The organism is Dyella sp. GSA-30 (assembly GCF_027924605.1).
In the GTDB taxonomy this organism is placed as follows: Bacteria; Pseudomonadota; Gammaproteobacteria; order Xanthomonadales; family Rhodanobacteraceae; genus GSA-30.
The window spans coordinates 5,266,581-5,381,923 of record NZ_AP027042.1; the positions used below are offsets into that span (position 1 = coordinate 5,266,581).

Consider the following 115,343-nt stretch of genomic DNA (forward strand, 5'->3'; position numbering starts at 1 on the left):
AGCCGAAGCCGTAATAGTTCTCCAGCGTGTGGATAATCGACGGTGTCTCGCCCAGCACATGCTGCATGCGATGACCTTCGCCCTTGGCGGCGATACCGCGCAGCTCGGTGCTGTGATTGCGGAATTCCGTAGCCGAGATATCCGGGCCTTTCACGACGTCCCACGGACCCACGCCAAAAGCGACCAGATAGGTCGGCAGCGGCTCGGTCTGCGAGAAGCTCAGCTTCTTCCAGCCATCGCCGGCCGGCTCTTCCTTCACCTGCTTGGTGTTGGCGATGCCGACTTCGTCATTGGGAATGGTCAGGGTCAGTTCGAACGGCGTCTTGAACGACGGCTCGTCGAAACCGGGGAACGCATAGCGCGCGCTGATCGGCTCCATCTGCGTCATCGCATACGGCTGACCTTCGTGGCTGACCTTGTACAAACCCTGCAGCTGCTGGTTGAGCGGCGCGGTGTACTCGATCGCCACGCTCAATTCCTGTGGCTTCAAGCTGCTGCCGAAGTCGATCTTCGCTACGCCTTCATCCGGCGCGACCTCGACATATTTGGCGTTGTGCTTCTTGCCGGCGGCATCGGTCACGACGACCTTGGAGACCTTCAATTCGCGGCCATGCAGCCAGATGTGATCGGACGCCTGGGTGAGCTTGAGCTTGATCGTGGTGCTGCCGGAAAAATCCTGCTGGCGCGGATCCACCTTGAAGCTCAGCTGGTACGACTCGGGCATCGCCCAGCGCGGCAGCTTGCCGTGCGGCTGATCGTTGGCAGCGGAAGCTGCAAGCGCGGTGCCGCAACAAGCGGCGAGCGCGGTAAGCACGAGCGGACGTACGAACTGACGCATGGCTGGGGATTCCCTGGGGGTGAAAACGAGCCGCCACGCTAGGAGCAGCATGACTTCGGACACAGTGCCATAAGGCATGGGCCTGGTTCGACACGAAAAAGGCTTGCGCGGGAACCCACTGAACTTTGGGCAAAAAAAAACCGATAGAGCCACAAAGGGTCGCTATCGGTTTGGAGTTGCGCGCGCCTGGCGGGGGGAGGGGATGGCGCGCGCCGTGCGAGAGAGCGGTTGATTGCCAACCTGGCTGCGTCCCGACAAGGCAAAAGATACGCGCCTGGCATTCATTGCTCAAATTGATTGTTAGTATCATAATGATAGGCATACCCTATCGAGTACTCCGCTGCCCATGAACCTTCGCGACCTGCACTATCTCGTAGCACTGGCCGAGCATCGGCATTTCGGTCGCGCGGCGGAAGCGAGCTTCGTGAGCCAACCCACGCTGTCCACGCAGATCAAGAAACTTGAAGACGAACTGGGGGTCGCGCTGGTCGAACGCACGCCGCGCAAGGTGCTGCTGACGGAAACCGGAAGGGAGATCGCCCGTCGCGCACGCGGCGTGATTTCGGAGATCGACGAGATCAAGGCCATCGCGCAACGCACGCGCGATCCGGAGTCGGGCTCGCTGCGCCTGGGCGTATTTCCCACGCTCGGTCCGTATCTGCTGCCGCACTTGGTGCCGTTGGTACGCACACGCTTTCCGCGCCTGGAACTGCTGCTGATCGAAGAGAAAACCGAGCACGTCATCCGCATGCTGCGCGAAGGCTCGCTCGATGCCGGCGTGCTGGCCCTGCCGGTGCACGAAGACAGCCTGCATAGCGAATTTCTGTTCGAAGAGCCTTTCGTATTGGCGGTGCCGGAGGCGCATCCGCTGGCACAGAAAAAGAGCCGCTTGAAACTCAGCGACCTGGAAGACGAAAACCTGTTGCTGCTCGAAGATGGGCACTGCCTGCGCGACCAGGCGCTGGAAGTGTGTCAGCTCGCTGGTGCCGGCGAAAAAACCGGCTTTCGTGCCACCAGTCTGGAAACGCTACGGCAGATGGTCGCGGCCAATGTCGGCATTACCTTGCTGCCCACGCTCGCGATCAAACCGCCGATGGCACGCACCGACAACGTGCATCTGCTGGAATTTTCCGGGCACGCGCCGAGTCGTCGCCTTGCGCTGGTCTGGCGCAAGAGTTCGTCGATGACGACTTTCCTCAAGCGCTTTACCGAAGTGATCCGGAGCCTTCCGGCGGAGTTGATGCAGCCGCATATCGAGGGTGGGCGTGCGACGCGTGTGCAGGCCTGAGTGGCAACAGGATCTTCGAAAACCTTTCTGAGCTTGTAGGAGCGGCTTTAGCCGCGACCCCCGGTTACGTCACGGCTTGTCGCGACTGAAGTCGCTCCTACAAAGATCCCATTGCACGGGTGTTGCCCGCCTCAGCGGCCACTCATGCTAATCGCCGGATGTTGCGGATTAGCCTGTTGTTGCGTCTGAGTCTGAGTCTGAGTCTGCGTTTGAGCCTGAGTCTGCGTCTGTTGCTGCGCCGCCTGCTGCCATTGCGCCGTGCTCTGAGTGAGCGGCTGGTTCACCGCCTGCGCCGTTTCCACATGCGCATCGCGTGAAAGCGCATTGGGGATCACGTGCTCCACCGCAAACGCGCGCGAACCGTTGTCGCTCAACGCCACTGCATCGATCCGGTTCAAGCCGCCTGCTTTCGCCGCCGCGGCGAGGGCGCCGGCGAAGTTATCGCTCTGCTGGTCCGGCGTGCGCCCGATCTGCGCATCGATCTTGTGCACGCCATCGCGCGCTTGCTTGAACATCGCATGGCCGGCGTGCGAGGGATCGTCGAGGCGAGGTGCTTCACGAGCCGGTGGTGCCGTCTGGTTTTGCGTCGGCGTATTGCGCTGCAACGTCTGGCGTGCCTCGCGTTCGACGTTCTCGATGCGGCTCTCCATGCTCGGCAACACCACCGCCATGCCATGGCGATCCAGCGCTTCCTGTCCTGCCGCCTTACCGTTCGCGACGGCCACGGCGGCGCCCACGAGGCGCGGATAGTTCGACGGCCGAAATTCGTAAGCAGCAGCCACGCCCAGACCGGCCGCACCGCCAAGAGCCGAGCCGGCGACGGGCGCCTTATCGGTTACGCCTTGCACCAGGTTCCCTGTTGCATCCAGACCGCCGCCCGCCAACTTGCCGGTACCGGCAATCGCGTCATGCTGCAGATTGCCCACGCGAGTGGCGACATGATCGGTCGCCGCCTGCACAGCGCGGGTAGCTTCACGAATCGTCGCCGCGTCGGCATGCGCATCGCGCCGCACATCGGCCGCCAGCCCCTGCCCGGCACGATGAACCGCGTCGCCTGCCTGGTCCAGCTGACCCGCCTGCTTGTCCATCCACTTATGCGCACCATCGGGTAGCACGCTGCCGACCTTGCGCAAGGCATCGGCTTCCAGCGATGCGGTGAACTGCCCCAGGCTCCCTAACCCTTCGGTAACCCGTGCGCCCGTCTCGCCCAACGCCACACGCCCATGCGCAGCGACCGCACCCGCGAGATGCTCGGCGCCTTGCGTCGCCTGGCTGCCGAACTGGGTAACGGTACGCGCCGCCTGGCCGCCCATTTCGGTGACATTCCGCACGCCATCGCCGGTGGCATGCAACGCCTGATTGGTCATCTTGCCGCCGGCGGCGACGACCTCGCCCGCCTGATGACCGACTTGCGCGCCCTTGGCGACGGCACCGGCCGTCTCGAGCAGTGGCGTCGCCAGATAGGTCACTTCGGGCAGCGACATCTGATTCTTGCGGGCAATCAGCACCGAGCCATCGGGGCCGGCTGGCATCATCGGCGCCAGCAGCGGCTGCTGCTGACCTGCCGCAAGCGGCAGCTCGCGCAGCATCTTGTTGGTATCGCCCGTTGCCACCTTGTCGACGAAATCGTGCACCGTCTTCTGCGCATCGGGCGGCATGTTCTTGCTCAGATCCTGCTTGAGCAGTTCGCGGCCCTGCGGCAACTGGTTCAATAGCTGGCTGCCTTCCTGCAGCACCGCGCCGAGCTCCTGCCGTTGCAGGTAATCCAGGCTGTGGATGTTGCCCTGGATGCCGTTGTTGAGGAGTTCGCCTTGAACCTGGTAGGAGATGACGTTCTTGTTTACGTCGTGTACGGCCACCCCGGGGTTTTCGGCGGCAAAACGCTTAGCCGTTTCCGGGTGCAACCCAGCAGCATTCCAGGTGGTGGCGTGATTTCCCGTCACGGCCGAAGCCGCCGCGGCCATGCCGCCCGCAAGACTGTGACCGGTAAGTTCGAATTTCAGACCGTCGCGCTGCAAATCGCGCGCGAGTTGCATTGCGCGATCATAGTAATCCGTGCGCATGCCTACCGACTGTGGAAAATTATTCGCCAGGAAGTCTTCCTGCGTCGTGTCGTGAAGTTTTCCATCCGACGACATTACGTCGCCCGATGAGCCTTTGAAGGCGACAACAGGCTTATAGTCCGGCCCCAATATCTTGGGATCTGGCAAATAGATCTCAGCGCGAAAACCGGATGCATCCGGCTTAAGCATGTCGTTCAATTGATCCTTGGTTAAATGGAGTGATGGCGCATACTTCGACAGCAGCTCAGGATGTTCGCTCGCTCGCGTCCATCCTGCAGGAGGTTGGCCGCTACCCTTAGCTGCGTTATAGGCATCAGCCGCCAGCCCACCCATTTGCTGGTCGTGATATAGCGCTCCCAATTGCTGCGCTTCAGCTTGGGCGGCAGGATCACCACTTGCACGAAGCCGCTGCAACAGCGCTTGTTCTTGCTGAGGGTCGCCAGACATCGCATCACTCCTTGATCAATCGGTCACAACAACGGAATGTCTTTCTCTTCGTACGGAATGCCAAAACTCTTGCGCATGTCACGATAATCTGGAGGCATGGGCGGACGCGTAAAACCGTGTTGCAGCAGCCATTGCTGACACTTGCGCTGCCAACTGGGATCTTTCGGATTACCCGGATGCCAGAAAATATCTTCAACTGCGAAATAACGCTGGGGCGCCGGTGGTGGTGGCTGGGTGATCTGGCTTCCAACTCGAGGGTTGGCACCATGATTCAGCAGCCAATACGCCTTCTCAAACCGGCCCATTGAAGTGTAGTCATACAGAATCGACATCTGCTGCGACAACGCATTGATGTCGGCACCCCTTTCTACCAGAAGCTGCACGTTCTGCCACTGGTCGTGCCAGATGTATGCCTGAAACAGCAAGGTCTCACCATTGGAGTTCCTGGTGTTCGGGTCTCCACCATGGTCGAGCAACTCTTTCAGGTAAACAGAATCTTCTTCCTTGGCAGCCCACACCATCGCATTATTTTGATATCGCCCCTTGAAGCGAGTGGTGTCCTGCGCAGGATGGAGCTGCTTGGCATTCGGATTGGCTCCATTATCGAGCATCGCCTTGAGACCAGCGGGATTCTCGGTAAAGACGGGCCACGCAACCAACGGCATCCCGCTGCCATCTTCGCTGAAGATCACATCCGGGTTCACGTGTTCCTGCTTCATCAAGCGCTGCACTTCTGCAACGTTTCCCTGCTCGGCGGCCACGGCAAGCGCTTGTGCCTTGGAATCCTTGAAAAAGCGATCTACCGCATATTTCGACGCCTGCGTTGGAGTCGCGGACTGGGACTGCGAAACGTCGCACCCTGCCAGGCAAAGCGCGAGTAATAGATAGGCGGTCGATAGAAAAAGCCTGGGCATGCACGATCCTTCGGCAATCAGGCGCCGATGGTAGCGTGTAAGGGCTGACTTTTTGAGTCCAGGCTCACGCTGGAGCGTTTAAAACATCCAATCATAAAAAACGGGGCTCATTGAGAGCCCCGCTTTTCAATAGGCCGCGAAGAGCCTCGGCTCAAGCCGCATCGAGCCCGATCGGACAAACCACGCCCGTGCCGCCCAAACCGCAGTAGCCATCCGGATGCTTGGACAGATATTGCTGATGCTCGTCCTCCGCGAAATAGAACGGGCCGGCCATAGCGATTTCCGTCGTGATCGCGCCGTAGCCCGCGCGTGACAACTGCGCTTGATACTCCCGCTTGGACGCCTCGGCGGCAGCAAGCTGTTCGGCGCTCGATGCATAGATCGCCGAGCGATACTGCGTGCCCGCGTCGTTGCCTTGACGCATGCCCTGGGTGGGATCGTGGCTTTCCCAGAACGTGCGCAACAAGCTGCCGACGTCGACGGTCTTGGGATCGTATACGATCTGGACTACTTCCGTATGACCGGTCTCGCCCGAGCAGACTTCGCGATAGGTCGGATTGGGCGTGTAGCCACCGGCATAACCGACGGACGTGCTGTATACACCCGGGATGCTCCAGAACTTCCGTTCCGCACCCCAGAAGCAGCCCATGCCGACAACCAATACTTCGCTGCCGGGGAAAGCCTCAGGCAATAGCGAACGTCCCGTGACGTGATGCGGGTGAGTGGGACGAATAGGTGTTTCGCGCCCCGGCAGCGCATCCTGCCGTTGGGGCATGCGTTGTTTCCAGGCACCGATTCCAAGCATGGCGGCCTCCTAAAAGATTCGGGGAAAGTAGCGGATATCTGGTACCGGTCGACGTGAAATTCAATAACGCAACAAGGCGTGCAGTGGCACGTCGTCCCGCCATCGCGCGCGTCCCTGCAACGCTGCCAGTTCGATTACCAGGGCAGCACCGCAAACGGTACCACCGAGCTTCTCGACCAGTGTCCGCGCGGCGGCCAAGGTGCCTCCGGTTGCCAGCACGTCATCGACCAGTAATACCCTTTCGTTGGGACGTAGCGCATCGTTACGTGCCTGCAGGCGATCGACGCCGTATTCGAGCTGGTACTCCACCTCGACTACCGGCGGCGGCAGCTTGTTGGGCTTGCGCAAGGGCACGAAACCGGCATGGAGCTTCTGCGCCAATGCCGCGCCGAAAATGAAACCACGCGACTCGATCCCGCAAACCGCCTGGATTTCGCTGCCCTGCCAGGGCTCGGCCATCGCGTCGATGCAGCGGGCAAAGCCGCCGGCGTCGGCCAGCAAGGGGGTGATATCGCGAAACGTCACACCGGGTTTGGGGAAGTCCGGCACGGCGCGGATCAGGGATTCGATCGAAGAGATGGGCTTGTTCATGCCCTGAGATTACATTCTCAGTCAATCCAGCCCCAAGCAACCGGGCTCAGCAGGCGCTGGCGAACGACCCGTCCAGATCGGTATCCGGATCCATCGATGCCAGCACTTCGCGCGCCTCGGCAAGCTGCGACTGGACCTCGCGCACCACTCCTTCGGCGGCGGCCAGGTTGTCTTCGGCCACCATGACCGCCACATAGTCCATGGCAGGGAGCTGGCCAACCGCGCCAGTCAGGTACTCGCCACTGATAAACGCCGGAATCTCGGCACGCTCGAGCGCATCCTTGACCAGGTGGGCGTCGATCAGGTTTTCCGCTCGATAGGCAATACGCATGGCTGCAAGCTACCCGTCGCCACGAGCGGGAGCAAGCCCGCCGGCCATAAAGCAGCTTTTCGGTGGCGGATCGTCAAATCCGCCAGAACTAGTAGAATCATCCGTTTCCGCTACGCGTCCCGAGTTTTTACTGTGATGTCGACCGAATCTCCCCTGGCCCATCCGCCCGCCACCTCTGCCGCGCCCTCGGGCGAGGGCCAGCCGCGCGACTTCATCCGCCAGATCATTCGCGACGACCTGGCCAGCGGAAAGCATCACGCCATCCGTACGCGTTTTCCGCCCGAGCCCAATGGCTATCTGCATATCGGCCATGCCAAGGCGATCTGCCTGAACTTCGGCATCGCCGCCGAATTCATCGGCTGGTGCAACCTGCGCCTGGACGACACCAATCCGGGCAAGGAAGACCCCGAGTTCGTCGAAGGGATCAAGGACGACGTACGCTGGCTGGGCTACGAGTGGCACGATCTGCGCCATGCCTCGGATTATTTCGAGGTTTTCTATCGCGGCGCGCTCAAGCTGATCCAGGACGGCCACGCCTATGTGGACGACCTCAACCCCGATGACATGCGCGCCTATCGCGGCACGCTGACCGAACCGGGCCGCAACTCGCCCTACCGTGATCGCCCGGTGGAGGAAAACCTCGACCTGTTCCGTCGCATGCGCGCGGGCGAGTTCGCCGACAGCAGCAAGACGCTGCGCGCAAAGATCGACATGAGCTCGGGCAATATGAACATGCGCGACCCGGCGATCTATCGCATCCGCAAGGTCGAGCACCAGAACACCGGCAACGCGTGGCCGATCTACCCGATGTACGACTACGCGCACTGCCTGTCCGATGCACTGGAAGGGATCACGCATTCGCTGTGCACGTTGGAGTTCGAGGATCATCGCCCGCTGTACGACTGGTTCGTCGACAAGGTCGACCTGGTCAATCATCCGGAGCTGTGGCAGCACCTGCACGACGCCGGTTTTCAGACCGAACCGGCCAAGCCGCGCCAGATCGAATTCTCGCGCCTCAATCTGAGCTATTCGATCACCAGCAAGCGCAAGCTCGCGCAGCTGGTCAGCGAAAAGCTGGTCGACGGCTGGGACGATCCGCGCATGAATACGCTGCGCGGCCTGCGCCGACGCGGCTTTACGCCGGCAGCGATTCGCCTGTTGATCGAGCGCCTGGGGATCAGCAAGCAGAACAGCGTGATCGATTACGCGATCTTCGAAAATTGCGTACGCGAAGATCTCGACGCGCATGCGCCACGCCGCATGGCCGTGCTCGATCCGCTCAAGCTCACCCTCACCAACCTGCCCGAAGACCACGAAGAGACGCTGCTGTTCTCCAACCACCCCAAAGACGAGAGCTTCGGCTCGCGCCAGGTGCCTTTTGCGCGTGAGCTGTGGATCGAGCGTGAGGATTTCGCCGAGGTACCGCCCAAGGGTTTCCATCGTCTGAAGCCGGAAGGCGAGGTGCGCCTGCGCGGCGTCGGCATCGTCAAGTGCGACGAACTGGTCAAGGACGCGGAAGGCAACGTGATCGAGTTGCGCTGCACGCTCGACCCGGAGTCGCGCTCGGGCATGCCGGGCGCGGACCGCAAGGTCAAGGGTACGATCCATTGGGTGAGCGCGCGTCACGGCGTGGCCGCCGAAGTCCGCTTGTACGATCGCCTGTTCAACGTGCCCGCGCCCGATGACGAAAGCGACGGCAAGAGCTGGATCGAGCATATCAATCCGGACGCCAAGCGACTCGTGCATGGCTGGGTCGAACCGGCCGCGGCGCAGGCACTGCCGGAGCAGCGCTTCCAGTTCGAACGCCTGGGTTACTTCGTCGCCGATCGCATCGACCATCGCACGGACGCACCGGTGTTCAATCGCGCTGTTACCCTGCGCGATACCTGGGCCAAACAGTCGGGTTGAAAACGATGCTACCGATCCAGGTACACCTCACCCTGCCGCCGTGGCTCGAAGAAGTGGCCGACGAAAAGCGCCGCTACCATAGCGACGAAGAACGCGTCGCGCTGGCGATCGAGTTGTCCCGGCGCAACATCGCACAGGGCACCGGCGGCCCCTTCGGCGCGGCCGTATTCGACGACCAAGGCCGCCTGATCGCAGCGGCGGCCAATCGCGTGGTGCCGCAGAGCTGCTCGATCGCGCATGCGGAAATACTCGCCTACATGGCCGCCCAGCAGCGCCTGTCGACGCACCGGCTCAACGAGCAAGGCGGCCGCTACACGCTGGCGACCAGCTCTCAACCGTGCTGCCAATGCTTTGGCGCAACGGTATGGGCCGGTGTCGACGAACTGCTGATCGGTGCGCGTGCCGAAGACGTCGAGGAACTGACCGAGTTCGACGAAGGCCCGTTGCCGGCCGATTGGATCGGCGAGCTCGAACGGCGCGGCATTGCGGTGCGGCGCGACATCCTGCGTGATGAGGCACGCGCTGTATTGGCCGAGTACGGCCAGACCGGACCGAAGTATTGAGTCGCCTGCGCGCCGCGCTGCCGCTGATCCTGCTGGTGCTGGCCGGCATTGTGTTGTTCGGCTCGGGCATCCTGGACCGGCTGCACCCGGAGCAGCTGGTCGCCCATCAGCAACAGCTGCGTAGCGACATCGCTGCCGCTCCCTGGCTTAGCCGTATTGTCTATATCGGGTTGCTGACCCTGGCGATGTCCACCGGCATCCCCGGCACCATCATCGTGATCTTTGCAGGCGGCTTTGCGTTCGGCGTGGTCGAGGGCACCTTGTACTCCTCGGTGGGCGTCACCCTGGGCTCGCTGATTCTTTTCCTTGCCAGCCGCTACGCATTCGGCGCCGGAGCCAAGCATCCGCCCGCAATCGTGGAAAAGCTGCAGCACGGATTCGCACATCATCCGGTCAGCTACACGATGTTCCTGCGCTTCGTGCCGGTCGTACCCTTTGGCCTGGTGACGATCAGCCTGGCCTGGCTGCGTTGTCCGCTATGGCTGTTTATCGGTGCCACCTTTCTGGGTGGCACGGTCATGCTGGTATTCGAGACCTCGGTAGGCGCTGGGCTTGGCACCGCATTGAGCCATAGCGCGAAGCTGGGCCCCGCCCTGCTATTGCGGCACGAAGTGCTATGGCCACTGGGTGGTATCGCGTTGCTGGCGCTGCTCCCGCTGCTGGTGGAGCGCCTTACGCGCTCGCGCCGCCAACGCGCGCAGTTGCCCCCTGCAGAGTAAGCCCTCTGCGCGGCGAACGAATGGCAGACCATTCGTAAAGATTCGCGCTACAGCCGTTCTATTACCGACGGCCACTATCCAAAAAACCGCCCCCGCTCCCATGATTTCGCGCTAGTCTCGGCCTCGTAAGCCGACACGGGGAAACGGCAGTGAGCACAGGTCAGGACACCTGGATCGGTCGTCTATGGCGGCGCACGTCGCTGATGCAGCGGCTGGCGTTCGTTGCGCTCGTCCCGACCCTGGTCACGGCCGTGTTCCTGGTCACGATGCTCACCCGCCACCAGCTCGCCTCGCTGCGCAGCATGGCGCAAAGCACCGCCGATACGATCGCCATCCAGACCGCTTCCGTTTGCGCCGATCCGCTACGCCAGATGCAGCGACGGGAGCTGGCGCGAATCGCCCAATCGATCGCCGAATTGCCGCACGTCGCGCATGTGCAGATTCGCGCGGCCGACGGGGAGATCGTTGCCGACGCCCAGGGTCGCGAGGATCGTGTGCGCAACGAAACCCTCACCGTCGTGCGCACGGTTGTCGATGGCGCGCTACCGGATCACCCGGTGATTGGCTCGGTGCTGGTCGATGTCAGTCTCAACGAAGCGATTGCCGCGCAACGATCCAGCCTGCGCAATGCCCTGATCGCATTGGTGCTCAGCCTGCTCGTCGCGGGCATTCTGGGCTGGCAGGCGGCCCGCTGGATCAGCGCACCGCTGCGCCGGCTGGCTGCAGCGGTGCATCAGCTGGGCCGCGGCGATCGCCGGGTGGAAGTCGAAGTCACCGACAGCACCGAGATCGGCGAACTGCAGCACGGCTTCAACAGCGCCGCTGCCGCCTTGTTCGACGTCCAACGCGGGATGGAACAGGAAATCGAGCACGCCACCCTGGAGCTGGCGCGCAAGAATGCCGCGCTCGAAGCTGCCAGCGTGGCCAAGGCACGCTTTCTGGCCGCCGCTTCGCATGATCTGCGCCAACCCCTGTATGCATTGACGCTGTTTTCGTCCTCGCTGGCCGTGGACGAACGCGATCCGGTACGACTGGACCGCATTGCACATATCCAGGAATGTGTCGAAGCGCTCGATCACCTGTTCAGCGAATTGCTCGATCTGTCGCGCCTGGAAACCGGTGCAATGCAGCTGGAGATCACCGAGTTTCCGCTTGATCACGTCTTCGAAGAGGTCAGCCGAAACTTCCGCCTGATTGCCGAGCAACACGAGCTGCGACTGGTCATGCGCGCCACCCCATTGTGGGTACGCACGGATCGCACGATGCTCGCGCGCATTCTCAACAACCTGGTCAGCAACGCCTTGCGCTATACCAGCCAGGGCGGTGTGCTCGTGGGCGCGCGAAAGCAACTCGATGGCACGGTACGCATCGACGTATGGGACACCGGCAGCGGCATTGCCGAGGAACATCAGGTACGCGTTTTCGACGAGTTCTACCGCATCGACATGCACGGCCTGGGTGAGCACGATAGTGGACCGCGTCGCGGCCTGGGCCTTGGCCTGGCAACCGTGCAGCGCCTGGCCGAATTGCTGGACACCCAGGTCACGCTCAAGTCGCGGGTCAATCGCGGCAGCGTTTTCAGTTTTCAGTTGCCCAGCGCACCGGCGCATCAGACCTTTCATCCGCTGGTCGAAGAACACCTGCTGGACGTATCGGGCATGCGCGTGCTGGTCATCGACGACGAACCGGCGATTCTCTCCGGCATCCGCTATCTGCTGCGCAGTTGGGGCTGCGACGTCGTGGTGGCCGAAGACCGGACCCAGGCGCTGGAAGTCGCCGATACCTGGTCTACCCCACCCGACCTGGTGATTTCCGACCTGCGCCTGCGCGAGGGGGAAAGCGGACTGGACGTACTGGCCGCACTCGATCGCCACTACGGTCACGACACGCCAACGGCCTTTGCACGCCTTTTGATCACCGGCGAAACCCGCAGCGACCGGTTGCGCGAGATCATGGCGGCGAAGATTCCCGTGCTTTACAAACCCGTCTCGCCCGAGCAACTGCGCGAAGCGATGGCCATGTCGCGCACGCAGAGCCATTTGACGGCCTGATCGACGCATATGCCCCATGATCCGGCTCCGCCGGCAAATCCGCAGCGACAAGTGGAACCGAACGTTTGGATTCCCTAGGCCAAATGGTCGATAGCTAGGCCATTTGCCCATGTTCACGCAGCTTGCTGACATCGTTCGGTAAGGCTATGTTGCGCGGGTGGCCGGACGGGTTGTTAACCGTGGCGGGCTGCGGGGGACGACATGCGGATACTGATTGCCGATGACCATCGACTGATTGTCGAAGGGGTCAAGCTCAAGCTAGCCGAGCTTGGGCCCGATACTGAGTTCTCGATCGCCAAGGACGTGAAGGAACTGCGCGAGGCTCTACACAACGAACCCGCGCCCGCACTGGCGATCGTCGACCTGGCCATGCCGGGGTCGCACGGCCATGCCCATCTGGCCGAAACCATCGAAAGCCTGCCCGGCGTACCGGTGATTGTGTTGTCCGGGTCGGAAGACCCTTCGCTGATGAAAGACCTGCTCTCCATCGGCGTGCAAGGCTTTATTCCCAAGGCGTACTCGCCGGATGTGATGCTGTCGGCGGTAAGGCTGGTGCTCTCCGGCGGCGTCTATGTGCCGCCGATGATGCTGGACGAATCCGGCGAAGTGGCCCAGCCGCCACCGGTCGTCTCACCGCAGAGCGATGCGGCCAGCCTGGAAGAGCGCCTGCGCCAGCTGCTGACCGACCGCCAGATCGACGTGCTTTGGCTGCTCTCGCAAGGCAAGCCGAACAAGGTGATCGCACGCGACCTGGGCATCAGCGAAGGCACCGTGAAGATTCACCTGGCGGCGATTTTCCGTGCATTGAACGTGCGCAACCGGGTCGAGGCGGTGGTAGCGTCCCGTCGATTGGCAGGACCCTAGCCTTTCGTTGCAAACGGTTTGTCACCCAAGTGGCGCCGCGGCGGCGTATGCTCCGTCGACGGCAGGAATGTAGAGCCACGACAGCGCCCAAGGATTGCAGGGGAGTCGAACACGTTGCGCAACGAACGCATCAACGCAGGGGCTTATCCGGGCTCGCCCAGAGCGTGGTTGGCCTGCCTGTTGCTCATCTTGCTATGCCTTTCCGTCTCCCCGACCAGGGCCGCGGACAAGACACCACAGCCCCTGACCTTTGGCGTGCTGCCCATGGGCGGCCCCTCCGAATCGCTGGAGGCGTGGCGGCCCATGCTCGACGACATGAGCCATGCCTTGCAGCGACCGATCCGCAGCGTTTCGGTCAGCACCTATGAGGGCCTTGCCCAGGCACTGACCGAACAGCGCATCGACTATGCCTTCGTCTCCGGCCGGCTGGCCTTGCAGGCGGTGACGCAAGATCGCATGCAGGTTGTGGCGCAACTTACCCGTGGCGACGGCACGCTCGGCTACTACTCCGTCCTGATCGTGGAGAAAGACTCCCCGATCCATAAACTCGACGACATCTTTTCCAAGCCGGGCCATTGGCGCTATGCGCGTGGCGAAGCCCTGTCGGTGTCCGGTTATCTGGTACCGGAAACACAGCTCTTTGCCAGCCGCAAGCTCGATTCGGATACGTTTTTTTCCAACGTCCTGATCGACAACCATCAGAACAACGCCTTGGCCGTGGTCAACGGCGAGGCCGACCTGGCGACCAACAACACCGCCGACCTCGAACGCTTCGCCAAGCACTTCCCCGACCAGTACGCTCGCCTGCGCGTGATATGGAAATCGTCGCTGATTCCGCACGCCGTGATTATCGTGCGCACCGATCTGCCGGCCGATCTGCGCGACCGCGTGACGCAATTCCTGATCAGCTACGGAAAGGGACGCAATGCCCCACAAGAAGTGGCCAAGCTGCAGCTGATCCACGATATCAGCGGCTTCCGCCCCGCCGGCAACGATGTACTCACGTCATTTGCCGATATCGATTACACGCTGGACCAGCGACGCGCCCTGAGTGCGCAATGGGTCAACAACGAGGCGATGAAAGCGCGACTGCAGAAGATCGAAGCGGCGCACGAGCTGCTGATCAACCAGTTGAAGAGCAATCGCCCGCTGAACCTGGCCGCACATACCGACGGCACACCTTAAGCTATCCCGACAGCCCGCCGTCGCGAGCAAAGAAAACCGCCGCAGGCAGCTTTCTGCACAAAAGAGCGACCTATGCCATTCGCCATAGGCCGCCGCAGAATAGTACGAACTGTGTATCGAATAGCCCTTCACACTTCTCTAGAGTGAAGCTTGGGCAAACGATTGCCCGGTCTCCGGCTTTCCTACTCGCACAGACTCCGATGCCATGCAGCGCTTCTTAAGACATCTTGCCAAGGCGTCGCGGGTCGGTATGGGCCGAACTATTCCATGTGACCGCGAAAAGGCGGAATCATGAAGCGCTCGCCGGACGGACTGCTGCCGCGCTTGCTGATCGATGCCATTCTGCCCTGTGCCCTCGCCGCCCTGGTACTGACCGCAGCATTGACCGTGCAACGCGCCTCCCTGCTTGCCGAACGGCAACGCAGCGGCATCAGTTTGCAACTCGAACGCCTCAGCTCGGCGCTAGCCTGGGAAAGTGCGCCCCCGCAGCACATCCTGGATAACGGCCTGCGCGACGGTGCATCTGAAAGCATCCGTTACCTCGAACTGCGACTCGCCGACGGGCGGCTTTACGGCGCGGGTGAGAGCGACGCGCAGAGCTTGCAGATTTACGCACGCGCGCTGCCCACACCGCCGTTGCAGGCAGTGGCCACCATCACAATGCAGGTCGATCCCTGGCCATTGCGACGTGCGCAATGGTTGACCGGTGCCGGCGGCCTGCTGTGCGCCATCGGTATCGCCGTGCTGGCCTGGCTGGCCCGCTGGTCCTTGCGGCGACGTATCGTCGATCCGCTCGATCGTCTGCAGCATGCGCTGGACGACCTGCTGCCACGTCGCGACGAACGGGCCGCTGCCGAACAGATGTCCGGCAACGAACTCGAACGCCTGCATGCATCATTGACCCGAATCGACAGCGCGCTGACTACGCAGCGCCGCGATCTGGTCGCCATCCGCCGTAGCAGCTCCCTGCAGGCGGTCCGGCAACAACGTGAGGCGCAGGCCCTGACACGTAGCAAATCGCATTTTGTCGCACTGGTCGGCCATCACTTCCGCCAGCCGCTGCAAGCCCTGCAACTGTTTACCGCTTTCCTGCACCTGGGCAGCGACAACGAACAACAATCGGTACTCGGGCAGATGCGCAACAGCATCGGTTCGATGACGCGCCTGCTCGACGCGCTGCTAGAAATCTCGCGGCTCGACGCCGGCGTGGTCAGCAGCAAGCCGGTACCGTTCGCCGCCGCCGAACTGTTCATGCACGACCGCCAGAGCCTCAACGAAACGGCCTTGAGGCAGCGCGCCATCCTCGTCTGGCGAGGCGGCCACCATCGCCTGCATGCCGATGCCGAACTCTGTGCCCGTCTGCTGCAACAATTGGTCAACAACGCATTGGCAAACGCACCGAACGGCCGCGTCCTCGTCGCGGCACGTCGCCGCGGCGAAAACATCCGTATCGAGGTACGCGATAACGGCCCCGGCATTGCCGCCGCCGAACACCAACGCATCTTCGAAGAATTCGTCCGCCTGGATGGCGACGAAGGTGATGCTCACGAAGGCTATGGCCTGGGCCTTTCCATCGCCGAACGCCTCGCGCAGATTCTGCAGACCCATGTCGGCCTGCGCTCCGAACCCGGTCACGGCAGTACCTTCTGGTTCGAGGTACCGAGATCGACCATCGCCGGACACAACCATCAGCAGCATGAAACGATGCCCGAGGCCTGGCGGCACGCTAGCTGACACCGGCACAAAAAAGATCCACAGCTGCGTGACGCAGCACACGCTAGAACCTTGGTCTTTCACGGACCGCATAGGGGTGCGCGCGACGCCGTGATTGGCCGAGACGGTGACCAGGCCACCGTCTCGGCCGATCGGTCAGGCAAAGAAGTCGAGAGCCTGCTGCAGAAAAGCGGCGTGATACTGGAAAATCCCACCGTGGCTGGCATCCGGAAAAATACTGAGCTGCGCATTGGGGAGCCGGCGCGCCAACTCGAACGAATTGATCGTCGGCGCCATCACGTCATCGTCGCCGTTGGCAACGAGAACGGGATGATGGATCTCACTCAGCTTGGATGGGTCGCCTTGTCCCCAGGCATGAATGGCCGTCAGCTGAGCATGAATGCTTTCGTTGCTTATCGCGGCATCCCGATCTTCCGTGCGCATACTCAAGCGAGCGAGGAACGCATTGGCCGCGGCTTGACCATGGTCGGTTTGCGTGAAGAACAAGAAGTGCTTCGGATGTTTACCCGAGGCGGCGGCCTTGGCCACGCCGTCTTGCAGGACGGCGCCCATGTTCGAGATACCTTCACCACCCGCAGGGCCGGATCCGGCGATGATGAGCTTGCGAACGAGGTCAGGCTCCTCCTGCGCTATCACTTGAGCGATGAAGCCGCCCAACGAGAAGCCGAGCAGATCGACCTTGCTCAGGCCTAACGCGCGAATGAAGGCAATCGCATCGCGCGCCATCTCTTGGACCGACGTGGGCGTCGTGCCGCCGGACCGGCCCACGCCACGATTGTCGAATGCGATGACATGATGACTGGCTGCCAGTCCATTGACGACAGCGGGATCCCAGTCGTCGAGTACGGCTGTCAGGTGATGAAGAAGGATGATCGACACACCTCCCTTGATGCCGGCTTCCCGGTAGGCGAACGGTGTTCCGTTGACGTCGATCGTCGTGGTTAAAGCATGTTCGAGATTCATGACTATGTTCCTTTCGATGGGGTTATACGTTTTCAGAGTGCTCGCGATTGGCGTGGCGAAGGCTCGCCCGCTGCTCTCACGGCGCCCGCTCAGCCCGCTGGCGGAAAATCAAGTGGCGTGCCGTTGACGCGATTGAAGAGGTTGGTGAAGGTGATGCTCGTGACGGCGAGCATCACATCGACGAGCTGCGCATCGGTGTAACCGGCGCTGCGAACATTTCCGAGTACGCCGGCGGGGACGGTGCCGCGAGTCTCGACAAGCGCCCGCGTAAAGGACGACAGCGCATCGAGCTTGGCATCCCCCGTTGCTTGCCCGCGCCGCAGCGCCGATATCGCAGCGGCATCCAAACCCTGCATCTTCCCTATCATCGTGTGGGCGGCAAGGCAGTATTCGCAGTTGGCGACATCGCTCACGACGAGTTTGACGGCCTCTACCTCACGACCGGTCAAGCTGCTTTTCTTGAGTGCGGCATCGAGATTGAGCGCCGCTTCCAGTGCGTGCGGACTATTGCTGCCGATACCCACATAGGCATTGGGCACCATGCCTACAGCAGCCTTGATCGCAGCGAAGATTTGGGCAGCATGACCGGTCGATTCGGCGACAGGAACGAAATGAAGGTTGTTCATAAGGATTCTCCGGATCACATCAGGGACGTTTGGTTTCACGAAGCACCGGTGTGGCGGCCACCCTCTTTCGCCATCTCTGCCGTTTTTCCGCAGTCATTGCAGAAAATCCTAAAATCGTCACATGGAGAGCAGAAAAACGGCTGACGGCGACACATTTGCCTCAAATATCAAGCCCGGTGCTGACGGGGTGATGCAAATGTTAGGAGTCGAGGCAATGCCTGACCATGTTGTCGAACCCTGATTTCATGCCCTGGAATCCGAGCATGCGTATCCTTGCGAAGCAGCTCCGCAATGGCGCTTGCCCATTGCGGCCGATCCGGCTGCGTAGCGGCGGAATGAGAGTTATCGGAGCGGCGTAGCGCGTTGGCCATGCCTTAGACGCGGCGTCTTGCCGTGCATTCAAGGTGCAAGTCGGTTACGCCCCAAGTGAATCGCCCAAGCCAAGGGGAATGACTCAATAGCCCGCGTAAATCGAGCGCGATACTCTTGCCGACGTGGAGGCATCCCTGTCGAGCACCGCCAATCGAGTTGGCGGCGCTTGCAGCGTGGAAGCGGTCGGAATCGAGAAGCCCTGACGAAGCCAGGGCTAAATACAGGCGACCTGCAGGAAACCCGGAATGAGTTTAAGTCGCCGATTTTTTATTGGTGGGCCGTGATGGATTCGAACCATCGACCAACGGATTAAAAGTCCGCTGCTCTACCAACTGAGCTAACGGCCCGGAACGTAGTGAGCCCGCAATTTTATGGGCTATGCCGCTTTGGCACAAGCTCCAAGGCGGACCAAGGCTTAGACGTAGCGCGTCGGGTCGGGCAGACCGGCATCGCGGAAGCCCTGGGCACGTAGCCGGCATGCGTCGCAATGGCCGCATGCGCGGCCCTGGGCGTCGGCCTGATAGCAGCTGACGGTCTGGGCAAAGTCGATGTCCAGGCGTGCGCCTTCGCGCGCGATATCGGCCTTGCTCATCTTCATCAGCGGCGCATGGATACGAATGCCGGCACCCTCGACGCCCGCCTTGGTCGCCACATTGGCGAGCTGCTCGAAGGCTTCGATAAAGGCGGGGCGGCAGTCGGGATAGCCGGAATAATCCACCGCGTTGACGCCGCACCAGATATCGCTCGAACCGAGCACCTCGGCCCAGCCCAGCGCGATCGACAGCATGATGGTGTTACGCGCCGGCACGTAGGTCACGGGAATCGTTGCGGCGTCGGCCTGCTGGTCCGTATCCAGCGGCACATCGATGTCGGCGGTAAGCGCCGAGCCGCCGATCGAGCGCAGATCCACCGTCACCGTCTTGTGCGCCACCGCGCCCAGCAGGCGCGACACGCGCTCGGAGGCTTCCAGCTCCGCGCTATGACGCTGTCCATACGCCACGCTCAACGCATACACGTCGTAGCCCTGTTCGCGCGCGATGGCGATGGTGACAGCGGAGTCCATGCCGCCGGAAACGAGGATGACGGCTTTTTTGCGTTCGGATGTAGTCATGGCTTTTGTTGGTAAGCGTGGGGTCGGCGGATATGCCGCCTATTTAGGAGTGAGTGGTCAGGAGTAAGGAGTGAGAGATAAAGAGCGTCGCCAGGATTCGAGCTTTTGATTTCTCTCACTCCTCACTCCCAACAGGCGCCGCAGGCGCCGACTCACTCCTGCCTTCAGTGTCCCGGCTCATCGTTCCAAAGCAGCTTATGCAGCTGCATCTGGAAACGTACCGGCAGTTTGTCTTCGATGATCCACTCGGCCAGTTCGCGCGGCTGCACTGCGCCGTGTACCGGCGAGAACAGCACCATGCAGCGGCGCGCCAGACCGAGCTCGGCAACTTTGCCGCGCGCCCATTCGTAATCAGCACGGCTGGCGATCACGATCTTGATCTGGTCGTGCGGCAGCAGGTGCTCGATATTCGACCAGAGATTCCGCGCGCTCTCGCCCGAATCGGGTGCCTTCAGGTCCATCACCTTGCGCACGCGTGGATCGACGCCCGACACATCCAGCGCACCCGAGGTTTCCAAGGAGACGTCGTAACCGGCATCGCAAAGGCGGGTCAGCAGGATCTGGCAGCGCTTCTGCGCCAACGGCTCGCCACCGGTGACGCAGACATGCTTCACTTCGTGCGAGGCGACCTCGACAAGAATGTCGTCGATGCCACGCCATTCACCGCCGTAGAACGAATATTCGGTGTCGCACCAGACACATCGCAGCGGACAACCCGTCAGCCGGACGAAGACGGTGCGCCAACCGATGGCATCGGCCTCGCCCTGAACCGAATGAAAGATCTCGGTGATGCGCAGGCGTTCGGCCAGAGCCGGCGTCGACGTGGGTTGCTCCACGCTCGCATCATGCACGTTCACTGCGCGGCCTCAGTTGGCCGACTGCACTTGCAGCCGGCGCAGACGTTCCTGGGCCAGGCCCGCGGCCTTGGAACCCGGATACTTCACAGGAACGGACTTGAGCGTGGCCTTGGCGGCATCGTTCTGCTTCAGCTCGATCTGGGTATAGGCAACTTTCAGCAGCCCATCGGGCGCTTTGTCGCTTTGCGGATAGCGCGAGACCAGCCGCTGGAAAGCTTCGAGCGCCACCGGGTAATTGGACGTGGCGTAATACGACTCGCCCAACCAGTAATAAGCGTTGGGGGCGAGATTGCTGTCCGGATACTGCTGCAGGAATTCGCGGAAACCGCGCGACGCCTTGACGTAGTCGCCGCCACGAATCGCGCCGAAGGCAGCGTCGTAGGCAGCTTGCGCACCCGCGGGGTTGGCGTTGCCACCATTGCTGGATGCCGCGGCCGGCCGTGAGGCACTCACCTGCACGTCGCCCTGAGGCTTGCCATTGTCGGCAGCTGGCGGCGTATCCGTTGCCGGCGGCGGGTTGTTGGCGGCGGCAGGACTGCCGCCCTTTTCAAGACGGCCCAGTCGCGAATCGAGATCGACGTACTGCGCCTTGTTCTTGTCCTGGGCTTCCTGCACCTGGTGCTGAAGCTCCTCGATCTGGCCCTGCAACTGCTGCACCTGCTGCTGCAACTGCTGGACCTGGTTGACCATGCCGATACCGCCCTGGTCCCGGTTCTGCGCCTGCTGTTCGAGACGAGCGACACGATCGGCCAGACTCAAACGGGAATCCTGTGCTTGTACCGGCAAAGCAAAAAGCATGGCGGATGCTAACGCACCCGCCATGCCGAGCCTGGCCGTAAAGCTAGTAGCCAGTTGCTTGTTCATTACTTCGCCGTGTAGACGATCTCGACGCGACGGTTCTTGCCCCAGCAGTCTTCGTTGTGCTCACGGCACACCGGCTTTTCTTTGCCGTAGCTGATCACGTTGAGCTGGCTGGCCGAACCACCGGCAGCCTGCAGCGCGCTGGACACGGCGTTGCCGCGGCGCTCGCCGAGGCCGAGGTTGTACTCACGCGTGCCACGCTCGTCGGTGTTGCCTTCGAGACGGATGTTAGCCATCGGACGGTCCTGCAGGTACTTGGCGTGGCACGCCATGATCTGCTGGAATTCCGGCTTGATTTCGGTCTTGTCGAAATCGAAGTACACAACGCGCTGACGCAGGCATGCGTCGCGGTCCAGGTCATCCGGACCATACTTGCCCGACTCCGAGGGAGCCTGGGTCATGGTCTGGGTCGGTTCCTGCGATTGCTGAGGCTTAAGTTCCTGCTTCTTCTGGCAGGCGGCCGCGCCAACACAGAGCAGGGCGACCAGGGCGACGCGAACGGTCTTATTCATGGTGGACGTTCCTTCAAACGGGTTTGAGTTCCGACAGTCAATGACGATTGCGGTTACGGGACAGCGTATCGCCGGTGGACCGGCTGTTATTTTGACACTTTGTAGCCTGCGGTGCGCTGTCTTGCAGCCGCAGGCCTTACCAATGGCAGCGCGAGCCGCCATTGACAACCGTGAAAGCCTGGTCGCCCTCGCAGGCTTCACCCGGCTCACCCAAACCAGGACGCCTTACGGGCGTCCTGGCGAAATCCATCGGACCATCAACGCTGCCGATACGGTCCCCACGACGGCTCGCGCACGTCGCCATCGGATAGTACGAGGCGCTGGCGAACCTGCCCGTCGTTGGAGACGGCATACAGAACACCACGGCGTCCTTCGGTAGCGGCATACAGCAGCATGCTGGCATTGGGGGCGAAGCTCGGGGACTCGTCGATCGGTCCCGGCGAGATGGGTCGCACCTGCCCACCCAGACTGCGGTCCATAATGACAATACGATACACGTTCCCGTTGCCCTGCACCATCGCAAGCTGCTTGCCGTCATAACTTACCGAGGCATTGGCATTGTTCTGGCCCTGGAAACTGACCCGTTCCTGGTTACCGCCGGAGGCCGACATCTGGTAGATCTGCGGGCGGCCGGAGCGGTCCGAGGTGAAATAGATGCTCTGGCCATCCGGCGACCATACCGGCTCGGTATCGATCGCAAGATTGTTGGTCAGGCGCGTTTCCGAGCGGCTGGCCACGTCGAGCACGAAGATTTCCGGGTTACCCACATAGGACAGCGAGATGGCCAGCTTGCTGCCATCGGGCGACCAGGCCGGCGCGCCGTTGATGCCCTTGGGGTGGGCCGAAATCAGCTGGCGCGAACCGGTGGTGATGTCCTGCACGTAGATCGCCGAGTTGCCGCTTTCGAAGGAGACATAGGCGATCTTGCGGCCATCCGGCGACCACGACGGCGACAGCAGCGACTCACGCGAACGCGCAACAACCTGCGGATTGTAGCCATCCGAATCGGCCACGATCAGCGAATAGGTGGTGTTATTGCCCAGGCCCACGGCGGTGATGTAGGCGATGCGCGTCCAGAACGCGCCGCGTACGCCGGTGATCTTCTCGTAGATCTGGTCGGCAATCTGGTGCGCGACGCCACGCAGGTCACCGGCCGGCGCGGTGAACGCCTGCGCCAGCAGGCTTTGCTGCTTGTTGACGTCCCACAGCTCGTATTCCACCCGCAGCATGCCGCCGCCAGCGTCGCTGATGCGGCCGATGGTGATGAAGTCCTGCTTGAGCAGGCGCCAGGTGGCGAACTTGATGTCGGCGCCCTTGGACGGGAACTCGACGATCTCGCTCTTGGCCAGCGAGCGGAATTTGCCCGAGCGGTTGAAGTCGTTGCGGATGATGTCGGCGACGTCGGTCGGCAGGGGCGCCCCGCCCGCCTGGGCGAATGGCACGACCGCGATCGGCGTGGCGGTTTTCAGGCCACCGACGATATCGACGTTGAGCGACTGGGCTGCCGCGGGACCGGCGACAAGCGCGGCCACGACCAGCAGAAGGAGAGCAAAACGTGAGCTTAGTTTGCGCATAGGCTTGGATTATTGCGGCCTGGAGGTGAAATCGAGTTGACGCTGGGACGCGCTTTCGCCACCCCATTACGGGGCAGCGGGGGCATGTGCAGCATCCTGGGGTGGCGGATACGGTCGATCATTGCGGCCTGAAGGTGAAAGTGACTTCACGTTGGAACACTTTCTCGAAGCCCTTGTAGGGCAACGGCTGAGCGCGCAGCACGGCGTTTTCGATCGAACGCTTGCCGGCATCGTCATAAGGACAACTCGAGTCGACCTTGGCGCTCATGACGTCGCCCCCGGGCAATTGCACGATATGTACGATGCACGCGGTGTTCGGCATGTTATCCGGGCGTAGCCAGTTCTGCGTGACCGCGTTCTGAATCGCCGCCTGGTATTGGGCCAGCAGGCTGTTGTCATTGCCGTTGGTGCCGGTCTGCCGATCCGGGGCAAAGGGCTGGTCGGGCAAGCCATTGTCTTTGGCGTTTTTCAGGTCGGCGAGCTGCTGCTTGGCCTGTTTTGCCTTGTCGTCGGCCTTCTTGCTCTGATTCTGGGCAGCATCGAGCTTGGCGAAGAGATCATCGACCTTCTTCTGCTCCTCGGCCTTCTTCTTGGCCGCCTCGGCATCCAGCTCCGACTGACGCTGGCGCTGTTTCTCTTCCTGCTCACGCTTGGCGTCCTCGGCCTTTTGCGCAGCGTCCTGAACCACCCGCTCCTGATCCTTGGTATCGGGATGCTCGGGCGGCGGCGGCAAAGGCTGCGGCGTCAGCTTGGGCGGCGGCGGAGTCGGCGGGGGTGGCACGGTCGGTGGCGGCGGCGTGGTATTGGGTACCGGCTTGACGTTTTGCGACTTCGGCGGCGGCGCACCGGTCGGCCCGATCAGCACGGCCTCGATCGGCTCGCCCGGCAGTTGCAGCGGCTTGGCGCAGGTGATCGGATTCCACGAGTCGGGCAGATGCAGCACGGCAAACGCGCTCTCGAACGTCGAGCACGACAAGGTCGCGAGGAACAGAAACCCCACGATCCCAAGATGCAGGATGGCCGAAACGACGACCGCGAGGGGCGTGCCCTTGCGATGGGTGTCGGGACTATTTCGCGCCATTCTTCCCGCCCGCATCAGGCTGGCTCATCAAGCCGACCTTGGCTACACCGGCCTGCTGCAAATCGGTCAGGATCTGGTAGACCCCGTCGTACTTGCCGTCGCGATCACCCGCCACCAGCACGCTGACGTCCGGATTCTGCTTGACGAAGGCGCCAACCTTGACCTTGAGGCCTTCCTCGTCGATCGGCTCTTTCTTGGCCGTGCCGAGCGTCAGGAACAGCTTGCCATCCTGGCCGACCGACACGATCACCGGGTCCTTCTTGTCCTGCAGCGACTTGGCGTTGGCCTGTGGCAGGTTCACGTCGACATTGGAATTGAGCATGGGCGTGGTGACCATGAAGATGATCAGCAGCACCAGCATCACGTCGATATAGGGCACGACGTTGATCTCGGATTTGAGCTTGAGGCGCTTATGTCGCGCTGAATTACGCATGATGCAAGCCTCGCTCAGGCCGTGGGGTCGTCGGTCTGGATCTGCCGCTGCAGCACCGAGGAGAACTCCTCCTGGAACACCTCGTAGCGCGACGCCACGCGCTCGACCTTGTTGGCGAAGCGGTTATAGGCCCACACCGCCGGGATCGCGGCGAACAAGCCCATCGCGGTAGCAATCAGGGCTTCGGAGATATGCGGAGCGACCACGGCGATGGTGACGTCCTTCATTTCACCCAAGCCCTGGAACGCACCCATGATGCCCCACACCGTACCGAACAGGCCGACGTAAGGGCTGATCGAGCCGACGTTGGCAAGGAACTCCAGATTGCGTTCCAGCGAACCGATCTCGCGCGTACCGGCCACGCGCATCGCACGCTCGGAGCTCTCGATCACCACGCGCATGTCATGCACGCGACGCTGGCGCTGGCGCGCGAATTCGCGAAAGCCCGATTCGAAGACGTTCTCCAGGCCACCGTTGCTGGCGCCGCGATTGCTCACTTCGCGGAACAACTGGGCCAGATCGGCACCCGACCAGAAGCGCTCCTCGAACGACTCGGCATTCTCGTTCGCCGCTTTGAGCTGCGAATATTTGCGGACGATGATCACCCACGACATGAATGAGAACACCAGCAGCACGAGCAGCACGAGCTTCACAGGGATGCTCGCTTCCGCGATCAGCTTGAAAATGTCCAATCCACTGTTCATTGCTGGGGGTACTCCGCCACTGAAGGCCAAAAGGTCAATTGAAAGTTTTTTACAGGCCGGGGATAAGGCCAGCTGGAATTTGCACCGGGCGCATGCGGCGGGTATCGACGCAGGCGATTCGGACCGTGGCTCGAAGCAGCTCAGTGCCGCCGGCCCGGTAAATGCTCTGGGCGAAAAGGATACTGGCTGCGCGCCGTTCTTTGACTGCGACCGTCACCTGCAGTTCATCATCCAGCAGGGCCGCCTTGAGGAAATCCAGCTGCATCTCGCGCACGAGGAACACCAGCCCACCCTCCTCCTTGATCCCGGACTGGTGCACGCCCAGGCTCCTGAGCCACTCGGTACGGGCCCGCTCCAGGAAGCGCAGGTAGCTGGCGTGATAGACCACGCCACCGGCGTCGGTATCTTCCCAGTAGATGCGGACAGGCCAGGTGAACAGGGCGGCAGGGGTGTCGGTGGGGGTCATAGGCATACTAAGAACGAGTAACGGGCATCGGGTGGCGACGGGGTGAAATCGCCCCCCATCGTTGGCACAGAAGGGGCGCTTACCCTTCTCCCTCGCCGGAAAACAGGTCCGCCACCGGGGTCTGGCGCGGCGGCGGCGTCAGACCCAGGTGCCGCCAGGCCTTGGCGCTGGCCATGCGGCCACGGGCGCTCCGGACCAGGAACCCCTGCTGGATCAGATAGGGTTCGACCACGTCTTCGAGCGTGCCGCGATCTTCGCTGAGCGCCGCGGCCAGGGATTCCACCCCGACCGGACCGCCATCGAAGTTCTCGATAATGGTGGCAAGCAGGCGCCGGTCCAGATCGTCGAAACCTTCGGCATCGACCTTGAGCATGCTCATGGCAGCATTGGCCACTTCGCGCGTGATCTGACCGTTGGCGCGCACTTCGGCGTAGTCGCGCACGCGGCGCAGCAGCCGGTTGGCGATACGCGGCGTGCCACGCGAGCGCCGCGCGATTTCTTCCGCACCATCGATCTCGCAGGCGATGCCCATGATGCGTGCCGAGCGACGCACGATGGCGGTGAGCTCCGCGGGCGTATAGAACTCCAAACGCTGCACGATGCCGAAGCGGTCACGCAGCGGCGCCGTCAGCAGACCGGCGCGGGTGGTGGCGCCGATCAACGTAAACGGTGGCAGGTCGAGCTTGATCGAGCGCGCGGCCGGGCCTTCGCCGATCATGATGTCGATCTGGAAGTCTTCCATCGCAGGATAGAGCACCTCTTCGACCACCGGCGACAGGCGATGGATCTCGTCGACGAACAACACGTCGTGCGCTTCGAGGTTGGTCAGCAGCGCAGCCAGGTCCCCCGCCCGCTCCAGTACCGGCCCGGAGGTGGAACGGACATTGACGCCCAGCTCGTTGGCGATCACGTGGCTCAAGGTGGTCTTGCCCAGGCCGGGCGGCCCGAAGATCAGCACATGGTCGAGTGCACCGCCGCGCTTTTTCGCCGCCTCGATATAGATCGACAGCTGCTCGCGCACCGCCTGCTGGCCCAGATACTCGGCCAGCCGCTTGGGACGAATACTGGCCTCGAGGGCCTCGTCGTCCATCTGCGCGGCGTTGGTGACAATGCGGGGGTGATCGGTCATGCCCGGCATTATAGGAGCCAGCGGCACGGGATTGACGGCGATGTCACGCTTTTCTCTCGCCCCTCACCCTTCACGCCCAACGCCGTACCGGATCAGATCTCCACCTGCGCCCCAAGCTCGATCAGCCGGTTGCCGGGAATCTGGAAGAACGCCGTCGCCGGCATCGCATTGCGCGCCATGAACGCGAACAGCTTGTCGCGCCACAACGCCATGCCCGGGCGGCGCTTGTCCGCAACGATGTTTTCGCGCGACAGGAAGAACGTGGTGTCCATCATGTCGAAGGGCAGGCCTTCGCGCGAACACTGGGTCAAGGCCAGCGGGATATTCGGGTCTTCGGCAAAACCGAAGCGCAGACTCAGACAATAGAACTCGCCGTTCAAATGGCGAATGTCGATGCGCTCCTGGAAATCGGCCACGGGCGTTTCCAGCATCTCGACCGTCAACAGCACATTGCGCTCGTGCAGCACCTTGTTGTGCTTGAGGTTATGCAACAAGGCGTGCGGCACCGCATCCAGGTTGGCGGTCAGGAACACCGCGGTACCCGGCACACGCAGCGGCGGATGCTCATGGATATTGTCGATAAACGGCTCGAGCGCCAGACCGGACTGCTTGATTTCGCGCACCACCAGTTCGCGGCCACGACGCCAGGTGGTCATCATGACAAAGACCACCACGCCCAGCACCAGCGGGAACCAGCCGCCATGCGCGATCTTCAACGCGTTGGCGCCGAAGAACGCAAGATCAACCGTCAACAGGAACGCACCCACGACGATCACCGCGAACCAGTTCCACTTCCACTGCTTGCGTGCCACGACCAGCGCCAGCAGCGTGGTCATGGTCATCGTGCCGGTCACCGCGATACCGTAAGCTGCACCCAGGTTGGCCGAACTGCGGAAGCCGATCACCGCCGCCAGCACCAACACCAGCAGCAGCCCGTTGATCCAGGGCACGAAGATCTGTCCGGACATTTCGCGCGAGGTGTGCACCACGCGCATACGCGGCGCGTAACCCAGCGAGATCGCTTCGCGGGTCATCGAGAACGCACCGGAAATCACCGCCTGCGAGGCGATCACCGCCGCAGCGGTGGCCAGACCGATCATGGGATACAGCAGGTTTTCCGGCACCATCAGGTAGAACGGATTGTCGATCGCCTTGGGATTGCTGATCAGCAGCGCGCCCTGGCCAAAATAGTTAAGCAACAACGCCGGCAATACGAAGAACGACCAGGCCAGGCGAATCGGCCGCTTGCCGAAGTGGCCCATGTCCGCGTAGAGCGCCTCGGCACCGGTCAGCGCCAGCACCACGCCACCAAGCGCAATGAAGGCCTGCAGTTCATGCGTGACGATAAAGCGTACGGCGTACATCGGATTGACTGCATAGAGCACCTGCGGATTGCCCAGCAACTGGCGCACACCGAGCCAGGCCACCACGACAAACCAGATACCCATGATGGGCGCGAACATCGCGCCGACCTTGGCCGAACCATAACGCTGCAGAGCAAACAGAAAAACGATGATGACCAGGCAGATCGGCACCACGTAATCGGTCAACCCGGGCGCCGCGATCTCAAGACCCTCGACGGCACCCAGCACCGACATGGCCGGCGTAATCACGCCATCGCCGTAGAACAGCGCGGCACCAAAGATGCCAAAGACCGCCAGTATCCAGCGCGCTCGCGCGGAGCTGCCCATCGAACGCTGCGCCAGGGCCATCAGCGCCATGATGCCGCCCTCGCCCTTGTTGTCCGCGCGCATCACGAAGAGCACGTACTTAAGCGATACCACGATGATCAACGACCAGAACACCAGCGACAGCACACCCATCACCGTTTCGTGCGTGACCTGCATGCCGTGCGTGCCGAGCACTTCGTGCATCGTATAAAGCGGACTGGTACCGATGTCGCCGAACACGACACCGATGGCGCCTGCCGCCAAAGCGGCCAGCCTGCGCTTCGTATCCATCGAAGCATCCGACTGGTTAATGTGATGACCCACGTCTCTAACTCCCGAGAGCGGCGCGTAGCGCCTTGCGAATGATCGATTCGGCGCTGTCGCCCTCGGCGGCGACCTTCTGCACCAAACGCGTGACTTCAGCCGGCTTGTAGCCCAGCTGCTGCAATGCCACCGTAGCTTCGGCGGCAGGATCGAGCGGCAGGCCCGGCGTCTTCGTGCCCAGGCCGGTGATGCCGGTGGTCAAGCCATCGACGCGATCGCGCAGTTCCACCACGATGCGCTCGGCGGTCTTCTTGCCGATGCCCGGAATCTTGGTGAGTGCGACGACATCGCCGGTCTGCACCAACCGTGCGAATTCGGCAGTCGATACGCCCGACAGCACCGCCAGCGAAATCTTCGCGCCGATGCCGCTCACCTTCTGCAGGTTGCGGAACAGCGCGCGCTCGGATTCGTGCAGAAAGCCGTAAAGCGCGACGCTGTCTTCCTTGACCGCGTAATGCGTCAACAGGGTCACTTCCTTGCCGGTCTGCGGCAGGTCGTAGATGGTCGACATCGGCGCTTCGAGCTCGTAGCCCACGCCCCCCACTTCGATCATCAGCCACGGCGGCTGCTTGGATACCAGGATGCCGCGTAGTCGGCCGATCATCGACGCCTTCTCCAAGCCGTACGGGGAATGCCGACGCGAGCGATGCTGGAACGCGTATGCGCATGCGCGACGGCAACGGCGAGCGCGTCGGCGGCGTCGGCCTGCAACGGGCCCTTGAGGCCAAGCAGGACACCCATCATGTGCTGCACCTGGGTTTTGTCGCCACGGCCGCTACCGACCACGGCTTGTTTGACTTCGGTTGCCGCGTATTCGTGCACTTCGATGCCTCGACTCGCCACCGCGCAGATCGCGGCCCCCCTCGCCTGCCCCAGCTTCAGCGCCGAATCGGGATTTCGCGCCATGAACACGCGTTCGATCCCGCACTCGGCCGGCTGATGCGCGGCGATGATGTCACAGAGTTCGTCGAAGATGCGTTTGAGCCGCAGCGGAAAGGTGGCCTCGCCGGAAACAGCAAGCGCTGTATGAAAAACATGTGACAGCCGGCCGGCATCATCCACATCGATGATGCCCACGCCGGTGCGCTGGCTACCCGGATCGATGCCGATGATGCGGGTCATGACGGAGAGGCGTAGGCGCGTAAGCGGGGAAAACCCGTTACGGCTTAAGCGTCGACCCCGGCCGGCAGCGCGGCGTTGTGCGAGACCTCGCTGACGTCGTCCAGCGCGTCGAGCTTGTCGATCAGGGTCTGCAGCGCCTCGACGTTTTCCGGCGTCACGGCCACGCGGTTATTGGGCCGCATGGTGACACCTGCATGCTCGGCATGCAGGCCAGCCTCGATCAGCGCATGCTGCACCGACTCGAAGTTTTCCGGCGCGCAGATCACCGTGCTTTCGCCATTTTCATTGATGACGTCGTCGGCACCGGCATCGAGCGCAGCCTCGAGCACCTTTTCTTCCTTGGCTTCGTCACCGCCGGTGGCGAATACCAGCTCGCCGCAACGGGTGAACTGGAAGGCCACCGAATTGGTCGTGCCCAGGTTGCCGCCGTTCTTGTTCAGCACGGCACGCACATCGGCCACGGTACGGGTCTGGTTGTCGGTAAAGCAGTCGATGATCAGCGCAATGCCACCCGGGCCGTAGCCCTCGTAACGCAGCTCTTCCATCGCGGCGCCGCCGTCGGCACCCGAGCCGCGCTTGATCGCACGCTCGATGGTGTCCTTGGTCATATTGGCCGACAAGGCCTTGTCCACGGCCGCACGCAGGCGCGGGTTGGAGGACGGGTCGGGCACACCGGCGCGCGTCGCCACCGTGATCTCGCGGATCAATTTGGTGAACACCTTGGCGCGCTTGGCGTCTTCGGCATTCTTGCGACCTTCGATGGACGGGCCTCTACCCATGACAATTCCTGCAGCGGTGAGCGGACAAGCGGCGAATTTTAGCCGTTCGTCACAGGTTGAGAAATAGCTGGGTGACCCCAGGGTGCGACATTATGCCTTACCGCCTTCCGATCCCCGCTTCGAATTGCCCCTCGCGCAGAAAATGCGTCACCTGCCGGGCAACCACGGGTGAAAACAGCAGTCCGGTGTGATTTGCCTCGACCAGACAATGATCGGTAAGACCAGGCAACCGGGTTTCAGCAACGGCCACGGTGCCATCGTGTTCGCCGGGAATGGGCCCCAGCATCGCGCCCAGTCCGATCGGCATGCAGCCGGCGATCATGCCGACCTCGCGCTGGCCGATCCATTGCTCCAGGCCGTTTTCCAGCAGGGCGCGGTTCTGTCCCAGCATCGCCTCCCCGCCACGCCCCATGCCGGCCAGTCGTCGCGCGGCGGAGCTGCCCATGACCGGTGAACCCATGCAGACGATTCGCCCGGAAGGCAGGCCATCGTCGGGCGTACAGGCGCGCAAGGCGAGCAAACCGCCCAGGCTGTGACCGACCAGATGCACCGTCCGGGCGGGTGGCGACAGCTCCCGCATCAAGTCGTGCAACCGTCCCAGCACACGCTGCTGCTGGCTGGCCACGCTCATATAGTCGAAGCGATGCACGCGAAACCCCGCCTCCATCAGGCGGCGATGCAGCATGGCCAGCGCGAAACCGCGCATCCATAGGCCATGCAGCAAGATGACGTGATCGGACATGGGCTGGCTGGTGATCGAGAGGCCCTCAGGATAGCCGCAGGTATGAGCGGTAATCGTGACGAGGCTTACTCTGTGACCACCGTCCGCACGTGCAACTCCTTCAATTGGGGCTCCGACACCGCCGACGGCGCATCGGTCATCAGATCCTGGGCACTGGTGGTCTTGGGGAAGGCGATCACGTCGCGGATCGACTCGGTACCCGCCATCAGCGCGGCAATGCGGTCGATACCGAACGCCAGGCCGCCATGCGGCGGAGCGCCGAACTTCAAGGCCTTGAGCAGGAAGCCGAACTTCGCCTCGGCCTCTTCCGCGCCGATGCCCAGCAGCTCGAACACCGCACTCTGCATTTCCGGACGATGGATACGGATCGAGCCACCGCCGATCTCGTTGCCGTTGAGCACCATGTCGTAACCGCGGCTCACCGCGGTGGCGGCATGCGCGCGCAGATCGCCGATGTCGTCGACCTTGGGCGCGGTAAAGGGGTGATGCAGCGCGACGAAACGCTTTTCTTCCTCGTCGTACTCGAACATCGGGAAGTCGGTAACCCACAGCGGTTTCCAGCTGCTATCGACCAGGCCACGGTCCTTGCCGACCTTCAGACGCAGCGCGCCCATGAAATCGGTAACCGTCTTCCACTTGCCGGCGCCGACAAACACCATGTCGCCGCTCTGCGCATCGGTCGCCTTGAGCAAGGCATTCAGCGCGTTGTCGTCAAGGAACTTCGCCACCGGCGAATTGATGCCTTCGCGCCCCTTGGACAGGTCGTCCACGCGCAGCCAGGCCAGGCCCTTGGCGCCGTACTTGGCCACGTATTCGGTGAGCTGGTCGATTTCCTTACGCGTCAACGTCGCCCCGCCCGGAAGGCGCAGCGCAGCGACACGACCGGCCGGATCGTTCGCCGGCTCGGCAAAAACCTTGAACTCGACGTGCTTGAGCGCATCGGCGACATCGACCAGCTCCAGCGCGATGCGCAGATCCGGCTTGTCCGAACCGAAACGGCGCATGGCCTCGGCCCAGGTCATGCGCGGGAAGGCGGCGTCGAGTTCGACGCCCTGCACTTCCTTGAACACATGGCGGATCAAGGCCTCGACGAAATCCTGCACGTCTTTTTCTTCGACAAACGCAAACTCGAGGTCGAGCTGGGTGAATTCAGGCTGGCGGTCGGCGCGCAGGTCCTCGTCGCGGAAGCAGCGGGCGATCTGATAGTAGCGATCGAAACCGGCCATCATCAGGATCTGCTTGAACAGCTGCGGCGACTGCGGCAACGCATAGAACTGGCCGGGATGGACGCGGCTGGGCACGAGATAGTCACGCGCACCTTCGGGCGTCGCCTTGGTCAGGATCGGCGTCTCGATATCCTGAAACCCGCGCGCATCCAGATAGCGACGCAGAGCCTGCACCAGCTTGATGCGCGTACGCATCATCTTCTGCATCTCGGGGCGGCGCATATCGAGGTAGCGGTAGGTCATCCGCATGTCTTCGTTCGGGGTCTCGTGCAGCGCGAACGGAAGGTCCTTCGCGGCATTGAGAATCTCGACCTTCTCGGCCAGCAGCTCGACCGTGCCGGTCTTGAGCTTGTCGTTGGCCGACAGGCGCTTGCGGATGGTGCCGGTGACGCGCAGGCAGTACTCGTAACCGACCTCGCCAGCGATCGCGAACGCATCGGCGTTATCGCGCTCGACCACGATCTGGGCGATGCCCTCGTGATCGCGCAGATCGACGAAGGCCACATGGCTCTGCAGGCGAAGCGTATTTACCCAGCCGCACAGGGTAACGGTCTGACCAACCAGCGACTCATCAATGAGGCCGCAGTAATGCGTGCGCATGCGCTTGAAGCTCCCGGCAAGTGCCGAAAAATGACGAATAAAGGCCGGCAATGGTAGCACCCGCCGTCATACGAGGCGATGCGGCGGCCCCGGTCGCGCAGCTACAAACGCATCAGCCCCGGCATGGGCCGGGGCTGATCGTCACTTTCGTCAGATGGAGAATGAAGTCGTTACCAGCGCGGGCGTCCGCCACGTGCTTCGACAAACTGACCGCGGCAGCCGTCCTTCACCCATACGCTGTTGGGGTCGCTACCCCAGGTACGGCCTTCGATACAGCTGGCGCTGGACATCTGGCGGGACAACTCCGAGTAACGCCAGGGCATCTGGCAGCGCGCACCGCGGCCATCGTTGCTGGCGCAGTAGATTTCGCGGCCCGGACCACGGTCGCCGCCACCACCATAACCCGGCCGGCCACCGCCATAGCCACCGCGCGCATCGCGGAAGTTACCGCGACAGCCATCCTTGATCCATACGCTGTAGGGGTCGCTACCCCAGGTACGGCCTTCGACACAGCCGGCCTGGGACATCTGCTGGGACAGGACCGAATCGCGCCAGGGCATCTGGCAGCGGGTGCCCCGCCCGTCGTTGCTGGCGCAGTACACCTCATCATTGCGGCCACCATAGCGCTGGGCCTGGGCGTCGCGCGGCGTGATTCCCGCGGCTGCCGCCAGCATACAGATGGCCATCAGAACAATTTTCATGGTCGCTTTCACGCCGGACTTCCCTGCTGTGGTTGGTGGCGCCAAGGTAGCGACAACCGGGCGGGTCGGAAATACCGTCGCCACCCCCGCAGAATGTTGCGATTCAGCTTGGGAAATCAGTCGCTCGACGAGCTGCTGGGAGCTGGGGCCGGCGCGGGAGCGGGCGCCGGGCTGGCGGCGGGTGCCGCCGCATCACCGGCCAGGTTGCGCTTCTTGTCGCCGTCCTTCTTGAAGTCGGTCTCGTACCAGCCACTACCCGACAGGCGGAACGACGGGGCGCTGATCAGGCGCTGTACGCGAGGCGCGCCGCAGGTCGGACAGGCCTCCGGATCGGGGTCGGAAAGCTTCTGCAGGCGGTCAAAACGGTGACCGCAGGCGCAGCATTCGAATTCATAGATGGGCATGGTGACTCCGGATCGATCCATCGGCCGCCGCTTCGGACAGGGTGGCCAGCCGTCCATTATCTGGGCCGCGGGGCGAATTTCAATGTCCCGGGCTTCTCAGGACCGGGCCGGGCGGCCTTTCCGGCGGAATACGGCAGCCATGGGGCATATGGTTAGAAGGATACGTCATATAGACGTCTAGACGTCCATCATTGACTCGCAAGGACTTGGAGCTCTAGCCTGGATGACCTGCTGCAACGCACCAAACCCCTGGGGAGTTTTCACACGCATGTTCCTTCATAAGCAAAAGAAACTGCCGGCACCGATCGGCATCGCCCTGCTCGCGCTGGGCGCCCACGCGGTCGCCCAAGACGCCAACAACAATCCGCCGAGCACCGACAAAGCCAAGAATCTCGGCACGGTCATCGTCACCGGTACGCGCGCCGACAACCGCACCGAAAGCAGCTCGCTCACACCGATCGACGTCGTCTCCAGCCAGGTGCTCCAGCAGACCGGCACCAGCGAGCTGTCGACCGCCCTGGCACGCATCATCCCTTCATTGACCTTCCCCCGCCCGGCCGCAGCCGACACCGCCGATTCGCAGCGCCCTGCCCAGCTTCGCGGCCTTTCGCCCGATCAGGTGCTGGTGCTGGTCGACGGCAAGCGCTGGCATCCGGGCGCGATCCTGCTCACCAACGGCGTATTGGGTCGCGGCTCGCAGGCGGTGGACCTCAATACGATCCCGATCGCCGCCATCGACCATATCGAAGTGCTGCGCGACGGCGCATCGGCCCAGTACGGCTCGGACGCCATTGCCGGCGTGATCAACGTAGTGCTGAAAAAGGGCGCACAAGGCGGCTCGGTGGACGTCACCGGCGGCCAGTACTCCGCCGGCGACGGCCGGCAGTGGCAGGGCTCGGCCAACTTCGGCATTCCGCTCAACAACGACAAGGGCTGGCTGCGCCTGACCGTGCAGGACGGCAATCAGGATTACACCAACCGTGCCGGCGTCACCCGTGCACGCGCATTCGAAGGCGTCACGCAACGCTACGGCGACCCGGCCGTGAAAGACCAGAACGTGCTGCTCAACGCGCAGTACGACATCACCCCCGGCGTGCAGTTCTACGCATTCGGGCATTACGGTCATCGCGACAGTACGTCGCCGGCGTTTTTCCGCAGCCTGGCCAATGCGAACTCCGTACCGTCGATCTATCCCAACGGTTACCTGCCGCTGGAAAATTCCGACTCGATCGACCAGTCGCTGGTGCTCGGTTTGCGCGGCAAGACATCCGGCGGCTGGCGCTGGGACGTGAGCGCCAATTACGGCGGCAACCGCGTTTCCTACGAGACACTCAACAGCGTCAACCGTGCGTGGCTGCATGATTTTGGCTCCAGCCCAACACAATTCCACGACGGCATTCTCGCCGCGGGCCAGCAAGCCTTCGATGTGGATATCGCCAAGGAACTGTCGGTCGGCTGGCTACCCAACCCGGTCACGCTGGCGTTCGGCGCGGAGTACCTGCGCCAGACTTACCGACTGGATGCGGGCGACGCGCCATCGTGGTATGTCGGTACATCCGGCGTGGCCGGCGGCGCGCAAGGTTTCGCGGGGTTTCAACCAGCCAACGCGGGCTCGTATAGCCGCCACGATGTCGCCGAATATCTAAGCCTGGAAACCAATCTCACCGATCGCCTGGGTACATCGCTGGCGGTACGGCACGAGGATTACAACGACTTTGGCAACACCACCTCGGGCTCGCTGGCCGGCCGTTTCGATTTCACTGATCGCTTCGCACTGCGCGCCAGCGCGTCGACCGGTTTCCGCGCACCGTCGCTTGCACAGCAGTTCTACTCATCGACCTCATCGCTGTTCTTCGGCCAGGGCAATTCGCTCGGCCTGCCGGCAGGCATCTACAACACCAGCCTGGTCTCGGCGACGAGCCAGGTGGGTCAGTTGCTCGGCGGCCAAAAACTCAAGCCGGAAAAATCGCATAACTACACCTTCGGCATGGTCTGGAATCCGCTCGATCCGCTGAACATCAGCGTCGATCTGTACCAGATCAAGATCAACAATCGCATCACGCTATCGAGCAACCTGGCCACCACCTCACCCGCCGTGCAGGCCTATCTTGCCGCCAACGGCGTCACCGGTATCAACTACAGCGGCATCTCGTATTTCACCAACGCAGTCGACACACGTACGCGCGGCGTCGACCTGGTGACAAGCTGGCGCTCGGACTTCGGCGACGCAGGCAGCCTCACCTCGACGCTTAGCTACAATTACAACAAGAACAAGGTCACCGACGTCAAACCCAATCCCGCCGCGCTCAACGCCCTCGGCCTCAATCTCAAGCGCATCGACCGCCGCGATCAGTTCGGCCTGCTCGCCGACACCACGCCACGCAGCAAGTTGATCCTCAACGAGATGTACAACGTAGGCCACTGGAGCCTCAACGGCACCCTGACCCGCTACGGCAGTTTCGTCTCGTACAACTCCACCACCGCATCGCTGGATCAAACCTTCGGGGCGAAATGGCTGCTGGATCTGGCCGTGAGTTACAACGTGGATCGCTGGACGTTTACCGTTGGCGGAGACAACGTGTTCAACACCTACCCGGATCGGGTGATTGCAGCGAACGACAATGGCGGATCGCTGCCTTACTCGGTGTTTTCGCCGTTCGGGTTTGATGGCGCGTACGTGTACGGAAAAGTTGCATATAGGTGGTAAACAAGCGATGCGGAGCGAGCAGTCAGCTCTCCGGGCCCCCTCGGGAGCCGAGTGAGGTTTGGATGATAAGGCCCCGAAGAGGGACTCGGCAGGGACGCCGAGTCCTTTTCGACAGGACACGGATGTCCTGTCGAAAAGCCCAGCCAAACCTCACGGTCCGAAGGACGGCGGACGCGGGGTGTCCTTTCTTTGGTTATCTTTCTTTGGACAAGCAAAGAAAGTAACTCGGCCGCCGGCAGGCGGGCGAAACACGCCGCAGGCGACTTCCTCGCACGAACGCCAGGCCAGAGCGACACACGCTCTCGCGACAATCAAAAACCGAAGCCACTGGATCCCAGCCTACGCGAGGATGACGAGGATGTGGGAGCGAGGTAAGCCATAAGCCCGGGAGCCCCGCTGCCGCCATGAACCGCGCCCATTTCAAAAACTCCCTCCTCACACGTCATAGCTAAAGTCCCAACCACCCGAGCCTCCCCATGATCGGCGAAGCAAAAGCCACCTATGCACTCTGGCTCCGCGCATGGCGCGCCGGCCGCACAGGCAGCCCGCTTCACTCCGAGGTGCGGCTATACCGCTGGCTACGCCACTTCCCCCAACAGGTACGCTGGCTCGAATACCTGCAAGGCTCCGAAGCACTGCGCCGGGCCGCCGAAGCCGACCCCAAGCTCTACGATCGCTGGCACCGCCCCTACATCAGCCGCCACTTCGGTGCCCACGAACGACTGCGCATCATCGACGCGCACTACGACTTCCTGTCGAGCCGATTCCCCAAGCGCATGCGCGAACGCATCATCAAGGGCCACGACATACGCGTAGCCATGCTGCGCCTGGAAAACGCCGTACCAGCGTATCTGCATCTGCGCAAACCGGTCGACGGGAATGCCGGCGAGCTGGGTATCTACCTGTTGAACGAATACAAAGAGGCGCTGGCTTCTTGCGTGGTGACGTTCGCCGGCGCACAGGGTCTGCTGATCGGCTCGATCCAGGGCGCTTGGTCGTATATGGCCGAAGAGTCGACGCGTGAGTTCGTTCGCGGCAGTTGCGGCCTGCATCCGAAGGATCTGTTGCTATCGTTGATTCGCGCACTCGCACACTGCCATGGTATCGAAGAGATCCGGGCGGTAGCGCGGACAGCCCGCATCTCCCGCGGCCCCGTGTCGAGCGATGACAGCTTCCTGCAGGCCCATGGCGGCCTGCTTACCGAAGCGGGCTGCTATGACATGCCATTGGACGAGCCGCTCTACCCACAGGCGACATCGCAACGCCGCCGCCTGCTCGAGCAACGCCGCGAAGCTTTTCGTCGCGAAGCCTGCGCGCTGCTTGTACGTGCCTTCGACGGATATCCGCATGGAGCGGTGGAGCAAACACGCACAGCGACGATTGAGGCGACCCATCGCCCCGCAGCGTTCGGCACCATGGCACGCGCTTAATGCTAGAGATCGTAAACGCCGCTCAACAGAAACACGCGACCTTCGCGGATCGGCACAAAGGTCTGATCGAAGTTGACCGCGTACAGCGTGCGCGCAAAAAGATTCTTCACGCCCAAGGTCGCGCGCCAATGCGCGGCGCTATAGGACACGTTGGCCTCGACGCTCGCCTGGCCCGGGATATTGAAATACGCCAGGTCGCCACTGGTTCTACCCACGCTGCGGCTGCGCGCAAAAATGCCGCCGGCCACGCCCCAGCCTTGCAGGCTTTCGCGCTGGAATCGATAACTCGCCCAGAAGCTGCCTTGCCGCTGCGGCGCACCGGTGACGATGCTGTCGTCGTCGTTGTGGATGCGCGCGTCGGTGAAACTCGCCGTGACATCCAGGCCGCGGGTGATCTGCCCGGTGAACTCCGTTTCGATGCCGTGATTGGTCTGCCCCGGTCCGGGGATCGCGAAAAACGGCGGATCAGGGGACACCAGGTCGACGCTGTGATCGAGCTTGATCCGGTACCACGCCGTGGTGAGGCGGGCGCGTTGATCGAACAGATCGATCTTGGCGCCAGCCTCGATCTGGCGCGACACCGAGGGCGGCAAGGGTTGACCGGTCTCGCCGATCAACGAGTCGGCCTGAAAGCCGGTGGCCGTAGACGCATAAAGCGAAACATTGCGCAGCGGCTTGTAGACCACGCCCAGCTTCGGCACCCATCTGGATTTGCGCAGCTTCTGCGTTGCTGCACCGTCGGTGCGGGTGGAAAGGTCGTAGGTCGTGCGTCGTACCGCCGCCAACACATCCCACTGTTCGCCGATGGCGATCTGGTCCTGCAGGAACACACCGGTATTGGTCGACCAGGCGCCGCCTAAGGTCTGCACCACACCGATGCCCGCGTCTACGCTTTGCGTACGCGCCGAGGGTAAGGCCATATTCGAGAACACATTGACTTCGATCGGGCGGCTGACGGTCAGCACACCCTGATCGTCGCCGGTACCCGCGCGCGTTCTCGCATAGTCAACGCCGAGCACGACATGATGCGTGAGGTCACCCTGGCTGAAACTCCCCGAAAGGTCATTCTGCAGGGTGTAGAACGCATCGGAATAGTTGAACAATTGAGCCGATGCATTCGCGTAGCCGGCCAGATCCGCATCGGCGAACGACCAGTCCTGTCCGCTGTTGCGTTGATCCACGTATTGGCCACGACTTTCAAACTTCCAGTCGTCACCCAGCTTCTGCTCGACGCTGTACACCGCGCGCATCGTACGAAATACCGCATGATCGCTCGCATTACCCGTGAGGATACCGAACGGCACGGCCGTATCGAGAGAGTCGCCCAGCAGCACCGAGTGGTCGGTCACCGGAATGCGGTTGTTGACGTATTCCAGGCCGAATGTCACGCGCGTCGCATCGTTCTGCCATGCGATCGAGGGCGCCACGTAATCGCTGCGTTGACCGCGGTACCCTTGGGCCGTGCGGTCCGCATAGTTGGCCGAGGCGATCCAGCGGTAGGTCCAGACGCCGTGTGCATCGAGCGGACCGGCGAAGTCGACACCCGCGCGCGCGCCGTCGTACTGGCCCAACGAGAAACTCAATTCGCGTACCGGTTCGGCCTGCGGCTGCTTCATCACGATGTTGACCGAGCCGCCGAAATTGTTGTCGACCGACGACTCGCCCAGGATCGCCTCGGGCCCTTTCAATACTTCGACGCGTTCGATGCCGATAAGCGGCGGCAGATCTTCGATGCGCGCCACGCCGTTGGGCAGGCCGTCGGTCATGCCGTTGCCGACGTTGAAGCCGCGGATGCGAAACAGCGGCGGTCCACCGAAGCCGTCGACATAATTGACGCCGGCGATATTGCGCACCACATCGGATACGTTGATCGCCTGCTGCGAATCGATCAGGTCACGCGTGACGATGCTGACCGACTGCGGAATGTCGGCCAGGCTGGTATCGGTGCGTGTTGCGCCGCGGGTGCTATCGGCCTTGTAGCCAAAGTCGCCCAGGGCCACGCCCGGCACGCGGATCGCGGACAACGACGTCACGATGGGAATGCTCGGTTCGGCACCGACCAGCTGGCTTTCGAACGACATCGCCGGCACGAACGATCGCTGCCGCACGACAACGGTCTGGGCGTCAAAGGTTTCGTATTCGAGATTGGTGCCCGCCAGCAGTTTTGCCAGTGCGGCCTGCACGGTGAGCGTGCCCGAGGCACCATCGCAGCGCAGGCCGGCAATCGAATCGCTGGCAGTGAGCACCTGCACGTTTGCCTGCTTGCCCAGCGACATCAGCGCCGTGGACAAGGGTTGCGCGGGAATCGAAAAGGTCACCAACGCCTGCATCGAACGACTCACCGCCGGCTCGGCACGGGTATCGGCAGCCACAAAAAGAGACAACACCAGCACACCGCCCGCGCCTTGCAGCGCGAGTCGCTTCAGACCGTTGTTCTTTCGCCGGGCCGTCACCGCAACCTGCGCGACGCGCCCCGTCCAAACATCGTCACCGCATGCTGATCGTGTGGCGGCAAACCGCTCCCCCTTTGTTCATCGCTACCCTTTCGTCCCGTTCAATCGCTTTACCGCACCGAGCTGGTCAGCACCACATGGTCGGCGAACGAGCTTACCTGCATTGGGAAAACCCGGGGTAAGGCGCCGATCCAGCTGTCAATGGTATTGATCTTGACCGTACCTGTGAACGTCAGTTCGCCCAGCCGCGGGTCCGCAATCTGAACGGGGCGGCGGCTGTAGCGGTTGACGTTGGCGATGACCGTCGACAGCGGCTCGTTGACGAACTCCAGCCGGTTGTCGCGCCAAACAGCCACATGATCGACCGCGACCGAGGACATGCTGAACACCCCGCGGCGAGGGTCGTAACTCGCCTGTTGCCCCGCCACCAGCTCCATGCCGGGCTGTTTCTTGTCCGCGGGCGCCTGCACCCGGACTCGGCCCTGGGTCACCGCTACGGTCACCTGCTGGCCCGTACGGCGCACATTGAAGGCGGTCCCCAGATCCTCGATCTGCACCGGGCCGGCAGCCACCACGAAGGGGCGGTCGCGCTCATGCGACACGGTAAAAAACGCCTCGCCGGCGCTCAGCTCGATCGCGCGCTGCCCCTTGGCATAGCGGGCGGTCAGGCTCGACGCCGCGCCCAGTTCAATGGTCGAGCCATCCGATAGCCGGATATCCCGGTTCTGGCCCACGTCGCTGGCATAACGCTGCAGGTCGGCGCTATCGCCAAAACCACCTTGCGCCGCCATACGCCATCCAAGCACGGCGATGACCAGGCTGGCCGCGACAGCCAGGCCCGCCAACCAGCGTGATCGCGGCCGTTCGACGGGCGCAAACGCCTGCTGAAGCGAGGCGCGTGTCGGCGCGTCGGCCGCCTGCAGGCTTTCGCCCAGCAGGCAAACCTGCTCGAACGCCTGCGCGTGACTTGGATCGGCTTCCAGCCATGCCTGCCACTGCTCGATGGTCTGCGGTGAGGGCCCCGGCTCACGCAAACGCGTCCACCACTCGGCAGCGGTACGGGTCAGCCCGTCATCGGCGCCCGGCTTCATGGTTACCATTTAAGGCACCTCCGCTTCGATACGTTCGCGGCAATACGCCATGGCATTGCCGACGTGGTAGCGCACCATGCGCTCACTGAGTTTCATGGATTGGGCGATCACGCTGAAATCGCGTCCTTCGATGACATGCATGACAAACGCCCTGCTGGTTTTGGCGGGAAGTTCGCGCAAGGCCTGCTGCACGACTTTCCATTGTTGAAAGGCCGAAGCGTGCTGCTCCGGGACGGACGTGACGTGCCAGTCGTTGTCGTCCGGGTCGACTGGCGCAGCCGCCCGTACCGCGCGCTTGCGCAGGTGGTCGAGCGACAGGTTAGCGGCAATGCGAAACAGGAAAGCCTTGGGCGAATCGACATGCGAGATGTCGTCCAGCGCGAGCAACTTCACGTACACCTCCTGCGCCACTTCCTGCGCATCGGCGCTGGAGCTGAGCCGGCTGTGCAGGAACGCGACCAGCGCGCGATGGTGTTCCTCGTACAACGCACGAATCTGCTCATGATGCCGTCCGGCCCCGGGTTTTCCGTCGTTCGCGTCGTCGCCCTCGTTTGGTTTATCCATGGTGTCTAGGCTGCATATCGAAAGACCGCCCGCCTACATCTCCTGATGAGCGACAGCCAGCCGTGGCACCGGTCTTGAGATAAGACGTTCGAGCAGGGGAAAAATGAAATGCCGGGGACGTCAGGCCGTAGCGGCCAGGGCCACCAGTACCACGGCTTCGATGATTTCCGCCAGAGCACCGCAGGTGTCGCCGGTGAAACCGCCCAGGCGGCGCATGCAGGCATGGCGCCACAAGGCAAACAGGACCGCGGCGGCGATCAGCGCCACCAGCCCGCGCGTGCCCAAGCAAAGGGCAACTACCGCCGCCGCAGCGATACCGAGCCAGCACGCGCTGCGCGGTGCGTCGCGCAAGGCCGAACCCAGACCCTGGGCGCGTGCGTACGGCGTCGTGACAAACGCCAGGGTCAACGCGGCACGGGCAAGTACCGGTGCCAGCAACAAGGCGATGCCGCCACTGATCGGAGCACTCGCCAACGCGGCAAATTTGAGCAACAGCACGGCCACCAGCGCGACCACGCCAGCCGGTCCGCAACGGGGATCCTTCATGATCTCCAGGGTGCGTTCGCGACTGCCGATGCCGCCGATCCAAGCGTCGGCGCTGTCGGCCAGCCCATCCAGGTGCAAGGCACCGGTGACGCCGATCCAGACGATCAGGATCACCGCGGCGGACAACAAGGGAGGCCATGCGTGCAGCAGCTGCGCCAGCAACCACAGCACGATACCGATCACGGCACCGACCGCCGGGTACCAGGCCAGCGACTGACGGGTCGCGCGAGTGTCGTCGAAGGCCCTGGACGGTACCGGCACGCGGGTAAGAAACCCCAGCGCGACGAGCAGAGCGCGAATCATCGCGCTGGCCACACCAAGGGGTGCAGCGAGGCATGCGGCACATCGATACTGGCCATCTCGCCGAAATCGCGCGACTCGGCCACACAACGCAACAGGCGGATCGCGCCACCATGCGTCACCACCAGCACGCGTCGACCCGACGCGCCGTAGCTGATGGTATCGAGCGCCTCGCTCAAGCGTTGACGGAACGCTTCGAACGGCTCGGCGCCCGGCGGCGGATAACGCACCGGGTCACGCCAGAAGCGGCCCAAGGCGTCGCTCTGGCGCTCGGCCAGTTGCTCGATCGGTACACCTTGCCAGTGTCCGAAGTGATACTCGGCCAACCGCGCATCGAGGCGCAGCGGCAGACGTCGGGTGGCGCAGAGCTCGGCGGCAAAGTCGGCACAGCGACGCAAAGTCGAGGACACCACCGTGTCCCACTCCCGTCCCATCACCGCTTCGCGCAGCTGAGCCCAGCCGACCGCGCTCAAGCTGTCATCGAGCTGCCCCCGGTAACTGCGCTGACCGGTATCGCCGTGCCGCAGCAGCTCGATCGATCCGGTCATGCGTCCGCCACCCCGGCTTCGGCAAACGTCGCCATGCCGCCGTGCAGTGCGCAGGCAAGACGTAGCACGGGTACGGCGGTGGCTGCTCCACTCCCTTCGCCTAAACGCAGGCCAAGATCGAGTATGGGTGTGGCCTGCAACGCATCAAGCAGACGCGCATGGCCGCGCTCGTGCGAGCGATGCGCAAACAGCATCCACTCGCGCACGCTCGGATGGATACGCGTTGCAGCAAGCGCCGCCGCAGTGCTGATGAATCCATCCACCAAAACCGGCATGCCTGCCTGCGCCGCCGCGATATACGCGCCTGCGAGTGCAGCCACTTCGAAGCCGCCCAGGCAACGCAATATCGCCAACGGATCGCGCAGATCGCCATGGCGCTGCAGGGCGCGCTCGATGACGGCTGCTTTGCGCGCGACGCCGGCTGCATCGAGACCGGTGCCGGCACCCGTGAGATCCACCGGCGACTCGTCCAGCAAGGCACACGCAAGCGCAGTAGCAACGGCGGTATTGCCGATGCCCATCTCGCCGCCGATAAACAACTGTGCGCCGGCCTGTTTTGCCAGCTGCACGCTCTGTGCGCCCGCAGCCAGCGCCTGGGCGAACTGCGCCTCGATCATGGCCGGGCCATCGCAGAAATTGCCCGTCTGCGGCGCGATGAACGCGCGACGCACGCCCGCGTGCTCGCCCGGATCGTTCACCGTACCCAGGTTGACCACCTCAAGCGTGGCGCCGAGCTCGCGTGCCAGCACGCTGATCGCGGCACCGCCGGCGGCGAAGTTGAGGATCATCTGCCCGGTAACGGCCTGCGGAAACGCGGAGACGCCTTCGGCAACGACGCCGTGATCGCCCGCGAAAATACTGATCCAGACCTGGTCGACGCGCGGCTTGACCGCACCCTGCATGCCGGCCAGCCGGATAGCCAGTCGCTCCAGCTCGCCCAGGGAACCCGGCGGCTTGGTCAGTTGCGCCTGGCGTTCGGTCGCAGCCGCCGCCGCGACCTCGTTCCATGCCGCGACGGGCTGCTGTAACCAGGACATATTCACGGCAAGTTTCCTTCCAGGGCGGGGCCCTTCAATACCAGCGGCAAACCCGCCGCTGCAAACAAAACGCGCGGGCACAGGGCGGCGATAGCCTGATGCAGGCGGCCGGCCTCATCGACAAAACGGCGGCTCAACTCCCCCATCGGCACGATGCCCAGGCCTACTTCGTTGCTCACCAGCAACAGCTCGCCCGGCATCCGCGGCAGGCGCTCGAGCAAGGCGGCGCGCTCGCGCTCGAAGCAACCCGGATCGGGGTCGCAAAGCAGATTCGTCAGCCACAGGGTCAGGCAATCCACCAGCAAACAGCGATCCTCGCGCGCATGGTCGCCAAGCTTATCGGCCAACTTCACCGGCTCTTCAATGGTCAGCCAATGGGCGGGCCGCTGCGCCCGATGATGGGCGATACGCGCCGCCATCTCACCATCGCCGGCCTGCCCGGTGGCGACGTACACCACCTCGCGGCCCGAGGCGATGGCCAGGCGCTCGGCCAGCGCACTCTTGCCGGAGCGGGCGCCGCCAAGTATCAAAACAGGTGAGGTCATGCGGCGGTCTCCAGGCCCAGCAGACGCGATAATGCGGCCGTATCCATATGGGCGTCGATGGTATCGGCCAGGCGATCGAGGCTTACCTCGCGCTCTGCCGCCATATCCACCGCTACCGCGTCCTGCACACCTGCCCACCGCAACAGCGCCGCCTGCGCCTCGGGAGCGTCGAACAGGCCATGCAGGTAGCTCCCCAGCACCTGGCCATCGACCGATGTGGCGCCATCGACACGGCCATCCTCCAGCCGACTCGATGGCCGCTGCAAGTCCGGACCGCTGCTGATGCCGCAATGGATTTCATAGCCGCGCACCGTGGCATCGTCCAACGCCAGGCTTCCGCTGACCTGACGTAATTGCTTGCCGGGCTCCAGCGTCGTCTCCAGGTCGAGCCAACCCAGCCCATCGCTGGAGCCGGCCTCGCCCTCGATACCATGTGGGTCGTGCACGGCACGCCCAAGCATCTGCAGCCCGCCGCAGATGCCGATGAGTTTGCCGCCGTAGCGCAGGTGACGAGCGATGGCCGTGTCCCAGCCTTGCGCACGTAACCAGGCCAGATCGGCCCGCGTGGATTTGGAGCCGGGCAACACGATCAGATCGCAGGACGGCCACGCCTCGCCCGGCCCGACAAAGCGGAAGTCGATCTGCGGATGCGCACGCAGCGCGTCGAAATCGGTGTGATTGCTGATGCGCGGCAAGGCGGGCACGGCCACGCGCAAACGCGCCGTCGCGTTGGGCACGCGTTCGCGCGGCATCGCGTCCTCGGCCTCCAGTTGCAGACCATGCAGGTACGGCAACACGCCCAGCACGGGTTTGCCGGTTTCCCGCTCCAGCCAGTCCAGCCCCGGTTGCAGCAATGCGATGTCGCCACGAAAGCGATTGATCACGAAGCCTGCGACGCGTTGCTGCTCGCTCGGCGACAACAGAGCCAACGTGCCGACCAGATGCGCAAATACACCGCCGCGATCGATATCGGCAACGAGAATGACCGGGCAGTCCACCACTTCGGCGTAGCCCATATTGGCGATATCGCGATCGCGCAGATTGATTTCGGCCGGGCTGCCGGCACCTTCGACGATCAGCGCGGCATAGCGCTGCAGTAGCCGCGCATGAGCGGCAAGCACCGCATCCATCGCGATGCGCTTGTACTCGTGATAACCGCGTGCATCCATGTTCGCCACGGCATGGCCGTTGACGATGACCTGTGCGCCAGTGTCCGAATTCGGTTTGAGCAGCACCGGATTGAAATCGGTATGCGGAGCAAGACCGGCCGCCTGCGCCTGCACGGCTTGTGCGCGGCCGATCTCGCCGCCATCGACGGTGACCGCGGAGTTGAGCGCCATGTTCTGCGGTTTGAATGGCGCCACGGCGACGCCGCGCCGATGGAGCCAACGACACAAGGCGGCGACCACCGTGCTCTTGCCCGCATCGGAGGTACAGCCCTGCACCATCAACACCCGCGCGTTCACGCAAGCACCTCGGCGAGGGTGCGATCCAGCCGCTCGAAGGCCGCATCGTCACCCGGCAGTCCAAAACGCAGGCTTTGCGGCGTCTCGAACCAGCGTGTGAAGACCCCGCGTTGCGCCAGCTGCCAATGCAGGTTCAATGCGCGCGTATCGCAGCACCACTGAAAGAAAGCCGTGCCCGCCGTTGGCGGCAAGCCGTGTCTGGTCAACAAGCGCGCCAGTCGCTGGCTTTCGCGATGCAGGCGGTCGCCGGCGCCAGCTTGCCAGACATCATCGGCCAGGGCGAGCTTGAGCACATGACGCGTGGGCCCGCTTAACGTCCAGGGTCCCAATCGTTCGCGCAGTGCATCGAGCAAAGGCATCGTTGCAAACGCAAACCCGGCACGTGCGCCGGCCATGCCGAAAAACTTGCCCACCGAGCGAAGCACGATCAAGCCTTCGCGGCCCGCATAGGGACACAAACTATGCTCGGGGGTCGCGTCGATAAATGCCTCGTCGACGATCAGCCAACCGCCGCGTGCGGCCAGCGACGCATGCAGCGCCAGCAACTCGTCCACGGTGAAGCGATCGCCCGCCGGATTGTTCGGATGCATCAGTACGATTACGTCGAAGTGATCGGCGTGCGCGATCAAGTCGCGTGCCGATGCCAAGGTGACGCGATGCCCCTGGCGTCGCCAGGCATGCGCGTGCTCGGCATAACCGGGAGCAAGCACACCGACGTTGGTCGTCGCGCGCAGCATCGGCAAGCACTGGATGGCGGCCTGCGAACCGGCCAAAGGCAACAGAGAGGTCGCTTCGTAATAATCGCGCGCGACGTCGATCAGCCCGTCATCGTCATCGGGCAGGCGCTGCCACGCCAGCGGCGGGATCGGCGGCACAGGCCACGCGTAAGGGCTCACGCCAGTGGAAAGATCCAGCCAGTCGGACAAAGGAATGTTGTAGGTCCTGGAGGCCTGCAGTAGCCGTCCACCGTGTTCAAGCATGCGTGCCTCCTTGGCCGGCCAGCGCCCACAACAGCGCAACCAGCAACCACAACACCAAACCGCGACTCACCAATAGCAATGCCGCCTGGATCGATGCAGCCGATGCAGGCTCGCCTTCGCCCAGACGGGGACGTTCTTCCATGACACCGTGATAGGGCGCGGGTCCGCCCAGGCGCACGCGCAATGCGCCGGCACCCGCAGCCATCACTGGACCGGCATTTGGACTGTCCCAGGCCGGCGCCTGCTTGCGCCAGCATCGCCATGCACGACTCGCGTCACCGCATAGCGCGTATGCCGCTGCGGTCAGTCGTGCGGGAATGAAATTCAGCACATCGTCGATGCGCGCGGCTGCCCAGCCGAAATTTTCATAGCGCGGCGTGCGATAACCCCACATCGCATCCAGCGTATTGGACAGGCGATAAAGCACCACGCCAGGCGCGCCAAGCAAGGCAAACCAGAACAGGGCGGCAAAGACCGCATCCGCACCGTTTTCCAGGACCGACTCCGTCGCCGCCGCGGCCACCTGCGTTTCATCGAGCGCACCGGTGTCGCGGCTGACGATACGCGACACGGCAGCGCGTGCTGCGTGCAGGTCACCGTCGTACAGCGCCTGCGCAACCGGACGGGCATGCTCGGCAAGACTGCGATAGCCGATCGCCAGATACAGCAGCAGCGCACCAAAGGCCGAGCAGGCCCAGGGCGAATACATCACCAAAAAATGCGCGATCAGCCAAGTCAGCAGCACCGGCGGCAAGACCGATGCACACCATGCAGCGATGCCCTTGAAGCGCCCATCGCCATACAGCGCATGTTCGTTGAAGGTCGCCAGCCGGCCGAACAGCACCAGCGGATGCAGACGTCGTGGCTCGCCCAGCGCAAGATCCAGGAGCACGGCGACCAACATGGCGAGCGCGATCATGGCAGGAACAAACGCATGGCCGCGGCGGGATCGGAAGGGAAATAAAGGTGCATGAAACTCGCGGTCATGCGTTGGCGACGATACACACCTTCCCGGCTGGGACCTTTGTCCGGGTTGACCGTGAACGCCAACGGCGACGTGGTGATATCCGCCTTGGCGTAATGGAAGGTATGCCCACGCAGCGTCCCTTCGGGCAACTCGACCGATTGCATGCCCAGGCCGCTCAGGCGCGCCTGCATGACGGCATGGCCTTGCAGCAGACCGGCCATGGGATAGGTCACGCCATCGCGATCGGTCAAGGTATCGAGCGCATACAACATGCCGCCACATTCGGTGAGCAGCGGCTTGCCGTCTTCGACATGGGCATGCAATGCATCGCGAAGCCTCACGTGGCGCGCGAGCGCCGCCAGATGCAATTCCGGATAGCCGCCCGGCAGCCACACCGCATCGCACACAGGCAGCGGCTCTCCCGCGATCGGCGAGAAGAACACCAGCTCCGCACCACCCTCGCGCAGCACATCGAGATTGGCCGGATAGAGAAAACAAAACGCCGCATCATGAGCTACCGCAATACGCTTTCCTTCCAGCAAGCGCGGTGACGGCGAGCGATGGGTGGCAGGGAAACCCACCGGCGCAGGCAGCACTTCTTTCGCATACGTTGCCCAGGCATCCGCCAGCGCATCCAGGCGTGCCTCGATATCGTTCTGCTCGCCCGCAGCCACCAGACCGAGATGACGTTCGGGCAGCATCAGCGCAGGATCACGCGGCAACGCACCCAGCCAGGTGAGATCGGGCGGCAGGCTATCGGCCAATAACTGCGCGTGATACGAGCTGCCGATGCGGTTAGCGGTGACGCCGTATACGTGCAGGCCAGGACGATAACGTGCAAGGCCCGTGGCGATGGCGCCGAACGTCTGTGCCATCGCCGAGCCATCGATCACCGCAAGCACCGGAATGCCAAGCTTCATCGCAAGATCCGCGCTGGATGCGCTGCCGTCGAAAAGCCCCATCACGCCTTCGATCAGGATCAGATCGGCATCACCGGCAGCCTCGTAAAGCCGCGCACGTACGTCTTCCTCTCCGCCCATCCACAGATCGAGCTGATAGACCGGCGAACCGCTGGCACGCGTCAGCACGGTCGGGTCAAGAAAATCCGGGCCGGTCTTGAATACCCTTACGCGGCGGCCCTGCCGCCGGTGCCAACGCGCCAGCGCCGCGGTGACACTGGTCTTGCCCTGCCCCGAGGCAGGCGCGGAGATCAGCAAGGCCGGGCAACGATGTTCACTCATAGGTTACAGCTCGATACCTTTCTGCGCCTTGATGCCGGCTTCGAACGCGTGCTTGACCACGCGCATTTCCGTCACGGTGTCGGCGACCTCGATCAAGGCATCGGGAGCGCCGCGCCCGGTGATGACGACATGTTGATTCGGCGGGCGCGCTGCCAGTGCCGGCAACAGTTGATCGAGCGTGACATACTGCTTGACCAGGGCGATATTCAACTCGTCGAGCAGCACGAAGTCGTATGACGCATCGCCGAGCATGCGCGCGGCAACATCCCAGGCGGCCTGTGCCGCGGCGATATCACGCGCTTTGTCCTGGGTTTCCCAGGTGAATCCTTCGCCCATCACGTGATAATCGAGATCTTCGCCGAAGCGGCGAAAAAAAGCCTCTTCGCCGGTCGAAAAACTGCCCTTGATGAACTGCACGACGCCGCAGCGAAAGCCATGTCCCAGCGAGCGCGCCAACATGCCGAAGCCCGACGAACTCTTGCCCTTGCCGTTGCCGGTATTGACCACCAATACACCGCGCTCGATGGTCGCACGGGCGATCTTGCGATCGACCAGCTCCTTCTTGCGCTGCATGCGTTCGCGATAACGCTCATCGGCGGTCATGGCATCGCGTTCGGTTTTATCGGTCATGCGCGTGCGCTCCGTGGCGATCCAGTCATGCGTTCGGCGGCGAGGACGATTACTGCATGCAGCGCGAACACAAAGCCCACGTAGCCAGCCGTCACACCCAGCCAATGCGGATAGTAGTGCGCGATGCGCGGCGCAAAGCCGGCAAGCGTCGGCGTGTAATGCCCCGACAGCATGTAGTAGCCGCCGCCGGAAATGAGATAAGTGAAGAACACCGATACCAGCAATACTAAGGCCAGTCGCGGCACACTACGCCACTGCAGTTCATGCCAGCGGGCATAGAAGCACCCGGATACCCATAGCGTGCCGTAAGCCGGCACCAATACCCAATAAGCAGGGCTCAGGCACCAGTCGGTGATCGTACCGGCAGCTAGGCTGCCAAAATCCAGCACCGATGCCAGCGCGAAAAACAACGCGAATATCCACCAACGTCGCAACATGGCGCCGGCCAGGAAGAACACCGCCCAGGACGCGCTGGGCAGCGCATGCACGCTGGCAAAATGCTGGCCTCGCGTACAGGTCATCAGGATCGCCAGCGCGATGCCGACGATCCACAGCGTGGATGTCTGCTTGAATGGCAATACATTCGACATCAGCGGCCACCCTGCTTGTCTGTCGGAGCGACTTCAGTCGCGACATGCACGCCGCTGGACGTTTCCATGGTGCCACCGCTCTTCACAAGATAGGCCACCGCGTTACGAACCAGCAACGCAACCACCAGATACGCCATGGTGGTACGCACGAACAGCGGCCCCCACTGCCACAGCCGCGCGACATACTCGGCCACATGTGGGTTCGCGTAGCGACCGCCCAGCCAGTAGAAGCCGCCGTTGGAGATCGCAAACGAAAGGCATGCCGCCACAAAGCCGAACGCCAGGCTACCGAAGAACGAACGCCCGACGCCGCACGCGCGCCCACCGTACCAAAGCACCGCATAAGCCGGCAGCAGGAACGCATAGGCCGGCGTGATGCAGAAATCGCTCACGCCGGCATAGTTGACCGATATCCAGTCCACCAGCACTGCCAAGGTGACAAAGCCGGCAAACGCCAGGTGTCGGCGCAGGTAGATGCCGCCGATAAACAACACAGCCATCGAGGCATCGGGCAGATGCATGGCATCTCCAAAATGCTTGAAGCGCGTGGCGATCATGCAGGCGACCAGCAGGATCAGGATCATCGCGTTATGCGTTCGGGAGAGTGCTTTCATACCGTCTGTTACCTCTTGGCCGTGTTACTTGCGACGCTTACTGGGCCGGTTGCCAGCGCACGGTAAACATGTAGTTGCGACGCGGCTGATTGAAGAAAGCCGCCGTTTCGTAACGCTTGTCGAAAATATTGTTGGCGCTGAACTGCAGACGCCAGTCGCGATCCAGCGCATAGGCCACGCGCAGGTCGGTCAGCGAATAGCCGCCCAGTCGAGTTTCGTTCTCGGTGTCGTCGAAGCGCTTGCCCGAGACGAAATAACTACCGCCGAAGCTGAACGCGCCGACCTTCTTGTCCAGATCGAAACGTGCGGTCTGCTTGGCGCGGCGTGGCAGCAGGTTGCCGTGATCGAAATCGTTGCTCTCATCGCGCGGATCGAGCCAGTTCAACGTGCCCTGCACGGTCCAGCCGACCAGTTCGGTATGAGCCGTAGCTTCGACGCCGCGGATGCGTGCGCGGTCCACGTTGATCGGCAGGAAATTGGGGCCGGTGAACGCGATAAGGTCGCTGATCTTGGTCTCGTAGGCATTCAGCGACCAACCGCCCCAGCCATGCGTGCCGCGCAGGCCCAGCTCACCGCTGCGCGAGCGCTCCGGCTTCAGGTCCGCATTGCCGAAGTCGGGGTAGTACAACTCGTTGAAGGTCGGCGCATGGAACGCCGTGCCGTAGCTTGCCGTCAGGCGCAGCGACTGGGTGAAGTCCCAGCCCCACAGCAGCGAGCCGGTATTGCGGCCGCCGAACTGCGTGTCATCGTCGCGCCGCACGCTGGCCTGCAACTGCTGGCTGCCGAAAGTCTGCTGCCACTGGCCGAAGACGCCGCGATCGGTGCGCCGGTCGACGACATACTCGGTGCTGCCCTGGATGTTGTCGTGCTGCACGTCGAAGCCGACGCTGTAGAGACCGCCGCCAGCACTGATATCTGCCTGCAGCGAGCCGACCTTACGACGCGTATTGAACGTGTCGACATAAGCGTTATCCAGGTAATCGCTGCTGAAATCCTTGCTCTGTCCCAGGGCCAGGGTCAGCGTCAGCCGGTCGAACGGTTTGTAGTGCACCCGACCGCCCGCCACTTGCGACTCGGTCTTGGCGCTGTTGCTGAAGGTGCCGTCGTATTCGTTGCGACCGCGGGCGTCGAAGAAGCGCGCGTCGGCATCCCATTGCTCGTTGAACTTGTAGCCACCCTGCAAGGTGAGTGCGTCGTTCTTGTAGCCGTCGTTATCCGGCTCGATCGTGAAGCAGCCGCCGGGACCGCGACAGGCGTTGAAGCCATGCGTCTGGTCGTGCGAAACCTCCATCGAGTACCAGCCGGCGCCCTGCTTGCCGGCCGCACCCAGCGAGCCCTTCAGCGTGTCATAGGTACCAACGCCGAAGCTGGCATGCGGCACAAACGCGCCATCGGGGCGGCGCGTGAAAATCTGGATGACGCCACCGACCGCCTCGGAGCCGTACAGGCTGGAAAACGGGCCACGCACGATTTCAATGCGCTCGATCTGCTCCAGCGGAATATCCTGCAGCGCTGCCACGCCGGCCGAGGCCGAACCGATCTTCACGCCGTCGACCAGCACCAGCACTTGATCGGCATTGGTGCCGCGCATATACACCGAGGTCTGCTTGCCCTGGCCACCGGTGTTCGATAGCTGGATACCTGGCGCGCCCTGCAGCAAGGCAACGATCGACACCGGCTGCAGGCGCTCGATATCGGCGCGATCGATCACCGTGACCGGCGCCAGGGTCTGGTCCTGCGTCTGCGCGGTGCGCGACGCGGTGACCACGACCTGGTTGAGATCGGTGGTGCCGGCGTCGTCCGCGAAGGCTGGAGAAAACACGGAAAGCAAGGCAACCGCCAGCACGGAGCGGCGGAAAGTCGAAGAACGGATTGGCACAGCGTTAGCTCCCTGGACCGCGCCTACCCGCGCGGCGTCAATGGCATGGGGACAGGAGCGTGAGAGCAGGTACCGGCAAGTCGCAGCGGCCCCGACTAGGCCCGCCGCCTGTCCGGTGATACCTCCAAGGCCGGTCTCCGGGCTTGCGAGCGAGGGCATCTACCCTCCCGAATCGCGCCTTCCCATGCTATCGAGCACAGTGGCTGTTTGCGGTTCGTTTGCTCGCCTACCGTTGCGGGGGCAGCTTCGGCTTGACCCATCGAGGGCGTACCGAATTCCCGTTTCAACCGCCGGCTCCATTGCCGACAGTCACCTTGAGGCGCGGCGATCTTAGCAGCAGCGCGATGGGTCCGTGAGTGCAATGTGTAACGGCAGGGGACTGGACAACTCGGGTCACATGGCCGGCGACTATCTAAAAACTGACCCGGGAGTGGCATCGGGCTGCAACGTCCGTGAGTTGTCCTAGCGACAACGACACAGCCGACGCCACTCACGGAGCCCCCCATGAGCCAGATCGACGATATCAAGCCCGACAACACCGGGCGACGCCGCTTCCTGAAGATGACCGCGGCCTCGGCCGGTGGCTTGGCCGCCATGTCCGCCCTGCCCCCGGTCATCCGCCAGGCCCTGGCCACCCCTGCCGCCACGGTCAATGGCGATATCACCGACGTGCAGCACGTGGTGATCTTCATGCAGGAGAACCGTGCGTTCGACCATTACTTCGGCAGCCTGGCTGGAGTCCGTGGCTTTGCCGACCGCGTGCCGGCGCCGTTGCCGGGTGGCCAGCAGAATGTCTGGCATCAGCCCGACAGTAGCAGCACCGGCTACATGCTGCCCTTCCACATGGACACCAGCACCACCAGCGGTATCTGCATCAGCGCCCCGGCAATGAGCTATCCGGTCGACACCGCGATCTGGAACAGCGGCAAGTTCGATGCCTGGAATACCGCACGCGCTGCCGGTCTGGGCATGGGTTACTTCCAGCGCGCCGACTTGCCGTTCTACTACGCACTGGCCGACAGTTTCACCATCTGCGACCAGTATTTCTGCTCGACGCTCACCCAGACCAATCCGAACCGGCTGCATTTCTTTACCGGCAGCAACGGACTGTCAGTCGGCCAGGCAGCCACGCTGGACAACACCGAGCCAAGCGCCGGGTTCAGCTGGACCACGTACGCCGAGCGCCTGCAGAACGCCGGCATTAGCTGGAAGGTCTATCAGCAAAGCAACAATTTCGACGACAACGCCTTGGCCTGGTTTGCGCCCTTCAAAAAAGCCAAAGCCGGCCAACCGCTGTACGACCGCGGCATGGCGACAGTGCCGGACCTGGTGACTGCATTCGCCAACGACGTCGCCAACAACACCCTGCCGCAGGTGTCGTGGATCGTGGCGCCGGACTATCTTTCCGAGCACGCCAACTACAAACCGGCCTATGGCGAGAACCTCTCGGCGCAGTTGCTGGCCGCGCTGGTCGCCAACCCGGCGGTGTATGCCAAGACCGTATTCATCCTCAACTACGACGAGAACGGCGGCTTCTTCGATCACGTACCGCCGCCTACGCCACCAGCCTCGTCGGCAAATGGGCTATCCACCGTCAGTACCACCGGAGAAATCACGGCCGGCAAGCCGATCGGCCTGGGGTTTCGCGTGCCGATGATGGCGATCTCGCCGTGGTCGCGTGGCGGCTGGGTGTGCTCGGAAGTGTTCGATCACACATCGGTCCTGCGTTTTCTCGAAACCCGTTTCGGGGTCGCCGAGCCGAACATCAGTGCATGGCGTCGCGCGGTCTGCGGCGACCTGACTTCGGCGTTCGATTTCACTTCCGGCAACACGTCCTGGCCCAGCCTGCCGGTCACCAGCGGCTATCCGGGGCAAGCCGATAGCGAGTGCTCGACGTTACCGTCACCCAGCGTTCCTTCCACGCCGTCGATGCCCACAGCCGAATCGACGGTAACACGACCGGCACGCGCGTTGCCGTATGAAATGGATATCCAGGGCAGCGTCAGCACATCGAATGGACGCTATGTACTCGCGTTCAACAACACCGGCGCGGCGGGTGCGGTGTTTCAGGTGTACGCCTCCAATCGGAACGACGGTCCGTGGCGTTACACGGTGGAGGCAGGCAAATCGCTCTCCGACTATTGGAGCGCAAAGACGTATACCAACAGCATCTATCAGCTTGAAGCGCATGGGCCGAACGGCTTTCTGCGCGTATGGCAAGGAAGCGTCGCCAGTGCGACCGTCATGCCGGAGATCACGTTGGCCTACGACCCGGACAACAACCGCGTGCAACTGACACTCACCAATGCGGGCAGCAGCGCATGCACGTTCACCGTGCGCAACGGCTATGTGTCACAAGACGTGCGGATCTATTCGGTTGGCGCGCATGGCAGTCATGTGGACAGCTGGGACCTGAGTGACTTTACCAACTGGTATGACTTGAGCGTGTCGGTGGCCGAAGCCAGTGGATGGGCGCGGCGGGTGGCGGGGCATATGGAGAATGGGGCGGATAGTTTTAGCGAGCCGCGATAACGCGCGCATCGACTGTTCCGCACCAAGAGCCCCCTCACCCCAGCCCTCTCCCCCGGCAAAGCCAGGGGAGAGGGAGCCGACTGAGGAAGTCCTCGGTGTTTTGCGTTTCCGTAACCTGCTCCCTCTCCCCTGGCTTTGCCGGGGGAGAGGGTTGGGGTGAGGAGGGCCGGGTGTTCGCGTCGGCCTTTCCTACTCTTTGTGAAACACCAGATGCCCACCCTCGGCATCCACCACGACCGTATTGCCCGCATCGAAGCGCCCTTCAAGAATCTGCTTCGCCAGCGGGTTCTCCAGTTGCTGCTGAATCGCCCGCTTCAACGGCCGCGCGCCATACACCGGATCGAAGCCCACATTGCCCAGCAGTTCCAGCGCCCTGTCGTATATCTCCAGTTTCAACTGACGCTCCGCCAGGCGCTTTTCCAGATAGATCAGCTGGATCTTCGCAATGGACTTGATCTGCTTCTTGTCCAGCGGACGGAACACCACCAGCTCGTCCAGGCGATTGATGAACTCGGGACGGAAGTGCGCCTGCACCACCGCCAGTACCGACGCCTTCATCTGCATGTAGTCGGCTTCGCTATCGCCGGCCTGCTCCTGGATCATCTGCGAGCCCAGGTTGGAGGTCATCACGATAACGGTGTTGCGGAAGTCGACAGTACGGCCCTGCCCATCGGTCAAACGACCATCGTCGAGCACCTGCAACAGGATATTGAACACGTCCGGATGCGCCTTCTCCACTTCGTCCAGCAGAATCACGCTGTAGGGACGACGGCGCACGGCTTCGGTCAGATACCCACCCTCTTCGTAACCGACATAACCCGGAGGGGCACCGATCAGGCGACTCACGGAATGCTTTTCCATGAACTCGCTCATGTCGATGCGCACCATCGCATCCTGCGTATCGAACAGGAACTCCGCCAGCGCCTTGCATAGTTCGGTCTTGCCCACGCCCGTAGGACCAAGAAACAGGAACGATCCGTAAGGGCGATTGGGATCGGACAGGCCTGCACGCGCACGGCGAATTGCGTCGGACACCGCACGCACCGCTTCATCCTGGCCGACCACGCGCTGATGCAACGCCGACTCCATCTGCAACAGCTTGTCGCGCTCGCCTTCGAGCATCTTGCTCACCGGAATACCGGTCCAGCGCGATACGACCTCGGCGATCTCCTCTTCGGTAACGCGATCCTGTACCAGCTTGAAGTCCTGCTTTTCCGCGGCCTGCGCGGCGGTAAGCTGCTTCTCCAGTTCCGGCAACCGGCCGTACTGGATCTCGCTCATCTTTGCGTAATCCTGGTGACGCTGCGCGGCTTCAAGTTCCACACGCGCTTTCTCGATCTGCTCCTTGACCTTGGTCGCTCCCTGCAGCGCGGCCTTTTCGGACTTCCAGATCTCGTTGAGATCGGAAAACTCGCGCTCGAGCTTTTCGATATCGCTTTCCAGATCGGCGAGACGCTTTTTCGACGCCTCGTCGCTTTCCTTCTTCAGCATTTCGCGCTGGATCTTCAACTGGATCAGACGACGCTCGAGCCGATCGAGCTCTTCCGGCTTGGAGTCGATCTCCATGCGAATGCGCGATGCCGCCTCGTCCATCAGATCGATCGCCTTGTCGGGCAACTGACGGTCGGTGATATAGCGGTTGGAAAGCGTGGCCGCCGCGACGATCGCCGGATCGGTAATTTCCACGCCGTGGTGCACGGCATAGCGCTCCTTCAGGCCGCGCAGGATGGCGATAGTGTCTTCCACGCTCGGCTCACCGACGTAGACCTTCTGGAAACGACGTTCCAGGGCGGCGTCTTTCTCGATGTACTTGCGATATTCGTCCAGCGTGGTGGCGCCGATGCAATGCAACTCGCCACGCGCCAGCGCGGGCTTGAGCATATTGCCTGCATCCATCGCACCGTCGGCCTTGCCCGCACCGACCATGGTGTGCAGCTCGTCGATAAACAGGATGACGCGACCTTCCTGTTTGGCCAGGTCGTTCAGCACGGCCTTCAGACGCTCTTCGAACTCACCGCGAAATTTCGCGCCCGCGATCAATGCGCCCATATCCAACGCGAGCACACGGCGATCGCGCAGGCCCTCGGGCACCTCGCCCTTGATGATGCGTTGCGCCAGCCCTTCGACGATGGCGGTCTTGCCGACGCCCGGCTCGCCGATCAGGACGGGATTGTTCTTGGTACGGCGCTGCAGGACCTGGATCGTGCGGCGAATTTCCTCGTCGCGACCGATCACCGGATCGAGCTTGCCGCTCTCGGCTCGCGCGGTGAGGTCGACGCAATATTTTTCCAGTGCCTGGCGTTGCTCTTCGGCATTCTCGCTTTGCACTTTTTCGCCGCCACGAAGCTTGTCGATGGCCACTTCGAGGTTCGCCTTGGTGGCGCCAGCGGCTTTCAACGCAGCGCCCAGCTCACCCTTGTCTTCGAGCGCTGCGAGCACGAACAACTCGCTCGCGATGAATTGATCGCCACGCTGCTGCGCCAGTTTGTCGGTCAGGTTGAGCAGGCGCGTCAGTTCGTTGCCCACATGAATATTGCCTTCCTGCCCGCTGACCTTGGGCAGCCGCTCGAGCTGCTCGGCGACGCGTTGGCGCAGCGCCGGCACATTCACCTGAGCCTGCGTCAGCAAAGGCGCCGTCGATCCGCCCTGCTGGTCCAGCAGCGCCGCCATGACGTGCGTCGGCTCGAGCATATTGTTGTCACGACCGACCGCCAGTGATTGCGCGTCGGCCAGCGCTTGCTGAAAGCGCGAAGTAAGTTTGTCCATCCGCATGGAGTGGTCCCCGCTGAAATGAATAGGTTTTGGCGGCAAGCCGCCACTGTGGACGGATGTATGGACAAAAGCTTAACGGTTCAAGCGTAATCGACACGATTCGGCAAGCTTTCGTTTAAGTGAAAGATCGCCTTCACATCGGCTTTGTTACGCTCGATGAGGTGATAGTGCAAGCGAATCCCCTCATGCCCGCATCCACGCCGTTACCGGCGCCGCCCCTGCCGGTAGCCCACGAAGCCTGGGCGCTGTTTCTCGATGTCGACGGCAGCCTTATCGACTTTGCCGATCGGCCCGAACGGGTCCATGTCAGCAAGACGCTGACGGCGCTGTTGTCGCAGTTGCATACCGCGTTGGGCGGTGCGCTCGCCCTGGTCAGCGGCCGGCGGATCGAAGATCTCCAACGCCTGTTCGGCGCGCCGCCCTGGGCCATGGCCGGTGTACATGGCCTGCAGCTACGCCATGCCGATGGGGCCCAGCGCGAGATAGAACTCGATCATGCCGAACAGCAACGCCTTCGCCACGCAGTCCATGGCATGGCTTCGCGGTTTCCTCAGGTCATGCTGGAAGACAAAGGCATAGCGATCGCACTCCATGATCGCAGCGGTGATCCGGGCATGCGCGCGTTGCGCGAGGCGAGTGAAACGCTGCTCAAGGATTTGCCCGACTACGAGCTGCAACTGGGCCACCACGTGATCGAACTCAAGCCTGCCGGCATGGACAAAGGACAGGCCGTGGCCGAGCTGCTGGCACGGCCGCCGTTCCAGGGGCGCATGCCGGTCTACGTCGGCGACGATTTCACCGACGAGCACGGATTCGCCACCGCCAATCTGGAAAACGGCATCAGCATCCGGGTCGGCCAGCGCGAACCCAGCCTGGCGCAATACACCTTGTCCGGTCCCACCGCGGTGCAAGCCTGGCTCGCCCGTGTCTTGTACGCCTTAGGAGCGACGCTAGATGACCAATACCCCGGAGGAACTCGTCGACACAACCGCTCCTGAAGCGGCTCGCGCCGCCCAGGCGAATCTATCGCTGGGCGTGATCGGCAATGGCAGCGTTGCTGCATTGATCGACGCGCACGGCAGTATCGTGTGGTGCTGCCTGCCCCGCTTTGACGATGACGCGAGCTTTTGCGCATTGCTGTCACCCCGACGCGAAGGTGGTGACTGGACGATTGCGCTGGAAGATTTCGACCGCGCCGAGCAGGAGTATCTTCCTAATACGGCGGTGCTGCAGACGCGTCTGTACGATAAGCACGGTGGCGCAATCGAGATCACCGACTTCGCTCCACGTCATCGTGCTCATGGGCGCTTTTATCATCCCGTGCTCATCGCGCGCCGGGTGCAGCCAATTGCCGGCTCGCCACGCATCCGTGTGCTGTTACGGCCGCTTTGCGATTACGGCGCCAACGCACCGCAGACAACGTCCGGCAGCAATCACATCCGCTACCTGCTGAGCAATACGGTGATGCGGCTCACCTCGGACGTGGCCTCGCCGCTGATCGAGCGCGGCCTGCCGTTCGGCCTGGACCGCAGCGCACATTTCGTGTTCGGCCCCGACGAAACGCTGACGCAGAGCCCGGCGGAGTTCATTCACCACACGCTGAACAATACGCTTGCCTACTGGCGCGACTGGGTCCGCTATCTCTCGGTACCTTACGAATGGCAGGAGTACGTCATTCGCGCAGCCATCACCTTGAAACTGTGTCAGTACGAGGCAACCGGCGCGATCATCGCCGCGCTGACCACCTCGATCCCCGAGTCGCCCGACTCGGCGCGCAATTGGGACTATCGCTATTGCTGGTTGCGCGACGCGGCCTTTACCGTGCGAGCACTCAATCGTCTGGGCGCTACTCGCACGATGGAGGAATACATCCGCTACGTGTTCAATCTGATTGCCGCCGATGACGAGCGCGAGATAGGTCCGGTATTCGGCATCCTGTTCGAACACGAGCTTCCCGAAACACAAGTGGACAGCCTAGCCGGCTACCGCGGCATGGGACCGGTGCGCGTCGGCAACGACGCGTGGAGGCAGCGGCAGAACGACGTCTACGGCTCGGTGGTGCTGGCGTCAGCGCAACTGTTCTTCGATCAACGCCTGGAGAGCAAGGGCGATCGACGCACCTTTGCGCGCCTCGAACGCATGGGCGATATGGCCTTGAAGATGGCCGAGCAGCCCGATGCCGGCCTGTGGGAATTTCGCGGCCGCAGCTCCGTACACACCTATTCGGCAGCCATGTGCTGGGCGGCCTGCGATCGCCTGGCGCATATCGCGACCGAGCTTGGCATGGACGAACGCGCGCGCTACTGGCACGAAGAGGCGGTAGCGCTGCACGCGCGCATCGTCGAGCGCACCTGGAATGAAGAAAAGGGTTATTTCGCCGATGCCTACGATGGCGAACGCCTCGATGCGAGCTTGCTGCTCCTGGCCGATATCGGCTTTCTCAAGGCCGACGATCCGCGTTTCGTAGCGACCGTGGACGCGATCGGCAAGGAGCTTGGCCGCGGCAACTACCTGTTCCGCTACATCGCACCCGATGATTTCGGCGCACCGGAAACCAGCTTCAACATCTGCACGTTCTGGTACATCGAAGCGCTCGCCGCCACCGGTCGCCGCGACCAGGCGCGCGCCATGTTCGAAAACATGCTCTCGCACCTGAATCCGCTTGGCTTGTTATCCGAAGACATCGCGCCACAGAGCGGCGAGCAGTGGGGCAATTTCCCGCAGACCTATTCGCTGGTCGGTTTGATCCAGGCCGCCATGCGCCTCTCCCGTCGCTGGGAAGATGCGATGTAACCACACCGCCCACATCCTCCCCTCACCACAGGAAAAAACATGAATCGCCTGATCGTCGTATCCAACCGTGTCGCCTTGCCCAATCAGACCGCCACCGGCGGCCTGGCGTCGGCCATGCGCGACGCGTTGCGCGAGCGCGGCGGGCTCTGGTTCGGCTGGAGCGGCAAGATAGCCAAGCACACCGCCGGACAGCTGCATCACTTGAAGGACGGCGAGGTGGAGTACGCCACCATCGATCTTTCCAAGGAAGACCACGATCATTTCTACGACGGTTATGCCAATCGTACGCTATGGCCGCTGTTGCACTATCGACCCGATCTGGTCGACTACAACCGTGGCCATCTGGCGGGTTATCTACGCGTCAATACCGTGTTCGCCGATCGACTGGCCGATTTGATCGAGCCGAACGACATGATCTGGATCAACGACTATCACCTGATCCCCCTGGCCTCGATGCTGCGCGAGCGCGGCGTGCGCAACCGCATCGGCTTCTTTTTGCATACACCACTGCCCGCGGCGGGATTGCTGATTGCGCTGCCGCAGCACCGCGAACTGCTGGAAACCTTGTCCAGCTACGACTTGATCGGCCTGCATACCGCACGCGATCTGCGCGCACTGGAAGACTATTTCCTGCACGAAGCGCACGCCGTGATGCGCCCGGGTCATCGCATGCGCGCCAGCAATGGCCATATCTTTCGCGCCGGCGTCTTTCCCATCGGCATCGATACCCATCAGGTCGCCGAGATGGCGAAGCGGGCACTCGCCGAGGAAGAGGAAATCGGGCAGTTGCGTGCCAGCCTGGACGATCGCGCGTTGATTATTGGCGTGGACCGCCTGGACTATTCCAAGGGACTGCCCGAGCGCTTTCAGGCTTATGAGCGCCTGCTGGAGCGAGCGCCGGAGTTGCATCGCAAGGTCACCTTGCTGCAGATCGCCCCGCCTTCGCGCTCCACCGTACCGGAATACCGGCAGATCCGTCGCGAGTTGGAACGCAGCGCGGGGCATATCAACGGCCTGTATGCCGCGCCCGATTGGGTGCCGGTGCGCTACGTCAATAATTCTTATCCGCACAGCGTGTTGAGCGGTTACTACCGCACCGCGCGCGTGGGTTTGATCACGCCGCTGCGCGACGGGATGAACCTGGTCGCGAAGGAATACGTGGCCAGTCAGAACCCGAAGGATCCTGGCGTACTGGTGTTGTCGCGCTTTGCCGGTGCGGCCGAGGAGCTGACACAGGCGTTGCTGGTCAATCCCGCCGATACCGAGGAAGTGACCGATGCGCTGGAGCGTGCGCTCAAGATGCCGCTGAAGGAGCGGCGCAATCGCTGGCACGCAATGATGGAGATATTGCAGAAGCACGATCTTACCGCTTGGCGGAAGTCGTTTTTGGATGCGCTGGCGGCTTAGGGCCGCTCGAATTACCTCATTTTCCCTATTCGTCGTCCCGGCGCAGGCCGGGATCCAGTGACTTTGCGGTCGGCTGCCGCGAGAGTCACCAAGCATTTGCTCTTACGCGAAAACCTAAAACCGAAGCCACTGGGTCCCGGCCTGCGCCGGGATGACGAATTAGGAGAGGCTTTCCGAGACGCTCGCGCTTAACCACCCAGCCAGATCAAACTGGCAAATCGCCCGCTCTTTGCCCCATCGCGCCGATACGAATAGAACCGCTCGTCGGTGCGCGTATCGAACCCGCCACCATAGATCTGCTCCACGCCGGCCTTTTGCAGTCGATGCCGCGCCAGCCCGGCCATATCGCACAACCAATGGCCCGCCCGGGTCGCTTCAAAATAGCCTTCCGCAGCCGCATCCTCGACGACAAACGCCTCCCGTACCGGCGCATCGATTTCATACGATGCCTTGCCGATACACGGCCCGATCCAGGCAAGCAAACGTTGCGGCGCGATCTGCATCTGCTCCACGGTGGCTTCCAGCACGCCGGCAGCCAGACCTTTCCAGCCCGCATGCGCTGCACCGATCTGTCGCCCGTCGCCGCTGCAAAACAGCACCGGCAGGCAATCGGCGGTAAGAATGGCCAGCACCGTCCCCGGCAAATGCGACACGGCCGCATCCGCCTGCGGCTCCTGCTCGCTCGGTAACGGCCCCAGCTCGGCCACCGCGGTGCCGTGCACCTGATGCAGCCAGCGCGGCGCGGCAGGCAACCCCAGAACTTCGCGCAATGCACTCCGATTGGCGAACACGGCATCACTGCTGTCGCCACTGCGCAGTCCCAGATTGAAGCGATCGAACGGCGCGGCGGACACGCCCGGCCCCTGCCGCGTGGTCACGGCGGCATGTACCGCGCGCGGTGCGGGCCAATCGGGAAAGAGCCAGGCGTCGTCGATCATGGAACGGGCGCTTGTCGTGAGGGGAAGGTGCGGAGCATCGCACAAGAGGCTGGTCGACCCCGAAACATCGATGCTCCGCCGATCAGTAGTCGTTGTGCCCGTGTTCGGCCAGATCGTGGCGCAACGCGTCGATCAATAACTGCTGGTCCGCCGGCCGCTCGGCACTGAACGACAGCGGCTCGTGCGTCACCGGGTGCTCGAACGCCAGTCGTTCGGCATGCAGGGCCTGACGACGGAATCCACGCAAGGCCGCCACCAGTTCGGGTGTCGCCCCCTTGGGCAGCTTGAGGCCACCGCCGTAAAGCGGGTCGCCGATCAGCGGATGGCCGATATGCGCCATATGCACGCGGATCTGATGGGTACGGCCGGTTTCCAGGCTGCACTGGATCAGGCTGTGGGCACGGAAACGCTCCCGCAACCGGTAATGGGTGACGGCATGCTTGCCGTCTTCCTCGTCGCGCACGGCCTGACGCAGGCGGTCGCCCATGTGGCGGCCAATCGCGGCATCGACCGTACCGCCTGCCACCATGGTGCCGACGACAATGGCTTCGTACTGACGCTCCACCTCGTGGCGCGAAAGCATGTCGACCAGGCCGGTGTGCGCCGCCAGGGTGCGCGCGACCACCATCAGACCGGAGGTGTCCTTGTCCAGGCGGTGCACGATGCCCCCGCGCGGCAGTTCGGCCAGCTTGGGATCGTGATGCAGCAAGGCATTGAGCACGGTACCGGCAGGGTTGCCCGCCCCCGGGTGCACGACCAGGCCGACCGGCTTGTTCAGCACCAGCAGGTAATCGTCCTCATGGACGATATCCAGGTCGATGGCCTCGGGCTGGGAGCTGACCTCGACGACCAATACCGCCTCCAGCAGCACTTTTTCGCCTCCGCGAAGGAGCTGGCGGGGCGGCGCCTTGGCACCGTCCAGGGTCACCGCACCGTCCTTGATCCAGCCGGTCAGGCGGGAACGGGAATAGTCGGGGAACATCTCGGCCAAGGCCTGGTCGAATCTTCGACCTGCGGCCGACAAGGGGACAATGGCTTCGTGACGCACTGCGGTCATGGGGCGGAACTCGGGTTCGGGACTTAAAGACTCGCGAAAAATCCGTGGACTGATCTTGAGGACATCGATGAGTGAGGCCTGCGCGTAAGTATTTGCTGCGCTTGGCGATCTTTCGGGGCTCGGGTCCCGGGTCCCGAGTCTCGGCTCTATAAGCTATCATCCACCGTTCAACACCTAGAAATTCTACCTCATGCGCCTAACCAAGCCGGCTCTAAAACTCTTTATTGCGCTCGTCATCGCTGTATCGATGAGCGGCTGCTCGATGTTCCGCCACAAGCGCGACAACATCGATACCATGCCGGTGGAAAAGCTCTACACGACTGCGCACAAGTCGCTCGAGAACGCCGACTACTCGGCCGCCGTCAAGGCCTATCAGCGCCTGATCGCGCGCTTCCCCTCCGGCGACTACAACGAGCAGGCCCAGCTGGACCTGGCTTATGCGCAGTACAAGGACAACCAGCCGGATGATGCGTATTCCACCATCAACCGCTTCATCAAGACGTATCCGACCCAGAAACACGTCGACTACGCCTACTACCTGCGTGGCCTGATCAATTTCGACCGCACCTCGGGCGCGATCGAGCGTCTGCTCAAGCGCGACGAGAACCAGACCCGCCGCGACCAGGGCTACAACCTGCAAGCGTTCGACGATTTCTCCGAACTGACCCGCCGCTTCCCGGACAGTGCCTACGCCACCGATGCGCGCCAGCGCATGATCTACCTGCGTAACGTGCTGGCCCAGTTCGAAATCAACGTGGCCGAGTTCTACCTGCGCAACAAGGCCTATATCGCTTCGGCCAACCGCGCCCAGTACGTGATCGAGCATTACCAGCAGTCGCCGCAGACCGGCGATGCGCTGGCCATCCTCACGCGCAGCTATCTCGCGCTCGACCAGAAGGGCCTGGCCGATCAGACCCGCCAGGTGCTGGCCGCCAACTATCCCGACCACCCGTATCTGACCGATACCAAGTGGCCGCATCCACCGTCGACCCTGCGCAAGATGATTCCGTTCTCGGGACATCACTAAGCGCAACGCGATCCGTCAGGTGTGACGCTTCAAAAGAAAAAGCCGGCAGTCAGACTGCCGGCTTTTTTGTTGGCGGAGTGACGTTGCTGGCTACGCCTGGCCAGCAACGTCAACGCGACGCACAAACGACTTCACCGAAACGCTCGAATCCCGCCCGGCGATAGACCCCGTCCTCGTTGGCCACTTCGCACATCAGGAACGGCAGATCGATGCCTTGCACGAGCGCGTGGTCGGCCAGCAACGCTGCCAGGGCAGCACCGATACCTCGACGTCGGGCGGAAGCATGGACACCGATGGCGGCGATCTCGGTCACGCCATCATGCGGTGGCGTGAACAGCCCCGCCCCCAATACGGTGTCGCTATCGCGGGCACGCACGAGCGCTACCGCACCGCCCTTCTTCAGCAACTCTCGCAGACGCTGCAGATCGGCCGCCGTGGTGACCGACACGCCGTAAGCATGATTCTGCACTTCGGCCGCCGCGTAGAGATCCGCATCGTTTTCGGCAAGCGACCACTGCAGTCCCTCGATATCACCATCCATGGTGAGGCTGCCACGAGAACAGGTCATCAGGGCAAGCGGTGGCGATGAGGTAAAGCCCGCGGCCACCAGCCTGGGCAGGACCGCTGGTGCGAGATCGTGGATATATTCCAGCCGCGGCACTCGCTGCCGGGCGTCGAACCTTTCGCACAACGCGGCAAGTTCCGCCTCGCAAGGGTCGGCACTGTCGTCGGGCGTGGCGTAGTTGCGCGCCGGCTCGGCGCTCGCCTCGTCGAACAGGTAGCTAAATGATGCGACACGTTGCCGGTCATGGGGCGAACCCATGCGGGCACGCAGGTAAGCAGCAACACGGCGCAATGCCATGTGGTTATGGGTAGTCATGAATGTAAGGCACTCTGCAGGCGCGTTCCGATTTCCGAAGAAACCGAACGACGCAAATCACGCCCACGCACTTAAGCGCAGGAAGAAGACCGCAAGAAAGACGCGTCCGTCAGGACGAAGTCGTCAACCAGAGATAGGCTGAGCCGGTAAACGGCTTAGCAGACGGCAAGCTGCCGGATGGCGATGACGATGGACGCGTGCGTGGCGATGGCAATCATTGGCGCACTCCTCGAAACGAGTCGGGGATAATTTCAAGAATGTGCGTGTGGCGTCAAGTGCTTTTTAGGAATGAGTTGTCAGGAGTGAGGCGTGAGAGAGAAAAACAGCGCGATCGCCTTGCCCGACCCAGTCATCGCCAACCCGATGTGATCGGATAGCGACGTTCGCGACCGAAGGCACGGGTCGTAACGCGCGGACCAGGAGCGGATTGGCGACGCTTGAATTCGTTGATCAGCACCAGGCGCACAACGCGGCGAACCGTTTCCGGATCGTAGCCGCGCGCCGCGATCTCGGCCTGCGACTCTTCGTCTTCGATGAAATGCGTAAGGATCGCGTCGAGCACATCATAGGGCGGCAACGAATCCTGGTCGGTCTGGTTGTCGCGCAATTCCGCCGACGGCGGACGCTCGATCACGGCCGGCGGAATGGCCCAGCCACCCTCACCTTCCACGCTATTGCGCCACTGCGACAGCCGATAGACCACCGTCTTGTAGACATCTTTGAGCGGCGCATAGGCTCCGCACATATCGCCGTACAAGGTCGCGTAGCCGACCGCCATCTCACTCTTGTTACCCGTGGCCAGCAGCAGACGGCCATGCTTGTTGGACAAGGCCATCAACATCACGCCACGGGTGCGCGACTGCAGGTTTTCCTCAGTGATATCCGGCCCCTTGCCTGCGAAAGCTGGGGTCAGCGCGCTGACGAAGGACTCGTAGGTCTCTTCGATCGAGATCACGTGATAGGCCACGCCGAGCTTCTCGGCCTGGATGCGCGCGCCATCGAGCGATAGCTGCGAGGTGTAGCGCGAAGGCATCATCACCGCGGTCACACGATCGGGACCAAGCGCATCGACCGCCAACGCCAGGGTCAGTGCCGAGTCGATACCGCCGGAAAGGCCAAGCAGGACGCCACCGAAACCGTTCTTGTCGATGTAGTCGCGAATACCGCGCACCAGTGCCCGGTAAAGCGTGCCTTCGGCGGGCGGTTGGTCCGCGGGCGGCCAGTCGTGTGCGGTCAGGCTTCGCGTTTGCGGATCGAACTCGGCCCACAGCAAGGTATCGGTAAAGGTGGGCGCGCGCGCGGCGATGCTGCCGTCGGCATTGACCAGCAATGATCCACCGTCATAGACCACTTCGTCCTGGCCACCGACCGTGTTGAGGTAAACGAAGGCGCAGCCGGTTTCCCTCGCACGCTCGGTCAACACCTGTTCGCGGGCCTGCTGCTTGGCGCTGTCCCAGGGCGACGCGTTGATGACTACGATCAGTTCGGCGCCTGCCGCGGCGGCCATGGCGGCCGGCTCGGCTTGCCAGACGTCTTCGCAGATCAGCACGCCCACGTGCACGCCCTGGATCGTCGCCACCATGCTTTCGTGGCCGGGGCGGAAATAGCGCTTGTCGTCGAATACGCCGTAGTTGGGCAGCGCCTGCTTGTGCGTCGTCGCCTCGACCCGGCCGTGACGCAGCAATGAGGCCGCGTTATAGACCTCGCCCTCGCTATGTGGGTGACCCACTACCGCGGCAACGCCATCGGTTTCTTTCGCCAGCGCCTGCAGCTCGTTCTCACAAGCCGCCAGGAAACTCGGCCGCAACAGCAGGTCCTCGGGCGGATAGCCGCTCAGGGTCAGCTCCGGAAACGCCACCAGCGAGGCTTTGCCGGCTCGCGCCTGGGCCAATAATTCACGCACCTTGGCGGCATTGGCGGCTACCGCGCCGACCGGAAAATCGAATTGGGCCAGCGCCAGGCGTAGAGCAGTCATGGATGGTTTCTTGCGTGTCGGGACTGGAGCCATCAATGGTAGCGCATCGGTTTTTTGCAAGGCCCGCACCCGATGCAACGCCGCCTTGTATCAGGCCAGCGGCTGCACCAGTAACAACGCGGCCAATCCGAACATGAGCAACGCGACCAGGATATCGAACACCCGCCAGGCATGGGGTGCGCGAAACATCGGCAACAGCATGCGTGCCCCGAAACCAAGCGCCGAAAACCACAGCAGGCTCGCGGTACAGGCGCCCCAGGCGAAGCGCCAGTTGCCGCCGTCGACGTAATGCGTCGACAGACTCCCCAGCAACACCACCGTATCGAGGTACACGTGCGGGTTGAGCAGGGTAAACGCCAGACAGGCCAACAGCACACGACCCAAACTGGCCGCTCCCGCTTCGGCTGGCCGCAAGCCGCTTTCCCCTTGCCATGCCCGGCGCGCGGCCATCAGGCCATAGACGGCAAGAAACGCCGCGCCGACATATCTCAGCCATTGCAATAAGGCGGGCTGCTGCTTGATGGCCAGACCCATGCCCGAGACACCCGCCAGGATCAATGTCGCATCGGCCACGACACATATCAGGACCACGGCGGCCACGTACTGACGCTGCAGACCCTGCCGCAACACGAACGCATTCTGTGCGCCGATCGCAACGATCAGGCCGGCGCCGGCACCGAGGCCGGCGAAATAGGCATTGAGGGACATAGGGGAGTTCCAGCGGGCAAGACGCCACTTTCTGGGAAGCCCCCGATTTAGTAAAACTCATTTTTCTTACATAAGATTAGTTTTATTAATCTACGGGCAACCGCCATGAGCCTGATCCACCCTCAGCTGACCGCCCTTGCCGCCGTGCTGGACGAGGGCAGTTTCGAGCGCGCCGCGCTACGCCTGTCGCTGACCCCATCGGCCATATCCCAGCGCATCAAGGCGCTGGAAGATCGCCTGGGCCAGATCCTGGTGCTGCGCCAATCGCCTTGCCGCGCCACCGATGCCGGCAAGCGGCTGCTACGCAGCCTGCAACAGATGCGCCTGCTGGAGACCGAAGCGCTGGACGATTTCGGCATACAGCAACACGAAACCCCGACGACCACCATCTCGATCGCCGTGAATGCCGATTCCCTGGCAACATGGTTCCTCGACGCGCTGGCCGACCTGCACAAGCAGCATGGCTTGCTGTTCGACATACACGTCGAGGACCAGGACCATTCCACCAACCTGCTGCGCGAAGGCGCGGTGCTAGGCGCAGTCACCGCCGACGCCCATCCCGTGCAAGGCTGCAACGTCGAGCCGCTTGGCGTCATGCGGTATTTACCGGTGGCCTCGCCACAGTTCGTGGAACGCTATGTCGGCAAGAAACTCGACGCTGCCGCGTTAGCCGCCGCGCCGATGCTGGTATTCAATCGCAAGGATGAATTGCAGAGCCGCTTTATCCGCAGCGTGACGCGCGCACGCGTGAGTCCGCCGGTCCATTACCTGCCCTCATCCACCGCTTTTGTCGATGCCGCCGCCATGGGCCTGGGCTGGGCCATGGCGCCCGAAACCATGGCACGCGACCGGCTGGCGTCGGGAGCGCTGCGCGTGCTTGCCGCGCGTCGGTGGCTGGATGTGCCGTTGTACTGGCAACACTGGTCGATACGTGCGGAGACATTGGGATGGGTAAGCGACACCTTGCGGCGAGTCGCCGCGGCAAGGCTGCGCAAGCCCGGCGTCGATTGACGCCGGCGGTATGTCGGCGCCGGATAAAAAAAGGCCGCGACATGTCGCGGCCTTTTTCATCATCGATGGATGATGCTTACTTCATCAGCTTGGCGAGCGTCTTGCCCAGATCGGCAGGCGACTTCACCGTGGTGACGCCGGCCTTTTCCAGCGCGGCAAACTTCGCCGCTGCGGTGCCCTTGCCACCGGAGATGATCGCACCGGCATGACCCATGCGCTTGCCGGCCGGGGCCGAAGCACCGGCGATGAACGACACGACCGGCTTCTTGACGTACTCGCCGATGAATTCGGCGGCGTCTTCTTCGGCGCTGCCGCCGATTTCGCCGACCATGATGATGCCTTCGGTCTGCGGATCGTCCTGGAACATCTTCAGGCAGTCGATGAAGCTCAGGCCGTTGATCGGGTCGCCGCCGATACCGATACAGGTCGACTGGCCCAGGCCTTCGTTAGTGGTCTGGAACACGGCTTCATAGGTCAGCGTGCCCGAACGCGACACGATACCGACCTTGCCCGGCAGGTGGATGTGACCCGGCATGATGCCGATCTTGCACTCGCCCGGGGTGATGATGCCGGGGCAGTTCGGCCCGATCAGCACGGTTTCCGGATGCTGTGCCAGCACGTTCTTCACGCGCAGCATGTCCAGCACCGGGATGCCCTCGGTGATCGCCACGATCACGCGGATGCCCGCATCGATCGCTTCGAGGATCGAGTCGGCCGCGAACGGCGGCGGCACGAAGATCACCGACGCATCGGCGCCGGTTTCGTCCACAGCATCGGCGACCGAGTTGAAGACCGGCAGGCCGATATGCTGGCTGCCGCCCTTGCCCGGGGTTACGCCACCGACAACCTTGGTGCCGTAATCCAGCGCCTGCTGCGCGTGGAAGGTGCCCTGCTGGCCGGTAAAGCCCTGCACGATCACCTTGGTGTCTTTGTTAACGAGAACGCTCATGCTTGGATGCTCCTCACTTCGCGGCGGCCACGGCTTTTTGCGCCGCGTCGTTGAGATCGTCGGCCGGCGTGATCGCCAGGCCGGAGTTGGCCAGGAGTTCGCGACCCTGTTCGACATTGGTGCCCTGCAGGCGCACCACCACCGGAATCTTCAGACCCACTTCCTTCACCGCGGCGATGATGCCTTCGGCGATCATGTCGCAGCGGACGATGCCGCCGAAGATGTTGACCAGGATGGCCTTCACCTTGTCGGACGAGGTGATCAGCTTGAACGCCTCGGTCACGCGCTCCTTGGTGGCGCCGCCACCAACGTCGAGGAAGTTGGCCGGCTCACCGCCCGCCAGCTTGATCACGTCCATCGTGGCCATGGCCAGGCCTGCGCCGTTGACCATGCAGCCGATGGTGCCGTCCATCGTGACGTAGTTGAGGTTGTACTGCACGGCAGCCGCTTCGGCCGCATCTTCCTGGGTCAGGTCGCGCATGGCGGCCAGGTCGGAATGACGGAACTCGGCGTTGTCGTCGGAATTGACCTTGCCGTCGAGGGCGGCGAGGTTGCCGTCTTCGAGGATCGCCAGCGGGTTCAGCTCGACGAGGGCCAGGTCCTTCTCGTTGAACAGCTTGTACAGGCCCAGCATGATCTTGGTCAGCTGAGTGACCTGCTTCGGATTGAGATCCATCGCGAAGCCGAGCTGGCGGCACTGGTAGGGCTGCAGGCCTTCGACGAAGTCCACCACGATGGTGTGGATGTCTTCGGGCGTGTCCTTGGCGACCTGCTCGATGTCCACGCCGCCGTGCTTGGAGGCAATGAACGACACCGACTTGGTGTCGCGATCGACCAGGATCGACAGGTACAGCTCCTTGGCGATGTTGGTGGCATCGGTGACCAGGACCAGGTTCACCGGCAGCGCACGGCCGGCGGACTGGTAGGTTTCCATGTTGGTGCCCAGCATGCCCTTGGCGGCAGCGCGGACATCATCGAAGCTCTTGCAGAACTTGACGCCGCCGGCCTTGCCGCGGCCGCCTGCGTGGATCTGAGCCTTAACCATCCACTGCGTGCCACCAAGGTGCTTGGCGGCGTCGACAGCGGCGTCGGGAGAGTTGGCAACCTTGCCCGGCGGCACGGCAATGCCGTACTGCGCGAACAGTTCTTTAGCCTGGTACTCGTGGAAATTCATTCGATACCTCGAGCGAACGGGGGAAACAGTGAAAACCGCATGCCGATCCACCGGCATGGGTGAGGAAAGCGGACGGCGGTACTACAACGCGCTGCCGGCATGCAGTGCGCTGCCGTCATGCCTTCGCATGACGAAAAACCGCGCAATACGGCCAGGTATTTTCGCGGAAGCGGGGGTCGATGGCAAAGGGTTGTTGCGGTGCAACGGGCGGCAACCGGGCCCTGGCGAACAAAATCCCTACCGATTCCGTGACTTCCCCGCTCAAGGCCACAAGCTAAAAGGTGGCGCAACCCGCAGTTCCCCATCCCCCGTTCCCTGTTCCCCCGCCCCATTCCTATACTGAGCGCATCGCCCACGCCATCGAGTGCCGCCCTGGTGTCATCCACCGCACCGCCTGTCCCGTCCGCACCCCGCCAGGCCACCGAGGCGATCCGCCACGAACTGTCGTTTCTCAACTATTTCCGGCTGGTACAGGCGTTCATCTACGTCGGGCTGGCTTTCAGCCCACCCGGCCTGGGCTGGCCCAAGCTCAACGATGTGGGGTTCGCCCGCGACGTAGCGCTGGTCTTCCTGCTGTTTACGATCGTGGTACTGCTCCTGACCCGTCGGGGCACGCAGCGCAGCCGCCTGGTGGTCTCGGGCACCCTGGTCGTGGATATCGTCGCCGCGGTCCTGGCGGTGACGTCCATGCACGACGCGCGCATCGGCATCGCCATGATGCTGGCGGTGAACCTGAGCGCCGGCGCGTTGATTTTGCCACTGCGCCTGTCGCTGTTCTTCGCCGCGCTGGCCACCCTGGGCATCCTCGGCCATTCGGCGGTGGAACTGCCCAGTGCCGATGCCAATATGGACCGCGAACTGCTCGAATCGGGGCTGTTCGGCCTGGCCTATTTCGCCAGTACGCTGCTCTGCCATGTCCTGAGTCGGCAGATGCGCGCGACCGAGGCGCTGGCCGAGCAACGCAGCATCGACCTGGCCAACCTGTCGCAAGTGAACGAACTGATCATTCGTCGCATGAAGACCGGCGTGCTGCTGGTCGATGATGCCAACCGCATCCACCAGATCAACGAATCAGCGTGGATGTTGCTGGGCAACCCTTCCGCCGATCAGCGCGACCTGGGCCGCCTCGCGCCCGAATTGTCGCGTCGCCTGTATCACTGGATGACCTCCGGCAAGCTCGACGAGACCTCAACCCAGTTGGCTGATGGGGTGCCCGAGGTGGTGCCGCGCTTTACGCGTCTGGCGCCCAACGACGACTCGCACGTGCTGATCTTCCTCGACGACACGTCGCTGGTGTCGCGTCGCGCCGAAGAGCTCACGCTCAGTTCGCTGGGCCGCCTGTCCGCATCGATCGCGCATGAAATTCGCAATCCGTTGGCGGCGATCCGCTACTCCGCACAGTTGCTTGCCGAGTCGACTGACCTCAATGGCACCGATCAGCGCATGGTGGAGATCATCAACAACCACTGCGTGCGCCTGAACGAGATCATCGAAAACATCCTGCAGCTATCGCGGCGCGAACGCTCCCGCCCGGAAACGCTGGATCTCGGCCGCTGGGCGCTCGGTTTTGTCGAGGAATATCGCCAAGGCAACGACCTGGGCGAAGACTCGCTGCGCGTGATCGCCGGCAATGAGCCGGTCGCCGCGCTGGCCGACCCGCAGCAATTGCAACAGGTAGTGTGGAACCTGGTGCAGAACGCGTTGCGCTATGGCCGCATGCCGGGCCAGCCTGCGCGTGTAATGGTCGTAGCGCGACACGGCGAACATGGCGTGCCGATTCTCGAAGTGATCGATCGCGGTCCGGGTATCGCACCGAAAGTGGCGGCACAGATTTTCGAGCCGTTTTACACGACGCACGAATACGGCACGGGGCTTGGGCTGTATCTGGCCAGGCAGATGAGTGAGGCCAATCAGGCGTCGCTGGAGTACGTACGCGTAGCGGGTGGTGGCAGCTGTTTTCGGCTGGTGCTGACGCCGTCGTATAAGGGGAAGAATGTGGAAGCCGAGGCGTAAGAGCGCCCCTCACCCCAACCCTCTCCCCCGGCAAAGTGCATGGACCGGAGACATAGGTAACAGGTGTTCGGGGACATGGGTTACACCTCGCAAAGGGCCGGGGTGAAGGGGCGCTCTCACGTAGCGCGCACCACCAACTCCACGGGCAAAACTTCTGACTGCACCGTCTCGCCCTGGATCAACCCCAACACCTTGCGCGCCAGCAGCGTGCCGCCTTCCTGCCAGTCCTGACGCACCGAACTCAACGGCGGCATGAAGCTCGCCGCGAGCGGCATGTCGTCGTAACCGACGACCGCGACGTCATGGGGCACCTTGCGCCCCAATGCCTCCAGTGCACGAATCGCTCCCATCGCCAACAAGTCGCTGCAGGCAAACACCGCATCGAACGAAACGTCGCGCGCAGCGAGCGATTCGATCGCATCGATACCCGAGGCGACGGTGAACTCATCGCGACGGATCAGCAGCGGCTTGATGCCATGCAATCCCAATTCATCGACAAAGCCAGTCAGGCGCTCGAAGATTTCCAGATGCCCGGGGTTGCCGATAAATACCGGATTGCGGCGACCCTGGCCGACAAAATGCCTGGCCACGACAGCGCCGCCCTCGCGGTTATCGCTGCCGACTACGGTGTGTTCATCGTGCTCGGCCTGCGCACCCCACACCACCATCGGCAGGCCCAGCTTGTCGAAGCGGCGCACCGCATCCTGCCGCACACCTTGCCCAAGCAGGATCATGCCGTCGGCGGCCTGCACCGCCGCCGCGGTAGCGCCCTGGCGCGTGGTCAGCAAGACGCTGTAACCGGCGGCGGTGAGCTCTTGCGAGATGCCGCCCAGCAGCACCAACGGATACGGATCGAACATGGTGCGGTCGTGGCTCGGCTTCATCTCCACGATGACCGCCACCGTGTAGCTGCGGCGGAGACGGAGGTTGCGCGCGCTGACATTGAGTTTGTAGCCGTGCTCCCTGGCCAGCGCCTGGAGGCGATCGCGCGTTTCGCGGTTGACCAGCGGACTGTCGCTGAGTGCGCGCGATACGGTGATCTTGGAAACCCCCGCCAACCGAGCCAGATCGGCCATGGTCAGGTTGGCAGGTAGCGTGTCCCGCGCTGGTGTTTTCCCGTGTTTGCCGCTCAAGACCAGACCCCATGAATCCTGTGCTGATGGTGCCCTACAAATACCGGCGGTGGAACCTTCACCCTTGTATGCGCTTTGGCGGCTAAGTGAGTGAATTCCTTCACGAGCAGCCTCATCCAAAGCTAACCCCCCGTAAAACATAAGGAAATGCTGCGCCACAGCAAATGATATCGATATCTTGATATCGATATCATTTGCTGTAATGCTCCCGCCGCGCCGGGGAAGCGATCCGCAATAAGTCGCCCCATCCGCCGGATCGCGACCAGACACAGCACGACCAAAAAGGGGATTTCCGTTGGAACACCATGACTCGGTGCCGGCCAAGGCCACGGCGCAGGTACCGTCCAGCACCACGCCAACCGATCCCTGGGTGCTGACCCGTCGCTTCAACGACCCGGGCAGCTTTGCCCAGGACGAGAGCCTGTTTGCGCTTTCCAATGGCTCCCTGGGCGTGCGCGGCGGCCTGGAGGAAGGTGACAGCCCGACCCAGGGCAGCTTCCTGGCCGGCGTGTGGGAACGCACCCCGATCGAGTACCACGAACGCTTCCCGGGCTTTGCCGCGCACACCGACACCCGCGTTCCGGTCGCCGACGCGACCCGCATCCACCTGCGTCTGGGCGACACCCCAGTGCGGCTTGAAGACGGCGAATGGCTGGATTTCTCTCGCTCGCTCGACCTGCGCTCGGGAACCTATCGCCGGCACCTGCGCTGGCGTTCGCCGGAGGGCTTCACCCTCGACATCGTCGCCGAACGGATCGTCTGTCTGGACGAGCCCGGCCTGCTGGCGATCCGCTATCGGGTGAGTTCGGTCGACTGTGACGGCCCGATCACGCTCGAGTCGGCCATCAGCACCGCGCGCGACGCGGTCGAACAGGGCCACGATCCACGTATCGGCACCCGTCTCGACGGCGGCCTGAGCAATACCGATACCTTCGCCGAAGAAACCTTGGCCTGGGTCGGGCAACAAACCACGCACAGCGATATCCGCACGATCTGCGCACAGGGCCATACCCTGCTGGACGACAGTCTGGCGTTCCGTCATGCGGCCTTGGTGCCCCACGGCGTCATGCAGATATACGACGGCACGCTGCATCCGGGGAGCAGTGTCGCTATCGAAAAATACGCCGCGTACGCCTGGACGCGTCCGGCCGATTGTGAGCCGCACGCCGAACTGTTTGCACGCGCCGAGGCAGCACTGCAGCGTGGCATGCACACAGGCTTCGCCACCCTGCTCGCACGACAGACCACGCAGCTGGAGCGTTTATGGCAGGACGCCGACATCGCGATCGATGGCGATCCGCAAAGCGAGCAGGCGCTGCGCTTCAACCTTTTCCACGTGTTCCAGTCCAGCTCGCGCGACGGCAGCGGCAGCACCGCGGCCAAGGGCCTGACCGGCGAAGGCTATGAGGGCCATTATTTCTGGGACGCGGAAATCTTCATGCTGCCAGTGCTGGCGACGCTCTCGCCTGCGCTTGCACGCAGCATGCTGAGCTACCGGTATCGCACGCTGGAACGTTCGCGCCTGCATGCGCGCGAACTCAACCATCCGCACGGTGCGCTGTATGCCTGGCGCACGATCAGCGGCGACGAATGTTCGGCGTACTTTCCTGGCGGCTCGGCGCAGTACCACATCAATGCAGCGGTCGCATGGGCGATTCGCCTGTATGTCGACGCCAGCGGTGATCTCGATTTCCTGCGCGATTGCGGCGCGGAGATGCTGTTCGAAACCGCGCGTATCTGGCTGGATATCGGCCACTTCAACCCGCGCCGCGGCGGGGCGTTCTGCATCCATGAAGTGACCGGGCCGGACGAATACTCCGCGCTGGTGCACAACAACCATTACACCAATCGCATGGCGCAGAAGCATCTGAACGATGCCGCTGCCACCGCCGTGTGGATGGCCGGTGTCGCGCCGGTGCAGTATGCGCAGCTGTGCAAGCGGATCGGCCTGGGCGAAGACGAAATCGCACAGTGGCGTCGCGCCGCCGACGCGATGTATCTGCCGGTGGACGAACAGCTTGGCATCTTTCCGCAGGACGACAACTTCCTCGAATTGCCGCGCTTGCATGTGCGCGCTGAAGAGGTGAAGAAGCCGCTATTGCTGCGCCTGCATCCGATGACCATTTACCGCCATCAGGTATGCAAGCAGGCCGATACCGTGCTCGCCTTGATGCTCGCCGGCGAGAACGTCGACCGCGACGCCAAACGCCGCAACCTCGAATACTACGAAGGCGTCACCATCCACGACTCCACCTTGTCCGCGTCGACGTTCGGCGTGGTAGCGGCGGAAGTGGGCCAGACCGGCAAGGCGTATCGCTACTTCATCGATACGCTGCGCGTGGATCTGGACGACTCCCACGGCAACGCCGCGCACGGCATCCACATGGCGGCGATGGCCGGTAGCTGGCTTACTTTCAGCTGGGGCTTCGGCGGCTTGCGCGTCATCGATGGCAAGCCTGCGCTCAGCCCGCGACTGCCCGTGGCATGGAACGGCTACCGGTTCGGCGTACGTTGGGGCAACGCGCAGTTGCGCGTGAACGTGAGCGGCGAAGGCGTCAACTACACGCTCGGTCGCGGCGATCTGTTGACCTTCTATCACGACGGTATCGAATACACCTTGCGCGCCGGCGAAAACCTGTCGCTGCCCCGCGCAGACAGCGGCCCATCGCATGATGACCCCAAGGCGGTGATCTTCGACCTCGATGGCGTGATTGCCGATACCGCCGTCGTGCATCTGGCGGCATGGAAACGACTGGCCGACGAACTGGGCGTGCCGTTCGACAACCGCACGGCCGAGCGCCTCAAGGGCGTGGACCGCATGGGTTCGCTGGAGATTCTGCTCGAAGGCAGCGACAAGACGTATAGCCACGCGGAAAAAGTAGCGCTGGGCGATCGCAAGAACGCTTATTACGTCGAACAGATCCAGCACTTCGGTCCGCAGGACCTGCTGCCCGGCGCACGCGCCGCGGTCGAATCAGTGCGTACCGCGGGATTGAAGACCGCACTCGCGTCCGCCAGCCGCAATGCGCCCACGTTGCTCGAAAAGATGGGTATCGCCGAGCTGTTCGATTACGTGGTCGATGCGGCCAAAGTCACGCACTCCAAGCCGGACCCGGAAATCTTTCTCGCAGCCGCTGCCGCCTTGCATGTGGCGCCGGAGCATTGCCTGGGTGTGGAGGACGCGGCCGCAGGCATCGAAAGCATCCTCGCCGCCGGCATGCGTGCCGTCGGCGTGGGCGACCCCAAGGTGCTTGGCCGCGCAGAAGACGTTCTGCCGGGCATCGACGCCTTCGACATCCGACGTTACCTCGAATCGGCTTCAACCAGACGGACCACCTCGGCGCAAGCCATGGCTGACAGCTCAGGAACATGACCGTACTGAGCAGCAGTACCGCTCCTTAAGAAACACAACAACAGTATTTTTTCTTTGATGGGGAGGAACATCATGAATACGCAACGCATGACCCGCCGGCTGCTCGTCACCAGCATCGCCGGGCTGTTGGCCACTTCGCTGTACGCACAAGACGCCGCCCCCGCGGCACCGCCCGCGCCGCAACAGGCCCAGGGCGCAACGCCGCCACCGCCACCGCCGCAGAACAAGAACACCACCAATCTGGATCAGGTCGTGGTGACCGGCACAGCGGCAGCAGGCGGCCTGAAGAAGATCGACACGTCGTATTCGATCACCTCGGCGACGCTCGACCAGATCCGTGAATTCAACCCAAAGAGCTCGGCCGATCTGCTGAAGATGGCGCCTGGCGTGTTTCCCGAATCCTCCGGCGGCCAGACCGGTGCGAACATCGAAGTGGCCGGCTTCCCGGGCGGTGGTGACGCGCCCTTCGTGAGTTTTCAGCTCAACGGTTCGCCGCTGTATCCGATGTCGACGCTGTCGTTCATGGAGAACTCGTCGATGTTCCGTCTCGACGACACCATCGACCACGCCGAATTCGTGCTCGGCGGCCCGGCCGTGCTGTACGGCAACGGCCAGCCTGGCCTGACCGCCAACTTCATCCTGCGCGAAGGTACCGACACGCCCAGCGGCGATGTCGGCGTGACGTACGGCTCCGAAGGCATGGTGCGTCTGGACGGCTTCTACGGCTTCAAGGTCGCCGATGGCTGGTACGGCAGCGTCGGCGGATTCTGGCGCAAGTCCGACGGTGTGCGCGACCCGCAGTTCTCGGCCGACAAGGGCGGCTCGCTCACCGCCACGTTGACTCACAACTTCGGCGACAGCGGCTCGCTGATGTTCTACGCGCGTGACCTGAAGGACCACAACCAGTTCGTCACCGACACGCCCATCCTCAACCCTGGCCGCGGCCAGTTCGACGGCTACCCGGGCTTCGATCCGCTGACCGGCACCTTCGGCAGCAAGGCCAATCAGTACAGCTGGATCCAGACCACGCCCTGCAACACGCCCGGATGCCAACCGGGTGGCCAGGGCCTGAATCTGGGCAAGGGACGCGGCGCCGACATCCTTTCGCTGGGCGGCAATCTCGATTTCGACTTTGGCAATGGCTGGAGCATCTCCGACAAGTTCAACTTCACCGGCGGTCAGATGAACACGATCGCCTTCTTCAGCACCGGCGCCAATCCGCAGACGCTGAGCAGCTACATCGCCGACGCGCTGGTCTCCAACAACCTGCCGGCCAACACCACCGCCACCGCCGTCTACACCAATAACGGCCAGGCGGCGGACATGAACCAGAACGTCACCACGCAAGGCCTTTGGTCGGTGCGCAAGCGCATCCAGGGCGTGTCGAACGAGTTCCACCTGAGCAAGGAAATCTTCGACGGCAATACGCTCACGATCGGCAACTATTCGGCCGTCTACAGCGATCACGACACCTGGTTCCTCGGCAACAACATGCTGCTGCAGGCCAAGAACAACCCGAGCCCAATCGCCGTCAACCTGGGCAATGGCGACGTGCTGTCCAATCCCGGCGGTTTCGTGAGCGGCCCGTCCACGGCGATCCGCGAGGCCTGGAACGGCTTCAACACGGCATTCTTCGTCACCGATTCGTGGAAGGTCGACCAGTGGTTGTTCGACGCCGGCATCCGCGCCGAGCGCCAGCAGGCCAGCGGCCGCATTCAGAACACCGCGACCGGTGACCTGGATGCCAATCCGACCACGCTTTACAACAACAACTCGCAGTACGTGGTCGCCGGCAATTCGTACATCAACTACAAGAAGACCGCACCTTCCTGGACGGTCGGCGTCAACTACGAAATCCAGAGCAATATGAGCGTGTACGCGCGCATCAACGACGGCGTGCATTTCCCCGGCTTCGACGATCTGCGCGGCCTGCCCAGCCAGCCGGTCAACAAGATCCACAACATGGAAATCGGCTTCAAGTACCAGGCCGACTGGATCTATCTGGACGTCAACGCCTACCGCAAGCTGTTCTACAACGTGCCGTACACGATCACCCAGGGCAACGGCCAGCAGTTCTCGTTCGACTACGGCTCGGCGACCAAGGGTATCAACTTCACCACGGTGCTCAAGCCGTTCGAAGGCTTCTCGGTGCAGTTCAGCGGCGACTACATGGATGGCCACTACACGCATAGCGCCGCGTGTACGCCGTATACCGCCCAGGACGGCAGCTCGCAATGCGCCAGCCTCGATGGCATGCAACTGCAGCGCCAGCCGACGTTCCAGGGCCGCCTGACCCCCGGCTACGAATTCCCGACGGCGTGGGGCAGCATGAAGTTCTGGGTGACCTACGAGTATGTGGGTAATCGCACCGGCGATCTGATCGAGCAGCAACCGCTCGGCCAGTATCACGACTGGAGCTTCGGCGCGACCGCAAATATCGGCCAGGCGTGGCAGGTCAACCTGCAGGGCACGAACATCACCAACGAGATCGGCATTACCGAAGGCAACTCGCGCCTGTTCGGCTTCGCCAGCAGCGGCGGCGTTATCCTTGCCCGCTCGATCGAGGGCCGCGAAGTCAATCTGCAGGTGAAGTACAAGTTCTAAGCGCACTCCCCTCCGCGTTCCCCGGGTGTCGCCATGACGGCACCCGGGGTTCTTTTTCTCACCGCAGATCGAGGTGTGCATGAGCCGGTTCCGCATGGTCGTCGCGCTGGCGACGATCTACATGGTGTTCGCGATTCTTCTCAACAGTGTCGGCACGGTCATTCTGCAGTCGATCCACACCTTCGGCATCGACAAGCCGCAGGCCAGCCTGCTTGAGTTGTTCAAGGATCTGCCGATTGCCGTGACGTCGTTTCTGGTCGCCTCATTCCTGCCCAGACTCGGTTACCGGCGCGCGATGATGCTTGCACTTTGCATCGTCGGCGGCGCCTGCATGCTGATGCCGCTTTACCCGAGCTTTCACACCACCGAATTGCTATTCACCTGTATCGGCGTGTCGTTCGCGCTAGCCAAGGTATCGGTGTATTCATCGATCGGCCTGCTCACGCGCGACAAGGCCGAGCACGGCCGGCTGACCAATACCATCGAAGGTCTGTTCATGCTTGGCGTGCTGGCCAGCGGCTGGATATTCAGCGCCTTCATCGATCACGCCAACCCTGCCAACCCATCCTGGTTCAACGTGTACTGGCTGCTGGCCGTCCTTTGCCTGGGCACGGTCGCTCTGCTCTACGGCGCGCAACTCGATGAGTCGGCCGCGCACGGCGAAGCGCGGCTGTCGATCGGACAGGCGATGCGCGACATGTATCGGCTGATGATGCGCACACTGGTCTATGTATTCCTGCTTTCGGCGTTTCTCTACGTGCTGATCGAGCAGAGCTTCAGTACCTGGCTGCCGACGTTCAACAACGAGATCCTCAAGCTGCCCAATGCCATGAGCATCCAGATGGCGAGCATCCTGGCCGGCACCACTGCGTTGGGGCGCATTCTCGCCGGACAACTGCTGCGTCGGATGCACTGGCATACGCTGCTCAATCTGTGCGTGATCGGCATGGGCGTACTGATCCTGTCCGTGCTGCCGTTGGCCAGCCATAGTCCATCTTTCGCGCCGTCGGGCTGGCTCGACGCACCGCTGGCGGCCTATCTCATTCCCTTGATCGGCCTGCTGATGGCACCGATCTATCCGGTCATCAATTCCGTCGCGCTCAGTTCCCTGCCCAAACCGACGCATGCGGCGATGACCGGTCTCATCGTGATCTTTTCCGCGCTTGGCGGCACACTCGGTTCGCGTATCACCGCGCTGGTGTTCGCCAGCTTCGGCGGCATCCATGCGTTCTATTTCTCGCTGGTGCCGATGACGCTGATCCTGGTGACCCTGTTTTTGTTCAAGCGCGAGACCGACCGCGCCGGAACACCTTCCCTGCCCGCGCCCGAGGGCGCCGCATGAGATCGACGACCAGCATGAACTCCTTTATCCGGCATTTGCCGCGCGCACTTGCATTGAGCCTGCTCCTGGTAGCCACCCGCGTTGGCGCGGCGACCGACCCCAGCTTCGTGCTTACCGGCACCTCGGATCAATTCGACGGTTATTTCCCGAGCTATCTGGCCAACGGCTATTTCTCCACCATGACCTCGGTGCGCGGCACCGGGCCAACCATGGGCTACATGGTCGCGACGATGGACTATGCCAAGGACGATATCGCGCGCCCCGCGGCGCTGCCCGGCTGGAACGAGATCGACTACAACCCGGGCGGCGGCTGGCTCAATAGCACGCGCGTGGCCAAGGAGATTTTCACTCACTATGCGCAGACGCTGGATATGTATGGCGCAACGTTGAACACGACGTACCGCTTCGTCTACGCCAACAAGTCCACCGATGTCGAGGTCACCACGTTCGTCAGCCAGGACGCCAATCATCTGGCGGCCACCCGCCTCACCATCACGCCGCAGTTCGACGGCAGCGTTGAGCTCACGTTTCCGATCCGCCTGTGGTCCGAGCATCAACCACGTTTCCCGATCGCCAAGATGACCGGTGACGAGATGATCGCCGCGGTCATCGCCAGCGGACAGAATCTGGACAACAAGCCGGTGCCCACACCCGATCGCGCCGCGGTGTGGTATCCGGGCGTGGTGCGCATCCAGTCCACCGGCGGCGATACGAAGACGCTCACGCTATGGCTGGACGGTCGCGCGGAGCAAGGCGTGGCGGTCGCGCAGGCCGTGGCCGTCGAATTGCCGAAGGGACTCGACGTCGAGGACGTGCAACTGGAGCAGACGCCGTACAAGCTTTCGCTCAATCTGAAAGCGAAGGTCCGTAAGGGCCAGAGCTACCGCTTCACCAAGTACATCGCCGCGTCGCGCGAGGGTTGGGGTAGCGACGCGAAGGCTGATCGGGTCCTGGCCGAGCAGGCGCGCACGACCGGCTTCGATACGCTGCTGGCCCGGCATCAGGCCGCCTGGCACACGCTTTGGGAATCGGACATCCGCGTCGCCGGCGATGCCAACGTACAGAAGGCCGTGCATTCGGACCTCTACTACCTGCTGTCCAACACCACTACGGGCACGAGCTGGCCGATGGGCGCCTGCGCGCTGACTCCTGGCTATGCCGGGCATGCGTTCTGGGACAGCGATTCGTGGGTCTTTCCCGCCTTGCTCCTGCTGCACCCGGAGCGAGCCAAGCCGATCGTGATGTTCCGTCATCGCACGCTCGGCCCCGCGCAGGCGCGCGCGGCGCAATTCGGCGCGAAGGGCGCCATGTATCCCTGGGAAGCCGATCCGGAAACCGGCAAGGACTTCACCCCGCATTTTGCCTATGAGGTCTACCGGGAAATCCATGTCAACGCCGACATCGCGATCGCGCAGTGGCAGTACTACAACGCCACCGGCGACGATGCCTGGCTCAAGCAGTATGGCTGGCCGGTGATCGAACAGATCGCGACATTCTGGGCCAGTCGCGTCAGCTACGACAAGGCGCACGATCGCTACGAAATCCATCACGTCACATCGCCGGACGAAGCCTATAACGACGTACCGAATGACTCGTTCACCAACGCCGCCGCGCAGAAGGCCTTACGCATCGCGGTCAAGGCGGCGGCGAAAGTCGGCGCAAAGGCCGATCCGCAGTGGAGCGTGATCGCGGACAAGATGACCATCCCGTTCGATGAGACAGCACAGCGCCATCTCGATTTCGACGCCTCGGTACCGCACGACAAGATCACCTGGATGGGATCGTCGCTGGCGTGGCTGATGTATCCCAACCTCGATCTGCCGATGTCGCCGCAAGTACGCCGCAACGACTTCGACTTCCAGTTGCACGAGCTGAAGGAGCACGGCGACGATCCCAACGAGATGATGATGGTGATGCTGGCGGTCGGCTCGGCGGAACTGGGCGATGCGCAGGGCGCCGGCGACTGGATCCGGCGAAACCTCTCCGGCTTCCTGAAACCGCCGTTCAACGTACGCACCGAAACGGTGGCGAACAACGCCGGCTATATCCTCGCCACATCGGCCGGCTTCGTGCAGAGCTTCGTCTACGGATTGAGCGGTCTGCGCATCGACGAGAACGGACTGGCCCAGGCCTATCCGCCGGCGCTGCCGCAAGCCTGGACGTCGCTCGAACTCAAGGGTGTCCACTTCCGGGGCAAGCGTTACGACATCACCATCGACCATGGTGCGGACGGCAAGGCCCGACTGGCACGCAAAGAGCTCTGACCGAAGCGGCAGGATCTACCTTATCGCGCTCCCGGGCGTCTCGAAGTGAACCAGGCCCCTCCTGCCGCTGGTGGCGCATATCCATGCGAGCGGATGAAAACCGGCTCAACCCGCCCTTCGTCGCCTATAGCCAACCCCTGATCGGCCTCCTGATGACGTGGTGGTCAATGCGGTCATTCCGCCGCGAATCGGGCCTGGGGGACGCCTCAGCGACCACTACTGCGACACCGGTCACCAAGACCGTAAGATAATCAGGGTTTGACGTGTCCGATGCGGGCGTTATCCTCCCTAGATATTCAGGAAACTTGCCAGCGCCATGAGCCAACAGACCGTACTGGTCATCGACGACGAACGCGATATTCGCGAGCTGCTTACCATCACCCTGGGTCGTATGGACCTGAAGGTGGAAGCGGTGGGGACCGTGGGCGAAGCTCGGCGCGCATTGAGCGAGCGCAGCTACGACCTGTGCTTTACCGACATGCGCCTGCCTGACGGCAACGGCCAGGAGGTGATCGAGCTGATCGCCGCCGGCCACCCCGACACCCCCGTGGCCATGATCACGGCCTACGGCAACGTCGATGCCGCGGTGAATGCGCTCAAGGCGGGGGCGTTCGACTTCGTCTCCAAGCCGGTCGATATCCAGATGCTGCGTCAGCTGGTCCGTACGGCGCTCCGACTGGCCGACGAAAAGCGCAGCGGCGCGGCGGCCAAGGGAGCCGGTTCGAGCGATCGCCTGATCGGCGACTCGCCGGCCATGCAACTGGTGCGCTCGACGATCGGCAAGCTGGCACGCAACCAGGCGCCGGTTTACATCGCTGGCGAATCGGGTGTGGGCAAGGAACTGGTGGCCCGGCTGATCCACGAGCAGGGGCCGCGCGCCACCGGGCCGTTCGTGCCGGTCAATTGCGGCGCGATTCCCTCCGAGCTGATGGAAAGCGAATTCTTCGGACATCGCAAAGGCAGCTTCACCGGCGCGGTGAACGACAAGGAAGGCCTGTTCCAGGCCGCCCATGGCGGCACGCTGTTTCTGGACGAGGTGGCCGAGCTGCCACTGCACATGCAGGTCAAACTGCTGCGCGCGATCCAGGAAAAGGCCGTGCGCCCGATCGGCGGGCGCGACGAAGTCCCGGTCGATGTGCGCATTCTCTCGGCCACGCACAAGAACCTGGCCGGACTGGTCGAACAGGGCCAGTTTCGCCAGGATCTGTTCTACCGCATCAATGTGATCGAGCTGCGCGTACCGCCCCTTCGCGAGCGCCGCGGCGATGTGCCCTTGCTATCCAATTTCATCCTGCGCCAGCTTGCCGCCAAAAGCGGCTCGGCACCCGGTAGCTTGATGCCTGCCGCACTGGCCTCGCTGGAAAGTTACGACTTCCCCGGCAACGTGCGCGAACTCGAAAACATCCTTGAGCGCGCGATGGCCATGTCCGACGGCGAAACCATTGATGTCAGCGACCTGATGCTGCCTCAGCGCAGCAGCCGTAGCGACATGCCCCCCCTGCCGCAAGCCGGCCAGGCTGCGGCGGCAGCTCCAACGACTGCAGCGCCGACACAACATCCCGGCGACGGCGGCCTGGACGACTACATCAGCAATCTCGAGCGCACCGCGATCATCAAGGCGCTGGAAGAATCCCGCTACAACAAGACGGCCGCGGCCAAAAAACTGGGGATTACGTTCCGGGCATTGCGGTACAAGTTGAAGAAGCTCGGGATCGATTGAGGGGACGGTCGCGACTGAAGTCGCTCCTACAAACTTGGCGATGTTTCGCTATCTTGCAGGAGCAACTTCAGCCATGACGCAACGTCACCGCTCTCGGCTCCCGGTCTGAATCGCTTCCCTCAACACCTTCAACAACCGCCGTGTCGAAATCGGCTTGTCGACCAGGTACAGGTGTTCCAGCGAGGGTAGCTCCGCCATGTCCAGCGGCCGATCCGGCCGGGCGAGCAAAACGACGCCGCGGTTGTATCCATGCTCCATCAGCGCGGCTAGCGTGCGTACGCCGGTGAAGAGATTCATATCGGCATCCATCACGACCAGATCCGGCACGCCGTGCGCCTCGATCCACTGCAACGCCGCTGTACCGCTCTGGGTGGCATGCGCCTGATAGCCCCAGGCATCGAGGGTGTCGCTCAGCAGCGATAGCTGCGCGGCCTCCTCCACCACGACCAGTACGCGCTCGGCCTCGCCCTGCAAACCGTGTTCATCGTCCATCTCGGCGGCATCGATGATCAGTTCGGCCAGCGGGATATAGAGACTGAAGAAGGTGCCCTTGCCTACTGAGCTCTGTACCCGCATCACGCCGCCATGGCTGGCGATGATGCGCTTGCACGACAGCAGGCCCAAGCCGGTGCCGGCCTCCTTGGTGGTGAAAAACGGCTCGAACAGACGTGCCAGTACGTCCTGGTCCATGCCTACGCCAGTGTCGGTGACGGTGATACGCAGGTACGGCCCGTTGCGCCGCTCTTCGATATCGAGAAAGAACTCCGGCGGCAGCTCGACCTGTGCCGTTTCCACGCGCAGCTGGCCGCCGTGGGGCATCGCCTGGATCGCGTTGAGGCACAGATTGAGCAGGCATTGCTGCAGCTCGGTATGGTTGCCTTCGAAAGCGAGCTGCTCGTCCTCGGAGGCAATTTCAAGCGAAATCGACCTGGGCACGCTTCCCTGCAGCAGCAGGCGCAGCGCGTCCAGCAAGGCGCCGATCCGCACCTGTTCGGCCCGACGTGCGCCGCGTGCGAACGACAGCATCGACTGCACCATGTCCAGACCGCGCTTGCCGCAATCGCGCACCAGCTTGCCCAACCGCGCCAGACGCGGGTCGTCCTGATAATCCTGCAGGCTGTCGCCGGCCAGCAACAGCGGCTGCAACAGGTTACGCAAGTCGTGACTGAGCCCGCCGGCCAGCATGGCCAGGCTTTCGAAACGTTGGGCACGTATCAGCTCGGCCTCCGCGCGGCGGCGCGCGCGCTGGGCATCGGCTTCGCGCAAGGCGCGGCGTACGGCGCTGACCAGCCGCGCCGGATTCTGCTTGAGGATGTAATCGGTTGCGCCGTTGCGCAACGCTTCGATCGCGGCCTCCTCACCCAGCGTCGCCGAGATGAAGATAAAAGGCAGATCCTGGTCGCGTTCGCGCAGAAGCTCCAGCGCCCGCTGACCGGAAAAGCCCGGCATGCTCAGGTCCGACAGCACGATATCGGGCCGAAACTCCTCGAGCGCCTCAAGAAAGCTCGGCTCGTCGTCGACCAGCCGTGATTCGTAGCTCATCGCGTCGGCATCGAGCTCGGACAAAACCAGCTCGGCGTCGAGCTTGCTGTCTTCGATCTGCAGGATGCGAATACCGCTTTCGGACATGGAAGAGGCTCAAGTAAATAACATAAGAACAGCTACGCATTGCCCCCTTGGGGCACCAGCAGATGACGAGCACTTCGCACGGAGCGAGCACGGAGCAGTCAGATCATCGATCCCCATGGCTATCCTACGCTCAATCCTTGTCCGGACGCTGATTGAGCACCGCCCAGAATTGGCCCAGCGTGCGTACCGCATCGAAGAACTGATCCACGTCGACCGGCTTGATGACATAGGCGTTGACACCCAAGTCCCAGCTGCGGGCCAGGTCGCTTTCTTCACGTGACGAAGAAAGTATGACCACCGGAACCTGCCTGAGCCTTTCGTCGCTGCGCATCTGGGTCAGCACATCCAGGCCGTTCATGCGCGGCATCTTGATGTCGAGCAACACCACTGCCGGCTCCACGATACCCTGGCCGGCAAACGCACCGCGCGAATAGAGGTAGTCCAGGCAGTCGACGCCATCCTCCAGGTGCACGATCGGATTGATCAGGTTGGCATCCTTGAGGGCGTCCATGGCCAGCTCTGCGTCGGCAAGGCTGTCTTCGACCAGCAAGATGGGGCGGATATAACGTGTCATTGACGTGCCTGCGTGAAAGACTCTGCCAGTTCGGAAGCCGGCAGGGTGAAGTGAAACCGCGCTCCTTCCCCGGGCTGGCCATCGGCCCAGACCCGGCCACCGTGGCGGGCGATGATACGCCGCACATTGGCCAGGCCGATGCCGTTCCCCGGAAACTCCGACGCACGATGCAGTCGCTGGAACACGCCGAACAGCTTGCCCGCGTACTGCATGTCGAAACCGGCGCCGTTGTCGGCCACCACAAATTCGTAGTCGCCGTTACGGGCCCGCTCCACGGTGATCTCGATACGAGCGACCTCGCAATGGCCGGTGTATTTGACCGCGTTGCCGAGCAGGTTCTGCCATACCGTGCGCAACATGTTCTCGTCGCCGATCACGATCGGCAGCGATGCGACATGCCACACGATGTGACGCCCGGCGACATCCACGTCGCTCTCGGCCAGCGCACGCGCCTCATCCACCTGCGACTGCATATCCACCGGCTGCAGGCGCAAGGCGCCGCGGCCCAATCGTGAGAACACCAGCAGATCGTCGATCAACAGGCCCATGCGCTGGGCCGCATCGCTGATCACGTGCAGGTAATGCTTGGTCTGCTCATCCGACTGCTCGCCCAGATGACGACCGAGCTTGCCGGCAAAGCCGGCGATATGCCGTAGCGGCGCACGCAGGTCGTGCGACACCGAGTAGCTGAACGCTTCGAGCTCCCGATTGACGTCGGATACCTGCTGCACCTTGCCTTCGAGCTGGCGGTTGAGCTCCTTGACCTCGCGTTCGGCCAGCGCACGTGTGGTCATGTCACTCACCGTCAGCAACAGGACCAGGTCGTCACTGCCTTCCTGTTCGAGCCGGCGCGCGTTGATCACGACGTGGCGATCGATACCACCGGCGGTACGCTGGGTCAGTTCGTAATCCCAAAGCTCGCGGTCGAGCGAAAGCACGTCGCGCAGGCGCTGCAGCAACGACACATCGTTCCAGGCGCCGTCGCCGATGTCGGCCAGCTTGAGCGAGTTCTGCGTCGCCGACAGACCATAGAGCTCGCGAAATGCCGCATTGACCAACAAGGTACTCAAGCTTGCATCGAGCAGGGCAATCGGCTCGCGTACCGCCTGCACGATCATCTGCGAGCGCATGACGGCCTGACCCTCGCGCCGCTCCGCGTGCAGACGCCGGGAAATCTGTCGCTCGGAGACGATCACCACGATGCCGAGCAAAAAGACCTGCGCCAGGGCCGTGATGGCCAGCACGACGCTGCTGTCGAACGATTGCTTCTCGGCATTGGCGAGGCGGCTACCGAGAATGGCGTCCTCGTTGCGGACGATGTTTTCGATCAGGTCGTCCAGCTTGAACAGTTCACCCGCGTCGCGCATGGCGCCGCTGGCGCCGTCCGTATCGCCACGCACGTAGCGCAGCCGCGCCTGCTGCATCAGCGCCATTCGGCCATTGACCACCGTGGAAAGCGAGCCGATGAGGGTCTGCTGGTCCGGGTTATCGCGGGTCATGTCACGCAAACGGGACAGCAGCCCCGGCGCCTCGTCCTCGACCTGCAAGGAGCGCTTGCGCACGATCGCATCGTTGTCGCCTTGCAGAATGCGATACACCGCCGCCTCGCTGTTACGCGTGACATAAGCAATGCGGAACGTAATCGACTTTACTTCCTGCGAATGGGCCACCAATTCGGCCGCGTCGATCGCCTCACGCGATGAATTACGCGTTACCAGATAGGGCAAGGCGACGATGACCATCACGGCAAACAGCAGGCCACCAAGCCGCCAGCGCAGGCTGATCGCCGTTTTTACCCGGTGGGGGATCTTACGCAGATAGGAACGGGGCATGTCGCCCATGGTTGCAGAAAGTGGGGGGCTGGGCCACCTGTTCTGAGGACTTGGAGCCCCCTCACCCCAGCCCTCTCCCGGCAAAGCCAGGGGAGAGGGAGCTAACTGAGGCAACTTCAGTATGTCGCACTTGCGCAACCTGCCCCCTCTCCCCTGGCTCTGTCGGGGGAGAGGGTTGGGGTGAGGGGGCGGGCGCTCGCGGGAACGTTTCTTGTTACTGCGCGTAAGGACTCATCCCCGCCGGCCGGCTAGCCACGTCCTTGCCCCAATCACGATTCGGCTCGGCCTGCATCGTGAAATGCAGCTCGCCGCCTGCCGTAATTTCACCGTGCCGCAGATACACGCGATCGAGCGGCTTGCCGTTCAAGGTGACCTTGCCGACATAAGGATGCGCATCGTCCAGCGGCGACGCGGTCACCACGAACTGCTTGCCATTGGGCAGGTGCACCGTGGCCTTGGAAACGAAGGGACGACCGATCGCATATTGATCGCTCGCCGGCGTGACCGGATAAAAGCCGAGTGCGGTGTACACGTACCAGGCCGACATCTGACCAAGGTCGTCGTTGCCAGCCAGGCCATCGGGACGCGGAGCGTACTGGCTGTCCATGATCTGTTTCAAACGGCCCTGCGTCTTCCACGGCGCGCCGGCATAGTCATAGAGATAGGCCAGGTGATGGCTCGGCTCGTTCCCGTGCGCGTACCAGCCGATCAGGCCGGTGATGTCTTCAACGTTCTTGAAATGCGACGGATCGACCTTGGCATCGAACACGCTGTCGAGCTTGGCGGCAAATTTGGCATCGCCGCCCATCGCCCCAATCAGGCCCGCGACGTCCTGCGGCACGTACCACGAGTACTGCCAGGCGTTGCCTTCGGTGTAATCGCTACCGTAACCGGCGACATCGGGATCGAACGGTTCGCGGAACTGGCCATCGGTCTTGCGTGCACGCATGAAGCCGGTCTTGGCGTCGTATGCATTGCGCCAGTTGGTGGCGCGCTTTTCGAACGTCGAGGCGACATCCGTCTTGCCCATCGCCTTGGCCATCTGCGCGATCGACCAGTCGTCATAGGCATACTCAAGCGTCTTCGATGCCGCCTCGGGTTCCTTGTCGATCGGCACATAACCGATCTTCATATAATCGCCGAGGTCGCCATACGGCTTGTAAGTAGCACTGGCAACCATCGCATCGAGCGCACGCTTGGCGTCGAAACCACGTACGCCCTTGATGTACGCATCGGCGATGACCGGCACGGCGTGATAGCCGATCATGCACCACGTTTCCAGGCCCTGATAGGCCCACACGGGCAGGATGCCGAATGGGCTGGTTTCGCGCGCCGCGATCAACGACTGCACGAATTCGGTGCTCATCTTAGGCTGCAGCAGCACCATCAATGGCTGCTGCGCACGGTAGACGTCCCACAGCGACCAGGTCGAATAGAACTCGAAACCATTGGCCTTATGCACGGCATTGTCCGGGCCGCGGAACTCGCCGTTGACGTCGGTGCTCAGCGTCGGCGACAGCATGGCGTGATAGAGCGAGGTGTAGAAGCTGGTGCGCATCGCCTCCGGCGCATCGACGTCGATCGTCGCCAGCGCCTTGTTCCAGCCCTCGCGCGCCTCGTCGCGGCGCTTGTCGAAATCCCAGCCATCGCCATCGGTCAACAGATTGGCCACGGCATTGTCTTCGCTGACCGACGAGATCGCGACCTTCACTTCCAGCGGCTTGCCCAGGTTGCCGAAGTCGAACACGCCCACCAGCGCGCGGCCGCTCTGCGCATCATGGTCTTCCGCCTGATGGCCCGGCCCCTTGAAACCCTTGTACGGTGCATCGGTCTCGCGGTTGTAGAGTGTGCGCGAGACCATCGGCGCGGAGAACTTCATCGCGAAGCACAGTTCGCGGCCAGGCGCCCAGCCATTGGTTTGGCGGCAACCGGTGACGGTGCCGTCCGGATGCACGCGCAGCGACGACCACAGCACCTTGCCCTGGTAGTCGTAGACGCTGGGGCGCAGATCGAGCAGCACGTGCGCCGGCTTGCCTGCCGGATAGGTATAACGATGCCAGCCCACGCGGCGGCCGGCGGTCAGTTCCGCACGCACGCCGTAGTCGGCCAGCGTCACGGCGTAATAGCCGGCCTGCGCCACTTCGCTGTCATGCGAGAAACGCGAGCGATAGCCGCTGCCGGGCTTGGCCGGGTCGCCGGCCTCCAGCCGTACGTCACCGGCAATCGGCATCACCAGCACATCGCCCAGGTCCGAATGGCCGGAGCCGGAGAAGTGCGTATGCGAGAAACCCATGATGGTCGGGTCGCCGTATTGATAGCCGGCGGCCCACTTATAGGCATGCTTGAAATCCGGCATGGCCGTGTCCGGCGACAACTGGATCATGCCGAACGGCACCGTCGCGCCAGGGAAGGTGTGCCCGTCCCCGCCCGTACCGATCCGCGGATCGACCTCGGCCGCGTGCCCGGCCGGTTGGGCGCCATGGGCGGGAAAAGCCAGCGCCACAGCCAATAAACCGGGCAAGAGGCGGAGCGAAGCACGAGCAGCGATCATGGGTTCCCCTACGTCAAGGCAAATTTGGATCGGTCTAAACCCAAAGCTAACATGTGTCGACCACGTCGCGCATGTTGCGCTGCGCGATGTACTGTAGGCGCGGGTTTAGCTACATTTGGATCGTTCCAATGCAGATGATTGACGATGGAAAGCCTACCGCCTGCTCGTCGTAAGGTCACTCTGACGGATATCGCCGCCGGCTGCGGGGTGTCACGAGCGACTGTCTCACTAGTTTTACGGGGAAGTCCCTTAGTCAACAAGCACACGCGGGCACGCGTGGAAGAAGAATTGCGCCGGCAAGGTTATGTCTATAACCGTGCCGCTGCCAATCTGCGTCGCCGCACTTCGTCGAGCATCGCTTTGGTGATCAACGAGCTGGGCAACCCCTTCTTTGCCGAATTTGCCGCAGGCGTCGACGAAACGCTAGGTGCGGCAGGCTTTGTCACGCTCCTGGGCAGCACCAGCGAATCGACCGACCGCGAACAGGCCGTGCTCGGTTCGCTGATCGAGCACGGCCCCGGCGGGATCATCCTTTCGCCAGCGGAAGGCAGCGAGGCCAGCCGTGTGCTGGCAACGGTCGGTCCGCAAATGCCGGTCTTGCTGTTCAACCGCGAGCTGGGCGGCAGCCTGCCCGAATACGCACACTGGGACCGGCTGATGCTGGACAACCAGCGCGGCGCACGCGTGGCGACCGAGCATCTGATTGCCCAGGGGCATCAGCGCATCGCCTTTTTTGGCGGCCACAACGATTCCAGCTCCTGTAGTCAGCGCTATGCCGGCTATCTGCAGGCGATGGAGGCTGCCGGCCTGCCGGTCGCCGAGCACTGGCGCGTACAGACCGCCCCCACGCGCGTCGATGCCGCGCATCGCAGCGAGGAGCTGTTCCGCGCCGATCCGGCACCTACCGCCGCGGTTTGCTACAACGACGCGGTTGCGCTGGGTTTAATGCTGGGCCTCGCTCAGCGCGGCCTGCAGACCGGTCATGACTTCGCCGTCACGGGCTTTGACGATATTGCCGAAGCTGCTTTCAGCATGCCGCCATTGACCACCCTGGCTACCAACCCGCGCGCGCGTGGCCGCCAGGCCGCGCAACTGCTGCTGGCCCGGCTGCGCAACCCGCAGGCCGATGCCAGTACTACTACCGCTCCGGTGCAATTGGTCGTACGCGAAAGCAGCGGCCCACTCCGCTCCCCTTAACTCGCGAGGACTCCCAAGATCATGGCCCCCACCCCTCCCGTTATACCGTCGAGCTCGACCGCCTCAGGCGGCAAGGCTCGCTATACCGACTTCCCGTTGGCACTGGGAGTCATGACGACGATCTTCTTCATGTGGGGCTTCCTCACATGCTTGAACGACATCCTGATTCCGCATCTGAAAGCCGTGTTCGAGCTGAACTACTTTCGGGCGATGCTGATCCAGTTCACCTTTTTCGGCGCGTACTTTCTGATGGCGCTGCCCTCGGGTTGGCTGGTGGCAAGGCTGGGCTATAAGAAGGGCATCGTCGCAGGCCTGGTAGTGGCCGGTATCGGCGCGGCGATCTTCTGGCCAGCAGCGGGCATGCGCTCCTACCCGTTCTTCCTCGGCGCGCTGTTCGTGCTGGCAACCGGCATCACCGTCCTGCAGGTCGCCGCCAACCCTTACGTGGCGCTGCTTGGCCCGGAAAAGACCAGCTCCAGCCGCCTGACCCTGGCGCAGGCACTGAACTCATTCGGTACCTTCCTCGCGCCGTGGTTCGGCAGCGTGTTGATTCTTTCCACTACGGTGAAGAGCGCGGCCGACATCGCCAAGATGTCGCAAGCCGACCAGGTCGCCTATCGCATGCATGAAGCAGGCGCGGTGCAAGGCCCATACATCGGCCTGGCTGTCGTACTGGTGCTGCTGGCCGTGTTCGTCTATCTGTTCAACCTGCCGGCCCTGAAGGAAACCACCGCGTCGGCTGACGACGGCCGCCACAGCCTGCTCGACGCGTTCAAGATCCCGCACGTGTTCTTCGGCGTGCTGGCGATCTTCTGCTACGTCGGTGCGGAAGTGTCGATCGGCAGCTTCATGGTCAATTACCTGTCGATGCCCAACATCGGCCATATGAGCGAGCAGGAAGCCGCGCACTACGTATCGCTGTACTGGGGTGGCGCGATGGTCGGCCGCTTTATCGGTTCGGCGGCGCTGGCTGCGATGTCGCCGCGCAAGCTGCTGGCGATCTTCGCGGTAATCAACATGCTGCTGGTTGTCACCACCATGTCCACTACCGGCGATGTGGCGTTGTGGTCGATCGTGGCGATCGGCCTGTTCAACTCGATCATGTTCCCGACCATTTTTGCGCTGGGTATCGAGCGCCTGGGCCCGCTGACGGGCAAGGCATCGAGCCTGCTCATCATGGCGATTGTCGGCGGTGCGCTGATTCCGCCGCTGCAAGGCCACTTTGCCGATTCGATCGGCATCCAGCACGCGTTCTTCCTCCCGTTGATCTGCTACGCCTACATCCTGTTTTACGGTGCGCGCGGCTCGAAGATCGACGAATCCAAACTTCCGAATACGGCCCGTTGAGAGTTATCGATGCCAGGCAACATCCTTTGTTTCGGTGAAGCACTGATCGATTTCCACAGCGAAGGTCGTGACGAAAGAGGTTTCCCCCGCAGTTTCGTTCCATTCGCCGGCGGTGCGCCCGCGAATGTCGCGGTGGCTGTGGCGCGCCTCGGCGGTAACGGCGCCTTTGCCGGCATGCTCGGCAAGGACCTGTTCGGTGATTTCCTGCTCGATAGCCTGCAGCAAGCCGGCGTGGACTGTGCCGGCGTGGCGCGTACGGACGAAGCGCGTACCGCGCTGGCGTTTGTCGCGCTCGATGCCCATGGCGAACGCAGCTTCAGTTTCTATCGCCCGCCCTCGGCCGACCTGTTGTTCCGGCCCGAGCATTTTCGCGAGGACGATTTTCGCCAGGCGGCGGTGTTCCATGTCTGCTCCAACAGCATGACCGACCCCGCCCTGGCCGAAGCGACACGCGACGGCATGCGCCGTGCGCGGCAAGCCGGTGCGCTGGTCAGCTTCGATCTCAACCTGCGCCCGGCGCTGTGGCCCGATGGCGTCAATGCGCGGCCGGAAGTCTGGCCGGCCCTGCAACTGGCCGACGTGGTCAAGCTCAGCGCCGAAGAACTCGACTACCTCGCCGTCGATGGCGAAGAGGCCGTGCTGGAAAAACTCTGGCAGGGCAAGACGCGCCTGTTGATCATTACCGATGGCGCCAAAGGCCTGCGCTGGTTCCATCCCGATGCCGAAGGCGAAATGCCGGTGTTCTCCGTCCCCGCGGTCGACACCACCGCCGCCGGCGATGCCTTTGTCGGCGGCCTGCTGCATCGCCTGTCCACGCTCGACGGCAACGATCGGCTGGACAACCTGGTCGGCGAACTGCCGCACCTGCACGCCACACTGCGCTTTGCCGCCGCCTGCGGTGCCCTCACGGTAACGCGCCAAGGCTCGTTCACGGCCATGCCGAGCGAGTCCGAAGTCATTCAATTCATGGAGAGCTTCGCATGAGCACCCCCACTGCTCCCGACTTCCGTTCCGAGTCCTTTCTGCTTGAACACATCAAGCACACGATGGCGTTCTACCACCCGCGCTGCATCGACCCGAACGGCGGCTTTTTCCACTACTTCAAAGACGACGGCACCATCTACGACCGCAGCCACCGCCATCTGGTGAGCAGCACGCGCTTCGTCTTCAACTACGCGATGGCCTCGATCGAGTTCGGCAAGCCGGACTATCTCGATGCGGTCCATCACGGCCTGAAATACCTGCGCGAGGTGCACCGTCAGGCCAACGGCGGTTATGCGTGGACCATTCGCGACGGCAAGCCGGAAGACCTCACCTACCACTGCTACGGCGTGGCCTTCGTACTGCTGGCCTACTCCACCGCGCTCAAGGCCGGCGTCAAGGACGTCATCCCGTGGATGGACGAAACCTGGAACCTGCTCGAGAAATATTACTGGGACGCCGACGCCGGCCTGTATCGCGACGAATGCGATGCGAACTGGAACTTCAGCGGCTACCGCGGCCAGAACGCGAACATGCACATGTGCGAGGCGATGCTCGCGGCGTACCAGGCCAGCGACGATCCGCGCTATCTCGATCGCGCGCTGACGCTGGCCGAAAACATGACCCAGCGCCAGGCTGCCAAGACCGCCGACAAGCCAGCCACCCACGGTGGCCTGGTCTGGGAACACTATGACATTCACTGGAATGTCGACTGGAAGTACAACCTCGACAATCCCAAGCATCTGTTCCGCCCCTGGGGCTTCCAGCCCGGTCACCAGACCGAGTGGGCCAAGCTGCTGTTGATCCTCGAACCGCTGCTGCTCGAGCGCAATCGCGAAGAAAAGTGGCTGGTGCCCAAGGCGCAGCACCTGTTCGACACCGCACTGGAACATGCCTGGGACGACGCCAATGGCGGCATCGTCTATGGTTTCGATCCCGACGGAAAAGTTTGCGATGGCGACAAGTATTTCTGGGTACAGGCCGAGTCGTTGGCTGCGGTGGCGCTGCTGCATGCACGTACCGGCGATGCCAAGTACGACCAGTGGTACGAGAAGATCTGGGCCTATAGCTGGGAGCACTTCGTCGACCACAAGTACGGCGCCTGGTATCGCATCCTGACCCAGGACAACAAAAAGTACGACGACGAAAAGAGCCCGGCCGGCAAGGTGGATTACCACACCATGGGCGCGTGCTACGAAGTACTGGCGCTGATCCGCGCCGGCGGCGTACCGTAAGCGATATGACGCGCTGCCTCGCCCATACGAGGCAGCGCGTCAGACGGTGTCACGCCAGGAAGGCTCCTCCTTCCCCACAAGGTTTCGCATGAAAATGATCTCGACGCTCTCCGGCGCCATCGGCGCCGCTTTGTTGCTTGCCGCGGGCAGTGCGATCGCCGCCGATACGGCCAAGCCCCGCTTCGATCCGCGCGACACATTCGCCCCGTTCGATTACCCGCAAGCCGTCAACGCGTATCGCTCAGGCAGCGGCAAGCCCGGCCCATTGTTCTGGCAGAACCGCGCGGACTACAAGATCGACGCCACGCTCGATCCGAGCACACGCAAGCTCAGCGGCGACGAGGTCATTACCTATACCAACCACAGTCCCGACGCGCTCGACGTGCTGTGGCTGCATGTCGACCAGAATCGCTATCGCAAGGACGCGCGCGGCGCGTTCACGTCGGGGAAATTCCCGACCGAGTTCACCGATGGCTACCAGATCGAGTCGATCGAGGTGGAAGACGCCCATGGTCATCGCCAGAAAGCCGAATGGACCGTCGCCGATACGCGCATGCAGATCCGTCTCCCCGAAGCGGTAAAAGCCGCTGGTGGTAGCGTGCGCGTGCATATCCGCTACAGCTTTACCGTGCCGGGCGAGTTCGGCGGCCGCATGGATTACAACGAAACCAAGAACGGCGATATCTACGAAATCGCTCAGTGGTATCCGCGGCTGTGCGTCTACGACGACCTGCGTGGCTGGGATACGGCGCCTTATCTCAATAGCGAGTTCTATCTCGAATACGGCGATTTCGAATATGCCGTCACCGTTCCATGGGACATGATCGTGGTCGGCTCAGGCGAGCTGCTCAACCCCAAGGACGTATTGACCGCCACCGAACAGCAGCGCCTGGAGCAGGCACGGCACAGCGATACGACGGTGATGATCCGCTCGCCGCAGGAAGTGAACGAGCCATCCAGCCGTCCGAAGCAAAGCGGCACGCTGACCTGGCGCTTTCGCATGAACAACACGCGCGACGTCGCCTTTGGCGCATCCAAGGCCTTCGTGTGGGACGCGGCGCGGATCAACCTGCCACAGGGCAAGACCGCCCTGGCGATGTCGGCCTACCCGGTGGAAAGCGCCGGCAACGATCGTTGGGGCCGCGCCACTGAATACCTGAAGAGTTCGACCGAGTACTTCTCCAAACAGTGGTATCCCTACCCTTACCCGGTGGCGATCAACGAGGCCGGTACGGCGGGCGGCATGGAATACCCCGGCATCACCTTCGACTCGAAGGTGGTGAAGGATCGTGTGCTGCACATGATCATCGCGCACGAGATCGGCCATACCTGGTTCCCGATGATCGTGGGCACCGACGAGCGCCGTAACGCGTGGATGGATGAAGGCTTCAATACCTTTATCGACGTCTACGAAGACGATGCGTTCAACCACGGCGAGTTCGCGCCCAAGCGCGATAGCGAATATGCGCCCGGCGGCGGCAACCCTGCCGACGAGATGGCGCAGGTCATGAAGGACGCCGATGCGCCGCCGTTGTTGATCGGCGCGGACATGGTGCCGGAGAAGTACCGCCATCCGATGACGTACTTCAAATCGGCGTTTGGTCTGGTGCTGCTACGCGAACAGATCATCGGACCGGAACGCTTCGACCCGGCCTTCCGCCGTTATATCGAGACCTGGGCATACAAGCATCCCAGCCCCACTGATTTCTTCCGTTTCATGGAAAGCCAGACCGGCGAAGACCTCGGCTGGTTCTGGCGCGGTTGGTACACCAACAACTGGCAGTTCGACATGGCCGTGCAAAAGGTCGCGCCCAGCCATGGCGATTGGAGCCAGGGCGCGGATGTGACGCTCGCCAATCTCGATCAGCTGGTGCTGCCCAATACGCTCGAAGTGCGTTACGACGACGGTAGCAAGAGCGATGTGCGCATTCCGGTGGAAACCTGGCAGCAGCATCGCAGCTTCACGCTGCATGTGGATGGTACGCACAAGGTGGTATCGGCCACGCTCGACTCGGAGCACAAGTTGCCGGAAGCGGATCGGAGCAATGATGTGTTGAACGTCAAGTAGGCAACCTGACTACTGCGACTTCATAAAAACCTCCCCTCCTCGTCATCCCGGCGCAGGCCGGGACCCAGTGGCTTCGGTTTCCAATCTTCGCGATAGAACAGATTTTTGTTGGCTCTCGCGATAACCGATCACAAGGTCACTGGGTCCCGGCCTGCGCCGGGATGACGACTAGGAAGGTTTTCAGCGAATTCCCGGAAGTCGCACGCACAAATAATCCGCACTCGACTCGACGTTCGCTACACCACCGGCTCCACAAACTGATACTCGTGGTCATACGTCATCACCCGATTACGCCCACGGCTCTTGGCCAGATAAAGCGCTTGATCGGCCGCATCTACCCAAGCCTCGGCGCTGGGCATCCACCCTTCGAGCATCGCAATACCGACACTGACCGAGCACTCGATACCGCCCGAACGGATCGTCGCCGTGCGCAGACGGATCCGTTCGGCGATATGTGCGGCAATTTCCGCGTTCGCACCCGGCAGCAGCACGACAAATTCATCGCCGGCAAAGCGTGCCGCCGTATCGATGCCACGAACCGACTGCTTGAGCAGGTTCGCAAACTGACGCAGCACCTCATCGCCGGCGGCATGGCCGCCATGATCGTTGATGCTTTTGAAATGATCGATGTCCAACATCAGCATCACCGACGAATGCCCGCGTGAACGCGCAGTTTTCAGTTCGGCATACGCCAGGTCGCTCCAATGCGTGCGACTGGCCAGGCCGGTCAGCATGTCGGTGCGGCCGATCTCCCGCAGCATCAGGTTCTGTTGCATGACCCGGCGTGCCAGGCCATGGGCGGACAGGCTGATCGCGCTGGGGTAGATCAACAAAAACGGTACGCAAGCGAGAATCTCGATCGGCGAACTGGCGGTCCGGATCTGGAAACCGTTGAGCGCGGCGGCAAACACACAGGCAATCACCTGCCCCGGCAAGGTTCGCAGCAATAGCCGCCAGCCGCCGACATTCAATTTATCGGCCGCCAACATGCTGATCAGCAGTACGCTGGGAAGCAGATTGAACTGCATCAGCGCCACCCACACGCCACCCATCGCCGAATCCACCCCCAGGTTGATGTATTCGGCAAATTTGGGATTTTGATGGCTCATCGCCAGCCAGTAAGCGACCTGGGGCCAGATAAAGGCATGCAAGGTCGCCAGCAGCCATGGAATCGGCCCGGTATGGTTTTCGTGGAAAACCATACCCACGCAGAGGAAACCCACGCCCAGCCCCCAGGTTCGCAGTCGCCTGACACGGCGCACGAATCGGATGTCATCGGTCATGGGGGCTACCTCGCTTCAATCTTGCTGAGCACCCCGATGCAAGACATATGCCGAGCAAAAGCAGGGGCTAATCCGCCTTTGGAGTGTCAAAAGAGGCGCATAAATCGCAGATTCCTGCCGTTCTGCGTCGCAAGCGGCCGGATCGGCCGGCGTTTTCACAAAAATGAACGAACCTCCAAAGAGGTACGAGCGCTGCGCGAGTGACCACTCTACGTAGGAGAAAACCTACTGTAAGATCGCCCCGCCAGCCGCAAAGCCAAGATGGCGTCAACAAGGGCTATGGACATATCAGGGGTGATGGTCCTTGGCTCGGCTAGCACCGAACTTGTTGACGCCGTCGAGGCAAAAAATGGCCCGGGCTTGCGCCCGGGCCAGCCGCAACGTCCATTGTTGCAAACGATGGGACAGGGGAATCCCATCCGTGTGACCTGCAGGGGGTCAGATCACACATCTTCCGGACAGACCATGCTCTCAGCGAAGGGAGACGGGCATCCTGCCCTGCACAGTTGTCGGAAGCCGGTTACCGAAGCGGCGCTTCCGCCTCAGTGAATGAATGTTTATCCGCAAGCGTCACCTTGACCGCAGAACTACCGGTTCGGGCTTCGCGCTCGGCAATGTGGGTGGCCAAGGCCACGGCGTCGAACATGTCCCTACGGTGAGCCAGCTGGCGATTCTGTCGCAGAACCTTCCAACCGTTGCGGCGACTGCCAGCCACGCAATATTCGATTCGGTTCGTAACCATCGCTGCCTCGCTCGTGAGTCAGTGCCCTTCGTTGAGATACATCGTCGCGCCGAGCGGGTATGCCGGGATATAGGAAAAGTATGAAAAATCGGCCCTACCTGTGCGGATGGTCCGATCGCCACTACCAGGGATGCACGTCCGTCGAGCACGCACTCCGCAGTTCCGACGACTTCACATAATCATCATGTAATACACCGGCCAAACCGGCGTTTCTTGCGATTTCACGAACTCCATTGCAATGCGGCGCTCATCGAACCGTAAATTGCCTTTATGTGATTGCGTATTACGCAACCGACGTTTATATAGACATCTATCAGATGCATCTGCGCCAGCGCGGGCATGTGTTTGGGGGCTGATTCGTAAAGCAACGGCGTCAAGGGTCATGCAAAGCATGGCTCATGTGAGGGCCGCGATAGCAAGGCCTTCGAACCCGCTCGTGCGAACGTCTGGCCTGACATAGACCAGCCGATCCCATGAGGTAATCAATCTTCTTGGAAGAGGTTGATGCTTATGAATAGGGTCTATCGTGTGGTTTGGAATGCTGGCCTGGGCGCCTGGGTGGTGGCATCCGAACTGGCCAGATCACGACACGGTGTCGCTTCGACGTCGCCGCCCCACACCTTTCGACAAACCGTCCTTGCCTGTGCCCTGCTCGCTTTGTGCAGTGGAGGCAGCGCATTCGCGCAAAACGTAACGCTGGCTCAATACAACCCGCAAACCAACGATAACGAAGTCGGCGCGACGATCGTCGCGGCAGGCGCCACGGTGAACCTGAGCGGCCCGCAACAATTCATTACCGGCGATTCGGGTGCGCGCAGCACCACGTTAGGCGCCTTGCTGGCGATCAACCGGATACTTTCCGGATCGCAATGGATCGGCGCATTGCGGCTCAATCCGGGCTCGCAGAACTTCGGCGTCACGGTACCCGACCCGATCACCGGTGGCACACGCGTGACCTCTACGTTCGCTACGGCCAATCTGGTGCCGGTCGCTCCCGTAACCAATGCCACGACTGTACCCGACGACGTCAATGTCAACGGAGCGCAGTACATCGATATGCGCGTAGCGACCGTCGGCACAGGCGGCGGTACGCTCAACGTCAATATCGGCGGCGCCGCCGGCTCGCTGTCCACCGCCAGCACCAATGCATGGACCATCGCCGCCAAGCAGTCCTCGCTGTTCTACGCCGATGGCTCCGGCGGCAACGCAAGCACCATCAACTGGAATTCCAATAACCGCATCAGCTTCATCGGCGACGTAGCGCCGACGACCACGCAGACCTTCAGTGTCACCAATGTATCGGCCTATGGGGGCACCTTCACGGTCACCACCGCCGATGGCGTCACCAGCACGCATACGGTCAACAACGATACAGACCTGCGCACTTACAACGACTGGCTGATCAGCCAGCTGCGAAGCGGCAACCTCGATCCCACGCAATACAACGCCAACTTCAACAAGGCCTATACCTCGTCGACCCAGACGATCGGCTATACCGCCAGCGCCACCGCGCCGGACGAAGTGACGCTGCCGATCGGCGACCGCATCGTGATGCATCTGATCGGCGCGCGGGCATCGGGCACCATCGCCGCGGGCAAGACGCTGGAAGTATCCAACTCGAACAATGGCGCGATCCGCGCCGAAGCCGGTGCACAGGTGGCGAACAACGGTGCCCTGGCTGTCACGCACACCGCTGGCGATGGCACCGCGATGCTACTGACCGGCAACGCCACGCATGGCGACAACAACGGCGTCATCAACGGCAATTTCTTCCTCAATCCCAATGGCTCGACCGTCGATGGCGCCTTCGGCTCGAACGTGGTCGACGTAGCCGCTCAAGCCACCTTCAGCAATAACGGCATCCTGAATCTGGCAACGGGTGCAACCAACGGTGCCGGCGCTTCCGCCGGCATTCGTTTAGGTACGGGTACCAGCGCAACCAGCAGCGGCATCATCAACGTGGGCGTAACCGGTTCGAAGTCCAATGGTTCGATGACCGGTGTACTGCTCAACGATCCGACGGCGTCGTTCACCAACACCAGTACCGGCATGATCTATATCGGCCGCGGTCCGCAAACCAGCGCATCGCAGAACCCCGCCGACGTGGCGATCAATCAGGGCTCATTGACTGCCGGCATCACCGTCAACGGCAATGCCACTGCGCTGAACCAGGGTACGATCACGATCGGCAGCAAGACACAGAATGCCGCCGGCATTACCGTCAACAGCGGCATCAACGCCAATGTGGTCAATAGCGGCACGATCAATATCAATGGCGCCGCCGCGACCGTGCCGCGTGAAAACGACGGCATCCTGGTCACCAATTCGGGCGGCGTCAGCAATACCGGCACCATCAACTTGAACGGCGTCAACGGCGTCGGCATCAAGGTCCTCAGCACCAATGCCACGGCGTCGAATGCAACATCTACCGGCACGATCAATGTTGCCGGCGGCGCCGACCCCGGCAGCGGCACGCGCAATTTTGGTGTGTGGGTGGAGGGTCAGGCTTCGGGCACTGCCACGGCAACCGTCGGTGGCGCCATCGATTTGCTCGGCAATGGTGCCATCGGTATTCATGCACGCGGTCGCGCGACGATCGACGTAGCTGCATCGGCAGTGCCGACCTTTTCCAATGGCACCAATCAGATCGCGTTCTTTGCCTTCGGCCCCAATGCGAAGATCAACGTCGCCAGTCCTGCGTTGAACGTCACTACAACCGGCTCGACGCTGTTTCGCGTGGAAAGCGGTGCGAACTTCGACGGCACCGGCCTGCATCTCACCGCATCGGGCCAGAACTCGCTCGCCGTGCTCGGCACCGGAGCGCCCTCGGTGGTGAGTACGAAGGATGCAAATATCAATGTATCGGGGGCGGGAGCCACCGGTGTCATCGTCGAAGGCGGCGCAACCGGCTCCATCGATGCAACCTCGGACGTGCAGCTGACCGGTGTAGGTTCCGTTGCCGGCATCGCCGATGGTCAAAAGCACACGCTCACGGGTGCTGCCAGCGGCTCTCCCGTGGCTACGACTACATTGACCAGTGCGGCCACCCTGACCTCAAGCACCGCCAATCTCACCGGATACATCGCACGCAACCAGGCCAAGTTCACCAACTCCGGCGATATCACGTTTACCGGCGCACACTCGACCGGCATCAGCGTGCAGTCTGGCGCCACCGGCACCAACAGCGGCAATATTTCGGTGATCGATGGCGGCACCGGCATCCTGGTCGACAGCAGCGCCACTAACACCACAACGACGGCCAACGATACCGGCGTGCTCTCGGTCAACGGCGGCAGCGTAGCCGATCGCACGCGCGGTGCCGTTGCCACCGGTTCGCGAGCGGTGGCAAACCTGCAAGCCGGCGCACAGGTGCAGTTGAATGGCGTCGGCGCGATCGGAGCCGAGGCGATCAACGGTGGCACGGTCAACGTAGCGGCCGGCGCCACGCCGGTATTCAGCAATACCGATCAGATCGCCTTCCATGCACAAGGCGCGGGCGCCAAGATCGTCAGCGCCGCGGGCTCGTTGAATGCAAGCACGGATCGATCCAGCATTTATCGCATCGACGATGGCGCGACATTGAGCCTGAGCGGCAATCCGGTATTGACCGCATCGGGCGCGGGCGCACATGCCATCGACGGATCCGGCGCGGGCAGCGCCGTCATTACCGGTAACGCTACCTTCAATATCTCCGGCGCCGGCGCCATCGGCGTACAGATGGATGGCGGTTCCAGTGGCACGGTAAGTACGGGCACGGTCATCAATGTGACCGGTGCCGGCATCGGTGGCGTGGTGGACGGACAGCGCACAGGTATCAACGGTGCATTGATCGGCACACCGATTGCCACGACCTTGACCAACACGGGCACGGTGACGGGCAGCGGCAACGGCGCCACCGGCTTTATCGCACGCAACCTCGGCACCTTCGTCAACAATGCCGCGGTCAATATGACCGGTATGGGCAGCACTGGTGTCCTGTTGCAAAGTGGCGGCACGTTGACCAACAACAGCACGCTGCATGTTGCCAATGGCACCGGCATCCAGGTCGAGGGAGCCAATTCGCAGATCCTCGGTCTAGGCAACACGACCGTCGATGACGGCGTGGCCGGCATTCGCTTGTTGAACGGTGCGCAGACCACGCTGGATGGTGAAGGAGGCAGCCTGACCACGCATGGGAGCGCACATGGCATCCTGCTTGATACCGGTGCCACATCGTTGACGGCGAGCAATGCCACCATCACCACCGACGGTACCGGCAACGGCATAGAAAATGCCGCGGAGATCGGTAGCGTGTCGCTCGGCAATCTCACCATCAACACCGGCAACGGCGCCGGTATTCGCACAGCGACGGCATTCGACCCGGCCTCGACGGTCACCATGAATGTGGCCGGCAGCGGCACCGGCTTTGCTTTCCGCCATGCCGATGGCACCACCGCAAGCGGCGATCTCGACCTTGGCTCCGGCTATGTCGTCAATGCCAACGGCGTCGGCGCCACCGGCATCCAGGCGCTGACGACCGGTGCGGTGACCACGGCAGCCAACGTCAACGTCACCAATGCAGCCGGTGGCTCTGCCCTGGTTGCGGGCACGGCGTCGAGCACGACCAATACCGGCACGCTGGTTTCAGCCAGCACGGCGTCGCCCGTGGTCGATCTGGCCAATGGCAGCGGTACTACGTTCACCAATACCGGCACCATCCAGGCTAGCAGCACGATCGGGCCGGCCTTGCGCGGCAGTGGCGGCAACGACACCGTCAATCTGAGCGGCGGGTCGGTGATCGGCGATATCGCCACGGGTGCGGGCAGCGACCAGTTTCTGTGGACTGCGGGTTCGTTGGCCGGCAGCCTCACCATGGGCGACGGCGCAAACAACACGGCCACGCTCCAGGGCGTCGACCTGAGCACCACGACGCATCTCACCGCGGGTACCGGCAGCGGCAATACGCTCAACCTCGATGCCATCCAGTCGCGCGGCGGTTCGTTTGCGGCCGACGATCTCGGCAAGGGCGTCAATCTCGGCAGCGGCTGGAACACGATCAATTTCAGCAATGGCACCGCGTTTACGCTGACCGACAACCTCAAGCTCGCCAACAGCGATGTCAACATCGACGCCAGCTCGACGCTGTTTGCCGGCGACAATGTACATCCGGTGATTTCCGGAGCATCGGCAACCTCGGCGCAGGTCACGAATGCCGGCTTGATCGATCTGACCAACGGCGCCGGCTCTCCCGGCAACAGCCTGGATATCGCCGGCGACTACGTGTCGCAGGGCGGCCAGATCAACATGATCAGCACGCTCAACTTCGGCGGCGCCTTGACGGACCAGTTCACCGATCGCCTGCTGGTGCGAGGCAATGTCACCACACCCGGTGGCCCGACGATTCTCAACATCACGCCATCGGCGGCTAGTACCGGCGAGCTGACCGACTTCAACCACAACAGCGCGGTGGATGCGAACGAAGGTATTTCGGTCGTGCAGGTGGCGGGCACATCGACGGCCGATGCTTTTCGCCTGGCCGGCGGCTTTCTTGCCGTGGGTCCCTGGCAGTACGGCCTTTACGCCTTCGCACCCGGCGCCAGCGCCGCAGACCAACGTGTCGTCGCCGGCAGCGGCAATCAGTTCTGGGATTACCGCCTGGCCAATATCTACATCTGCGAAACCAATTGCACACCGCCCACGCAATCCAACCCGCCGCCGACACCACCGCCTGGCGCACCGGCCAATCCGCCGTTGCCGCCGGAGAACACCGTTACCGCACCACCGCCGGCACCACCAGTGCTTCCCGACGACGGTTGCGTCGTCAATGGCATCGATAACTGTGCACCGGGCCGCCGTGCGGTAACCCCACAGGTGCCTTCCTACATCGCCGCGCCAACCGCCCTGGCCAGTTATGGCATGCAAGTGTTGGACAACCTGCACAAGCGCCTGGGCGAAATACGCGACGAAAACGCGTTGGATAGCAACATCAACGGCGAGGCGTTCGCGCGCTTCATCGGCGGCGACTACAACTACAGCACCGACCGCAGCTTCCGGCAGTACGGCTATAACTACGATCAGCAGACGCGCGCCTTGCAGATCGGCGCGAATATCCTCGATGTCGACTCGGACAAGTCGACTTTTCGTGGTGGCGTGGCCTATACACACGGCACCACGCGCGTCGAGCCGCATGCGGCCGATGGCTTCAGTCGCACCAAGTATTACAACAACAGCATCGCCATGTATCTCACCTGGCAGGATGTCAACGGCTTCTATGTGGATGCGGTGGTTTCGGGCGATCGTTACAGTGGCGATGTGGATACCGCCGGCCGTCAGTCGATCGGCCACCTGCGTGGCACCGGCTGGACCGCGTCGCTGGAGACCGGTTATCCGTGGAAGTTCGACAGCGGCTGGGAGCTGGAACCGCAATTGCAGTTGACCCGTACGCACCTGCTGCTGCACAACCTGACCGACCAGAGTGATGCGCTGGTGCGCTACGACGACTACAACCAGAACATCGGTCGCATCGGCGTACGCCTGGATCGCACCTGGATCGATAGCAACGGTCGCTACACCACCCCATATCTACGTCTGAACTATATCCAGGGCTGGGGCGGCAGGCCGCAGGTAAACGTGGCCGCGGCCGATGCACCCGCGATCAACCAGACGTTTATCGGTGGCAGCTATGGACGTGCTGCGGAATTGGGCCTGGGCGGTACGTATGCCTTCGGCAAGCAGCTGTCGTTCTATGGCGAGGCGGATTACCAGAAGGATCTGGGGAGTGCCGGCACGCGTGGCTGGGGATTGAACCTGGGGGCGCGGTGGAATTTTGATTGAGGGTGGTTGAAGAGCGCCCCCTCACCCCAGCCCTCTCCCCCGGCGAAGCCAGGGGAGAGGGAGCAGAAGCGCGAAACATTGAAGACTTGTCTCAGTCGGCCCCCTCTCCCCTGGCTCTGCCGGGGGAGAGGGCTGGGGTGAGGGGGCTCTTCAGCGCACTAATGAAAGTCACGCGAACTGACCGCCAATGCGCCAAGCATCGGCGACAAATCCTCCAACCGATGCGCGATCACGTGCCGCACGCCGCTCTCGGTCTCCAGTCGCCCTTCCACCGCCATCAATCGCGACTCCAACAACACGCGCCGTTGCCGCACGGCCAGGTCATGCCATACGACCACGTTGGTCGTACCATCTTCATCTTCCAGTGACATGAAGATGACGCCGCTGGATGTGCCTGGCTTCTGCCGCAAGGTCACCAAGCCGGCTGTGCGCACCAGCCGACCGTGCGGCAATCCCTGCAGATCAGCCGAGCCACGACAGCGCCGCGCGCGCAACTGGGCGCGCAGCAGCTTCAGCGGATGCGGCCCCAGCGTGGTGCCGGTCATGGCGTAGTCGGCGAGCATGTTTTCCTCGACGCTTGGCAAAGGCAGATGAATCTCTTCTTGCTCGGGCACTTCGCCGAATAACGGTCGTTGCGGCTCCACACCCGTCACGGCCCAGCGTGCCCGATGACGATGGCCTGCCAGTGCGCGCAATGCACCTGCGTCCGCCAGCAAACCGCTCTGGCGGCTGTCGAGACGTGCGCGGCGGCATAGATCGGCGACATTGGTGAAAGCAGCCTGGTCGCGCGCCTCGACAATCGCATTTGCTACGTCTTCGCGAAATCCGGCAACCAATCGTAACCCCATCCGGATCGCCGGTTGCCTGTCCGGATTGCGTGCGTCTTCCAGCGTGCAGTCCCAATGGCTGTAGCGCACGTCTACTGGCAATACCCTTACGTCATGCCGCCGCGCGTCCTGCAGCAATTGATCGGCCGTGTAGAAACCCATCGGTGCCGAGTTGATCAGGCCACAGGTGAATGCCGCCGGCTCGTGGCACTTCAGCCAACTGCTGACATAGGCGAGCAAGGCAAAACTGGCAGCATGCGATTCGGGGAAGCCGTAATCGCCGAAGCCCTGGATCTGGCGGAACAAGCGCTCGGCGAACTCAGGTTCGTAGTTGTTTTTCAACATACCGCCGATCAATCTTTCGCGGTGCCGTTCGATGTGGCCGTTGCGCCGCCATGCGGCCATCGAACGACGCAGCTCATCCGCCTGTCCTTCCGAATAGTCTGCCGCGACAACGGCAATCTTCATCACCTGTTCCTGGAAAAGCGGTATGCCCAGTGTGCGCTCGAGTACATCCTTCAATGCCTCCGATGGATAGTCGACCGGCTCCAATCCCTGCCTGCGACGCAAATACGGATGCACCATATCGCCCTGGATCGGCCCCGGCCGCACGATCGCCACCTCGACCACCAGATCGTAAAACTTTTCCGGCCTGAGACGAGGAAGCATGGCCATCTGAGCACGGGATTCAATTTGAAATACGCCGATAGTGTCGGCCTTGCAGATCATCTCGTAGGTCTTCTTGCAATGACCTTTTTCATCGAGAATACGTGCCAACGTCCAATCGCCACGTCCGGTATCGCCAAGCATGCGGAAGGTTTTCCGGATCGCGGTAAGCATTCCCAACGCCAGGCAATCCACCTTCAACAAACCCAGATACTCCAGGTCGTCCTTGTCCCACTGGATCACCGAACGATCATCCATCGCCGCATTCTCGGTCGGCACCATTGTGTAGAGTGGCTGCTGGGAAATGACGAATCCGCCGGGGTGCTGCGAGAGATGGCGCGGAAAGCCGATCAACTGCTCGGTCAGGTCGACCACGTTGCGCAGCAACGGCGTATCGGGATCGAAGCCGCGCTCGCGCAGATGCTGGTCGATGGGCACGTCGACGGCCCAGCGATCCATCATGCCGGCCAGCTCTCCGGACAGATCCTGGGAGACGCCCATGGCGCGCGCGACATCGCGAATGGCGCTGCGGCCGCGATACTGGATCGCCACGGCTGCCAACGCCGCGCGTTGCCGGCTGTATTTTTTGAACACGTACTGCAGCACTTCCTCGCGCCGCTCATGCTCGAAGTCGACGTCGATATCCGGCGGTTCGTTGCGTTCCTGGGATAGAAATCGCCCGAACATCAATTTCATCTCGTCCGGATTGACCGAGGTGATTCCCAGCGCGTAGCACACGGCAGAATTGGCCGCCGAGCCGCGGCCCTGGCAAAGAATGCCCTCGTTTCGCGCAAACCAGACCACGTCATGCACGGTGAGAAAGAAGGACTCGTACTTGAGTGTCTGGATCAAGTCCAACTCCAGCTCGATGGTCTTGCGTACTTCCTTCGATTCACCGTGCGGCCAGCGCCAGCGTATGCCTTCCTCGGTCAGGTGCCGTAGCCAGGTCGTAGTGGTGTGTCCGACCGGCACCAGTTCGCTCGGATAGGTGTAGCCCAGCGCCTCGGTGGTCAATTCGAAAACGCAGCGCTCGGCAATGCGCACGCTCTCGTCGAGCAAGGTTCGCGGATACACCGCCGCCAGCGCCTTGCGCGTACGCAGATGCCGCTCGCCATTGGGAAAGAGCCGATAGCCGGCTTCGGCCAGCGTGGTCTTGTGACGGATGGCGGTCATCACATCCTGCAATTTCCGTCGCGATCGCACGTGCATGTGCACGTCACCGCTGGCTACCAACGGCAAGTCAAGTTGCTGGCCCAGTGCCGTTAACGCGGTCAGACGGGCCGCATCATCAGGACCGCGATGCAGTTCCACTGCCAACCATGCACGTTGTGGAAACGCCTGCTTGAGCCATGCGCCTTCTGCCACATCGCCGACATCATCCGGCAGCCAGAGCGCCAGCAGCCCATCCGTATCGGCGATATCCTCGCGCAGCAACCGATACTGCCCTTTCTTCGCACGCATGCGCGCTGTCGTCAGCAACCGGCACAACGCCACATAGCCCTCACGGTTCTCCACCAGCAGTACCAGCTTGGGACCGTTGTCGATGCGCACCTCGCTGCCAACGATCAATTTGATGCCGGTCGCATCCGCCGCCTGCTTGGCACGCACGATGCCAGCCAGCGATCCCTCGTCGGTAATCGCCAAGGCCTTGTAGCCCAGTGCCGCGGCGCGCTCGAACAACTCCATCGCAATCGACGCGCCACGCTGGAAGCTGAAGGCGGACAGGCAATGCAGTTCGGCGTAATCGGGCAGTTCCGTATTCATGCAAACCATCCGTGCAACATGAACGCACCTTGTTCGCCTGGCGGGCGAAACGCCCAGGCACGTTGGCCCTGGCTGGTTTCGACGACGTAATAATCGCGGCGTACATCGCCATCCCACCAACCGCTTTCGATGCGCTCAGGGCCGGCAAGAATGCGTAGACGCGTGTCGCGCAGGGGAATTGGCTGCGCCAGCAACCATCCCGGGCGTGGTAACTGCGGCATCGCATCGATATGGGCTTCGGCGGTTTGCCATGCACGCTCGGGCCGATGGTCGGCGCGCATGGCCACGCCATGTACAGCCTCATCGCCCAGCCGTGCACGCAAGCGTTCGCGTAGTTGCTCCCACGGCATCGCCTGTTGCGGTCGCGTGTCGAACAGATCGCGTCCGGCCGGAACGAAGGGCGGCAGCTGATGCGCCAGCAGTTCCATCATGCGTACGGGCGCAGGCAGTTGCAGTTGTTCGAGTCGACTGCGCGCCACTTCGAACAGCATCGCAGGATCGCGTTCGGCCGCAAGCAGGCCGATCGGCAACTCAGTAGCTGCGCCGCGCTCGTGCGAAAAGCGCAACAGGAAACGTTGCACGCCGCCATCGCGACCTGCCAGGTACATGCCCAGATCGGAGGTGAGACGACGCAAGGGGAACAGCAGGGACTGGCTGGAGCTGACCTCGTAGTTGAATTCGATCCGCGACTCGAACGCGTCCGATGGCTGGAAGTAGCGCAAGGGTGTCGCCAGCTCGCCGCGCAAACGATCCAGGTGATCGAGCGCCTGCTCACCGATGCGCCGGCCCAATGCAGCGCGCGGCAGCGCAAAGACCTGATGCAGATGACGGAGCCCCATCCGTGCAAGGCTGGTCGCGACATCGCCGGGCAAACCGCAGCGCGCTATCGGCAACTGATCGAGTGCCTGCTGCAACGGATGAGCGGTAATGGCCACGCCGTCGTGCACATTGGCCAGCACGCGGGCCGCCCAGGGATGAGGCGCGAGCACGATGCGATGACGAAACCCAAGCTCGCGCAGATCCTCGCGCATCTGCGCTTCCAGGCGCGACCAGGGACCGAATAGCCGGAAGCTGGCTTCTACTTCGATCAGCAAGGCGGCGGGAAATTCGCGGCTGACCAGGGAGCCGTAGCGATACGCCCATGCAGCGAGAAAATCGTGCCAGTGATCGACATCGGCCGCGTCGTAATCGACCGCATCGAAACGCGCGCAGATCGCCTGCGCCACACTCAAAGGCTGACCGGCGCGCAACCCGACAGCTTTGGCCGCTTCGTTGACGCTGCGCAGGACACGCCGCTGCGCCGGTCCCGCAATCAAAGCCAGCGGTTTATCCGGCGTGGCGTGCCGACGTACGACGCCATCGAGCGCCAGCTGCGGCAAGAGAATGCATGCCCACAACATCGGCCGGCCCTCATCCTGCAAACGGAATGGGCGATGTGGGCGGATTGCCGCCACGGCACTTGAGCACGCGCAATTGCGCCGGCTGCGCATCGATGGCGATGCGCAAGGCAGCCGGCGACGGATTCGCCGAAGCACTGGCAGGGCGCATGGCAAAACCCAGGCACTGTCCGGTTTCGGCCGCCAGATGCAAACGTCGCAAGGCGCGATCGTCCGCTTGCTGCGGCCAGCACAGCACCGCCGCGCAAGCGGCCGAACGCAGGCACTGCTCGGCGGCCCACAACACATCGCGCGTATCGGCGCGAATCACCTGCACCTGGCGCATGCGCACGCCGGCATTCGCCCATGCCGTGGCAAACGGCATATACGGCGGTGCGATCAGCACGATCATGCCGGCGTCGTGCGCCTGCGAAAGACGCGCCAGGGTCGGCCATAACAGGCGCAACTCGCCCACGCCATCGAGCGGCAACAGCAGTTCGCTCAGCGCCGACTCGGGCCAGCCGCCGTTGGGCAGCGCATCGTCGAGCGCCGCCCACCCGGTAGGTTGCTGCGATGGCGCACGCGCATGCGGTTGCCCGCGCCAGATGCGGCGCGCATCGAGCAGGCTGTCGATGGCAAC

The 115,343-nt window shown here is 62.6% G+C and carries 86 protein-coding genes, 1 tRNA gene and 1 riboswitch (2 of these 88 cut by a window edge); of the genes, 28 read left to right on the forward strand and 59 right to left on the reverse strand.

Features of this window, described 5'->3' with window-relative positions:
- Window positions 1-838, reverse strand: partial view of a M1 family metallopeptidase gene (locus QMG46_RS22695; RefSeq protein WP_281850174.1) — the 5' portion only. The gene continues 1,847 nt to the left of window position 1, outside the view; only the first 838 of its 2,685 coding nucleotides appear in the window; it begins with the start codon at window positions 836-838; its stop codon lies beyond the left edge, outside the window.
- A 346-nt stretch (window positions 839-1,184) separates the two neighbouring features.
- On the opposite strand from QMG46_RS22695, the gene oxyR reads away from it, so the two are divergent.
- Window positions 1,185-2,126, forward strand: coding sequence for a DNA-binding transcriptional regulator OxyR (gene oxyR, locus QMG46_RS22700; protein ID WP_281850175.1), 942 nt, complete (start codon window positions 1,185-1,187; stop codon window positions 2,124-2,126).
- A 131-nt stretch (window positions 2,127-2,257) separates the two neighbouring features.
- Here the strand turns inward: oxyR and QMG46_RS22705 are convergent, their stop codons facing one another.
- From QMG46_RS22705 to QMG46_RS22725, 5 genes are all read right to left on the reverse strand, one after another.
- A complete protein-coding gene (locus tag QMG46_RS22705) occupies window positions 2,258-4,636 on the reverse strand; it encodes a Tle-like phospholipase domain-containing protein (protein WP_281850176.1) in 2,379 nt (792 codons plus the stop codon).
- A 23-nt stretch (window positions 4,637-4,659) separates the two neighbouring features.
- Entirely contained in the window at window positions 4,660-5,550 is an 891-nt protein-coding gene (locus QMG46_RS22710) for an ankyrin repeat domain-containing protein (RefSeq protein WP_281850177.1), read from the reverse strand.
- 151 nt (window positions 5,551-5,701) lie between these two features.
- Window positions 5,702-6,355 carry a peptide-methionine (S)-S-oxide reductase MsrA gene (gene msrA / locus QMG46_RS22715; RefSeq protein ID WP_281850178.1) on the reverse strand — a complete coding sequence of 218 codons (654 nt, stop codon included), beginning with the start codon at window positions 6,353-6,355 and terminating at the stop codon, window positions 5,702-5,704.
- Between the two features lie 60 nt (window positions 6,356-6,415).
- Window positions 6,416-6,934, reverse strand: coding sequence for an adenine phosphoribosyltransferase (locus QMG46_RS22720; protein WP_281852957.1), 519 nt, complete (start codon window positions 6,932-6,934; stop codon window positions 6,416-6,418).
- A gap of 58 nt (window positions 6,935-6,992) precedes the next feature.
- Window positions 6,993-7,277, reverse strand: coding sequence for a putative signal transducing protein (locus QMG46_RS22725; protein ID WP_281850179.1), 285 nt, complete (start codon window positions 7,275-7,277; stop codon window positions 6,993-6,995).
- Window positions 7,278-7,412: 135 nt separating this feature from the next.
- On the opposite strand from QMG46_RS22725, the gene QMG46_RS22730 reads away from it, so the two are divergent.
- The 7 genes from QMG46_RS22730 (at window position 7,413) to QMG46_RS22760 (ending at window position 16,301) form a co-directional block, all read left to right on the forward strand.
- Window positions 7,413-9,185, forward strand: coding sequence for a glutamine--tRNA ligase/YqeY domain fusion protein (locus tag QMG46_RS22730; protein WP_281850180.1), 1,773 nt, complete (start codon window positions 7,413-7,415; stop codon window positions 9,183-9,185).
- A gap of 5 nt (window positions 9,186-9,190) precedes the next feature.
- Window positions 9,191-9,748: a nucleoside deaminase gene (locus tag QMG46_RS22735; RefSeq protein WP_281850181.1), complete on the forward strand. Its 558-nt coding sequence runs from the start codon at window positions 9,191-9,193 to the stop codon at window positions 9,746-9,748.
- Entirely contained in the window at window positions 9,745-10,467 is a 723-nt protein-coding gene (locus QMG46_RS22740) for a TVP38/TMEM64 family protein (protein WP_281850182.1), read from the forward strand. Before QMG46_RS22735 ends, QMG46_RS22740 begins: the two co-directional genes overlap by 4 nt.
- Before the next feature lie 149 nt (window positions 10,468-10,616).
- On the forward strand, window positions 10,617-12,518 hold the full coding sequence (locus QMG46_RS22745; protein ID WP_281850184.1) for an ATP-binding response regulator: 1,902 nt from the start codon (window positions 10,617-10,619) through the stop codon (window positions 12,516-12,518).
- 201 nt (window positions 12,519-12,719) lie between these two features.
- Entirely contained in the window at window positions 12,720-13,382 is a 663-nt protein-coding gene (locus QMG46_RS22750) for a LuxR C-terminal-related transcriptional regulator (RefSeq protein ID WP_281850185.1), read from the forward strand.
- A 114-nt stretch (window positions 13,383-13,496) separates the two neighbouring features.
- The gene (phnD, locus tag QMG46_RS22755; protein WP_281850186.1) at window positions 13,497-14,567 is read left to right on the forward strand and encodes a phosphate/phosphite/phosphonate ABC transporter substrate-binding protein; all 1,071 of its coding nucleotides are present in this window, start codon (window positions 13,497-13,499) and stop codon (window positions 14,565-14,567) included.
- A 291-nt stretch (window positions 14,568-14,858) separates the two neighbouring features.
- Window positions 14,859-16,301 carry a sensor histidine kinase gene (locus QMG46_RS22760; protein ID WP_281850187.1) on the forward strand — a complete coding sequence of 481 codons (1,443 nt, stop codon included), beginning with the start codon at window positions 14,859-14,861 and terminating at the stop codon, window positions 16,299-16,301.
- A 135-nt stretch (window positions 16,302-16,436) separates the two neighbouring features.
- Here the strand turns inward: QMG46_RS22760 and QMG46_RS22765 are convergent, their stop codons facing one another.
- From QMG46_RS22765 to QMG46_RS22865, 21 genes are all read right to left on the reverse strand, one after another.
- A complete protein-coding gene (locus tag QMG46_RS22765) occupies window positions 16,437-17,264 on the reverse strand; it encodes an alpha/beta fold hydrolase (RefSeq protein WP_281850188.1) in 828 nt (275 codons plus the stop codon).
- Window positions 17,265-17,353: 89 nt separating this feature from the next.
- A complete protein-coding gene (locus QMG46_RS22770; protein WP_281850189.1) occupies window positions 17,354-17,890 on the reverse strand; it encodes a carboxymuconolactone decarboxylase family protein in 537 nt (178 codons plus the stop codon).
- A 643-nt stretch (window positions 17,891-18,533) separates the two neighbouring features.
- A tRNA-Lys gene (locus tag QMG46_RS22775) sits at window positions 18,534-18,609 on the reverse strand.
- Between the two features lie 68 nt (window positions 18,610-18,677).
- Entirely contained in the window at window positions 18,678-19,373 is a 696-nt protein-coding gene (gene queC / locus QMG46_RS22780; protein WP_281850190.1) for a 7-cyano-7-deazaguanine synthase QueC, read from the reverse strand.
- 164 nt (window positions 19,374-19,537) lie between these two features.
- On the reverse strand, window positions 19,538-20,230 hold the full coding sequence (gene queE, locus QMG46_RS22785) for a 7-carboxy-7-deazaguanine synthase QueE (protein WP_281850191.1): 693 nt from the start codon (window positions 20,228-20,230) through the stop codon (window positions 19,538-19,540).
- A 9-nt stretch (window positions 20,231-20,239) separates the two neighbouring features.
- Complete coding sequence (ybgF, locus tag QMG46_RS22790; protein WP_281850192.1) at window positions 20,240-21,094, reverse strand: tol-pal system protein YbgF; 855 nt, start codon at window positions 21,092-21,094, stop codon at window positions 20,240-20,242.
- Window positions 21,094-21,603: a peptidoglycan-associated lipoprotein Pal gene (pal, locus tag QMG46_RS22795; RefSeq protein ID WP_281850193.1), complete on the reverse strand. Its 510-nt coding sequence runs from the start codon at window positions 21,601-21,603 to the stop codon at window positions 21,094-21,096. Before pal ends, ybgF begins: the two co-directional genes overlap by 1 nt.
- A gap of 257 nt (window positions 21,604-21,860) precedes the next feature.
- Window positions 21,861-23,177, reverse strand: a complete 1,317-nt coding sequence (tolB, locus tag QMG46_RS22800) for a Tol-Pal system beta propeller repeat protein TolB (protein WP_281850194.1) — start codon at window positions 23,175-23,177, stop codon at window positions 21,861-21,863.
- A gap of 118 nt (window positions 23,178-23,295) precedes the next feature.
- Window positions 23,296-24,258, reverse strand: coding sequence for a cell envelope integrity TolA family protein (locus tag QMG46_RS22805; protein ID WP_281850195.1), 963 nt, complete (start codon window positions 24,256-24,258; stop codon window positions 23,296-23,298).
- Window positions 24,245-24,691, reverse strand: a complete 447-nt coding sequence (gene tolR / locus QMG46_RS22810; RefSeq protein WP_281850196.1) for a protein TolR — start codon at window positions 24,689-24,691, stop codon at window positions 24,245-24,247. The genes QMG46_RS22805 and tolR overlap by 14 nt, the downstream gene beginning before the upstream one ends.
- A gap of 14 nt (window positions 24,692-24,705) precedes the next feature.
- Entirely contained in the window at window positions 24,706-25,395 is a 690-nt protein-coding gene (tolQ, locus tag QMG46_RS22815; RefSeq protein WP_281850197.1) for a protein TolQ, read from the reverse strand.
- 49 nt (window positions 25,396-25,444) lie between these two features.
- Window positions 25,445-25,861: a tol-pal system-associated acyl-CoA thioesterase gene (gene ybgC / locus QMG46_RS22820; protein WP_281850198.1), complete on the reverse strand. Its 417-nt coding sequence runs from the start codon at window positions 25,859-25,861 to the stop codon at window positions 25,445-25,447.
- Window positions 25,862-25,940: 79 nt separating this feature from the next.
- Window positions 25,941-26,990, reverse strand: coding sequence for a Holliday junction branch migration DNA helicase RuvB (gene ruvB, locus QMG46_RS22825; RefSeq protein ID WP_281850199.1), 1,050 nt, complete (start codon window positions 26,988-26,990; stop codon window positions 25,941-25,943).
- A gap of 92 nt (window positions 26,991-27,082) precedes the next feature.
- Complete coding sequence (locus QMG46_RS22830) at window positions 27,083-28,951, reverse strand: potassium transporter Kup (protein WP_281850200.1); 1,869 nt, start codon at window positions 28,949-28,951, stop codon at window positions 27,083-27,085.
- Between the two features lie 37 nt (window positions 28,952-28,988).
- On the reverse strand, window positions 28,989-29,588 hold the full coding sequence (gene ruvA, locus QMG46_RS22835; protein ID WP_281850201.1) for a Holliday junction branch migration protein RuvA: 600 nt from the start codon (window positions 29,586-29,588) through the stop codon (window positions 28,989-28,991).
- Window positions 29,585-30,106 carry a crossover junction endodeoxyribonuclease RuvC gene (gene ruvC / locus QMG46_RS22840; protein ID WP_281850202.1) on the reverse strand — a complete coding sequence of 174 codons (522 nt, stop codon included), beginning with the start codon at window positions 30,104-30,106 and terminating at the stop codon, window positions 29,585-29,587. The genes ruvA and ruvC overlap by 4 nt, the downstream gene beginning before the upstream one ends.
- Before the next feature lie 44 nt (window positions 30,107-30,150).
- A complete protein-coding gene (locus QMG46_RS22845) occupies window positions 30,151-30,885 on the reverse strand; it encodes a YebC/PmpR family DNA-binding transcriptional regulator (protein WP_281850203.1) in 735 nt (244 codons plus the stop codon).
- A gap of 97 nt (window positions 30,886-30,982) precedes the next feature.
- On the reverse strand, window positions 30,983-31,627 hold the full coding sequence (locus tag QMG46_RS22850; protein WP_281850204.1) for an alpha/beta hydrolase: 645 nt from the start codon (window positions 31,625-31,627) through the stop codon (window positions 30,983-30,985).
- Window positions 31,628-31,692: 65 nt separating this feature from the next.
- Window positions 31,693-33,453 (reverse strand): aspartate--tRNA ligase, encoded by a 1,761-nt coding sequence (aspS, locus tag QMG46_RS22855; RefSeq protein ID WP_281850205.1) that lies wholly within the window; start codon window positions 33,451-33,453, stop codon window positions 31,693-31,695.
- Between the two features lie 170 nt (window positions 33,454-33,623).
- Complete coding sequence (locus QMG46_RS22860) at window positions 33,624-34,154, reverse strand: DUF3011 domain-containing protein (protein WP_281850206.1); 531 nt, start codon at window positions 34,152-34,154, stop codon at window positions 33,624-33,626.
- Window positions 34,155-34,270: 116 nt separating this feature from the next.
- A complete protein-coding gene (locus tag QMG46_RS22865; protein ID WP_281850207.1) occupies window positions 34,271-34,558 on the reverse strand; it encodes an FmdB family zinc ribbon protein in 288 nt (95 codons plus the stop codon).
- 268 nt (window positions 34,559-34,826) lie between these two features.
- Between QMG46_RS22865 and QMG46_RS22870 the strand changes: the two genes are divergently transcribed.
- Together QMG46_RS22870 and QMG46_RS22875 are read left to right on the forward strand one after the other, a co-directional pair.
- Window positions 34,827-37,265, forward strand: a complete 2,439-nt coding sequence (locus tag QMG46_RS22870) for a TonB-dependent receptor plug domain-containing protein (RefSeq protein ID WP_281850208.1) — start codon at window positions 34,827-34,829, stop codon at window positions 37,263-37,265.
- Window positions 37,266-37,741: 476 nt separating this feature from the next.
- Window positions 37,742-38,695 (forward strand): DUF535 family protein, encoded by a 954-nt coding sequence (locus QMG46_RS22875; protein ID WP_281850210.1) that lies wholly within the window; start codon window positions 37,742-37,744, stop codon window positions 38,693-38,695.
- 2 nt (window positions 38,696-38,697) lie between these two features.
- Here the strand turns inward: QMG46_RS22875 and QMG46_RS22880 are convergent, their stop codons facing one another.
- The 15 genes from QMG46_RS22880 to btuB form a co-directional block, all read right to left on the reverse strand.
- On the reverse strand, window positions 38,698-41,148 hold the full coding sequence (locus tag QMG46_RS22880; RefSeq protein ID WP_281850211.1) for a TonB-dependent siderophore receptor: 2,451 nt from the start codon (window positions 41,146-41,148) through the stop codon (window positions 38,698-38,700).
- Window positions 41,149-41,258: 110 nt separating this feature from the next.
- Window positions 41,259-42,248 (reverse strand): FecR family protein, encoded by a 990-nt coding sequence (locus QMG46_RS22885; RefSeq protein WP_281850212.1) that lies wholly within the window; start codon window positions 42,246-42,248, stop codon window positions 41,259-41,261.
- A complete protein-coding gene (locus tag QMG46_RS22890) occupies window positions 42,249-42,803 on the reverse strand; it encodes an RNA polymerase sigma factor (RefSeq protein WP_281850213.1) in 555 nt (184 codons plus the stop codon). It lies immediately after the preceding gene.
- A gap of 120 nt (window positions 42,804-42,923) precedes the next feature.
- Window positions 42,924-43,652, reverse strand: coding sequence for an adenosylcobinamide-GDP ribazoletransferase (locus tag QMG46_RS22895; RefSeq protein ID WP_281850214.1), 729 nt, complete (start codon window positions 43,650-43,652; stop codon window positions 42,924-42,926).
- Window positions 43,649-44,197 carry a histidine phosphatase family protein gene (locus QMG46_RS22900; protein ID WP_281850215.1) on the reverse strand — a complete coding sequence of 183 codons (549 nt, stop codon included), beginning with the start codon at window positions 44,195-44,197 and terminating at the stop codon, window positions 43,649-43,651. The genes QMG46_RS22895 and QMG46_RS22900 overlap by 4 nt, the downstream gene beginning before the upstream one ends.
- The gene (gene cobT / locus QMG46_RS22905) at window positions 44,194-45,234 is read right to left on the reverse strand and encodes a nicotinate-nucleotide--dimethylbenzimidazole phosphoribosyltransferase (RefSeq protein WP_281850216.1); all 1,041 of its coding nucleotides are present in this window, start codon (window positions 45,232-45,234) and stop codon (window positions 44,194-44,196) included. The genes QMG46_RS22900 and cobT overlap by 4 nt, the downstream gene beginning before the upstream one ends.
- Before the next feature lie 2 nt (window positions 45,235-45,236).
- Window positions 45,237-45,779 (reverse strand): bifunctional adenosylcobinamide kinase/adenosylcobinamide-phosphate guanylyltransferase, encoded by a 543-nt coding sequence (gene cobU, locus QMG46_RS22910; protein WP_281850217.1) that lies wholly within the window; start codon window positions 45,777-45,779, stop codon window positions 45,237-45,239.
- The gene (locus tag QMG46_RS22915) at window positions 45,776-47,245 is read right to left on the reverse strand and encodes a cobyric acid synthase (RefSeq protein WP_281850218.1); all 1,470 of its coding nucleotides are present in this window, start codon (window positions 47,243-47,245) and stop codon (window positions 45,776-45,778) included. The genes cobU and QMG46_RS22915 overlap by 4 nt, the downstream gene beginning before the upstream one ends.
- Window positions 47,242-48,225 carry a threonine-phosphate decarboxylase CobD gene (gene cobD, locus QMG46_RS22920; RefSeq protein WP_281850219.1) on the reverse strand — a complete coding sequence of 328 codons (984 nt, stop codon included), beginning with the start codon at window positions 48,223-48,225 and terminating at the stop codon, window positions 47,242-47,244. Before cobD ends, QMG46_RS22915 begins: the two co-directional genes overlap by 4 nt.
- Entirely contained in the window at window positions 48,218-49,144 is a 927-nt protein-coding gene (gene cbiB, locus QMG46_RS22925) for an adenosylcobinamide-phosphate synthase CbiB (protein ID WP_281850220.1), read from the reverse strand. The genes cobD and cbiB overlap by 8 nt, the downstream gene beginning before the upstream one ends.
- Entirely contained in the window at window positions 49,141-50,433 is a 1,293-nt protein-coding gene (locus QMG46_RS22930; RefSeq protein ID WP_281850221.1) for a cobyrinic acid a,c-diamide synthase CobB, read from the reverse strand. Before QMG46_RS22930 ends, cbiB begins: the two co-directional genes overlap by 4 nt.
- A 3-nt stretch (window positions 50,434-50,436) precedes the next feature.
- Window positions 50,437-51,036 (reverse strand): cob(I)yrinic acid a,c-diamide adenosyltransferase, encoded by a 600-nt coding sequence (gene cobO, locus QMG46_RS22935; protein ID WP_281852959.1) that lies wholly within the window; start codon window positions 51,034-51,036, stop codon window positions 50,437-50,439.
- 23 nt (window positions 51,037-51,059) lie between these two features.
- Window positions 51,060-51,653, reverse strand: a complete 594-nt coding sequence (locus tag QMG46_RS22940; RefSeq protein ID WP_281850222.1) for a hypothetical protein — start codon at window positions 51,651-51,653, stop codon at window positions 51,060-51,062.
- Window positions 51,653-52,267 (reverse strand): hypothetical protein, encoded by a 615-nt coding sequence (locus QMG46_RS22945; RefSeq protein WP_281850223.1) that lies wholly within the window; start codon window positions 52,265-52,267, stop codon window positions 51,653-51,655. Before QMG46_RS22945 ends, QMG46_RS22940 begins: the two co-directional genes overlap by 1 nt.
- 37 nt (window positions 52,268-52,304) lie before the next feature.
- The gene (btuB, locus tag QMG46_RS22950) at window positions 52,305-54,146 is read right to left on the reverse strand and encodes a TonB-dependent vitamin B12 receptor (protein ID WP_281850224.1); all 1,842 of its coding nucleotides are present in this window, start codon (window positions 54,144-54,146) and stop codon (window positions 52,305-52,307) included.
- Between the two features lie 110 nt (window positions 54,147-54,256).
- Window positions 54,257-54,478: riboswitch (cobalamin riboswitch) on the reverse strand.
- Window positions 54,479-54,650: 172 nt separating this feature from the next.
- Here btuB and QMG46_RS22955 point away from each other — a divergent pair.
- Window positions 54,651-56,678, forward strand: a complete 2,028-nt coding sequence (locus QMG46_RS22955; RefSeq protein ID WP_281850225.1) for a phosphocholine-specific phospholipase C — start codon at window positions 54,651-54,653, stop codon at window positions 56,676-56,678.
- A 189-nt stretch (window positions 56,679-56,867) separates the two neighbouring features.
- Here the strand turns inward: QMG46_RS22955 and clpB are convergent, their stop codons facing one another.
- Complete coding sequence (gene clpB / locus QMG46_RS22960; RefSeq protein ID WP_281850226.1) at window positions 56,868-59,450, reverse strand: ATP-dependent chaperone ClpB; 2,583 nt, start codon at window positions 59,448-59,450, stop codon at window positions 56,868-56,870.
- Between the two features lie 185 nt (window positions 59,451-59,635).
- Here clpB and otsB point away from each other — a divergent pair, with 185 nt between their 5' ends.
- From otsB to otsA, 3 genes are read left to right on the forward strand one after another with little or no spacing between them, the layout of a single operon-like run.
- On the forward strand, window positions 59,636-60,448 hold the full coding sequence (gene otsB / locus QMG46_RS22965) for a trehalose-phosphatase (protein WP_281850227.1): 813 nt from the start codon (window positions 59,636-59,638) through the stop codon (window positions 60,446-60,448).
- Window positions 60,405-62,243, forward strand: coding sequence for a glycoside hydrolase family 15 protein (locus QMG46_RS22970; protein WP_281850228.1), 1,839 nt, complete (start codon window positions 60,405-60,407; stop codon window positions 62,241-62,243). Before otsB ends, QMG46_RS22970 begins: the two co-directional genes overlap by 44 nt.
- A 39-nt stretch (window positions 62,244-62,282) precedes the next feature.
- Window positions 62,283-63,650, forward strand: coding sequence for an alpha,alpha-trehalose-phosphate synthase (UDP-forming) (otsA, locus tag QMG46_RS22975; protein WP_281850229.1), 1,368 nt, complete (start codon window positions 62,283-62,285; stop codon window positions 63,648-63,650).
- A 188-nt stretch (window positions 63,651-63,838) separates the two neighbouring features.
- Here the strand turns inward: otsA and pgeF are convergent, their stop codons facing one another.
- Both pgeF and rluD read right to left on the reverse strand, forming a co-directional pair.
- Window positions 63,839-64,585, reverse strand: coding sequence for a peptidoglycan editing factor PgeF (pgeF, locus tag QMG46_RS22980; protein ID WP_281852960.1), 747 nt, complete (start codon window positions 64,583-64,585; stop codon window positions 63,839-63,841).
- Window positions 64,586-64,670: 85 nt separating this feature from the next.
- The gene (rluD, locus tag QMG46_RS22985) at window positions 64,671-65,645 is read right to left on the reverse strand and encodes a 23S rRNA pseudouridine(1911/1915/1917) synthase RluD (protein WP_281850230.1); all 975 of its coding nucleotides are present in this window, start codon (window positions 65,643-65,645) and stop codon (window positions 64,671-64,673) included.
- Between the two features lie 190 nt (window positions 65,646-65,835).
- On the opposite strand from rluD, the gene QMG46_RS22990 reads away from it, so the two are divergent.
- On the forward strand, window positions 65,836-66,672 hold the full coding sequence (locus QMG46_RS22990) for an outer membrane protein assembly factor BamD (RefSeq protein WP_281850231.1): 837 nt from the start codon (window positions 65,836-65,838) through the stop codon (window positions 66,670-66,672).
- 109 nt (window positions 66,673-66,781) lie between these two features.
- Here QMG46_RS22990 and QMG46_RS22995 read toward each other — a convergent pair whose 3' ends face one another.
- From QMG46_RS22995 to QMG46_RS23005, 3 genes are all read right to left on the reverse strand, one after another.
- Window positions 66,782-67,552, reverse strand: coding sequence for a GNAT family N-acetyltransferase (locus QMG46_RS22995; RefSeq protein WP_281850232.1), 771 nt, complete (start codon window positions 67,550-67,552; stop codon window positions 66,782-66,784).
- Window positions 67,553-67,901: 349 nt separating this feature from the next.
- On the reverse strand, window positions 67,902-69,527 hold the full coding sequence (locus QMG46_RS23000; RefSeq protein WP_281850233.1) for an NAD+ synthase: 1,626 nt from the start codon (window positions 69,525-69,527) through the stop codon (window positions 67,902-67,904).
- A 90-nt stretch (window positions 69,528-69,617) separates the two neighbouring features.
- The gene (locus QMG46_RS23005) at window positions 69,618-70,235 is read right to left on the reverse strand and encodes a LysE/ArgO family amino acid transporter (RefSeq protein ID WP_281850234.1); all 618 of its coding nucleotides are present in this window, start codon (window positions 70,233-70,235) and stop codon (window positions 69,618-69,620) included.
- 105 nt (window positions 70,236-70,340) lie between these two features.
- On the opposite strand from QMG46_RS23005, the gene QMG46_RS23010 reads away from it, so the two are divergent.
- Entirely contained in the window at window positions 70,341-71,246 is a 906-nt protein-coding gene (locus QMG46_RS23010) for a LysR family transcriptional regulator ArgP (protein ID WP_281850235.1), read from the forward strand.
- Window positions 71,247-71,322: 76 nt separating this feature from the next.
- Here QMG46_RS23010 and sucD read toward each other — a convergent pair whose 3' ends face one another.
- The gene (gene sucD, locus QMG46_RS23015; RefSeq protein ID WP_281850236.1) at window positions 71,323-72,195 is read right to left on the reverse strand and encodes a succinate--CoA ligase subunit alpha; all 873 of its coding nucleotides are present in this window, start codon (window positions 72,193-72,195) and stop codon (window positions 71,323-71,325) included.
- Window positions 72,196-72,208: 13 nt separating this feature from the next.
- On the reverse strand, window positions 72,209-73,369 hold the full coding sequence (sucC, locus tag QMG46_RS23020) for an ADP-forming succinate--CoA ligase subunit beta (RefSeq protein ID WP_281850237.1): 1,161 nt from the start codon (window positions 73,367-73,369) through the stop codon (window positions 72,209-72,211).
- 375 nt (window positions 73,370-73,744) lie between these two features.
- Here sucC and QMG46_RS23025 point away from each other — a divergent pair, with 375 nt between their 5' ends.
- The gene (locus tag QMG46_RS23025; RefSeq protein ID WP_281850238.1) at window positions 73,745-75,382 is read left to right on the forward strand and encodes a sensor histidine kinase; all 1,638 of its coding nucleotides are present in this window, start codon (window positions 73,745-73,747) and stop codon (window positions 75,380-75,382) included.
- A gap of 116 nt (window positions 75,383-75,498) precedes the next feature.
- Here the strand turns inward: QMG46_RS23025 and QMG46_RS23030 are convergent, their stop codons facing one another.
- Window positions 75,499-76,458, reverse strand: a complete 960-nt coding sequence (locus QMG46_RS23030) for a LacI family DNA-binding transcriptional regulator (protein ID WP_281852961.1) — start codon at window positions 76,456-76,458, stop codon at window positions 75,499-75,501.
- A 352-nt stretch (window positions 76,459-76,810) separates the two neighbouring features.
- Here QMG46_RS23030 and pgmB point away from each other — a divergent pair, with 352 nt between their 5' ends.
- The 5 genes from pgmB to QMG46_RS23055 all read left to right on the forward strand — a co-directional run bounded on the left by pgmB (window position 76,811) and on the right by QMG46_RS23055 (window position 87,818).
- Window positions 76,811-79,888 carry a beta-phosphoglucomutase gene (gene pgmB, locus QMG46_RS23035; protein WP_281850239.1) on the forward strand — a complete coding sequence of 1,026 codons (3,078 nt, stop codon included), beginning with the start codon at window positions 76,811-76,813 and terminating at the stop codon, window positions 79,886-79,888.
- A gap of 72 nt (window positions 79,889-79,960) precedes the next feature.
- Complete coding sequence (locus QMG46_RS23040; RefSeq protein ID WP_281850240.1) at window positions 79,961-82,492, forward strand: TonB-dependent receptor; 2,532 nt, start codon at window positions 79,961-79,963, stop codon at window positions 82,490-82,492.
- 79 nt (window positions 82,493-82,571) lie between these two features.
- Window positions 82,572-83,834 carry an MFS transporter gene (locus tag QMG46_RS23045; RefSeq protein ID WP_281850241.1) on the forward strand — a complete coding sequence of 421 codons (1,263 nt, stop codon included), beginning with the start codon at window positions 82,572-82,574 and terminating at the stop codon, window positions 83,832-83,834.
- Window positions 83,835-83,848: 14 nt separating this feature from the next.
- A complete protein-coding gene (locus QMG46_RS23050; RefSeq protein ID WP_281850242.1) occupies window positions 83,849-86,098 on the forward strand; it encodes a glycosyl hydrolase family 65 domain-containing protein in 2,250 nt (749 codons plus the stop codon).
- Between the two features lie 316 nt (window positions 86,099-86,414).
- On the forward strand, window positions 86,415-87,818 hold the full coding sequence (locus tag QMG46_RS23055) for a sigma-54-dependent transcriptional regulator (protein WP_281850243.1): 1,404 nt from the start codon (window positions 86,415-86,417) through the stop codon (window positions 87,816-87,818).
- 84 nt (window positions 87,819-87,902) lie between these two features.
- Here QMG46_RS23055 and QMG46_RS23060 read toward each other — a convergent pair whose 3' ends face one another.
- The 4 genes from QMG46_RS23060 to QMG46_RS23075 all read right to left on the reverse strand — a co-directional run bounded on the left by QMG46_RS23060 (window position 87,903) and on the right by QMG46_RS23075 (window position 94,404).
- Entirely contained in the window at window positions 87,903-89,447 is a 1,545-nt protein-coding gene (locus QMG46_RS23060) for a response regulator (protein ID WP_281850244.1), read from the reverse strand.
- A gap of 130 nt (window positions 89,448-89,577) precedes the next feature.
- The gene (locus QMG46_RS23065) at window positions 89,578-90,021 is read right to left on the reverse strand and encodes a response regulator (protein WP_281850245.1); all 444 of its coding nucleotides are present in this window, start codon (window positions 90,019-90,021) and stop codon (window positions 89,578-89,580) included.
- On the reverse strand, window positions 90,018-91,853 hold the full coding sequence (locus tag QMG46_RS23070; RefSeq protein ID WP_281850246.1) for a sensor histidine kinase: 1,836 nt from the start codon (window positions 91,851-91,853) through the stop codon (window positions 90,018-90,020). The genes QMG46_RS23065 and QMG46_RS23070 overlap by 4 nt, the downstream gene beginning before the upstream one ends.
- A gap of 214 nt (window positions 91,854-92,067) precedes the next feature.
- Entirely contained in the window at window positions 92,068-94,404 is a 2,337-nt protein-coding gene (locus QMG46_RS23075; protein ID WP_281850247.1) for a GH92 family glycosyl hydrolase, read from the reverse strand.
- Window positions 94,405-94,548: 144 nt separating this feature from the next.
- Between QMG46_RS23075 and QMG46_RS23080 the strand changes: the two genes are divergently transcribed.
- The 5 genes from QMG46_RS23080 (at window position 94,549) to QMG46_RS23100 (ending at window position 101,232) form a co-directional block, all read left to right on the forward strand.
- Window positions 94,549-95,601, forward strand: a complete 1,053-nt coding sequence (locus QMG46_RS23080; protein ID WP_281850248.1) for a LacI family DNA-binding transcriptional regulator — start codon at window positions 94,549-94,551, stop codon at window positions 95,599-95,601.
- A gap of 111 nt (window positions 95,602-95,712) precedes the next feature.
- A complete protein-coding gene (fucP, locus tag QMG46_RS23085) occupies window positions 95,713-96,948 on the forward strand; it encodes an L-fucose:H+ symporter permease (protein WP_281852962.1) in 1,236 nt (411 codons plus the stop codon).
- A 9-nt stretch (window positions 96,949-96,957) separates the two neighbouring features.
- On the forward strand, window positions 96,958-97,932 hold the full coding sequence (locus QMG46_RS23090) for a carbohydrate kinase family protein (protein ID WP_281850249.1): 975 nt from the start codon (window positions 96,958-96,960) through the stop codon (window positions 97,930-97,932).
- Complete coding sequence (locus QMG46_RS23095) at window positions 97,929-99,164, forward strand: AGE family epimerase/isomerase (RefSeq protein WP_281850250.1); 1,236 nt, start codon at window positions 97,929-97,931, stop codon at window positions 99,162-99,164. The genes QMG46_RS23090 and QMG46_RS23095 overlap by 4 nt, the downstream gene beginning before the upstream one ends.
- 88 nt (window positions 99,165-99,252) lie before the next feature.
- Window positions 99,253-101,232 carry a M1 family metallopeptidase gene (locus tag QMG46_RS23100; RefSeq protein ID WP_281850251.1) on the forward strand — a complete coding sequence of 660 codons (1,980 nt, stop codon included), beginning with the start codon at window positions 99,253-99,255 and terminating at the stop codon, window positions 101,230-101,232.
- Between the two features lie 236 nt (window positions 101,233-101,468).
- On the opposite strand, the gene QMG46_RS23105 is transcribed toward QMG46_RS23100, so the two are convergent.
- A complete protein-coding gene (locus tag QMG46_RS23105) occupies window positions 101,469-102,515 on the reverse strand; it encodes a sensor domain-containing diguanylate cyclase (RefSeq protein ID WP_281850252.1) in 1,047 nt (348 codons plus the stop codon).
- Window positions 102,516-103,767: 1,252 nt separating this feature from the next.
- Here QMG46_RS23105 and QMG46_RS23110 point away from each other — a divergent pair.
- The gene (locus QMG46_RS23110; protein ID WP_281850253.1) at window positions 103,768-110,070 is read left to right on the forward strand and encodes an autotransporter outer membrane beta-barrel domain-containing protein; all 6,303 of its coding nucleotides are present in this window, start codon (window positions 103,768-103,770) and stop codon (window positions 110,068-110,070) included.
- Between the two features lie 158 nt (window positions 110,071-110,228).
- Here QMG46_RS23110 and QMG46_RS23115 read toward each other — a convergent pair whose 3' ends face one another.
- The 3 genes in view from QMG46_RS23115 to imuA are tightly spaced (at most 10 nt apart) and all read right to left on the reverse strand, a layout consistent with a single transcriptional unit that may run on beyond the window.
- Window positions 110,229-113,327: an error-prone DNA polymerase gene (locus QMG46_RS23115; protein ID WP_281850254.1), complete on the reverse strand. Its 3,099-nt coding sequence runs from the start codon at window positions 113,325-113,327 to the stop codon at window positions 110,229-110,231.
- A complete protein-coding gene (locus QMG46_RS23120; RefSeq protein WP_281850255.1) occupies window positions 113,324-114,727 on the reverse strand; it encodes a Y-family DNA polymerase in 1,404 nt (467 codons plus the stop codon). The genes QMG46_RS23115 and QMG46_RS23120 overlap by 4 nt, the downstream gene beginning before the upstream one ends.
- A gap of 10 nt (window positions 114,728-114,737) precedes the next feature.
- On the reverse strand, window positions 114,738-115,343 hold the 3' portion of the coding sequence (gene imuA, locus QMG46_RS23125; protein ID WP_281850256.1) for a translesion DNA synthesis-associated protein ImuA. 12 nt of this gene lie beyond the right edge of the window; 606 of the gene's 618 nt are visible here — the last part of the coding sequence; its start codon lies off the right edge, out of view; the stop codon is at window positions 114,738-114,740.

Excerpts from the sequence above, each read along its gene's own strand:
- QMG46_RS22890 (WP_281850213.1), bottom strand. The coding sequence starts at position 42,803 with ATGGATAAACCAAACGAGGGCGACGACGCGAACGACGGAAAACCCGGG.
- QMG46_RS22900 (WP_281850215.1), bottom strand. The coding sequence starts at position 44,197 with ATGACCGGATCGATCGAGCTGCTGCGGCACGGCGATACCGGTCAGCGC.
- QMG46_RS23055 (WP_281850243.1), top strand. The coding sequence starts at position 86,415 with ATGAGCCAACAGACCGTACTGGTCATCGACGACGAACGCGATATTCGC.
- sucD (WP_281850236.1), bottom strand. The coding sequence starts at position 72,195 with ATGAGCGTTCTCGTTAACAAAGACACCAAGGTGATCGTGCAGGGCTTT.
- queC (WP_281850190.1), bottom strand. The coding sequence starts at position 19,373 with ATGACTACATCCGAACGCAAAAAAGCCGTCATCCTCGTTTCCGGCGGC.
- sucC (WP_281850237.1), bottom strand. The coding sequence starts at position 73,369 with ATGAATTTCCACGAGTACCAGGCTAAAGAACTGTTCGCGCAGTACGGC.
- QMG46_RS22930 (WP_281850221.1), bottom strand. The coding sequence starts at position 50,433 with ATGAGTGAACATCGTTGCCCGGCCTTGCTGATCTCCGCGCCTGCCTCG.
- tolR (WP_281850196.1), bottom strand. The coding sequence starts at position 24,691 with ATGCGTAATTCAGCGCGACATAAGCGCCTCAAGCTCAAATCCGAGATC.
- QMG46_RS22895 (WP_281850214.1), bottom strand. The coding sequence starts at position 43,652 with ATGATTCGCGCTCTGCTCGTCGCGCTGGGGTTTCTTACCCGCGTGCCG.
- QMG46_RS23065 (WP_281850245.1), bottom strand. The coding sequence starts at position 90,021 with ATGACACGTTATATCCGCCCCATCTTGCTGGTCGAAGACAGCCTTGCC.
- QMG46_RS22870 (WP_281850208.1), top strand. The coding sequence starts at position 34,827 with ATGTTCCTTCATAAGCAAAAGAAACTGCCGGCACCGATCGGCATCGCC.
- tolQ (WP_281850197.1), bottom strand. The coding sequence starts at position 25,395 with ATGAACAGTGGATTGGACATTTTCAAGCTGATCGCGGAAGCGAGCATC.
- QMG46_RS22730 (WP_281850180.1), top strand. The coding sequence starts at position 7,413 with ATGTCGACCGAATCTCCCCTGGCCCATCCGCCCGCCACCTCTGCCGCG.
- QMG46_RS22710 (WP_281850177.1), bottom strand. The coding sequence starts at position 5,550 with ATGCCCAGGCTTTTTCTATCGACCGCCTATCTATTACTCGCGCTTTGC.
- QMG46_RS23030 (WP_281852961.1), bottom strand. The coding sequence starts at position 76,458 with ATGGCCGATCTGGCTCGGTTGGCGGGGGTTTCCAAGATCACCGTATCG.
- aspS (WP_281850205.1), bottom strand. The coding sequence starts at position 33,453 with ATGCGCACGCATTACTGCGGCCTCATTGATGAGTCGCTGGTTGGTCAG.
- QMG46_RS22970 (WP_281850228.1), top strand. The coding sequence starts at position 60,405 with ATGACCAATACCCCGGAGGAACTCGTCGACACAACCGCTCCTGAAGCG.
- ruvC (WP_281850202.1), bottom strand. The coding sequence starts at position 30,106 with ATGACCCGCATCATCGGCATCGATCCGGGTAGCCAGCGCACCGGCGTG.
- QMG46_RS23100 (WP_281850251.1), top strand. The coding sequence starts at position 99,253 with ATGAAAATGATCTCGACGCTCTCCGGCGCCATCGGCGCCGCTTTGTTG.
- QMG46_RS22860 (WP_281850206.1), bottom strand. The coding sequence starts at position 34,154 with ATGAAAATTGTTCTGATGGCCATCTGTATGCTGGCGGCAGCCGCGGGA.
- QMG46_RS23120 (WP_281850255.1), bottom strand. The coding sequence starts at position 114,727 with ATGTTGTGGGCATGCATTCTCTTGCCGCAGCTGGCGCTCGATGGCGTC.
- QMG46_RS22850 (WP_281850204.1), bottom strand. The coding sequence starts at position 31,627 with ATGTCCGATCACGTCATCTTGCTGCATGGCCTATGGATGCGCGGTTTC.
- cobD (WP_281850219.1), bottom strand. The coding sequence starts at position 48,225 with ATGCTTGAACACGGTGGACGGCTACTGCAGGCCTCCAGGACCTACAAC.
- QMG46_RS22940 (WP_281850222.1), bottom strand. The coding sequence starts at position 51,653 with ATGTCGAATGTATTGCCATTCAAGCAGACATCCACGCTGTGGATCGTC.
- QMG46_RS22760 (WP_281850187.1), top strand. The coding sequence starts at position 14,859 with ATGAAGCGCTCGCCGGACGGACTGCTGCCGCGCTTGCTGATCGATGCC.
- cbiB (WP_281850220.1), bottom strand. The coding sequence starts at position 49,144 with ATGATCGCGCTCGCCATGTTGGTCGCCGTGCTCCTGGATCTTGCGCTG.
- QMG46_RS22735 (WP_281850181.1), top strand. The coding sequence starts at position 9,191 with ATGCTACCGATCCAGGTACACCTCACCCTGCCGCCGTGGCTCGAAGAA.
- otsA (WP_281850229.1), top strand. The coding sequence starts at position 62,283 with ATGAATCGCCTGATCGTCGTATCCAACCGTGTCGCCTTGCCCAATCAG.
- msrA (WP_281850178.1), bottom strand. The coding sequence starts at position 6,355 with ATGCTTGGAATCGGTGCCTGGAAACAACGCATGCCCCAACGGCAGGAT.
- oxyR (WP_281850175.1), top strand. The coding sequence starts at position 1,185 with ATGAACCTTCGCGACCTGCACTATCTCGTAGCACTGGCCGAGCATCGG.
- QMG46_RS22955 (WP_281850225.1), top strand. The coding sequence starts at position 54,651 with ATGAGCCAGATCGACGATATCAAGCCCGACAACACCGGGCGACGCCGC.
- QMG46_RS23115 (WP_281850254.1), bottom strand. The coding sequence starts at position 113,327 with ATGAATACGGAACTGCCCGATTACGCCGAACTGCATTGCCTGTCCGCC.
- clpB (WP_281850226.1), bottom strand. The coding sequence starts at position 59,450 with ATGCGGATGGACAAACTTACTTCGCGCTTTCAGCAAGCGCTGGCCGAC.
- QMG46_RS23060 (WP_281850244.1), bottom strand. The coding sequence starts at position 89,447 with ATGTCCGAAAGCGGTATTCGCATCCTGCAGATCGAAGACAGCAAGCTC.
- rluD (WP_281850230.1), bottom strand. The coding sequence starts at position 65,645 with ATGACCGCAGTGCGTCACGAAGCCATTGTCCCCTTGTCGGCCGCAGGT.
- otsB (WP_281850227.1), top strand. The coding sequence starts at position 59,636 with ATGCCCGCATCCACGCCGTTACCGGCGCCGCCCCTGCCGGTAGCCCAC.
- cobT (WP_281850216.1), bottom strand. The coding sequence starts at position 45,234 with ATGTCCTGGTTACAGCAGCCCGTCGCGGCATGGAACGAGGTCGCGGCG.
- QMG46_RS23050 (WP_281850242.1), top strand. The coding sequence starts at position 83,849 with ATGAACTCCTTTATCCGGCATTTGCCGCGCGCACTTGCATTGAGCCTG.
- QMG46_RS23000 (WP_281850233.1), bottom strand. The coding sequence starts at position 69,527 with ATGACTGCTCTACGCCTGGCGCTGGCCCAATTCGATTTTCCGGTCGGC.
- QMG46_RS23005 (WP_281850234.1), bottom strand. The coding sequence starts at position 70,235 with ATGTCCCTCAATGCCTATTTCGCCGGCCTCGGTGCCGGCGCCGGCCTG.
- QMG46_RS22990 (WP_281850231.1), top strand. The coding sequence starts at position 65,836 with ATGCGCCTAACCAAGCCGGCTCTAAAACTCTTTATTGCGCTCGTCATC.
- QMG46_RS22865 (WP_281850207.1), bottom strand. The coding sequence starts at position 34,558 with ATGCCCATCTATGAATTCGAATGCTGCGCCTGCGGTCACCGTTTTGAC.
- QMG46_RS22830 (WP_281850200.1), bottom strand. The coding sequence starts at position 28,951 with ATGGATACGAAGCGCAGGCTGGCCGCTTTGGCGGCAGGCGCCATCGGT.
- fucP (WP_281852962.1), top strand. The coding sequence starts at position 95,713 with ATGACGACGATCTTCTTCATGTGGGGCTTCCTCACATGCTTGAACGAC.
- QMG46_RS22770 (WP_281850189.1), bottom strand. The coding sequence starts at position 17,890 with ATGAACAACCTTCATTTCGTTCCTGTCGCCGAATCGACCGGTCATGCT.
- QMG46_RS22945 (WP_281850223.1), bottom strand. The coding sequence starts at position 52,267 with ATGAAAGCACTCTCCCGAACGCATAACGCGATGATCCTGATCCTGCTG.
- ruvA (WP_281850201.1), bottom strand. The coding sequence starts at position 29,588 with ATGATCGGCCGACTACGCGGCATCCTGGTATCCAAGCAGCCGCCGTGG.
- QMG46_RS23045 (WP_281850241.1), top strand. The coding sequence starts at position 82,572 with ATGAGCCGGTTCCGCATGGTCGTCGCGCTGGCGACGATCTACATGGTG.
- QMG46_RS23090 (WP_281850249.1), top strand. The coding sequence starts at position 96,958 with ATGCCAGGCAACATCCTTTGTTTCGGTGAAGCACTGATCGATTTCCAC.
- ybgF (WP_281850192.1), bottom strand. The coding sequence starts at position 21,094 with ATGAACAAGCAACTGGCTACTAGCTTTACGGCCAGGCTCGGCATGGCG.
- QMG46_RS23040 (WP_281850240.1), top strand. The coding sequence starts at position 79,961 with ATGAATACGCAACGCATGACCCGCCGGCTGCTCGTCACCAGCATCGCC.
- ruvB (WP_281850199.1), bottom strand. The coding sequence starts at position 26,990 with ATGACCGATCACCCCCGCATTGTCACCAACGCCGCGCAGATGGACGAC.
- QMG46_RS22725 (WP_281850179.1), bottom strand. The coding sequence starts at position 7,277 with ATGCGTATTGCCTATCGAGCGGAAAACCTGATCGACGCCCACCTGGTC.
- QMG46_RS23010 (WP_281850235.1), top strand. The coding sequence starts at position 70,341 with ATGAGCCTGATCCACCCTCAGCTGACCGCCCTTGCCGCCGTGCTGGAC.
- QMG46_RS22885 (WP_281850212.1), bottom strand. The coding sequence starts at position 42,248 with ATGGTAACCATGAAGCCGGGCGCCGATGACGGGCTGACCCGTACCGCT.
- cobO (WP_281852959.1), bottom strand. The coding sequence starts at position 51,036 with ATGACCGCCGATGAGCGTTATCGCGAACGCATGCAGCGCAAGAAGGAG.
- pal (WP_281850193.1), bottom strand. The coding sequence starts at position 21,603 with ATGAATAAGACCGTTCGCGTCGCCCTGGTCGCCCTGCTCTGTGTTGGC.
- tolB (WP_281850194.1), bottom strand. The coding sequence starts at position 23,177 with ATGCGCAAACTAAGCTCACGTTTTGCTCTCCTTCTGCTGGTCGTGGCC.
- QMG46_RS23075 (WP_281850247.1), bottom strand. The coding sequence starts at position 94,404 with ATGATCGCTGCTCGTGCTTCGCTCCGCCTCTTGCCCGGTTTATTGGCT.
- ybgC (WP_281850198.1), bottom strand. The coding sequence starts at position 25,861 with ATGACCCCCACCGACACCCCTGCCGCCCTGTTCACCTGGCCTGTCCGC.
- QMG46_RS22750 (WP_281850185.1), top strand. The coding sequence starts at position 12,720 with ATGCGGATACTGATTGCCGATGACCATCGACTGATTGTCGAAGGGGTC.
- QMG46_RS22845 (WP_281850203.1), bottom strand. The coding sequence starts at position 30,885 with ATGGGTAGAGGCCCGTCCATCGAAGGTCGCAAGAATGCCGAAGACGCC.
- QMG46_RS23095 (WP_281850250.1), top strand. The coding sequence starts at position 97,929 with ATGAGCACCCCCACTGCTCCCGACTTCCGTTCCGAGTCCTTTCTGCTT.
- QMG46_RS22805 (WP_281850195.1), bottom strand. The coding sequence starts at position 24,258 with ATGGCGCGAAATAGTCCCGACACCCATCGCAAGGGCACGCCCCTCGCG.
- QMG46_RS22875 (WP_281850210.1), top strand. The coding sequence starts at position 37,742 with ATGATCGGCGAAGCAAAAGCCACCTATGCACTCTGGCTCCGCGCATGG.
- QMG46_RS22995 (WP_281850232.1), bottom strand. The coding sequence starts at position 67,552 with ATGACTACCCATAACCACATGGCATTGCGCCGTGTTGCTGCTTACCTG.
- QMG46_RS22765 (WP_281850188.1), bottom strand. The coding sequence starts at position 17,264 with ATGAATCTCGAACATGCTTTAACCACGACGATCGACGTCAACGGAACA.
- QMG46_RS22705 (WP_281850176.1), bottom strand. The coding sequence starts at position 4,636 with ATGTCTGGCGACCCTCAGCAAGAACAAGCGCTGTTGCAGCGGCTTCGT.
- QMG46_RS23070 (WP_281850246.1), bottom strand. The coding sequence starts at position 91,853 with ATGCCCCGTTCCTATCTGCGTAAGATCCCCCACCGGGTAAAAACGGCG.
- QMG46_RS23110 (WP_281850253.1), top strand. The coding sequence starts at position 103,768 with ATGAATAGGGTCTATCGTGTGGTTTGGAATGCTGGCCTGGGCGCCTGG.
- cobU (WP_281850217.1), bottom strand. The coding sequence starts at position 45,779 with ATGACCTCACCTGTTTTGATACTTGGCGGCGCCCGCTCCGGCAAGAGT.
- QMG46_RS23080 (WP_281850248.1), top strand. The coding sequence starts at position 94,549 with ATGGAAAGCCTACCGCCTGCTCGTCGTAAGGTCACTCTGACGGATATC.
- QMG46_RS23105 (WP_281850252.1), bottom strand. The coding sequence starts at position 102,515 with ATGACCGATGACATCCGATTCGTGCGCCGTGTCAGGCGACTGCGAACC.